A 113,313-nucleotide genomic window follows, 5' to 3' on the forward strand; every position below is an offset into this window, starting at 1 on the left:
CCCCGTCCTGGAGATCAGCCACCACCAACGGGTCCCGGTGACCCCCGACTGGGGCATGCCCCGCTACCGCGAGCGCCAGGCCCGCCGCGCGGCGCGGCTCCGCGCGGCCGGTCCGCCACCCCGTCCCGAAGCACTCGACGACGCCGATGACGCCGACGATCCCGAAGACCTCGAACACGCCGCCGTCCGCGAGCGCCTGGAGTTCCTGAACGAGGTCAGCGGCCGCATCGGCAGCTCCCTCGACCTGGCCCGCACCATCCGCGAGGTGACCAGCGCCGCCGTCCCGCGCTTCGCGGACTTCGCCGGTACGCATCTGCGCGCCCAGGTCCTCGCGGGCGAGGGCTTCCCCGACGGCCCGCCCGACGTCACCACCGTCTGGCACCGCGTCTGGGTCGAGCACAACGACGAACCGGGGCGCTGGGACGACACGGTGCCGGTCGGGGAGAGCATCGCGTTCCCCGAGCACACCCCGTTCTTCCAGTGCATGGTCACCGGCGAACCCGTGCTCATCCCGTACGTCGGCGACGAGTTGGGCGACCGGATCGCCGGGCAGTTCGAGAAGCGGGACCTGCGGCCGCTGATCAACGGCCGGTCGATCCTCATCGTGCCGCTCAAGGCGCGCACCGTGGTGCTCGGCTTCATGGTGCTGCTGCGCCGCGCGGGCCGCGAGGCGTTCGACGACATGGACCGCACGACCGGGGCCGAACTCGCCGCCCGCGCCGGGCTCGTACTCGACAACGCCCGCATGTACACATACCAGGAGAACGTGGCGGAGACCCTCCAGGACAGCATGCTGCCCCAGGTGACGCCGCGCATGGCGGGCTGTGACACCGCCACCCGCTATCTGCCCGGCACCCGGCTCGGCCGGGTCGGCGGCGACTGGTTCGACGCCATCAAGCTGTCCGGTTCGCGCACCGCGCTCGTCGTCGGCGACGTCATGGGGCACGGGCTGAACTCGGCCGCGATGATGGGCCAGTTGCGCACCGCCGTCCAGACCATGGCCGCCCTCGACCTGCCGCCCGCGCAGCTGCTGCGCAACCTGGACGACCTGGCGCAGCGGCTCGGCGAGCACTATCTGGCCACCTGCCTGTACGCGGTCTACGACCCGATCCGCTCCGAACTGCTCCTGGCCAACGCGGGCCACATCCCGCCCGTGCTGGTCCGCGCCCAGGACGGCCGCAGTGAGCTGCTGGACCTGCCGACCGGCGCGCCGATCGGCGTGGGCGGCGTGCCGTTCGAGACGGCCACGGTACGGGTCGCGCCCGGCGACCGCCTCATCCTCTGTACGGACGGCCTGGTCGAGGTGCGCGGCCAGGACATCGGCGCCGGGCTCGCGGCGCTGTGCGAGTCAGCGGCCCACCCGGCGGCGTCGATGGACGACGCGTGCGACACCGTCATCCGCGCTCTCAATCAACGAGGCGGCCGCAAGGACGACGTGGCGCTGCTGATGGCCCGGCTGAACGGCATCCCCTCCGACGACGTCGCCCAGTGGCGGCTGGCCCTCGACCCGGGCGAGGTGGGCCGGGCCCGCCGCCTGGTCCGCGAGCGGCTGCTGCGCTGGGACCTTCCGCACGCCGTGGAGACCGCCGAACTGCTCGTCAGCGAGGCCGTGACCAACGCGGTCGCCCATGCCCACACCCACCATGTGGTGCTGCGCCTGGTCCGCACCGAGGCGCTGCTGTGCGAGGTCTCCGACGACGACCACGACCTGCCCGCGCTGCTGACCGCCGGACCGGACGACGAGTGCGGGCGCGGGCTGCGCGTGATCAGCGAGCTGGCCAGGGAGTGGGGGACGAGCCGGACGCGGCAGGGCAAGACCGTCTGGTTCGAGCAGGCGCTGACGGGCCCGCCCATCGCTCCTCACGCGCGGCCTGACGCAACGTACGACGGGCAGCCTGAAAGCGGAGCCTGACGCACAGTGGGAACGGACGTGGGGAGCGGCGATGAGCGTGTCGGAGCGTTACCGGGAAGCGTGGGAGAGCTACTGGCGGGCCACCTCGGACGCCCCGGGGGAGGCCATCTGGGATGCCGACCCGTCGCTGAGCGCCGCCCGGGACATGGACCGGTTGGCCCCGCACGCCGACCTCTCCCTCCCCATCCTCGACCTGGGGTGCGGAAACGGCACCCAGACCCGCTATCTGGCGGCCCGTTGCGGCCGCGCCTTGGGCGTCGACCTGTCCCATGCGGCGGTCGAGCACGCGCGGCGCGCCGATACGGGGCGGACCGCCGAGTTCCGGCAGCTGAGCCTCACCGACCCGGCGGCCGTGCGGGAGCTGCACGAGCTTCTCGGCGACGCCAACGTCTACATGCGCGCCGTCATCCACCAGAGCGACGCCCCCGACCGCCGTCCGGTCGCCGAGGCGGTGGCCACCCTGATCGGCAGCCGCGGCCGGGGCTTCGTCACGGAGCTGACCGAGGAGTCACAGACGACGCTGGCGCGCCTGGCCCGGAGCCCCGGCGGCCCGCCGCTCAAGCTGCGTCGCGTGTTCGACCACGGCCTGAAGCCCGCCGACGCGGGGGACACCGAAGTGGCGGAGGTGCTGGTGGCGGCGGGGCTGCGGATCCTGGCCGAGGGCCCCACGGCCCTGGCCCAGACGGAGCAATGGGCCGACGGTTCGCGGGTGGAGCTCCCGGCCCGGTGGTTCGTGGTGGGACGGGCGCCGGAGGGCGAGGGACGGTTATCCACAGGGGTGGTTCGGCCCCCGCACAGCGCGTAACGTAACGAACCATGAAGATCCTGATCAGCGCCGACATGGAGGGTGCCACCGGGGTGACGTGGCCGGGCGATGTCCTGCCCGGCACCCCGCAGTGGGAGCGCTTCCGGCACCCGTTCACCTCGGATGTGAACGCGGCGGTGCAGGGGTTCTTCGACGGCGGTGCGGACGAGGTGCTCATCAACGAGGCCCACTGGTCCATGCGCAATCTGCTGCTGGAGAAGCTGGACCAGCGGGCACAGATGATCACCGGGAAGCACAAGACGCTGAGCATGGTCGAGGGGGTGCAGCACGGCGATGTGGACGGGGTGGCGTTCATCGGTTATCACACCGGCGCGGGCACCGAGGGCGTCCTCGCGCACACGTACCTCCCCAACTCCGTGACCGGCGTCTGGGCGAACGGCGCCCGGGCGAGCGAGGGCCTGCTGAACTCGCTGGTGGTCGCCGAGTACGGGGTGCCGGTGGTGCTCGTCACCGGGGACGACAAGACCTGCGAGGACGCCAAGGGCTATGCGCCGGACGCCCGGTGCGTCGCCGTCAAGGACTACGTCTCGCGGTACGCGGCGGTGTGCCGCACCCCCGCCCGCACCGCCGCGGACATCCGGGAGGCGGCGCGGGAGGCCGCCGTGCTGGCGGTGCGCCACGAACCCCCGCACCGCGGGCCGTTCACGATCGAGCTGGAATTCGACGCCGAGCATCTGGTGGGGGCGGCGAGCGTCGTACCGGGCGTGGAGCACAGCGGCGAGCGGCGCGTCGCCTTCACCTCACCGACCATGTACGAGGGGATCCGCTGCTTCAAGGCGGTCACGACCGTCGTATCGGCCGCGGTGGAGGAGCAATATGGCTGACACGTCCCACCCGTCCCGTCCGGAGGCGATCGACGCGCAGGCGCTGGAGGAGGTGGTGCGGTTCACCTCCGAGCTGATCGCGATCGACACCACCAACCGCGGCGGAGGGGAGTGCTCGGAGCGCCCGGCCGCCGAGTACGTGGCGGAGATGCTCAGCGACGTGGACATCGACCCCACGCTGCTGGAGCGGTCGCCGGGGCGCACCAATGTGGTCGCCCGGATCGAGGGCACCGACCGGGCGGCGCCCGCGCTGCTCGTCCACGGCCATCTCGACGTGGTGCCCGCCGAGCCCGCCGACTGGACCGTGCACCCCTTCTCCGGGGAGGTGCGCGACGGGGTGGTGTGGGGCCGGGGCGCCATCGACATGAAGAACATGGACGCGATGGTCCTCGCGGTCGTCCGGGCCTGGGCGCGGGCCGGGGTGCGGCCCCGCCGGGACATCGTGCTGGCCTTCACCGCCGACGAGGAGGACAGCGCCGCCTGGGGCTCCGGCTACCTCGCCGACCGGCACCCGGAGCTGTTCGAGGGCTGCACCGAGGGCATCAGCGAATCCGGCGCCTTCACCTTCCACGCCGGGCCCGGGCTGCGGCTCTACCCCATCGCGGCGGGGGAGCGCGGCACGGCCTGGCTGAAGCTCACCGCGCGCGGCCGGGCCGGACACGGCTCGAAGGTCAACCGGGCCAACGCGGTCAGCAGGCTGGCCGCCGCCGTCGCCCGCATCGGCGACCACCGCTGGCCGGTCCGGCTGACCCCCACGGTCAAGGCGGCGCTCACCGAGATCGCCGCGCTCCAGGACATCCCGGCCGACGTGGACGCGCCCGACTTCGACGTCGACGAACTGCTCGCCAAGCTCGGTCCGGCCGCCGCCCTCATCGAGCCGACCGTGCGCAACAGCGCCAACCCGACGGTCCTGGAGGCCGGTTACAAGGTCAATGTGATCCCGGGCAGCGCCTCCGCCTATATCGACGGGCGGATGCTGCCCGGCGGCGAGGACGAGTTCCGGGACACCCTCGACCGGCTCACCGGCCCCGACGTCGACTGGGAGTTCCACCACCGCGAGGTCCCCCTCCAGGCCCCGGCCGGGCCCGAGGCGCCCACGTACGAGGCGATGCGCGCCGCGATCCAGCGATTCGACCCCGGCGGCCACGCCGTGCCGTACTGCATGTCGGGCGGCACGGACGCCAAGCAGTTCTCCCGGCTCGGCATCCGCGGGTACGGCTTCTCGCCGCTGCGGCTGCCCGAGGGCTTCGACTACCAGGCGCTCTACCACGGCGTGGACGAGCGGGTGCCGGTCGACGCCCTGCACTTCGGTGTCCGGGTGCTCGACCACTTCCTCCAGAGGGCGTGAGCCGGTGGTGCAGCAGGTGACGGCCACCGCCCCGTACGGGACCTGGCCCTCCCCGGTCGACGCCGCCCTCGCCGCCTCGCACGACGGCCACCCCGAGTACGTGGGCACGGTCGGCCCCGAGGTGTGGTGGACCGCGCCCCGCCCCGCCGAGGGCGGCCGCCGCGCGCTGATCCGGCGGCGGGCCGACGGCACCGAGGAGCCCGTACTGCCCCCGCCGTGGAACGTGCGCAGCAAGGTCATGGGCTACGGCGGCGCCCCCTGGGCCGCGGCGCCGCGCGCGACCGGCGGCCCGCTGGTGGTGTTCGTCCACTTCGCCGACCAGCGGCTGTACGCGTACGAGCCGGACGCCCCGGCGGGCGCCCCGCCGCGCCCGCTGACCCCGGTGTCCTCCGTGGGCGAGGGGCTGCGCTGGGCGGACCTGCGGCTGCACGCGGACCGCGGCGAAGTGTGGTGCGTCCTGGAGGAGTTCACGGGGGAGCGGCCCACCGACGTACGGCGCGTGATCGCCGCCGTACCGCTGGACGGCTCGGCCGCCGAGGACCGCACGGCGGTGCGCGAACTGACCGTCGCCCGCCATGACTTCGTCACCGCGCCCCGGCTCTCGCCCGACGGCCGCCGGGTCGCGTGGATCGCCTGGAACCACCCCCAGATGCCGTGGGACGGCACGGTGGTGATGGTCGCCGAGGTGACGGATGACGGTCCGTTCACCAAGGTGCTGCCGCTCGTGGGGGAGACCGATGAATCGGTGGCCCAGGCCGAGTGGGCGCCCGACGGCTCGCTGCTGTTCGTCTCGGATCTCAGCGGCTGGTGGCAGCTGGAGCGGATCGACGCCGACCGGGCGGGCGGGGACGTCATCGCGAGCAGCACGCTGTGCCCCCGCCAGGAGGAGTTCGGGGGGCCGTTGTGGAAGCTCGGGCACCGGTGGTTCGCGCCGCTGGACGGCGGGCTGATCGCGGTGCTGCACGGACGGGGTGCCCAGACGCTCGGGATCCTCGACCCCGAGACCGGTGAGCTGGCCGACGTCGCCGGGCCGTGGACCGAGTGGGAGCCGACGCTCGCCGTGGACGGCACCCGGGTCGTCGGCGTCGCCGCGAGCCCGCACAGCGGGCACGAGGTCGTGGAGCTGGACACCCTGACCGGCCACGCCCGCGTCATCGGCAGCGCCCACACCGACCCCGTCGACCCCGCGTACTACCCCCGGCCGGAGGTCCGCACCGTCACCGGGGCGGACGGCCGCGAGATCCACGCCCATGTCTACCCGCCCCACAGCCCCCACCACACCGCCCCGCCCGGCGAGCTGCCGCCCTATGTGGTGTGGGCGCACGGCGGGCCCACCGGGCGGGCCCCGCTCGTGCTCGACCTGGAGATCGCGTACTTCACCTCGCGCGGTATCGGTGTCGTCGAGGTCAACTACGGCGGGTCCACCGGCTACGGCCGTGCCTACCGCGACCGGCTGCGCGAGCGGTGGGGTGTGGCCGATGTCGAGGACTGCGCCGCCGTCGCGGAAGCCCTCGCCGACGAGGGCGTCGCCGACCGGGCCCGGCTGGCGATTCGCGGCGGCAGCGCGGGCGGCTGGACGGCGGCCGTGTCGCTCACCGCCACCCGGTTGTACGCGTGCGGCACGATCATCTACCCGATCCTCGACCCCGCGGCCTGGGCCACCGGCGAGACCCATGACTTCGAATCGCGGTACGCGGAGTCGCTGATCGGCCCGGTGGCCGAGGTCCCGGACCGCTACCGGGAGCGTTCGCCGCTGCACCGGGCCGACCGGATCACCGCGCCGTTCCTGCTGCTCCAGGGGCTGGACGACACGATCTGCCCGCCCGCACAGTGCGAGCGGTTCGTGGCGGCGATGGCGGGGCGCGGGGTGCCGCACGCGTACGTCACCTTCGAGGGCGAGGGGCACGGCTTCCGCCGCGCCGACACCATGGTCCGCGCCCTGGAGGCCGAACTGTCCCTGTACGCCCACGCGTTCGGCCTGCCCGGGGCCGGGGTGCCCGCCCTGGAGCTGCGCACATGAGGGCACCGCGTTCAGCCGCTCGTCGGCGAGGATTGTCCGGGGCGCACTGCCGACCCCTCTGGGGCAGCGGTAGCGTGAGCAGCCTTGAAACCCGATAGGCGAACTGTTTCGCCATCATTGGTACTGGAGGAGCCAGTTGACACCCGCACGGGCCCCGCGCCACGTCGGCCGTGAGCCGCTGCCCACCGCCCTGGCCGGTCGGTGGCCGCAGGGCGGCGAGCCCGAGACCTGGCTGCTCAGCGTCTCGGCCTTCACCGCCGCCCTGGACACCGCCGCACCCGGCAAGATCCTCGACGCCGAGGAGCAGGAGCGGGCCGGGAGGTTCCTGCGCGCCGAGGACCGGGAGCGGTACACGGCGGCCCATATCGGGCTGCGGCAGCTGCTCGGCGGCTATCTGGGCGTGGACCCGGCCGCCGTGCCGTTCACCCGGGAGGACTGCCCCGGCTGCGGTGGCCCCCACGGCCGCCCCGCGGTGGTCGGCGCCCCGCTCCACTTCAATATGTCGCACGCGGGCGACCTGGTGCTCTTCGCCTTCGCCGGGACTCCGGTCGGGGCCGATGTGGAGAAGCTCCAGTCCGCTTCCACGGTGGCCCAGGTCGCCCAGAGCCTGCACCCCAGGGAGCGTGCCGAGCTGGACGCGCTGCCGACCGCGGACCGGCCCGCCGCCTTCGGCCGCTGCTGGACGCGCAAGGAGGCGTATCTGAAGGGCATCGGCACCGGGCTGTCCCAGGACCCGGCGCAGGACTACGTCGGCACCGGCCGGGAGCCGGTGCCGGTGGGGCCGTGGGCGCTGATCGACGTACCGGTGGATGCCGGTTACGCGGCGGCCATGGCGCTGCGCGACCCCGGCCGGGACGGGTGAGCACACCCGCTGCCCGGCCGGGGGTCCCAGCTGTGCGTGGCGTTCATGAATGTGACCAGAGGCTCTGCTGCTGTCGGCCTACTGTCGTCCGTGCTGTCGGCCTGCCGCGGCCGAAGTCGGTGGCGGAGGCCGGGCCTCCGTACCATCATTGACCAATGCCCGAACACGCGTATCTCGCCGAGGGAACCCGCGCGGCCATCCGGCCCCATCGGCGGGAGGACGGCGCCGAATTCGTCCGGCTCGCGCGGCAGAGCGTCTCCTTCCACCACCCCTGGCTGACGCTGCCCACGACCGACGAGGCGTACGAAGGCTTCATCGCCCAGCTGGAGCGGGAGGACCGGCGCGGCTTCCTGGTCTGCGTACGGGAGACCGGCGCGCTCGCCGGGTTCATCAACATCAACAACATCGTGCGCGGCGCGTTCCAGTGCGGCGCGATCGGCTACGGCGCCTTCCCGCCCGCCGCCGGGCGCGGCTATATGTCCGAGGGGCTCGGGCTGGTGCTGCGGCAGGCCTTCGGGCCGCTCGGGCTGCACCGGATCGAGGTCAACATCCAGCCCGGCAACGAGGCGTCGACCGCGCTCGTCAAGCGGCATGGCTTCCGGCTGGAGGGCTTCTCGCCGGACTTCCTCTACATCGAGGGGGCGTGGCGCGACCACGACCGCTGGGCCATGACCAGCGACATGCTGGGGCCCGCGTAGCCGCGGATGCCGAAGCGGCGCCCCGCCTCACCGGCCGGGGCGCCTTACGGGGATGGCCGGGGGAGTCAGCCCGGGTTGCGGTCCACGTACTCGAAGATCGACCCGTCCGGGTGGCGGGCCACCAGCATGCGGCCGGTGGGGGCGGGGATCGGGCCCGCGACGATCTGCGCGCCGACCGCCGTCAGATCGGCGATCGCCTCGTCCACGTCCTTCACCGCGATCGTCGCCGTGATCTTGCGGAGGATCTCCATCTCCGACTCCGGACCGCTCATCAGAAAGAAGCAGCCGACCGCCGCGACCGAGACGCCGCCCCGCTGGAAGCGGGATGCCTCGGCGCCGGTGAGCCGTTCGTAGACGCTGATGGCGGAGTCCAGATCGTCGACGCAGACCCGCAGTGAAGTCCCCATGATGTCCATGCGGGCGAGCCTAGTTGAACCTCCACCGCACGTCAGACGCGGCACACGACCTCACCGTGCAGGACCGCGAACCAGCCGTCGTCCCGGCTGCCCCACGCGTGCCAGGCGTCCGCGATCTCCCGCAGTTCCGCCTCCGTGGCGTGGCCGCCCTCCACCGCGCGCCGGGCGTACGAGGACGCGACCGTGCGGTCCGCCCACAGCCCGCTCCACCACGCCCGCTCCTCGGGGGTGGCGTAGCACCACGCCCCGGCGCTCGCGATGACGGCGGTGGCGGGGAAGCCCGCCTCCAGGGCCCAGGACCGCAGTCGGCGCCCCGCGTCCGGCTCGCCGCCGTTGGCGCGCGCGACCCGGTGGTAGAGGTCCAGCCAGGCGTCCAGCCCGGGGACGTGCGGGTGCCAGGTCATGGTGGCGTAGTCGCTGTCGCGGGCCGCGACGATGCCACCCGGTTTGCACACCCGCCGCATCTCGCGCAGTGCCCGCACCGGGTCGCCGACGTGCTGGAGCACCTGGTGGGCGTGGACGACGCAGAAGGAGTCGTCGGGGAAGTCCAGTGCGTGGACGTCGGCGACCGTGAAGCGGGTGTTCGTCAGCCCGCGCTCGTCGGCGGCCGACCGCGCCCGCTCCAGGATGGCGGGCTCCGTGTCGACGCCGACGACCTCGCCCTGGGGGACCAGTTCGGCCAGGTCGGCGGTGATGGTGCCGGGGCCGCAGCCGATGTCCAGGATCCGCATGTGGGGCCTGAGGTGGCCGATCAGATAGGCCGCGGAGTTGGCGGCCGTGCGCCAGGTGTGCGAGCGCAGCACCGACTCGTGGTGTCCGTGGGTGTAGACGGCGTCGTTCGGCATGACGGAACTCCTCATCGAGCGTCGAGTCGACCGCGGGCGGAAACGATCGCCACCGTACGCCGCGTCTCGCATCACGAGAAGAGTCGTCTCGCCATATGGACTGCCAGTGGACGCGAGAAAGGGCGGCGGGGTACGGCAACTCCCGTTCCCCCACCGCCCTCTTGGCGTCCGGATCCACCCCTCAGGCGGGCGCCCCTCCCTGCTTCAGATCCCTCATGCTCGCCACACCCACCGGGCGCCCCGACCGGACCACCGGCAGCCGCCGCACCTCATGCCTGCGCATCAGCGCGGCCGCCTCCGCGATCTCCTCGTCGGGGCCGATGGTCACCGGGTTCGGGGTGCACATCAGATGGCAGCTGACCGTCAGCGGATCGACGCCGTCCGCGACCGCGCGCAGTGTGATGTCGCGGTCGGTGAGGACGCCCAGCAACTCACCGTCGAGCGCCACGAGAACCCCGCCGATGTCCTTCGCGCGCATCAGCTGCGCCGCTTCCACCAGCGAGGCATCGGGACGCACCGACGTGACCGCCGGCGTCATGACGTCTTTCACGTACTGAGGCATGTCGCTCGCCCTCTTCGGATGTGTCGGGGGCAAGGAGCGGCTACGCCTCGGGGATGCTACGCCTCGGGCCGCAGGCCGAGCGCGGAGACCACCTCCTGCACGGTGTGGAACGTTTCGTGGGCGGGCAGCTCCTGGGCCAGGGCGATCAGCCGGTCCGGTGCGTGCCGCTCGTGCAGCACGCGCAGCACGGCGCTCCGTTCCGCCGGGAACGTCGTACGGCCCAGATGGCGGGCGAACTCGAAGCGGAGCGCCTCCGCCTGGCCGGTCGCCCCGGGCGCGGGCACCGGACCGGTCGTCACCTCCGGGTCGTCGTCGGCGGCGGGCTCCGGGTCGTGCCACTCCTCGACCCGGGTCGGGTGTCCGGAACGGATCAGGCCCTGAAGCTCCTGCTTCATCTCATCGTCCCGGTGAACGCTCAGCCGGTTGCTGCCTCGCTGCATGTCGGTCCCCTTCCTTCATGGGTCCGTTGTGCTCGTGGGATGGTCATGTCCCCGAGAGTTCACTGCGGCGCGCCGCCCTCGTACGGCCAGCGCAGCAGTGCGCCCAGCCCCCCGACCGGGGCGCCGTTCGTGTCCTCCGCCCCGCCGGGCGGCACCGTCAGCACCTCGGCGCCGGTGGCCGCGGCCGAGCGGATCAGGGCGTCGTCGGCGCGCACCGCGGCGGGCCGGGCGTCGCCGAGGTACTGGAGGTCGGTACGGCGCATCGCCACCTGGTCCGGCTCCGCCCCCGCCCATACGTCGCGGTACAGGTCGGTGCCGTCCGGCCGGATCAGCAGCGTGCCGATGCGGTGCTCACGCGCCGCGTCGACCAGCGCCGGAACGCCCTCCGCGGCCGTCACACGGCCCTCCGTGGGCACGCGGCCCGCCCGGAAGCGCTCCAGCACCTCTCCGGTGTGATCGTGCAGATGCCGGGCCCGCACCTCGTCCACGTCGCGGTCCAGCAGGCGGGCGGCGTGCGTACCGGGCGAAGCCGAACCGGCGGCCCGGCCGCCGTGCGCGGTCTCCGCCGCCCGGCCGCGCAGCTGCTCCGGCAGCCGGTCGTGCACCGCGCGCCGCTCGCGCGCGTCCCCGACCAGCAGCACCAGATCGGCCTGCGTCTCCTCCTGGTGGGCCCGCAGCTCGTCCGCGATCAGCCCCGCGTTGTGCTCCCAGGTGTTCTCCGTCCGCAGCTGGAAATGGCGCTCCGACCAGTCGGCCGTCGCGGTGCGGTGCACCGGCCACTGCTGCCCGGTCACCCGACCCACGGCCCGGTCGCCGCGCGCGCGGCGCAGCTCGAAGTCCGCGCCCGTGCGGTCGATGTACGCCACCAGGCAGGACGGATCGTCCCCCGCCAGCTCCACCAGCGGCCCCACGTGAGGCAGCGCCGACCAGCACGCGTGGGGCGCGCCCTGCGGCGGCGCCGTCAGCGACGGGTCGAGCACCACCTCGCCGCGCGAGGCGAAGACGGCCCGGCCCACCGGCTCGGTCGCCGGTGTCACCGTGGCCAGCTCGTCATACACCGCACGGCAGGTGCGCGCGTCGGCGCCCTGCTGCTCCAGTCGGCGGCACGCCTCACGGGCGTGCCGCTCGTGTTCCTCGGCCGAGGACTGGTCGGGGTGCGAGGTGTCGACGTAAACGGTTGCCCAGGGGCCTGGGCGTTCGAACAGCGGATTCAGGAATCCGAGTCGCATGTACTTCCCTCCCGGCGTTCCGGGTGTTTCGTCCCTCCCGCGTACCCGTCGCCACGGCATCGACACGGGCACGGACGGGTCGGGTCCGGATTCCTGCGGAAGATTTCTTCACCAGGTTTGAGGCACCTCCGCCCGGGGACCCGACGCGTGGCCGAGCGGCCCGCGTAGGGATGAGGGCGGCGCCGGGCACGGGAGATCAGGGGCCCGTGCCCGGCGCCTCTGCGCGTTTTTTAACGCCACGAGGCGCGGGTACCCGGCGCGCATGACTGACACCTCCGCGAACCTTGCGGCGGAGAATCCGCTGCTGGCCAGACACGGTGAGGCGCTGGACCTGTTCACCGAGCGGGTGCACGCCGTACGGCCCGACCAGTGGGACGCCCCCACGCCCTGCACCGAATGGACCGTGCGGGACCTGGTGAACCACCTGGCGGTCGAGCAGATGTGGGTCCCGGCGCTGCTCCGCGAGGGCGCGAGCGCCGGTGGCGAGTCCGACGTCCTGTCCGGCGACCAGCTCGGTGAGGACCCCGTCGCCACCTGGGACGCGGCCGCCGCCGTCGCCCGTACGGCCTTCCAGGAGCCGGGCGCCCTGGAGCGCACCGTCGCCCTCTCCTACGGCGCGAGCCCCGCCACGGAGTACTGCGCCCAGATGACCGCCGACGCGACGGTCCACGCGTGGGACCTCTCCCGCGCCATCGGTGCCGACGAACGGCTCCCCAAGCCGCTGGTCGACTTCTCCGTACGGGAGGTCGCCCCCTACGCCGCGGACCTGGAGAAGAGCGGCCTCTTCGCGGCCCCGGTCGACCCCCCACCGAACGCCGACGCCCAGACCAAACTCCTGGCCCTCCTGGGCCGCGAAACGTAGTCGGCGCCGGCGGTTTCCCTGGGCGGTGGCCGCGGTGTGTCTTTCCCCCACCCCGCCCCTTCCCGAACCCGGGGCGCAGCCCCGGACCCCTCCGGGGCTGCGCCCCGAGCCCGGTCGGGTGCCCGGGGCTGTGCCCTGGGCCCGGTNGGGTGACGGGGTTGTGCCCGTGGCCTTGAGGGGTGGAGCCGGGGCTGTGCCCTGGGCCCGGTTGGGTGACGGGGTTGTGCCCGTGGCCTTGAGGGGTGGAGCCGGGGCTGTGCCCTGGGCCCGGTTGGGGGACCGGGCTGTGCCCCTGGCCCCGGGGGGGGCGAAACGGGGCGGCGCCCCGGGCCGTGGGTGTGGCGTCGGGCCTGTGCCCCGGAAGCTGCCGGGCGGTAGTTGCCCTTGGCCCTGGCACTCAAGTGTCGGGTGCGGGGTCCGGGGCGGAGCCCCGGGTTCGGGAAGGGGCGGGATAGGGGAAAGGGCACCCGGCCGCGCGAACGTCACTCCCCGGGCCGTGGGCGTGGCGTCGGGCCTGCGTCCCGGAAGCTGTCGGGCGGTGGTCGCCCCTGGTCCTGGCACCGAGGTGTCGGGTGCGGGGTCCGGGACGGGGCCCCGGGGCAGGGAAAGGGCACCCCGGCCGCGCGAACGCCACACCCCGGGCCCGGGGTGTGGCGTCGGCCGGGGTCAGGGGCGGAGGGCGGGGCGGGTCCAGTGGCGGTGGGCGGCTATCGCTTCGGTGAAGGCCCGGGTGAACTCCTCGCTCGCCGCGCCCGTCGTCGTGTCCGTGACCACGCCCCGGTCGGAGCAGACCTGGTGGTGGGCGGCCGAGAGGTGGAGGCCGTCGGGGGCGAGGACGGTGAGGAGGCCGACGCCGGAGCCCAGGGCGCCGATCGGCTTGCCGTGCCGGTAGGCGTCGCGGACGAAGCGCATGGCGGCTTCGTCGGAGGCCAGGTCGGGGGTGCCGGGGGGACCGCCGGGCAGCAGGACGGCGTCGTACAGGACGGAGGCGACGGTCGGCAGGGCGCGGTCGACGGCATAGCCGTTGCCGTCGCTGCCGCGCACCTTGCCGTCGTGGGCGGCGAGCGCTTCGACGACGGCGCCGTCGGCGCTGAGCGCCTGCTGCGCCTGGGTGAGCTGCTCGACGTCCACGCCGTCCGTGACGAGCACCGCGACGGTGCGGGTGCGGATGGAGTGGTCGCCGCCCAGGTTGTCCAGGCTGAGGGCGGGGGAGGCGACGGGTTTGTGGTTGTCGGGGCCCGGCTCGGGGTTGGCGACCCCGATGCCCTCGGCGACCGCGGTGGCCAGGCCGTAGTCGATGTGCGCCAGCTCGTTGACCGTACGCTCCCGCACCCGCACCGTGCCGACCTTGCCCAGCTCGAAGCGGAAAGCGTCGACGATGTGCTTGCGCTCCCAGTCGCTCATGCTGTTCCAGAACATGGCGGCCTGGCTGTAGAAGTCCTTGAAGCTGGGGCTGCGCTTGCGGATCTTGTCGCCGTCGACGCGTTCGGCGTAGTGGGTGTAGGCGTAGCCGTCCGCTCCGGCGATGGCGGGGCAGCCGCCGCCGAGGGAGTTGGGGGAGTAGTTGGTGCCTGTATGGATCGCGGTCTGGTGGTAGCCGTCGCGGTGGTTGGTGCGTACGGGGGCGACGGGTTGGTTGACCGGGATGTGGGCGAAGTTGGGGCCGCCGAGCCGGATCAGCTGGGTGTCCAGGTAGGAGAAGTTGCGGGCCTGGAGCAGCGGGTCGTTGGTGAAGTCGATGCCGGGGACGACGTTGGCGGTGTGGAAGGCGACCTGTTCGGTCTCGGCGAAGAAGTTGTGCGGGTTGCGGTCCAGGACCATGCGGCCGATGGGCCGGACCGGCACCTGCTCCTCCGGGATGAGCTTCGTGGCGTCGAGCAGGTCGAAGTCGAAGTTGAACTCGTCCTCTTCCGGGACCAGTTGGACGCCCAGCTCCCACTCCGGGTACTCGCCCGCCTCGATGGCGTCCCACAGGTCGCGCCGGTTGAAGTCGGGGTCCCGGCCCTGGCACTCCTGGGCCTCGTCCCACACCAGGGAGTGCACGCCGAGCTTGGGCTTCCAGTGGAACTTCACGAAGGTGCCCTTGCCGTGCGCGTCCACGAAGCGGAAGGTGTGCACGCCGAAGCCCTGCATCATCCGGTAGCTGCGCGGAATAGCCCGGTCCGACATCAGCCACATCATCATGTGCATGGTCTCGGGCTGGAGGGAGACGAAGTCCCACAGGGTGTCGTGCGCGGAGGCGCCGGTCGGGATGTCGTTCTGCGGTTCGGGTTTCACCGCGTGCACGAAGTCGGGGAACTTGATGCCGTCCTGGATGAAGAAGACCGGCATGTTGTTGCCGACCAGGTCGTAGTTCCCCTCCGAGGTGTAGAACTTGGTGGCGAAGCCGCGGACGTCGCGCACCGTGTCGGCCGAGCCGCGCGGCCCCTGCACGGTGGAGAACCGTACGAAGACGGGGGTGCGCACGGACGGGTCCTGGAGGAAGGCGGCCTTGGTGAACTCCGCGCAGGACTCGTACGGTTCGAAGTACCCGTACGCGCCCGCGCCGCGCGCGTGCACCACCCGCTCCGGGATCCGCTCATGGTCGAAGTGGGTGAGCTTCTCGCGGAAGTGGAAGTCCTCCATCAGCGTGGGGCCGCGCTCGCCCGCCGCGAGGGAGTCGTCGGTGTGGTCGACCGCCACCCCCTGGTCGGTGGTCAGCGGTCCCTCGGCGGGGTCGGGGGCCAGATGCGTTTCCCGCTGCCGCTCCTTGCGGTCCGGCTGTTCGGTCATCACGCCGCTCCCTTCCGCGCCGAGCCCGCCGGGCCCGCGGCCTTCGCGAACTCCTCCAGGAAGGCCTCGTCGAAGGCCTTGAGGTCGTCCGGCTTACGGCTGGTGATCAGGGCGCCCCGGCCGCCCTCGCAGACCTTGACCTGCTCGTCCACCCAGACGCCGCCCGCGTTGGTGATGTCGGTGCGCAGACTGGGCCACGAGGTGAGGGTGCGGCCGCGTACGACGTCGGCCTCGACCAGCGTCCAGGGCGCGTGGCAGATGGCGGCGACCGGCTTGCCCGCTTCGACGAAGCCCTTGACGAAGGCGACGGCCCGCTTGTCCAGGCGCAGCAGGTCCGGGTTGGCGACGCCGCCGGGCAGCACGAGGGCGTCGTACTCCTCCACCCTCGCGTCCTTCACCGTCTGGTCGACCTCGAAGGTGTCCGCCTTGTCGAGGTGGTGGAACGCCTGGATGCGGCCGGACGCGGTGGACACCAGTCGGGGCGTGCCGCCGGCGTCGCGGACCGCCTGCCAGGGATCGGTGAGTTCGACCTGCTCTACGCCTTCGGGGGCGACGAGGAAGGCGACCTTCATTGCGTTCACGTCCTTTCGGGTGTCATCCGTACGTCGTGTCATCCGTCGTACGTCGGGTCATCCGTACGTCGTGTCATCCGTACGTCCTCCGTGGTCCGCCCGGCGGGTAGCCAGCACGGCGGCGCCGAAACCGCGCGCGCACGTCACAGCACCCGGTACGGCGTCGCCGTCTCGTGGCGGAAGGACATGCCGTGGCCCGGCGCGCCGCCCGCCCCGGGCCGTACCGAGCCGCCGGTGGGGTCGAGGGCGCCGGTGAACAGGGTGGACTCGAGCCGCGCATGGTCGTGGAACCATTCGATGTGCCGCAGGTTCGGCACGCACGCCGCCGCGTGCGCATGGGCGTGCGGGGCGCAGTGCGCGGAGATCTCCAGCCCCATGGCCTCGGCGAGGGCGGCGGCGCGCAGCCAGACGGTGAGCCCGCCGCAGCGGGTGGCATCCGCCTGGAGGCAGTCCACGACCGGCGCCAGCCGCGCGAAGGCGGGCAGCATGTAGCCGTACTCCCCCGCCGCGACGTCGCAGACCACCAGGTCGCGGACGACCCGCAGGCCGTCGAGGTCGTCGGAGGAGACCGGCTCCTCGAACCAGCCCACCCCGCTCTCGGCGAGCGCGTGGCCCATGCGCACCGCCTGCTTGCGGTTGTAGGCGCCGTTGGCGTCCACGTACAGCTCGGCGTGCGGGCCGATCGCGTCGCGTGCGTGGCGCACCCGGGCGAGGTCGCGCTCGACGGCCCGGCCCCACGCCTCACCGATCTTGATCTTGACGCGTTCGATGCCCTGGCCGTGCACCCAGCCGGTCAGCTGGGTGGCCAGATGGGTGTCGTGGTACGTGGTGAAGCCGCCGGAGCCGTAGACCGGCACGGCCTCGTGCACCGCGCCGATCAACTGGGTCAGCGGCAGCTCCAGCAGCCGCGCCTTGAGGTCCCACAGCGCGATGTCCACCGCGGAGATCGCGCAGGACACCAGCCCGGGACGGCCAGCGTTGCGCACGGCGCGGCCCATGGTCTCGTTCGTCCCCGCGATGTCCAGCGGGGAGCGGCCCAGGACATGGGCGCGCAGCAGGTCGCAGACCACCGACCCGGCGTCGGCCGGTGCGTACGTCCAGCCGAGGCCGGTGGTCGTTCCGCTGCGCGCCTCGACCACCACGATGGTGGTGTCCTCCCAGGCGAGGGTGGCGTCCGCCTCGGGGGCGTCGGTCGGCACCGTGTAGGCCGTGACGTCCAGCCGCTCGATCTTCACGACGCACCCGGGCTCATGTGGCGTCGCCGTCGGCCTTCTTGCCCTGGCCGGAGGATCGGTGCGACCGGTGCGGCAGGAACTCCTGCACCTTCGCCTTCAGCCCCTGGCGCACCATGCCGGTGCGGTCCGCGTCGCCCTTGACCATGGATTCGAGCGTGGCCTCCATCTGCTCCCAGGTCGCGTGCGGCGGGATCGGCGGCACGGCCGGGTCGGTCAGGAACTCGACGCACACCGGGCCGTCCGCGCTCAACGCCTCGCGCCACGCCTGCTCGACCTGCTCGGGCTTCTCCACCCGGATGCCCTTCAGGCCGAGTGATTCGGCGAACCGCGCCACGGACACGTCGGGGATCTCCTGCGAGGGCAGGAACTGGGGCGCGCCGCCCATCGCCCGCATCTCCCAGGTCACCTGGTTGAGGTCCTGGTTGTTCCAGACGCCGATGATCAGCCGCGGATCGTCCCACGCGTGGCGGTACTTGGCCGCGGTGATCAGCTCCGCCATGCCGTTCATCTGCATCGCGCCGTCCCCGACGAGCGCCACCACGGGCCGGTCCGGCCGGGCGAACTTCGCGCCGATCGCGTACGGCACGCCGCTGCCCATGGTGGCCAGGGTGCCGGACAGCGAGCCGCGCATCCGCCCGCGCATCCGCACATGGCGGGCGTACCAGTTGGCGACGGAGCCGGAGTCGCAGGTGAGGATCGCGTCGTCGGGGAGCAGCGGGTTCAGGCAGTGGGCCACGTACTCGGGGTTGATGGGGTCGGCCGACACCTCGGCGCGCTGCTCCATCACCTCGTCCCAGCGCCGTACGCCCGCCATGACCTCGTCCTGCCAGTCGCGGGACTCCTTGCGGCGCAGCATCGGCAGCAGCCGCAGCAGCGTCTCGCGGGCGTCGCCGACCAGGTTGACCTCGTACGGGTAGCGCATCCCGATCATGTGCGGGTCGAGGTCGATCTGCACCCCGCGGACCTTGCCGAACTCCGGCAGGAACTGGGTGTACGGGAAGCTGGAGCCGATCGTCAGCAGGGTGTCGCAGTCGCGCATCAGCTCGTACGAGGGGCGGGTGCCCAGCAGCCCGATGGGCCCGGTGACATACGGCAGGTCGTCGCTCAGCACGTCCAGGCCGAGGAGCGCCTTGGCGATGCCCGCGCCGAGCGTGTCGGCCACCTGCCGCACCTCGGCGCGCGCGCCGGCGGCGCCCTGGCCGACCAGGATGGCGACCCGTTCGCCCGCGTTCAGCACCTCGGCGGCGCGTTCCAGCGCGCTGCTGGAGGGCACCGCGGACCAGCCGCTGCGGTCCAGGCTGGAGGGCACCATCTTGAACTCGTGGGTGGGCGGGGTGTAGTCCAGCTCCTGGACGTCCGCCGGGATGATCACGGCGGTGGGGGCGCGCCGGGCGTAGGCGGTGCGGATGGCCCGGTCCAGGACGTTCGGCAGCTGCTCGGGGACGGTCACGGTCTCCAGGAAGTCGGAGGCGACGTCCTTGTACAGGCTGTGCAGGTCGACTTCCTGCTGGTACGAGCCGCCCATCGCGCTGCGGTGGGTCTGGCCGACCAGCGCCACCACCGGGACGTGGTCCAGTTTGGCGTCGTACAGCCCGTTCAGCAGGTGGATGGCGCCCGGTCCCGAGGTCGCGGCGCACACGCCGAGCCGTCCGCTGAACTTGGCGTAGCCGACCGCCTGGAACGCGGCCATCTCCTCGTGCCGGGCCTGGATGAACCGGGGCTCGTTCTCCGCCCGCCCCCAGGCGGCGAGCAGGCCGTTGATGCCGTCGCCCGGGTATCCGTAGACATGGTCGACGCCCCACTCGCGCAGCCGGGCGAGGACATAGTCGGCGACTTTGGTGGTCATGGTCGGTCACTCACTCCTGTGGGGTGATCGGAATTTCTCACGGGGCAGGGCTCAACCGGCCAGCTGCGGCAGCACCTTGGTGCGGTAGAAGTCGAAGAAGCCGCGCTGGTCGGGCCCGATCTGGTTGACGTAGACGGTGTCGAAACCGGCCTCGGCGTACGCGGACAGCGCGCCGATATGGGCGTCGATGTCGTCGCCGCAGACGACCTTGCGCGCCGTCCGCTCGGGCGTGACGAGGTCGGACGCCTGCTCGAAGTGGGCCGGGGTGGGCAGCGTCGTCAGCAGCTGGCCGGGCAGCGACTCGACCGCCCACAGCCGGTGTGCGGTGCGCAGCGCCTCGTCGGCGTCGGGGCCGAAGCACACCTTCAGGCCGCCGCGTACGGGCTTGTGGTTGCCGCTCGCGCCGCTGCCGCGCCGGAACCGCTCCACCAGCTCCGCGTCGGGGCCCATGGTGATGAAGCCGTCGCCGACCCGCCCGGCCAGCGCGCAGGCGGCCTCCCCGAACGCGGCGATGTCGATGGGCACCGGCTCGTCGGGGACCGTGAACAGCCGGGCGTTCTCCACCGTGTAGTGCTTGCCGTGGTGGTTGACCCGACGCCCCTCGAAGAGCTGGCGCATCACCAGCACGGCCTCTTCCAGCATCTCCAGCCGGATCGGGGCCGGGGGCCAGCGGTCGCCCAGCACATGCTCGTTGAGGGCCTCACCGCTGCCCACGCCCAGCCGGAACCGGCCCTCCAGCAGCACCGCGCTGGTGGCCGCAGCCTGGGCGACGATGGCGGGGTGGATGCGGAACGTGGGGCAGGTGACGGCGGTCTGCACGGGCAGCGAAGTGGCCTGGGCCAGGGCGCCGATCACCGACCAGACGAAGGAACTCTGGCCCTGTGCCTCGTTCCAGGGGTGGTAGTGGTCGGAGATCCACAGCGAGGTGAATCCCGCCTGTTCCGCCATCCGCGCCTGCTCGATCAGCTCGGCGGGGCCGTGTTCCTCGGCGGCCAGGAAGTAGCCGTACTCGGTCATCGGACCCTCCTCGACGAGCGCGGATGCGGTGTCACGGGTAACCGGCGCGAAGGGAAGAAAACACGCGAAGAAATCTTGTTTGGCAGGGTCTCGGACGGGCACGCACCCCTTAGTGCTTCGGACCCGAGGCACGCCGCGGGAGCAGCCCGGCTGCGACAGGCGTGTCCTCAGTGGTCGCCATATTTGTCCGATTTGCTCCCACGGTGACACACCATAGCCCAAGGGAGGCACGGGCGCATGACAGCCGTACGAGCACACACCCGGCAGACCCACTCCCGGCAAACACGCACCCAGCAGGCGCACCCCCGGAAGACCCACCCCCGGCAGGCACATCACCGGCAGCGTCGGCATGCGCACGACGACGCCCCCGACACCACCGCCGAGTTCCGCCGCATCGCCTCCCTGCCGGAGGGCCCGGCGAAGGAGGCCCTGCGCCAGGACGTCGTCCGTGCCTGGATGCCGATGGCCGAGCGGCTGGCCGGGCAGTTCCGCAACCGGGGCGAGTCCGCCGAGGATCTGCGGCAGGTCGCCATGCTCGGCCTGGTCAAGGCCGTCAACCGGTACGACCCGGACCGCGGCACGGCCTTCGAGAGCTACGCCGTGCCGACCGTGGTCGGCGAGGTCAAGCGGCACTTCCGGGACCACCTGTGGGGCCTCCACGTCCCGCGCCGGGTACAGGAGCTGCGCAACCGGGTCCGTACGGCGGTCCAGGAGCTGACCCGCACCCCGGACGGCCGCACGCCCGGCGTCGCCGACATCGCCGAGCACACCGGGCTGAGCGAGGAGGACGTCCGGTCCGGCATGGAGGCGCTGGAGAGCTACAGCACGCTGTCCCTGGACGCCGAACTGCGGGGCGCCGACGACGGATACGCGCTCGTCGACACCCTCGGCTCGCCGGAACCCTCCTACGACCGCGTCGTCCAGCGCGAGGCGCTCAAGCCGTGCCTGGCCGCCCTGCCCGAACGCGAACGGCGCATCCTGTACCTGCGGTTCTTCTGCGACGAGACGCAGGGCCGCATCGCCGACCGGATGGGCATCTCCCAGATGCATGTCTCCCGGCTGATCAGTCGCACCTGCGAGCGCCTGGGCGAGGAAGTCGACGCGGAAGCCGCGCGCCCTACGCGTCCCGGACCCGGGGGCGACTGAGGGCCAGGGCGATGTGACGGGAGACGCGGTCCGCCGCCCCCGCCTCCGCCATCTCGAAGGCGCTCCGCCCGCCCGTACGGAACAGCGTGAGCGCCCCGAGGACCGGGGACGTGGGCGAGACCCGCAGCGGGATGCAGAGCAGCGAGGTGACCTCCTCCCGGACGAGCACGGGCGCGCCCGTGGCGTCCCGGCCGAAGGCGTTCGCGTCGGGCGGGCTCACCCGCAGCGCCGACACCCCGTCGTCCAGCGCGTCGGCCACCAGCGGGCAGCCCGCCGGTTCCTGTTCGGCCAGCGACGCGGTCCGCTCACCGGCCGCCTCCGGCGGGCCGAGCGCCACCATCCGGCGCGGGGCGCCGGGGCCGTCCTCGGCCAGGTCGGCGATCACCCAGTCCGCGAACCGGCCGTGCAGCAGCTCCGCCGCCCGCCCCAGCACCTCCTCGGGCCCGCCGCCCGCGAGGGTGACCCGCAGCAGCGCCGTCGCCATGTCGTCGACCAGATCCAGCAGCTCGGCGTGGCGCGTCACCTCGGCCAGGTCCGGTTGCGCGGCCGCCCCGTCCACCGCGTCCCTCGCGGCGGTCCTGGCGACCGGGATCGTGGCCGAGGCGGCGGTCACCGGGGTGCCGCGGTCCGGCTGGAAGGCGGCCAGCACCGCGGGCTGCGGCTCGCCCGGCGGCCGCAGGGCCGCCAGCGTCACCCGCAGCGCGCCGTCCGGCCCCGGCTGCGACAGGTGCACGGTCAGACTGCGCCCGCCCTCGCCGCGCGCCACCGCCGCGACCTGCGACCGCAGCGCGGCCTGCCCGTCGCGGCGCAGCGACGACGTCAGCGGGCGGCCGGTGGCGTACCCGGCGCGGGTGTTGAACAGCTGGGTCGCGGCGAAGTTCATACGACGAACGACGGACTCGCGGTCCAGTAAAACGACGGGAATAGGTAGTCGCTGGAACAGGGCGCGCAGCAATTGCTGTTCCTGGGGGTCGGCCCGGCCGCCCGGGGGGATGCGGCTCGCCGCGGCCAGCTCCTCGTACCGCGGCCACAGCACGTCCACCACGTGCTGAAGCTCGAAAAGAGCGGCGTCCAGCAGGGACAGCCGCTCCTGGGAGGGCAGTGCCCTCGCCGTTCGCAATTCATCGACACGTCTGCGGAAATCCGTGAGTTCCGCACCAAAATCCTGCGCCCGGGGCATGGGCACACCGTAGCCTGACCGGCCGGTAAGCACCGGCCCGGTGTTGTTTTCCGCGCAAGGCCGAGGGAAGCCGACCGAAAGGGACCTCCGCGACCTCTGAAGGGACCTCTGCGACCTCCATCGAAGGAAAGGACCGGAGTCGGCCATGCCCGAACGCGCGTACAGCCGTCCGCAGTGCCAGCCCGAAACCCCATCGCTCGGCCGGGGGCTCGCGGAGCTGGCGGAACAGGCCGCCTCGTGCACTCCGGACAGCTGCGGGGCGACCGCCACCGCGCTCCTTCCCCAGGACGCGTCCACCGGTGCGGAGGACGACCGGACGATGGCCGCCACCCACCCCGATCTGTCGGCGCTGGTGTCGGTGCAGATGATGTCGGGGGAGGGCCCGATCCTGGCCGCCCTGGACACCGGCCGCCCGGCGGGCGCCGACGATCTGCTGCACGACCTGCGCTGGCCGCGGTACCGGGCCCGGGCGCTGGACGCGGGGGTGCGGTCCAGTGCGACGCTGCCGTTCGCCCGCGACGGGCTGACGGTGACGATCTCCGTCTACGGCCTGCGGCCCGGGCCCCTGGAGAAGGCGGCCCAGGGCGCCACCGAGCTGCTCGGCGACCTCACCACCGAGTCCCTGGCCCGGGACCGCCTCTACCGCGCCGCCCTCGTCCAGGTGGACCAGCTGGACGCGGCGCTGCGCTCGCGTCCGGTGGTGGACCAGGCGTGCGGGATCGTGATGTACGTGCTGGGGTGCGACGCCGACCGCGCCTTCGACCTGCTGCGCCGGACCTCGCAGCGGACGAACCGCAAGCTGGTGAACGTGGCCGAGACGGTCGTACGGACCCGCGGCCGCGGCCTGGAGCGCCGGCTGATCGCCCTGGACCAGGACGACGCGTCCTGACCCCCTCCTCGTGATCATCGCGGGGTGTCGCCCCGCGCCGCCGCCACCGCGGATCTGCGAAGGTGGACAGCGTCGGCACACACACGTGCACACACACGAAAGGTGTGGACGAATGCAACGGCAGTGGACCGCACCGGCCCCGGCCGACCGGGAGGACGGCGGGCTGCCGGTCCTCCCGGAGCTGGCCGCGTGCTTCGCGGCGGCCGCGGACCGGGTCGCGCCGGAGCCGGTCGGCGGCTCCGCCGACCTGCGCACGGCCGCGTGCGCGTACTGGTCGCGGCGCGGGCTGTGGACCGCCCCCGAGCACATCGTGGCCGCCCCCGGCGCCGAGCCGCTGCTGCTCGCGCTGCTCGCCTCGGCCCCCGGCGGCGACGTCCTGCTGCCCCGCCCCTGCGCCGCCTGGTACGAGCCGCTGGTGCGGCTGGTGGACCGGCGCGGCCACCACGCCCCCGTACCGGCCGAGTGCGGCGGGCTGCCCGATCCGTTCGCGCTGCTGGAGACCGTCCGCCGGGTGCGGGCCGAGGGCGGGGTGCCGCGCATCCTGCTGCTGTCCGTCGCCGACGACCCGACCGGCACCGTGGCCCCGCCCGAGCTGCTGCACGAGGTGTGCGAGGCGGCGGTGGCCGAGGGGCTGCTGATCGTGAGCGACGAGACGTGGCGGGACACGGTGCACCACCCGCACGGCACGGTGCTGCTGAGCCCCGCCGAGATGGCACCCGAGGACGTGGTCGTGCTCACCGGTCTCGCGGGTGCCTTCACCCCGGCCGGGTGGCCCGCCGCGGTGGCCCGGTTCCCGGGGACCGAGCGCGGCGCGGAGCTGCGCGCGCGGGTGCTGTCCACGCTCACCGCCGTACGGGGCGAGCTGCCCGCGCCCGTCTCGGTGGCCGCCGCGTACGCGCTCACCGAGCCCGAGCCGGTCCGCGACCGGATGACCGCCGCCGCCCGCGCGCACGGGGCGGTGGCGGCCGCGGCGTACCGGGCGCTGACCGCCGTCGGTGCGCTGTGCCGCCCGCCGCAGGCCGGGCGGCAGCTGTACGCGGACCTCGACGAGCTGCGCGGGGTGCTCGCCGCCCGCTCCCTCACCGATTCGGTGGAGCTGGAGCGCGAACTGGCCGGGCGGCTCGGCCCGGCGGTGGCCGGCGGCCACCGGTTCGGCGACCCGCCGCACACACTGCGGGTCCGGCTGGCGACGCTGCCCCTGCTCGGGGCGTCGGACGAGCTGCGGCTCGCCGCGCTGGCCGCCCCGGACCCACTGGAACTTCCGCATGTGGCGGAGGAGTTGGCCGCCTTCGAGACGGCCTTCAGCGACCTCGTCAGGACCGGGGGGCCGTAAGCCGTGACCGGCCGACCGCGTACGCGACCGCGAAGGGAGCGCACCCCATGACCGACCAGGCCGAACCCACCGAAGCGGGCGAGGGCCGCGGCACGTCCCGGTTGCCGCTCCCGGACCGGGCGCGTCCGTCCCTCGACGCGCCGCCGCCGCTGTCCGCCCCGCGCCCGCTCGGCGAGGTCCGCACCTGGCCGAGGTCGTTCGTCGACCGGCTCACCTCCCCGCTGCCCGGGGTGCGCGCCCTCGCCCGGCTGGCCCGCGAGGGGCGGCTGCGGCCGCCGGTGGACACGCTGCGCCAGATCCCGGACCTGCCCTTCGCGCCCGGTCCGCTGCCGCCGACCGGACCCGCGCAGACGGCGCTGACCTGGGCGGGGCACGCGAGTTGGGTGCTGCGGATCGGCGGGCTCACCGTGCTCACCGACCCGGTCTGGTCCCGCCGGATCCTCGGCACCCCGGCCCGGGTCACCCCGCCGGGGGTGCGCTGGGAGGATCTGCCGCCCGTCGACGCGGTGGTCATCAGCCACAACCACTACGACCACCTCGACGCGCCCACCCTGAAGCGGCTGCCCCGCGCCACGCCGCTGTTCGTCCCGGCCGGTCTCGCCGGGTGGTTCCGGGCCCGCCGGTTCACCCGGGTGACCGAGCTGGACTGGTGGGAGGCGGCCGAACTGCCGGGCGCGGGTGGCCCGGTCCGCTTCGACTTCGTCCCCGCGCACCACTGGAGCAAGCGCACCCTGACCGACACCTGCCGCTCGCTGTGGGGCGGATGGGTCGTCACCGCGCCCGACGGGCAGCGGGTGTACTTCGCGGGCGACACCGGCTACGGCCACTGGTTCGGCGAGATCGGCCACCGCTACCCGGGCATCGACCTGGCGCTGCTGCCGATCGGCGCGTACGACCCGCGCTGGATGCTCGCCCCGGTGCACACCGACCCCGACGAGGCCGTACGGGCGTATCAGGACCTCGGGGCGCGGGCGCTGGTCCCCATGCACTGGTCGACGTTCCTGCTCTCCGCCGAACCGCCGCTGGAGCCCCTGCACCGGGTCCGCGCCGCCTTCGAGGCGACGGGCCGTCCCCGCGAGGAGCTGTGGGACCTGCCGGTCGGCGGCTCCCGGGTGCTGGAGTAGGGGTGATGGGGGCGTACGTAACAAGGAGGGGCATAAGTGGCGAGTGGTGAAAGTCGCTCATAGCTTCCTGTTCATGCGCACACTCACGCTTCGCTCCCTCGCGGTCCTCACGGCCGCCCTCGCCATCGAACTCACCCAGCTGCCGGGCGCCCACGCCGCCCCGGCCCCCACCGTGCACACCGTCAAGCCCGGCCAGTCGATCCAGGCCGCGGTGAAGGCGGCCAGGCCCGGCGACACCATCCAGCTGCGCGCCGGTGTCTACCGGGAGAACGTGCAGATCACCAAGGACCGGCTGACGCTGCGCGGCGTGGGCCGGACGACCGTCCTCACCGCGCCCGCCAAGGCGTCGGCCAACGCCTGCGGCAGGGCCGGACACGGCGTCTGCGTCACCGGTACGGCCCAGCGCCGCGTCAAGAATGTCCACATCCGCTCGCTGACCGTCACCGGCTTCCCCAAGAACGGCATCTGGGGCTCCCGCACCGTCCGGATGGACGTACGCAACACCCTCGCCGAGAAGAACGGCCAGCAGGGCATCGGCCAGCAGCTGTCCACCCGCGGGGTCTTCGTCCGCAACGTCTCCCGCAACAACAAGGAGTCGGGCATCTTCCTGGCGAACACCGTCGACGCCGAGGGCGGCGCCACCGACGCCAAGGGCACCTGGGTCGCCGAGAACCGGCTGACCGGCAACCGGATCGGCGTCGTGGTGCGCCGGCTGCGCAACCTGACCGTCGAGCAGAACACCGTCACCGGCAACTGCGGCGGGGTGTTCGTCGTGGGCGACGAGTCGAAGCCGCGCGCCGGGAACCTGACGGTGGCCCACAACGCCGTCCAGGGGAACAACTCCTACTGCGCGCCCAACGCCCGGCTGCCGTTCATCCAAGGGGCGGGCATCGTGCTCACCGGCGCCGAGACCACCCGGGTGACCGGCAACCAGGTGCACGACAACGTCGGCACCTCGCCCATGTCCGGCGGCATCGTGCTGTTCAAGAGCGTCGTCGGCATCGCGAACAGCAAGAACGCCATCAGCCGCAACGTGCTCACCGGCAACAAGCCCGCCGACGTGGCCGACCGGGACAACGGCCCCGGCAACACCTTCACCGGCAACGTCTGCACGCTGTCCGTGCCCACCGGCCGGTGCTGAGCGGCGACGCCATGACCAGAGAGGCGACGTCATGACCACCACCGCCACCCCGCCCCCCGGCACGGCGCCGGACGGCGCGGCCGGACCCCAGGCCGCGGCCATGCAGCTGCGGGAGATCGCCTTCGGCGCCGCCCGGGCCGCCGCCGTACGCGCCGCCGCCCGGCTGCGCGTCGCCGACGCGCTGGGGGAGCAGCCCACCTCCATCGGCGAACTCGCCGCCACGGTGGACGCCGAACCCGACCCGCTGCGCCGGCTGCTGCGCGCCCTGGCCTGCTGCGGGATCTTCGCCGAGACCGACGACGGCCGCTTCGTCCACACCGACATGTCCCGGCTGCTGCGCGAGGACACCCCGCGCAGCCTGCGGTACATCTCCCTGTGGTGCACCGAGCCCTGGACCTGGGAGGCCTGGCCGCGGCTGGACCGGGCGGTGCGCACCGGCGGCATCGTCTTCGAGGACCTCTACGGCAAGGACTTCTTCACGTATCTCCACGAGGACGCCCCCGAGTCGGCCGAGATCTTCGACCGGGCGATGACCACCTCCAGCCGCCAGTCCGCGGCCGAGGTCGCGGCCTTCGTCGACCTCGACGGCATCAAGGAGGTCGCCGACATCGGCGGCGGCCAGGGCCATGTGCTGGCCAGCCTCCTGGAGAAGCGCCCCGATCTGCGCGGCACCCTGCTGGACCTGCCGCAGGTGGTGGCGGGCGCCGATCCGCGGCTGCGGGACGGCGGCGCGCTGGCGGAGCGGGCCACGCTGGTGCCGGGCGACTGCCGCAGGGAGATCCCGGTCCGGGCCGACCTGTACATCATCAAGAACATCCTGGAGTGGAACGACGAGAACACCCGCCGCACGCTCGCCAATGTGGTCGCGGCCGCGCGGCCGGGTGCCCGGGTCCTCGTCATCGAGAACCTCATCGACAACAGCCGCTCCTCGTTCACCACGGCCATGGACCTGTTCCTGCTGCTCAACGTGGGCGGCCGCAAGCACACCACGGACAGCCTGGTGGCGCGGATGACCGAGGCCGGGCTGAACGTCACCGAGAGCCGTCCCGTCAACTCGTATCTGCACGCCATCGACAGCACGGTGCCCGGCTAGCCGCCGGGGTAACGCAACGAAGGTGCCCGCGCAGTGCGCGGGCACCTTCTTGTTACGGCGGGGGCTGCTCAGGCCCAGCGGAACGAGGTGAGGTGGGCGAACGCCACCACGTTCGCCGTGTAGTCCTTCGCGGTGTGGTCGTACGCACCGCCACAGGTGATCACGCGCAGCTGGGCGTCGTTGGTGTCCCCGTAGACCTGCTGGTCCGGGAAGTCCTTCTTCTTGTACGTCCGCACCTTGTCGACGACGAACGTGGCGAGGATGCCGTCGTCGCGGGTGACGGTCACCTTGCTGCCCGCCTTCAGGGTGTTGAGCATGGAGAACACCGCGGGGCCGGTCTTGGTGTCCACGTGTCCGGCCACGATGGCGTTGCCGCGCTCACCGGGGGAGGGACCGGCCTTGTACCAGCCGACGAGGTTGTTGTCGGTGTCGGGCGGCGGGACCAGGGTTCCCTGGCGGTTGAGCGACAGCGCGGTGAACGGGGCGCTCACGCCGATCGAGGGGATGTCCAGCTGGTTCGGGGCCGACCGCGGCAGCGCGGGCCCGGGCCGGGACGCGGGCTTGGCCGCCGACGCCTGCGAGTCGGACGCCTCCGGGGGCACCTCCGCCGTATCCGGCTGTGAATCCGTGTCGGACGCGGTGGCCGCGGGCGGGGCCGGTGTCACCGAGGAGGACTGGGAGGACGCGTCGACCGAGTTGTAGATCAGGAAGACACCGATGAGAGACGCCGCCGCGGCCCATCGGAGCGTGCGGGTGTTGCTGTCAGTACCGCCCTGCTTGTCCTGTCTGCCCATGCGGGTGTTCGCCTTTCTCACAGCGCCCGTCCGTGGCGCTGCCGTGGCACCTCCGCCGAAGCGAGCGGTGGTGCCACGGCAGCACGGGGTGAATCAGTAGCGTCAGGCTCAGATCGCGGTGCCGGACGGCTTGCGGCGACGCAGGGCGTAGGCGCCGGCGCCGAGACCACCGAGGAGCAGAACCGAACCGGCGGCCATGCCGCTGCCCGTGGTGGCCATGCCGCCACCACCGGTGTGGACGCCACCCTTCGGCTTCTCGTGGCTCTTCCAGGACCCGCCGTCCCAGTCGCCCTTCTTGCCCGACCAGCCGTGCTCTTCCTTGGGGTCCTCTTCCTTGCCCTTGCTCCCGGACCAGTCGTGCTCCGCCGGGTCCTCGTCCTTGCCCTTGCTGGGGTCGCCGGACCAGTCGTGGTGCTCGCGGGGGTCCTCGTCCTTGCCCTTCGGCTCTTCCTTCCCGTGCTCTTCCTTCGGGTCCTTGTCCTTGTCCTTCCAGGAGCTGCCGCTCTGACCGTAGCCGTCCTCGGAGGACTCCTGGCTGCTCGAGTACCCGCCGTGACCGCCCGGGTCCGAGACGTCGGCAGCGAACGCGGCAGCAGGGGCGCCCAGGGTCAGGGTGGCGGCAATCGCCGCCCCGGCAAAGAGTGCGCGAGTAGATCGCATGAGTCATTCCTTCCGGCACCGGCGCGATGACTGACTATTTGCCAGACAAAGGGATCGCGTCGGCGTCTTAACCACCGTCAGCGAAGAGGGGCCCGGCTGCCACCCGACGCGGCCAGCAAATCTGACGGATGTAAGCCCTCCGAGTGGAGTTCCGGCCGTTGATCACTCTTTTGCCGCGCGAACGGGCTGATGGTTATTCATCTGATTGGCCGACAGGATTTTCGGTCCCTCGGAACGGGTCCGCCGGACGGCTTCCCCCAAAACGCCGGAACCGGCTTCCGTGTATGCGGCAGCCGGTTCGATAACAGTCCTGGACGAGCCCTGGACGAGCCCTGGACGAGGGCGCCCGACGGCGGGCCGGGCCCTCGCCCGGCCCGTCCCCTAGCACTCCCAGCGGTAGAACTCCCTCGCCATGGCGTCCTTCGGCTCGCGCCAGGTCGCCGGGTCGTAGGCCTGCACGTACGCCGAGAGGCGTTCGCTGATGGCGCGGAACTCCGGATGTCCTGCCACCCGCGCGACTTCGGGCCCCGGCGGCTTGTCGGCCTCGATCAGATGCAGATACACATCGCCGAACTGGAAGAGACTCCGGCTCCGAACGCCAATGAGATGCGGTAGTTCGCCATTGCGGTCCGACTCGTCGAATACCGCGGCTATGTCCTGCGCCGCATTTTCCTTCATCCGGGCCACGATCAGTTCACGGTGCATTTCCTCACGCCCCCACCCGCGCGCGGGCGCGCTGCTCGATCTTGTCCCGGATCAGCTCCATCTGGATTTTGGAGTTTCGGTTGATGTGCTCGGTCATTCCGGCGTCGTCGACCGGTGCGTCCGGCTTCATCTCGAAGTCCTGGGTCCAGCGCATGCGGGTGCCCTCGGGCTCCTCCTCGTACTCCCAGCGGATGTTCATGAAGGCGAACGGCCCGGTCTCCACCCGGCGCGCCCAGACGGTCCGCACGTCGCGGGCCATCTCGCGCTCGGAGACCCAGCTCCAGACCTTGCCGTTCTCGTCGGGGTGCATGGTCAGCCGGAAGGTGACGGTGTCCCCGTTCCGCTGGAGCACCTCGACCGACGCGTACTCGCTGAACAGGTCCGGCCAGTTCTCCAGGTCGTTCGTCATGTCCCAGACGAGGTCCAGGGGCGCCTTGATGAGGATCTCGTTGTCGGTGTGGCCGGTCATCTCATGCTCCCGTGGTGAGTGAGGTGTTGATGACGTCGAGGAAGTCGCCGGGTGTCTTGGAGCTCTCGGCGCCGGGCTCGATGGGGGTGCCGTACTGGTTCTCCAGCTCGCCGACGATCGCGAGCAGGCCGAGCGAGTCCAGCCCGTACTCCTCGAACGTGGAGTCCGGCCGGGTGCGCATCAGCTCCGGGTCGACGGTCAGTCCGGCGCAGCGCTTCATGAGCGAGGCCAGGTCGCCGTAGGACAGTTGACTGGACATCACATATCTCCTTCCGGGCCGCGGAGCACGAGCGCCGCGTTGCAGCCCATGAGCCCCCGGCTGAGCACCAGCGCGGTCCGCGCCCCGCAGGCGCGGGAACTGCCGGTGACGAGGTCGAGGTCATGGCATACGTCGGTGACGTACGGGGTGGGCGGGACGACGCGGTGTTCCATGGCGAGCACCGCGGACGCCACGTCCAGGACCGGAGCGGCGCAGTACGCCCGGCCGAAACCGGTCTTGGGGGCGGTCACCGGCACCCGGGTGCCATGGGTGCCGAGCGCGTCGGCGATCGCCAGGGCCTCGGCGCGGTCCGCCTCCGGGGTGCCGAGGGCGTCCGCGAACACCACGTCGATCTCCTCCGGGGCGCACCCGGCCTCGTCCAGCGCGACGCGGATGGCCTGCGCGAGCCCCTCCCGGGACCGCTCCCACATCGACGGGCCGGTGAAGGTGGCGCCGTGGCCGAGGATCCGGCCGCGGATCCGCGCCCCGCGGCGCAGCGCCGCGCCCTCCTCCTCGACGATCAGCATCGCCCCGCCCTCGCCCGGCGCGAAGCCGCAGGCGTCGGCGGTGAACGGCAGATAGGCCCGGCCCGCGTCCCGGGCCAGGCTCATCTCCTCGTACCCCAGCTGGCAGACCACCGAGTACGGGGCGAGCGGCGCCTCGGCGGCGCCCACCACGATCGCGTCCGCCCCGTGCCGGATCGACCGGCAGGCGTGCGCGAGGGCGTCCAGGCCGCCCGCCTCGTCGTTCGCGACCACCCCGCACGGGCCCTTGAACCCGCCGCGGATGGAGATCTGGCCGGTGCTGGCCGCGTAGAACCAGGCGATGGACTGGTACGGGCCCACATAGCGCGGCCCCCTGCCCCACAGCTGCTGGAGCTCGCGCTGGCCGAATTCGCCGCCGCCGGAGCCGGATGCGGTCACCACGCCCACCGCGTACGGCGACATGTCCTTGCGCGGCAGCCTCGCGTCGTCCAGCGCCAGCTCGGCCGCGGCCATCGCGAAGTGGGTGAAGCGGTCGGTCTGGACGAGATACCGCTCCTCGATCACCGACCCCGGTTCGAAGCCGCGGACCTGGCCCGCGACCCGCAGCGGGGAGTCCTCGCAGCCCTCCCGGGTGAGCCGGTCCAGGAAGGTGATCCCCTCCCGTACGCCCTTCCAGAAGGCGTCCGTCCCCACGCCGTTGGGCGCCACGATCCCCATTCCGGTGATCGCCGCGCCCCGGATGTGCTTCTTGGCCTTGCCGGTCGTCTCCGCGGTCGCGTTCATGACGCACCCCCATGACTGAGCACGACCGCGGACTGGAAGCCGCCGAACCCGCTGCCCACCGAGAGCACATGACGCAGCGGCAGGGAGCGGGCGGTGCGCGGTACGTAGTCCAGATCGCACTCGGGATCGGGATTCTCGTAGTTGGCCGTGGGCGGTACCACGCCGTGCGCGAGGGCCAGGGTGCAGGCCACGATCTCGATGGCCCCGATGGCGCCCAGCGAATGCCCCACCATGGATTTGATCGAACTCATCGGCGTCCGGTACGCGTGGTCGCCCAGCGAGCGCTTGACGGCGGCCGTCTCGTGGCGGTCGTTCTGCTGGGTGCCGGAGCCGTGCGCGTTGACGTAGTCGATGTCGGAGCTGTTGATCCGGGCGTGGCCCAGGGCGTGGTCGATGGCCTCGGACATCTCCAGGCCCTCCCGGGTCAGCCCGGTCATGTGGTACGCGTTGCCGTAGGTGGCGAACCCCCTGATCTCGCAGTAGATCCGGGCGCCGCGGGCCCGCGCGTGCTCCAGCTCCTCCAGGATCAGCACGGCGGCGCCCTCGCCGAGGACGAAACCGTCGCGGCGCGCGTCGAACGGCCGCGACGCGTGCTCGGGGTCGTCGTTGTTGGCCGAGGTCGCCTTGATCGCGTCGAAACAGGCCACCGTGATGGGGGAGATGGGGGAATCCGCCGCGCCCGCGATGCACACGTCGGCCCGGTTCTCCTCGATCGCCTGGAAGCCGTACCCGATCGCGTCCAGACCCGAGGTGCAGCCCGTCGAGACGGTCTGCACCGGCCCCTGCGCCCCGATCAGCTCCGCCACCCCGGAGGCCAGCGCGCTGGGCGAGAACGCCCGGTGCAGATGCGGCCCGGCCCGCCGGTGGTCCACGTTCCACGACTCGCCCTTGTTGCTGACCTCGACGTAGTCGTGCTCCAGCCGGGTGGTGCCGCCGACCGCGGTGCCCAGCGACACCCCCGTGCGCCACTGGTCGCCGCCGGTCTCCAGGCCCGCGTCCCGCACGGCCTCCCGGGAGGCCGCCAGCGCGAACTGCACGTACCGGTCGGAGCGTCCGACCTGCTCCGTGGTCAGCCCGGCGGCCACCGGATCGAAGTCGCATTCGGCGGCGATCCGCGAACGGAAGCCCGCGGGGTCGAAGAGCGTGATGCCGCGCGTCGCCGTACGCCCGGCGGTGAGCATGTCCCAGAAGGCCGGAACACCCACGCCCCCCGGTGCGACCACGCCGAGCCCGGTGATCGCCACCCGTCGCGTCACGATGACGCCTCGGCAGGTTCGGTGGCCTCCGTGTCCACGTGCCCCAGCTCGGGACGGGGAGCCAGCGGGCCCAGATGGAAGACCATCCGGGCCTCGGTGTCGCCGACGTTGCGGAAGCGGTGCCGCATGTCGCGGGGGATCAGCAGGCCCTGGTCGGGGCGCAGTTGGTGCGCGGTCCCGTCCAGGTCCACCTCCAGGTCGCCGCAGACGACGAACACGAACTCCTCGGAGTACGGGTGGTAGTGCTCACCGATGCGCTCACCCGGTTGCATGAGCGCCAGGCCCATGAAGCCGCTGGTGGCGCCCACCGTGCTCGGGGTGAGCATGGCGCGCAGGTCGCCGCCGCGCCGCGTGTTGTGAGCGACGTCGGCGAGGTCGACGATGTGGGGGGACTGCGTGGTCATGATCGGTGCCTCCGGACAGGGAACGTGACATGGGGGACGTAAAGGGCGTGAAAGCCGTAAAGAAGGGGGGAACCTCAGTAGTCCGCCGCCCGGCGGTCGGTGACCGGCTCCATGTCGCAGTCCGCGAGGAAGCGCCGCAGCCCGTCCGCGTGGGACAGATCCCGGTCCTGGCCGCACTCGACGAGACGGCCCAGCACGGCCGCGGCACGCTTGCCGCCGACACCGACCGAAAGGGCGGGGTCCTGGTCCAGCGGCGCCCTCATGTCGACCATCCGGACGACGAGGTCCTCGTGCTGGAAGATCGTGCTGCTCACCAGGGGCGTCGTACCGCCGTTCATCGCCAGTTCGTCCTGGCGGGCCAGCAGCCGGGCCACGGCCGTGCCGGACCCCTCCCGCACCGGGTAGCACAGGGCGTGCCGCCGCAGCGGTCCCGCGGGCGCGCTGCCGTTCGCCCCGTTGACCGCCGTCAGATGGTGCACCACCGGAAGCGCGGCCCGGTAGAAGAACTCCCGCGCCGCATCAGGGTCGTCCAGGTCGCGCGGCTCCTCCAGATACGGGTTGACGGCCGCCTCCACCGCACGCACCTCGGGCTGCCGCGACACATGGCGCAGCGCCGCCACCAGGTCGCCCTTCACCTCGACGGTCCGGACCACGCGGTTGCCGGTCATGAACAGCGACGTCCGGCACAGCCGGGTGGTGTCGTCCACCCGCGTCTCCATCGGGGCGTAGTCGGCCAGGATCGCCGCCACGTCCTTCTCGGAACCGGGCTTCACCGTGAACGTCAGGCCGTGCCGGACCAGCCCGTCGCCGATCCGCGGCGCCGCCTGGAGCCGGCCCCGGGCCGCCGTCGTCCCGCGGCCCCGGTTGTCGGTCTCCCGCAGGATGCCGAAGCGCAGCGACCGGGTGTCCTCGACGCAGCCGTGCATGGGCTTGACCATCTCCCGGTGCGCCTCGCTGTCCACCCAGGCCAGGAAGGGCGGGGCGCTCTCCCACTCGCTGGTGATCAGCCACTTGGAAGGGTCCTCGATCGACTGGCACAACTGGTCGCTGAGGTGCCCCGGAACCGAGGCCACCTGCTGGCACAGCTCGTCATACGCGCGCAGAAAACGCTCCTCGGCACCGCTGCGCACGTCCAGCAGCAGCACCACGCGCAGCCGCGAATCGGTGAGTGAGGACTGCGAGGACCGCGTGGTCATGGATGGTGTCGTGGTGGGCTGTGGAGTCTGGGGCAGGGTGCTCATATTCCACTCCTCCTAGGGGGATGCGTCCTTCCTTGGATGCGCCGCCCGTCAGACCGATCGTGGGGCGCTCCCACGTATGGCGCGAGATTTGTGAGCCATCTGAGGGAACGCCTGGTCAGAGCCCCGAACGGGTCTGGAAACACCGGGCATAGCAGCAAGATGAACCGTCTTGCCGAGACTGCTGAACGCGTCCCCGTCCTCATCGCGGGCGGCTCCCTGGTGGGCCTGTCCGCCTCACTGTTCCTGGGCCGTCTGGAGATCGGCCACCTGCTCGTCGAGAAGCATCCGCGGACCTCCCACCACCCGCGCGGGCGCGGGAACAACATCCGCACGATGGAGCTGTACCGCACCGCCGGAGTGGAGTCCGCGATCCGCGAGGCGGCCGCCGTCCTGGCCGACAACCACGGCATCATGCAGACCCCGTCGCTCGCCGGGGAGGAGCACAACTGGCTCTTCCGGGACATCGACCCGGGCGGCAAGGCCGCCCGCATCAGCCCCTCCGCCTGGTGCCTGTGCAGCCAGAACGACCTCGAACCCGTCCTCCTCAAAGCCGCCCAGGACCTCGGCGGCGACCTCCGCTTCGGCACCGAGCTGCTCTCCTTCGAGCAGGACGCCGACGGGGTCACCGCCGTCATCCTGGACCGCCGCACCGAGGCCCGCTCCACCGTCCGCGCCGACTACCTCATCGCCGCCGACGGCCCCCGCAGCCCGGTCCGCGAGGCGCTCGGCATCGGCCAGAGCGGACACGGCGAGCTGTTCCACAACGTGTCCATCACCTTCCGTGCCAAGCGGCTCGCCGACGTCGTCGGCGACCGCCGCTTCATCGCGTGCTACCTCACCAACCCCGAGGCCGACGGCGCGCTCCTCCCCGTCGACAACCAGGAGCAGTGGGTCTTCCACGCCCCCTGGCACCCCGAGCGCGGCGAAGCCCTGGAGGAGTTCACCGACGAACGCTGCGCCCAGCACATCCGCACCGCCGTCGGCATGCCCGACCTCGAGGTCGAGATCACCGGAAAGGCGCCCTGGCACGCGGCCGAGCGGGTGGCCGACACCTACGGCTCCGGCCGCGTCTTCCTCGCCGGGGACTCCGCCCACGAGATGTCCCCCACCGGCGCCTTCGGCTCCAACACCGGCATCCAGGACGCCCACAACCTCGCCTGGAAGCTCGCCGCCGTCCTCGGCGGCTGGGCCGGTCCCGGGCTGCTGGACACGTACGGCACCGAACGGCAGCCGGTCGCCCGGGCCACCAGCGCCCGGGCCGCCTCCCGCTCGGCCGAGCACAGCCACCCCGGCTACTCCGCCCCGCCCACCGCGGGCCCGCAGAGCAACGTCATGGCCGTCGCCATGGGCTACCGCTACGTGAACGGCGCGGTCCTCGGCGCCGACCCCACCGCCCCCGCCGTACCCGACCGCTTCGAGATCTCCGCCGAACCCGGCAGCCGCGCCCCCCACATGTGGGTCCACCGCTGCGGGGTCCGGCTCTCCACCCTCGATCTGTACGAGCGCACCTGCGTGCTGCTCACCGGCCCGGGCGGCGCCGCCTGGCACGAGGCGGGCCGCCGCGCCGCCGACGCCCTCGGCGTCCCCCTCGACTGCTACCGCGTCGGCACGGAACCGGACCACGAACTGGCCCCCGAGCCGGGCGCCGACTGGGCCGAACTCCACGGCACCGCCCCGGACGGCGCGGTCCTGGTCCGCCCCGACGGCTTCGTCGCCTGGCGCGCGGAGCGCTCCGCGTCCGACCCGTACGCACTGCTGACGGAGGTGCTACGGGAGGTGCTGAGTCTCGGCAGCTGACCGCTGCTCCGTAGCCCGCCCCGGTTTCCGAGCCCGCGGAACCGGGGCGGCTCCGCACCAAATCAAGCCCTCCGGCGGACCCGAGGCCGAGGGCGGATCTGCACCAAATCCAGCACCAGGGGGCACCTCCCAGCGGTAGCTGGGGGAGTTCGAGGACCGGGGTCCGGGGCTCCGCCCCGGACCCCGGCGGGGGCGAGCCCCCGCACCTAACCCGCGCCGTGGCGCCGCACCACGCGGCGCCACGCCCCCGGGGCCACGCTGACGGCCACCGTCAGCAGCACGGCCGCCACCACCCCCTCCCACGGCTCGCGGAACAGCGAGCCGCCGAGCAGGCCGATCAGCTGGTACGTCCCGGCCCAGGCCAGCGCCGCCGGGGCCGCGCCGCGGGCGAACCTCCGCACCGGCCAGCGGGCCAGCAGACAGGCCAGCATCACCGGGATCCGGCCCGCCGGGACCAGCCGGGACAGCACCAGCACCGCCACCCCGTGGTCGGTGAGCTTCGTCCGCGCCTGGTCCAGCCGCTCCGGCGCCGCGTGGTCGTGTATGCGCTCCAGCCACCGCGAACCGTTCTTGGACCGCACCCCGCGCCGCCCCAGCAAGTACAGCGCGAGGTCCCCGAGGAACGCGGCCAGCGCGGCGACGCCGAAGCTGAACAGCAGCGAGAACGGCGAGGACTGGTGGATCGCGACCACGGCCGCCGAGCTGACCACCGCCCCGGTCGGCACCACCGGCACCAGCGACCCCAGCACCACCAGCAGGAACAGCGACGGATAGCCCACCGCCTGCTGGGTGGACTCGGCCGGCAGGCGCGCCAGTTCGCCTATCACCTGGCGGGCTCCAGCCGCACGCACTCCCCGTGCCGCAGCCGGTGCACCGACGCGTCGGGGGCCAGTCGCCCCGCGTGGCGGACGAAGTCGTCGCCCGGCGCGTGGAATTCATGCGGCCGCACGGCGTCCAGGCCGATCGGCCAGTACGTCCCGTAGTGCACCGGCACCGCGCTGCGCGCCCCCAGCCGGGCCAGCGCCTCGGCGGCGCGGCCCGCGTCGAGGTGGCCGTGGCCCAGGTACGGGCCCCAGCCGCCGACCGGCAGCAGCGCCACGTCGCACGGGCCGACGGCGTCCGCCATCGCGTCGAACAGCCCGGTGTCGCCCGCGAAGTACGTCGTCGCCTCGCCGTGCAGCACGTACCCGAGCGCGGGCGCCCGGTGCGGCCCGAACGGCAGGCGGCGGCCGTCGTGGGCGGCGGGCACGGCCCGGATCCGTACGTCGCCGACCGACACCACGTCGCCCGGCCGTACCTCGGTGACCCGCAGATCGCCCGCCGCGGCCATCCGCCGCAGCCCCGGCACGGCCCGCCCGGCGCCGTACGGCACGATCAGCCGGGTGCCGGGCCACAGCCGGGCCAGCGAGCCGAGGTGCAGATGGTCGGCGTGCAGATGCGAGACGAGCGCGACGTCCGCCACCGCCGCGTCCGGCGGCGGCACGGGGCCGCGGCGGCGGCGCAGATGGGCCAGCCGCCGTACGAAGAGGGGGTCGGTCAGCACCCGTACGCCGGAGTCCCGCACGGTCGCGGTGGCATGCCCCCACCAGGTGATCTCCACCGACACGCGGTGCCTCCCGTCGCGCACGTACCACACCCTCGGGTCCGATCCTCTCACTTCCTTTCACTCCGGCGGCCCCCGATTGCCGTCACCCTCATCAGGACATGCATGACTCATGCATATCGTTGCCCCGGACATCCCCGAACCCGACATCGAGCGCGTGGCGAACCTGCTGGGTGCCGCGGCGCTGGCCGTCACGGACGACCTGCTCACCGCCCCGGCCGCCGCCTCCCACCTGAGCATGAGCGCGGCCGCCGCCCTGATCGTCCTGCATGCCGACCCGGGCGTGAGCGTGACCGAGCTGGGCCGCCGGGTCGGCCTCACCCAGTCCGCCGCGGTGCGGATGGTCGACGGTCTTGAGCGGTCCGGCCTGGTCGAGCGGCGGCGTACGGTCGGCAACTGGACCGGCGTCCACCCCACCTCCCACGGGCGGCGCACCGCCGAACACCTGCTGACCGCGCGCACCTCCCACCTCGCCGGGGTGCTGCGCGGCCTGGACCGTACCGAGGTGCGCGACCTCGGCCGACTCCTGGCCAAACTGCTCGACGGCCTCTACCAGGGCTGCGGCGCGGCCGACCGGATGTGCCGCATGTGCGACCGCGACGCCTGCACCCACCGGGGCGCCCCCTGCCCGGTCGGCGCCGCGGACCGGGCGGCGGCCGCCGAGCGCGAGGCCGCGGCCCCCGCGGAGTGAGCCCGCGATGGGTGAACTGCTCGCCCTGGCCGCGGGGGCGGCCCTCGCGCTCATCGCGCTCGGCTGAAACAGCCGGTGGGCGAACGCCGGAAATGCTCGCGCGGGTCGTCACGGCCAGAAGGAAGCTCCGGTCTTTACCTATGACTCATGCCGAGCGATGAATCGAGCAAGAAACCACGATCCGAGGCGTGGAAGACCGCACTGACCACGCTTCAGTCAGCACGGCCGCCCTTCATCCCGGAAGGGGCGGAGGCGATGACCGTCCTCATCGAATACCCCCCGGGTGACCCGGGAACCCCTCCGCACCGGCACTCCGGCCCCGCATTCGGATACATGCTCGAAGGCGAAATGCTCTTCGAGCTGGAAGGCGAGCCGGAGCGCGTGATCAAGGCCGGAGAGACGTTCTGGGAGCCGGGCGGCGACGTCATCCACTATCAGGACGGGAACAACCGAACGGATTCCTGGAGCCGTTTCCTCGTGACCATGATGTGCGCGCCGGGGCAGCCCATGCTGACCCTGGTGGACGACCAGGAACTGGCCCAGCGCAAGGACCGACGCGCTCCGCGGAAAGACAGGTGACCATGAAGATCGCAGTTCTCGGCGGGACCGGCCTCATCGGATCGAAGGTCGTGCAGAACCTGACGGCGGGCGGCCATGAGGCCGTGCCCTGTTCGCCCTCCACGGGGGTCGACATCATCACCGGAAAGGGCGTGGAAGAGGCGCTGTCCGGTGCCGACGTCGTGGTCAACCTGACGAATTCGCCGACCTTCGACGACGCCTCCGCGGCGTTCTTCCAGACCTCGATGGACAACCTCCTGGCCGCCGCCGGTAAGGGCGGGGTGCGGCACGCCGTCATCCTGTCGATCGTCGGCGCGGAATTGGTGCCCGAGCTCGCCTACTACCGGGCCAAGGTGCTTCAGGAAGACATCCTCAAGGCCGGGCCTATTCCGTATTCGATCGTCCGCGCCACCCAGTTCATGGAGTTCATCGACGCGCTCCTGTCCTGGACCACCGACGGCGACACCGTCCGGCTGCCCGCGACGCCGATCCAGCCGATCGCCGCGCAGGACGTCGCCGACGCCGTCGCCGAAGTCGCCGTCGGCACCCCGCTGAACGGCACCCGCGACATCGGCGGGCCCGACGTCTTCACCCTCGACGAACTCGGCCGGGTCACCCTGGACGCGCGCTCCGACAGCCGCACCGTCGTCCTGGACGACACTGCCGGGATGTTCGCCGCCGTCCACGGCGATGTCCTCACCACCAAGGGGGACGCCCGTCTCGCCCCCACCCACTACACCGAGTGGCTGTCCTGAGCCGGTCCGCGGGGTGATGCGTACGAGGTGAAGCGGTCCCGCGCGCGGCGGAGGCCGTCGGGCCGGAAGAAGTCGGCGAGGTTCGCGGCCGAGAGGGCGGCCGCGGTCTCGCCGCGCGGGAAGAGGGCGGTCTCGTACGCGGTCAGCGCCGTCTCCAGGTCGTCGTGGGCGGTGATGGCCCGGGCGAGTTCGGCGCCGTCGAGCATGGCGAGGTTGGCGCCCGCGCCCGCGAAGGGGGACATCAGGTGGGCGGCGTCGCCCAGGAGGGTGACGCCGGGCACCCGGTCCCAGCGGTGCCCGACGGGCAGGGCGTGGAGGGGCCGGGGCGCGAGGGGGATGTCGCTGCCGGCGATCAGCGCGCGCAGCGCGTCGTCCCAGTCGGGGAAGAGGTCCAGGACCCGCTTCGCGGTGACGGCCCCCGTACCTGCCCACCCCTCCGGAACCTTGACGGTGCTGTAGACGCGGATGCGCTCCCCGCCGATGCGCTGCGCGATCACCCCCTTCTCGTCCCCGAGGGCGAACATCGTGCCGTGGCCGACGAGTTCGGCGAGGGCGCGGTGCCGGGTGTCGACGTCCTCCAGCTGTCCGTCCATCAACGTCACCCCGGCGTAGACCGGCCGGGCGCCGGACACCACCGGCCGGACCCGCGACCAGGCCCCGTCGGCGCCGACCAGCAGATCCGCCTCCACGGTCTCGCCGTCGGCCAGGGTGAGCGCCGGACGCCCCGTGGGAGAGACGGCGACCGACCGTACGCCGTGTCCCCAGCGGACCGTCCCCCTCGGCAGCGAGTCCAGCAGCAGCCCCCGCAGCGCGTACCGGTCGATCTCGGGGCGGTCGCCGCCGCCGTCCGGGGCGGGCTCGTGGAGCAGGACGGATCCGTCCTTGGCGAGCAGGCGCAGCTCGCCGCCCTCGGGGCGGCTGAGTGCGCGGAAGTCGTCGAGCAGCCCGGCGGCGGTCAGCGCCCGCTGGCCCGACGTCTCGTCCAGGTCCAGCGTGCCGCCCTGGTCGCGGGCGGTCGGCGACGCGTCCCGTTCGTAGACGGTCGCGGCGATGCCGTGGGTGTGCAGGACGCGCGCCAGCGTCAGCCCGCCCAGCCCTCCTCCGACGATCGCGATGCCGGGTGCGGTGGACCTACCGCTGGACCCGCCGGTGGCCATAGATCGCCTCCCCATGAATCCCTGTCGTGCCGGACGGGAGGAGCGTAGGCCGACGAACATGTTCGTGGCAAACACGTTCGTTACGAACGTGTTCGCGCCGGGATAGCATGGGCGCATGACAGGGAACTCCGCCACGCGCCAGAGCCGCCGCGAACGTCCGGCGAAACCGGCCCTGACCCGGGACGGGATCATCGCCACCGCTGTCGACCTCATGCGGGCCGAGGGCCTGGATCGCGTCACCATGCGCCGCTTGGCGCAGGAGCTGGACACCGGGCCCGCCTCGCTCTACGTGTACGTCCGCAACACCGCCGAGTTGCACGCGGCGGTCCTCGACGAGCTGCTCGCCGAGGTCGACCTGAGTCCGGCCACCGCCGAGGGCGACTGGCGCGAGCGGCTGGTGCGGGTCCTCATGTCGTACACGGACCTGCTGTTCGCGTACCCCGGCCTCGCCCGCTCGGCTGTGGCCGCGCGCCCCTACGGCACGTACTTCCTGAACCTCGCGGAAGGGGTGCTGGCGCTGCTGCACGAGGGCGGGGTCGCGCCGGACCGGGCGGCGTGGCTGGCCGACGTGCTGCTCCAGTTCGGCACCGCGACCGCCGCCGAGCACGCCTGGCGGGGCCCGGACGAGGACCGCCACAACGAGGAGGACTGGGAGGCGATGGCCGCCGCGCTGATGGGCGCCTCGGAGCGGACGCACCCGCGCATCGCCGCGCTGGGCCCGCGGCTGCTCTCCGGGTCTCCCCAGGAGCGGCTGGTCTGGGGCTTCCACGTGCTGATCAACGGTGTGGCGCACACCCCGGTGCCGGACGTCCCGACGCCGCTGTAGCCGCGCTCCGGACGTGTCGCACCGGCCGCCCCGGGCATGGCGGCCGGTGCGGCGTACGGCCCTACTTGACCCAGTAGCGCACGTTGCGGAAGCGGGCCTCGGCCTTGCCCGAGCCGTGGTGGTAGACGCCGTTCTTGAAGTAGCGCGTGGCCGGTCCGCGGTCGTCGGCGGTCAGCACCAGCTTGTTGTCGGCGTAGACCTGGATCGTTCCGGCGCTCGCGTCGTGGGCGACCTTCAGGTTCCACCAGGTGTTGTAGATCCCGGTCTTGATGGTTTCGTTCGTATAGCGCTTGAGCGTGCCGCCGTTCGCGCTGGACGCCCGGAACATGATGTCGGTCGCGGGGGTCCCGGACGGGCGCCGGGTGCGCAGGATCTGCATGATGTCCGCGCCGTTGGTGCCGGACGGGACGTACACATCGGCGTCCCACATCTGCTTGCCCGAGGTGTAGTCGTTCTTCCAGCGCATCTCGGTGCGCGGATTGGTCGAACTGCCTTGCTCGAACGGCTCGTCGGAGGCGTTCACCCACATGGTGTGGGTCTTGGTGCTGGAGTTGTAGCTGTAGCGGTCGCTGAGATCCAGGTTGTACGGCTTCTGCATGCTGTACGTGTACGACTTCTGCGTCCATCCGTCCGTCGGGTCGGCGGCCGGGGCGGCCGCCGTTCCCGTCAGCGCGGCCATGAGCACGCCGACGGCGACGCCCACTCCGACCTGCATGCGTAACGCGGGCATGCGCCCACCTCCAGTCAGTCGTCATGGTCCGGACCAGGCGTCAACGTAGGCCAGGGTCGATGGCGTGTCCATATCAATGAACAAGATTCTTCGTTTTCACAGCTCTCGTTCAGAGATGTGACCTGATTCAGGGGCGCGACCCGGCTCAGGGGCGCGACCCTGGCTCAGGGATGCGCCCCGACCAGCTGCTCGCACCAGATGGTCTTGCCCGTGTGGGTGTGCCGGGTGCCCCAGCGCTGGGTGAGCTGGGCGACCAGCAGCAGTCCGCGGCCGCCCTCGTCGGAGAGGCGGGCCCGGCGCATATGGGGCGCGGTGCTGCTGGCGTCGGACACCTCGCAGATCAGCGTCCGGTCGCGGATCAGCCGCAGCTGAATGGGCCCCTCCGCGTGCCGGATGGCGTTGGTGACCAGCTCGCTGACCACCAGCTCCGTGATGTCCGACGCGTCCGCCAGCCCCCAGGCGTCGAGCTTCCGGGACGCCCACGAACGGGCCGTCGCCACGGTGACCGGGTCGGCCGACAGGTCCCGTACGGCGAACCGGTCCGTGCCCAGGGCCTGGGTGCGGGCGATGAGCAGCGCGGCGTCGTCGGCGGGGTGGTCCGGCAGCAGATCGCCGAGCACGTGGTCGCACAGCGCGTCGAGGGAGGGCGCGCGGTCGGTCAGCGCGTGGCACAACGCGTCCAGCGCACCGTCCAGTTCGCGTTCCCGTTCGCGCAAGCCCAGCAGTCCGTCGGTGTAGAGCGCGAGCAGGCTGCCCGGCGGCAGCTCCACCTCCACCGCCTCGAACGGCAGCCCGCCGAGGCCCAGCGGGGGACCGGCGGGCAGATCGAGCAGCCGCGCCTCGCCGTCCGGGGTGACCACGGCGGGCGGCGGATGCCCGGCCCGGGCCATCGAGCAGGTCCGGGCGACCGGATCGTAGACCGCGTACGTGCAGGTGGCGCCGAGAATCGCGGGGTCGCCGGGAGCATCGGGGCCATCCCGGGCACCGCCGCTCTCGGCCTCCGCCGCGAGCCGGATCACCACATCGTCCAGATGCGTCAGCAGCTCGTCCGGCGGCAGATCGACGTCCGCCAGCGTACGGACGGCCGTGCGCAGCCGTCCCATGGTGGCCGCCGCGCCGATGCCGTGGCCGACGACGTCGCCCACGACCAGGGCGACCCGCGCCCCGGACAGCGGAATCACATCGAACCAGTCGCCCGCCAGCCCCGACCGGCCCCCCGCGGGCAGATAGCGGGACGCGGTCTCGACCGCCGCCTGCGCCGGAGTGCCCCGCGGCAGCAGGCTCTGCTGGAGGCTGAGCGCGGCGGTGCGCTCGCGGTCGAAGCGGCGCGCGTTGTCCAGACAGATCGCGGCCCGCGCCACCAGCTCCTCGGCCAGCAGCTGGTCGTCCTCCGTGAAGGGGTCCTTGGTCCGCCGGTAGAACATGGCGATGCCCAGCGTCATCCCGCGCGCCCGGATCGGCACCCCCATGATCGACTGGAATCCGTACTCCCGGAACTTCTCCGCCCGGGCGGGGTCCCGCGCCAGCCAGTCCCGCATGTCCCGGTCCGTGACCCGGTGCCGGGTGGACCGGCCCGTGGCCATGCAATGTACGGCGGGCGTGTACGGCGGGTAGAAGTCCACCTCGCCCGGCTGCCGCACCGCCTCCGGCGCCTCCTCGATGATCGACTGGTTCGCCGCCCGGCGCAGCGCCACCACCCCGGTGAACGGACCCGGCTCATCCCCCCTGAGCAGCGTCTCCAGCAGATCGACGGTCACCCAGTCGGCGAGCCGCGGCACCACCGCGTCGGCGAGTTCCCGCGCGGTGCGCATCACGTCCAGGGTGCCGCCGATCCGGCTGCTCGCCTCGTTGAGCAGCGTCAGCCGCTCCCGGGACCGGATCTGCTGGGTCACATCGGAGACCGTCGTGCACAGCCCGAGCGTCTCCCCGTCCGCGCCCCGCAGGGCGGAGGCCGCGGCCAGGAGGACGCGATCCTGGTCCGGGTTCGAGGGCAGCCGCCCCCGCATCTCCCCGCTGAACGCGGCCTCCCCCGTCTCCACCACCCGCCGCAGCCGCCGCTCCCACGGCTCCGCGTCCGGCCCCGACAGCACCTCCGGCAGCCGCTTCCCCTTGCGTTCGGCCTCCGTGATCCCGGTCAGCCGCGTCATGGCGGCGTTCTGCCGGATGCACCTGAGGTCGGTGTCGTACATGGTCACGGCCACCGGGGAGCGGGAGAACAGCCAGTCCACGACCGCCCGGTCCATCTCCTGCGGCAGCGGCCGCGGCCCGGCGGCGTCCTCGATCGGCGCCACCAGCACCCACTGGCCCCGGGTATCCCGGTCCACCAGCCGGTGCCCCGCCCCGCGCACCCGTACCACCCGGCCATCGGCGCACCGCACCGACAGCCACCCCAGCCAGTCGTCCCGTTCCGGCGGCCCGTCCCAGAACGGCGCCCCGCCCTCGGGCAGGAGCAACTCCCCGGCCCGCCGCCCCACGGCGTCCTCCGCGGTATGCCCCAGCGCCCGTTCGGCACCGCGGTTCCAGCCCGTGACGATGCCGGACTCGTCGACCGTGATCACGGCGGTCCGCGGGGCCTCGGCGTTCATGCGCCCATCTCCTCCTTACCGAGCATGCACCCGCCGCCAGGGCCGTTCAAACGAGCGCGGCTCGCTCGGCTTGACCCTTTGATGGGAGGATGGTGTCATGGCTTCATGATGTACGGGGTGCCCGAACTCAACGCCGACGATGCGCGCGTTCTCGATGAGATCGACGCGATGCGGGGGCGCCTGCGGCTGCATCTGCGGGCGCCGAGGCGGTGGGAAGGCCAGCTCCGCCGCAATCTGACCGCGCGGGCGATCGCCGGGTCGAACACGATCGAGGGGTATGCGGCGAGCGTCGCCGACGTCGAGGACATCATTCTCGGCGAGGCCCCGATCGAGGCCAGCGGGGTGGTGGCCGCGGAGATCGACGGCTACCGGCAGGCCATGACGTACATCCAGCGGCTGGCCGACGCCGGTCCCGACTTCGCCTACGGCAAGGGGCTGCTCAACAGTCTGCATTTCATGATGCAGGGGCATCACCTGCTCAAGCGGCCCGGGTGGTGGCGCTCCGGCCCCGTGTACGTCACCTCACCCGAAGACCCCACCATCGCGGCATACACAGCCCCGGACGCGGAACTGGTGCCCGGTCTGGCGGACGAACTGGTGGCGTGGCTGAACGAGGGGGACCTCGAAACACCGGCGCTGGTCCGGGCCGCCATGGCGCACCTGAACCTGGTGGCCATCCACCCTTGGCCGGACGGCAACGGCAGGATGTCCCGCGCCCTCCAGACCCTGGTGCTGGCCCGTGAGGGGCTCGTGGCACCGGAGTTCTCCAGCATTGAGGAGTGGCTCGGACGCGCCCGCAACACCTACCGCTACTACGACGTACTCGCCGAGGTCGGCGGCCCCGTATGGACGCCGGACCGGGACACCCGCTCCTGGGTGCGCTTCTGCCTGCGCGCACACCATCAGCAGGCCCAGACGGTGGAACGCCAAGTGGAAACCACTCGGACGCTATGGGCCGCCCTGGAGGAAGCCATCGAGAAGCAGGGTTGGGCCGAGCGACTGCTGTACGCCCTGTACCCGGCCGCGATGGGCAACCGCGTCCGCCGGGCGACGTACCAGTCGGACGCCGCGCTCAGCGAGCAGCAGGCCCAGCGGGACATCCGCGAACTCGTACGCGCCCGGTGGCTGTCGCCGCACGGTGAGGCACAGGGGCGGTACTACACCGCCGGTGAGGGTATGCCGGATGCCATCACGCGTGGAGTCCGGCAGCCTCGGCCCTTGCGCGAACCGTATGCCTGACCGCCGCTCGATGCCGGCTCCGTCCTCCGATCGGCCGCTTGGGGTCTCGTGGTCGGCGTGAGCTGGTGCAGGGAGCGGGTCTCATCGCCCAGGGTGCGGCCGACGTTCTGGAAGAGTCCGCGGACGTAGCGATCGGCGTCGTCGGACGCGATGCCCTGGGACCCCGGTCACCCGCTGTGGCTCAGCACGTTGACCACCCGGCCGTTGGGGTCACGGACGAAGAACCGGCGCACTCCCCACTTCTCGTCCTGCAAGGGGTGCACGATCTCCGCGCCGCTCTCTCGCATCACCGCATACGCCGCATCGACATCGTCCACCTCGACGCTCATGTCGGGTACGACGGGCGCGGTCTCGTCATGGCTCATGAAGGTGACTTGCGCCGTTGGGTTGGAGGGGGAGGCGAGCGTCATGACCCAGCCAAGGTTCATGACCTCCTCGAACCCCAGGTGGCCGTAGAAGTCACGGCTCTCCTCCATGGCCTCTGATCGGATGTCGGGCATGACCCGGCGGATGGACATGGGCGACTCCTGCTGACAGGCGTGAGCAAACGTGTCTCCGATTCTCTCCAGAGACCCTGGGGTGGGGCGCGCTGTCGACATCATCCGGCGCGGGCGGGTCAGGTGGAAGACCGGCGGCCGCGCCCCGCGTCGCGGCGGAGGTGGGCGATGAGTGACGCCGTGCTGGTGTACGTGCCGACCGCGGCCACCAGCGTCAGCCACATCGGTCCCTGGTCGTGCAGGTTGTTCACGAGGTACACGCCGAAGAACGCGGTGCCGACCGCGGACCGCACGTCGTTCCGCTGCCACCAGTGCTGTCGGGGCGCTTTCGCTTTGGCGAGCTGCCGTGCGTATGCGGCCACGGGCCCGAATTCGTCCTCGGGCTCGCGCCCGCTTTCCGCGAGCTGGCGGCTCGCTTCCCGGGTGAGTTCGGCCGCGCGGGCCCGCGGGAGCGCGTGGCAGCCTTCGAGGAGCCGCGGCAGCTTGTGCAGCCACGCCTCGGACGGCAGCCGCTCGTGGGCGGGGGCGGTCGGGGGCTTGGAGAACAGCACCCATGCGGGGAGCAGGATGCCCAGCGCACAGATGGCGGGCGTCGGCACGTGTGCGATCACGGTGTCGGGCCCCTCGACGAGCGCGACGGCGGCGAGGGCGACGGCGGCGATGGCCACGCAGCCGAGGAGGGCGGAGGTGGTGAGAGAGGTCATGAGGCCGTTCGTCACGAACTCGTACGCCCCGGCCCCAAAGGTCATCAAGCCCAACTGCCCGGTCACGGCGACGGCGTAGTCGGTGGCCGTCATCGCGTCGGGGTCGCCCGCGGCCCGTACGTCGGCGGGCTGCCGCTCGTTCGCCACGGCCTCGGCGAAGTCGTCCGGGCGGCCGAAGGTGTCCCTTTCCACGCCGGTCGTCTCAGCCGGGGCGCTTGGCCGTGATGACCAGGCCCGGCCCGGTGTGCTCATCCGCGGGGAGCCGGAGTTCGGCGACCGGGCGCAGTCCGGCCTGCTCGATCAGGTCCACGAGTGGTTCCGGCCGCCACTTGTATGTCGTCCAGCGAATCGGTACGCCTCCGTAGCCCTCGGTGCGCACGGCGTCTTCGTCACCGACGTGTGTCGCGGTGATGAAGTGTCCGCCCGGCTTCAGGGCACGCGCGAACAGGGCGAGGACCTGGGGAAGGACGTCACGGGGGAGGTTGAACAGCGACCACCACCCGAGCACGCCCCCGAGGGAGGCTTCAGCGAGGTCGAGGTCGGTGGCGGAGGCGACGCTGAAGCGGCAGTCGGGATGAAGGCGGCGCGCGTTCTCGATCATGCGGGGGGAGAGATCCACCCCGGAGACGTCGAGTCCGCGTTCGGCGAGGTAGGCGGTCACCGTCCCGGGGCCGCAGCCGACGTCGAGGACGGGCCCGAGGTCGCCCACGGTGTCGGCGAAGGCGTCGACCGACGCCTTGAGCCAGGGATGCCTGCGGATGTCGCCGAGTCCCGTCGTCGCCACCATGTGGGCGTAGTTGTCGGCCACGCGGTCATAGGACTCACGGACCACATCGAGATCGGCTGGGCGGTCAACACGGTGTAAGGGCATCAGCCAACAATAGGGTTGCCGCTGTCCGCCGTTGCCGATTGGAACAGGTTCCATGTCCGATTCTCTCGTCCTTTGGAGCCTCTCGCTGGCGCTCTTCGCGGCGATCGGGCTGGGCAGCTTCATCTGGGCGCTGCTCGCGTTGCTGCTCTGAGCGGTCTGGCGGACCGGCGGCATCATGATCAAAGCTAGATGCCGTGGACGGAGTTACGGACAGCACGGTTCTCGCCCTGATCGGCGTTCTGCTGGGGACGGCGGGGACCCTCATCGGGCAGCACCTGGCGAACCGCGTCGAGGTGCAGCGCGACCATCGGCACCGCGCGGACGTGGCGCGGTCGGAGCGCAAGGAGGCCATATCGGGGTACTTAAAGGCGGTTCAACGGGTCGAGCTGATCCTGGATCGTCGAAAGCTCGGCATGCCGACCCTCGACGACCCCGAGGACGTGAAGCTGCATGACCTGTGGCTGGCGACGAAGGCGGTCGAGCTGGTGTGTTCCACCGAGGCCGCCCAGGCCGCCCACGACTACACCAAGGAGCTGCACGCGCTGATGCGCAGCGAGCGGGGGCGGTCGCCGGTCAAGCGCGAACGGCGCGAGGCGTTCGTGGAGGTGGCGCGCGAGGAGTTGGAGAGCGGTCGCGCCCGGATCAGGCGGTGAATCTCTAATGACCTCCCTGATCTTCGGCGTGGACCATGCGAACCGAGGTGGCCGACCTCCCCCCACACGGCCGCCAAGGAGGGTGCATGACGTCATCCACCCAGTCCGCCGAGGCCCCTGACCTAGCCGTTCGCGGCCGAGAAGCTGAACCTGGCCCCAGATCGCCCTGCGGGCGCTGCTGGAACGCCTACCTGGGCTGCGGTTGGCCGACGCCGAGCGGGACGTGGAGTGGAAGGTGGGCGTGTCCACGCGCGGCGTACGGAGGTTGCCGGTTACCTGGGAGGCGTGAGGGTGGTCAGGAACGTCGACCAGGCGTCGGCGGGTATCTGGAGCTTCGGCCCGTCGGGGATTTTGGAGTCCCGGACGTGGACGGTGGCGGGGGCCTGGGCAACCTCGACGCATTCGCCGCCGCCGGAGTCGCTGTAGCTCGACTTGTGCCAGTCGAGGGCGACCTCGACGCAGTCGCCGCCCGTGTTGTCGCTGTAACTGCTCTTGAACCACCTGAGTCTGCTCATAGCTCACCCATCAACTGCTCGATGAAGCGCACGGATTCCTCTGGCCCGAGAGCCTGGGACCTGATCATGGCATAGCGGCGAGCCAGGACGCCGACCTCGTCCGGCTTGGAAACCAGCATGCTCTTCCCCTGGCCTTCCAGGTAGACAAGCGTCGCCTCGTCCGGGGTCTCAATGAGCTTCATTGGGCCCGGAAGGCCCGCATGCCCGGCTCGGCTCTTCGGCATGACCTGGATGACCACGTTGGGGCGCCTCGCGCATTCGATGAGGTACGCGTACTGGGCCTGCATGATCTTGAGCCCGCCGATCAGTCGGCGCAGCGCTGCTTCCTCGATGATGACGTTGATGACCGCTCCCGGCTTGCGGTCGAACAGTGCTTTGCGGTCCATGCGAGCCGCGACCAGTCGATCGGCTTCCTCGTCATCGACCGGTGGGAAGGCGTGATCGAACAACGCGCGGGAGTACTCCTTGGTTTGCAGCAGGCCATCGATCAACTGCGTGCAGTACGACGACACGCTGAGCGCTTCCTGCTCCAGCTGTACGAAGCCCTGGAAATGCTCCGGGTACCGCTCCAACCGCAGGAAGCCGATGGCTGCTGTCAGCAATCCACCCGTGTCCAGCGCCTTTTCGGCCGCTTCGACGAACTCGTCCGTCGGCGGCTTCGCACATGTCTCAACTGCGCTGACCGCCGAGCCCGTGTACCCCATCAGCTTGCCCAGCTCCTCCTGGGTCAGCCCCGCCTGGACACGCAGCAGCCGCAGCACAGCGGCGAAGTACTGCACGGTCGGTGATGTGGAGACCTTCTTGTTCGACTGGGCCACCTCGACCACCCCTCTCAACGCGACTCAACGCCAATCAACGGCTGTTCGAGCAGAGTTGCTGAGCTGCGCCGTTGACTCTCTGCTACTAGCGCACGGTAGTCAGGTGCACTGACAGTTGGGGCATGAACGCAGAAAGTCACGGCGTCAATCCCATCCATGGCTGGATGCGGAGGCTTGCGCCCACACCCCCATCCGTCCACCGCGCCCGCCACGCGGCCGAGGCCGCACTGCGCGGGTGGGGCGTGGCTCCGGGCTCCGTCCCGTTGGTCCTGCTCGTGGTCTCGGAGTTGGCGACGAACGCGGTACGGCATGGCCGCGTACCCGGGAGGTACTACGAGGTGCGTATCGCATACGACGCAGAGAAGTTGGTCGGCATCGAGGTGTCCGACCCCCGCGAGGGGCTACCGCGGCTCGGCGACGCGACGCCGGACGCCGAGTCCGGGCGCGGGTTGGCGATCGTGGAGGCGTTCGCCGAGGCGTGGGGCGTGCGGGAGCGCGTCGTCGGCAAGACCGTCTGGGCTCGTGTCCGTCTCTAGGTCTGGTGCGGGACGGGGCCGTCAGCGACAGTCCGTAGGATGCTTGATCATGTTCATTCGGTCCAACGCGCTCAGCGGCTCCCGTCGTCACCGCCTCGTCATGGGAGGCATGCTGACGCCTTTCATGGCTCTGATGGGGGTGATGTTTTTCATCGTGGCCGCGAACACCACCGACCGCCCTCTGCCCATGAGCGGCTTCGCCGCAGTCGCGCTTTCGGCCTTCGCGGTCGCCTGGTGGTCCGCCCGCTACTGGTACGCGGCTCTCCGGGAGACCCCTGAGCCCAACCCGTGGCCATGGCTCCTGCCTCCGCTCGTACTCACTGTGATCTCCATCGTCTCCGGCATCGGCGCGCTGCGGGACGGGGAGAAGGGGTCGGGTATTGGCCTGCTGGTGATGGCTGGCTTCTTCTTCTTGCCGTTCGCCGCAGGGCTGGCGGGCCTGGTTGTTTTTCTCCAACACCGCTCCCACCGGCGGCACGGGCTTGCCGCGGCCCGGAACACCCCCGAGCCGCAACGGCGGCCGTACCGGGCCTGGGGATCGATCGACTGAGAGTCGGAGCTCAGGCGTTCAGCTTCGTGTCGGCGATGAGGCTGATCTCGATGACCTGGCCCGGGAAGGTCAGTTCGGTGACGCCGAGGACCGTGCTGACCGGGCGGTGGTCGCCGAAGTAGGCGCGGTTGCCCTCCGCCACCGCCGCGACGTGCTGCCGCAGGTTCACCACGTACAGGATCTGCGAGACGACCTGGCCGCGGGTGACGCCGTAATGGGCCAGGACCTTGTCCACGTTGGCGTACGTCTGCTGGAGCTGGGCGGCGAAGTCGTCCGCGTGGCGGAAGTCGCCCGTCTCGTCCAGCGAGAGCTGGCCGGAGACGTGGATCAGATCGCCGGACTTGATCGCCTGCGCGTAGCCGAAGTCGTCCTCGGCGGGCACGTCGTGGTTGAAGACATCGACGGTGGCCATGGTTCTCACCCTTCTGGTGTGCTCTCTTGCGGTTACTCGGAAACCGTAAGAGAGTGAGGGCCGACCTGGAAGAACGCACTTTTCGGTGACTGGGGAACCTGATGGTGACCAAGCAGCAACTCAAGGGCCTGCCCGAGGACGCGGACCTGCGGCGCGCGGACTCGCTGGCGCGGGAGATCTTCTCGGACGTCGCCAACAAGTGGGCGCTGCTGATCATCGAGGCGCTCGGCGAACGCACACTGCGCTTCAGCGAGTTGCGGAACGAGGTGGAGGGCGTCAGCCACAAGATGCTCACCCAGAACCTGCGCATGCTGGAGCGCAACGGCCTGGTCGACCGCAAGGTGCACCCCACGGTGCCGCCGAGGGTCGAGTACACCCTGACCGAGCCGGGCCGGGCGCTGCGCGCCACGGTCGACACCATGTGCGACTGGACCCACCGGTACCTCGGTCACATCGAGGACGCGCGGCATCGCTTCGACGCCTGACCGGAGCGCGCGGCTCATGTCCGTCTCCAGCGGTGACTTCTATGCTGCTGCCGGGACCTGACGTGACGAAGGTGAGAGTGCCCGTGCGACAGAGCATCACGGCTCATGGCGGCGGAGGAAACGGCGACAAGCTGCCCGGCCAGCCCTACCCCGGGCCGCATCAGCCGCCGACCCCCGACGGTGGTCCCGGCGTGCCGAATCCGCCCAGGTGACGCGCCCGGGGCGCGAGGCGTTGGGGCGGGCGCTGTTGGAGGGGCGGGCGATGGCGGCGGACTGGGCGCCCACCTTCGCCGCCGTGGACCGGGCCGCCTTCCTGCCCGATCTCATGTGGCCGTTCGACCCCCGCACCCACCACGCCACGCCCGTCCACAAGGCCGAGGACCCCGACGCCTGGTACGCGGCCGCCGACCGCGACGCGCCGATCGTGACGCAGTGGGACGACGGCGAGCACACCGGCACCGAACCGGGACGGGTATCCACCAGCAGTTCCTCCATGCCGTCCGTCGTCTACGCGTTGCTCCAGGACCTCGCCGTGGACGACGGCATGACGGTGCTGGACGTCGGCACCGGCACGGGCGAGACGGCGGCGGCCCTGGCGCACCGCTGCGGCAGCGGCGGTGGGGTCGCCACCGTCGAGGTGGACCCCGACGTGTCCCGGTGGGCAAGACAACGGCTCCGCGCCGCCGGGTGGCGCCCGGCCGTCGTCGTGGGCGACGGAGCCGAGGGGCACGTGGACCGCGCACCGTACGACCGGATCCTGGCCACCGTGGGGGTCCGCGAGATCCCCGGGGCGTGGATCGAGCAGACCCGCCCCGGCGGCCTCATCGTCGCGCCCTGGGGCACGCACTTCACCCACGCCGACGCCGTCGCCCGGCTCACGGTGCACCAGGGGACGGCGACCGGTCGCTTCACCCGGCCCGTGGAGTTCATGAAGCTGCGTGCCCAGCGACCGGCGCTCCCGGACCACGGCGCGTACGACCCGACCGACGGCGCCGATACGTCCGCCACCGACCTGACCGAGGCGGAGTTCGTCACCGGGCCGTACGGCGCCCTCCCCTTCGTGCTGGGGCTCCGCGTACCGCGCTGCGTCCAGGTCGTGGCGGAGAAGGAGGACGGGGCGCGGCCGGTGTGGTTCTACGGGCTGGGCGACCGCTCCTGGGCGTGCGTGGTGTTCCGCGAGGACGCGAAGACGGCGCGCGTCTGGCAGGCGGGGCCGCGTCGGCTGTGGGACGAGGTGGAGGGCGCGTACCGGTGGTGGCTGGCGCGGGGCGCGCCGGACCACACCCGGTTCGGGCTCACCGTGACGCCCGAGGGGCATCGGGTGTGGCTGGACGATCCGGACGGCACTGTGGCGTAGGCAATGGACAGCGTTCGGCCAAGCGGCTCATGATCTTCGGTATGCACCCTCCTGTCGCAGCAGTGATCGATGCTCACCGGTCCCTGGAACGGGTCGTGGCCGGACTCAACGACCAGCAGGTCGCCGAGGCGTCCGCCCTTCCGGGCTGGTCACGCGGACATGTCCTGGCGCATCTCACGGACAACGCGCGGATGTTCGCCCGTCTCGCGGAGCATGCCCTGCGTGGTGAGCTCGTCGCGGGTTACGACGGCGGGATGGACGAGCGCAACGCGATCATCGAGGCCACGGCGGGCCGGAGCGCCGCCGAGCACCGCGCGGAACTCGCCGCGCACACCGCCGGGCTGGAGGCGGTCTGGGCACGCGCCGACGAGGTGGACTGGAGCCGTCCGGTCACGTTCCGCAACGCGGACATTGCCGCCACGGTCTTCGCGCGCTGGCGCGAGGCGTGGATCCACATGGTCGACCTGGACCTCGGCGTAGGGCCGGGCGACTGGCCCGAGGACCTGGCCGCACACGCCATCGACTTCCTCCTCGGCCGCCTTCCGGCAGGCACTCTGGTCCGGGCCGAGGACATGCGCCGCCAGTGGTCCGCCGGTGAGGGGCCGCCGGGCACGGTGGTCGACGGACGCGTGCGCGACCTGGCGGCCTGGCTGTCCGGACGTACGCCAGTGGTCCCACCGGTGGCGACCGGGGAACTGCCCCCTCTCGGGCCGTGGCCGCCCCACCCGCCACAGCGCCTGGACCGCGTGTGACGTCGTCATGGGGCGGGGTGTGGCGTCCCGCACCGTCTCAGTGGCCGGAAGGCGGCTCGAAGCAGCCGGTCTCCATGTAGGGCCCGTTGGTGCTGACCTGGAAGTTGGTCGGTTGCAGGAATGCCGTGACGCACGCGTCGTCATGGACACGAAGGGCGACCCGGGCGCCCTCGGGCCTGATGTAGTGGTCGCGCTCGTAGCGCCTGCTCATTCCCTCTACGCTGAGCGTCCCGCCCAGCCGCTCTCCCTTGGGCCCGATGCGCTCCTCCTCGTAGCCGAGCTTGAGCAGCGCCGTGCGCACGGTCTTGGGGTCCCACTTCTTCTGGCCCCACAGTCGCTTGAGCACGGGCTCGATGCGGTCGGCTTCCTTCCGCGCGTCCCTGGCGCTGGCGGGGGACATCTCGCCGGGCTGGCGGAATGCGTTGTTCTCGCGGTAGTGCGGGGCGCCGTCGTGGGACCCGGGTTCCGTATAAGGGGTACCGGGGGTACTGGGGCTGGACGTCGGGGGAGCGCTCGGGGCATCGGACGCCGCGACGCGCTGCTCACCGCAGGCGGTCAGGGAGAAAGCGACGAGGAGGAGAGCGGTGACGGGTCTGTACCGGCCCGGCGATAAGGTCTTCATGCTCATGACTCTGCCATGCGTGGCGGACATCCGGGCGGCTCGACCGTGACCATGCCGTAAGCGGAATGGTCTACTCCCTGTCACCTCGTGCCCGCCGGGACGCACCCGCGCTGTGTAACGCTGGGAATCGGTCCGCGCGCCCGAGCGCGGACCGTAGTCCGAAGTGAGGCCAACGGCGTGCAGAAGCCCCGATGGAAGACCGTGGGGGGAGCGCTGCTCCGGGTGACGGCCGTGTGGGCGGTGTCGACGCTCACCATGCTGGCGCTCGCGGGCATCCTGCCCGATTTCCGGTTGCAGGCCGCTGACGGCGACAGCGCGACGCGGATCGCGATCACCGCCGCCAGCGGCGCCGGTGCGTTCGGTGTGCTGAGCGCGCTGGTGTGGCCGCTGCTGGTGCGGGCGTTGCTGCTGATGCCCGCGTTGGTGCTGGGGCTGCTGGTGTTCGTGCTGAACGGGTCGATGCTGCTGATCGCGCTCAGCCTGATCCCCGACGGGCGGGGCGCGGTGGAACCGGAGACGGCGGTCGTGGTGGCGGCGGTGATGTCGGCCGCGTCCTCGGCGACGAGCACCTTTCTGACCGTACGCGACGACGGGGCGTACCGGCGCCGGCTGGCGCGGCTCGCGCACCGTCAGCGGCGCCTCAGCGGCGGGGACGGGGGCCGGGCGCGGCCGCCGGGGACGGTGTTCCTCCAGCTCGACGGGGTGGGGCACGCCGTGCTGCGGGACGCGCTGCGGCCGCGGGACAACAGGCCGCCGGTCATGGAGACCGTGTCCACGTGGGTGGGCGCCACGCACACCGTCACGCCGTGGCGCACCGACTGGTCCAGCCAGACCGGCGCCAGCCAGCTCGGCATCCTGCACGGCTCGAACGAGGACGTGCCCGCCTTCCGCTGGTACGAGAAGAAGAGCGGGGAGGTGATGGTGAGCAACCGGCCGTCGAGCGCGGCCGTGTTGCAGCGCCGCGCCGCCGCCCGCGCCGGGCACGACGGGCTGCTGACGGTGGACGGCGCGAGCCGGGGGAACCTGTTCACCGGGGGCGCCGACGAACTCGCGCTGGTGCTGTCGGTCGCGGCGCGGCGCAGCAAGCGCAACCGCTCCCGCAGCGGCTACTTCGCGTACTTCTCCGACCCGGCCAACGCCACCCGCACCGCCGCCTCGTTCGTGGCCGAGGTGTGCCGGGAGATCTGCCAGTCCACGCGGGCCAAGCTGCGCCGGGAGGCGCCGCGGGTGGGGCGCGGCGGGCTGTACCCCTTCATCCGGGCGTTCGCCACGGTCGTGGAGCGGGACGTGGTGGTGGCGGCGGTGAGCGGGGACATCCTGTCGGGCCGCACCGCGATCTACGCCGACCTGGTGGCGTACGACGAGGTCGCGCACCACTCAGGGCCGCGCAGCCGCGACGCCCAGCAGGTGCTGGCCCGCCTGGACCGGTCGATCGCGCTGATCGCCAAGGTGGCGGAGCGCGCACCCCGCGACTACCGGATCGTGCTGCTGTCCGACCACGGCCAGAGCCCGGGGGCCACCTTCGCGGGGGCGTACGGGCTGACGCTGGAGGACCTGGTGCGCGCCGGGTGCGGGCTGCCGGTTCCGAAGGCGGTCGGGCGTACGGCGAGCGGGGCGGAGGCGCGCGAGGCGGCGCGGGCGGCGCTGCACCGGCCCGAGAAGGACGAGGAGGGACCCGAGGGGGCCCGGCCGGTGGTGCTCGCCTCCGGGAACCTGGGGCTGATCTCGTTCCCCGACGTCCCCGGCCGGATGAGCCGCGAGGCGATCGACCGGCGCCATCCCGCCCTGCTGCACACCCTCGCCAACCACCCCGGCGTCGGCTTCCTGCTCGTACGCTCCGAAAGGGACGGCGCGGTGGTGCTGGGGGCGAACGGCGCCGAGCACCATCTCGACACCGGCCGGGTGATCAAGGAGAGCCCGCTCGCGGTCTTCGGGCCGGGCGCCGCCGATGCCGTACGGCGGACCGCACACTTCCGGAACACCCCCGACATCATGGTCAACTCGGCCTATGACGCGGCGACCGGCGAGGTGCACGCCTTCGAGGAGCAGATCGGTTCGCACGGCGGGCTCGGCGGCGAGCAGGGCCACCCCTTTCTGCTGTGGCCGGTCCAGCTCTCCGCGCCCGTCGCGGCGGGGGAGGAACTGGTGGGCGCGGAGCGGGTGCACACGGTGCTGCGGCGCTGGCTGCGGGAGGCGGACGGGCCGGAGGTGCCGGAGGTCTCCGGGGCGCCCGGGCTCCCCGAGGTCTCCGTGGCTGCGGACGAGGGGGTCGTGTCTGACGGTGCGCAGGGCCTGGCGCAGGAATCCCGGATTCCGGGCCCCGCCGCCGTACCATTTCCGGCGGCCACCCCCGTCCTGCCGGACAAAGCCCGGTGATTTGGTGCACCGTACATCGTCCATGACGATATGCGCATGCTCGACCAGCACCACACCCGCCGTTTCGGCCTGCCCACGGCGACGGCCCTCGTCATGGGCAACATCATCGGCGGCGGCATCTTCCTGCTCCCCGCCTCCGTCGCCCCGTACGGCACCCTCAGCCTGCTGGCCTTCGTCGTCCTGACGGTCGGTGCCATCGCGCTCGCGCTCGTCTTCGGGCGGCTCGCGCGGCGCGATCCGAGCACGGGCGGGCCGTACGTCCATGCCCGCGCCGCCTTCGGCGACTTCGCGGGCTTCCTGTCGGCGTGGTCGTACTGGACGATGACCTGGGTCAGCAACGCGGCGCTCGCGGTGGCGGCGGTCGGCTATGTGCACGTGCTGGCCCCCGGGCACGAGTCCTCCAAGGGCATGGACCTGGCCATCGCGCTGCTCGCGCTGTGGCTGCCCGCACTGGCCAACCTCGCGGGGACGCGCTGGATCGGCGCCGTACAACTCGTGTCGACCGTGCTGAAGTTCATCCCCCTGCTCTTCGTCGCGGTCGTCGGGCTCTTCTACTTCGACCCGGACAACATCGGCCCCTTCAACGCGGGCGGCGGCAGCGCGCTCGGCGGGATGTCGGCGGCGGCCGCGATCCTGCTCTACAGCTACCTGGGCGTGGAGTCGGCGTCGATGAGCGCGGGCGAGATGGAGAACCCGGAGCGGAACGTGGGGCGGGCGAGCGTGCTCGGCACCATCGGCGCGGCCGTGGTCTACCTCCTCGGCACGGTGTCGGTGTTCGGCACCGTCGCCCACAAGGACCTGGTGAACTCCACCGCCCCCTTCTCGGACGCGGTCGACGCGATGTTCGGCGGCACGTGGGGTGGGACGCTGATCGCGCTGGCCGCCGTGGTGTCCATCGTCGGCGCGCTCAACGGCTGGATCCTGATGAGCGCCCAGGCGCCGTACGCGGCCGCCAAGGACGGGCTCTTCCCGGCCGTGTTCGCGAACCGGCGGCGCGGGGTGCCCACGGTCGGGGTGTTCGTCGGCGTGATCCTGGCGTCGCTGCTCACCGTGGTCAACTACACCTCTGGGTCGAACGGGGTCTTCGCGACCCTCGTCCTGATCACCACCTTCTCGGCGACGGTCCCGTATCTGCTGGCGGCGGGCGCGCAGCTGTACTTCCTGCTGGCGGGGCGCCGCGACGAGGTCCGGACCGGGCGCTTCGTCTGGGACCTGGTGCTGGCGCTGGCGGGCTTCGGCTTCTCCTTCTGGCTGGTCTCGGGGGCCGGGTACGCGGCGGTGTACCAGGGCGTGCTGTTCCTGTTCGCCGGGGTACTCGTGTACGTGGTGATCGCGGCCCGCCGCCAGAGCCGGGGGACGGACGGCGCGGTGGCCGAGGACGACGCAGCCGCGGAGGCCGGTATTCCGTAACACCGCGGTCGCCTATATTTTCCTACGCGCCGCACAGGTAGTTTTATGCTCCCTCGATATTCCTTCGGGATATGTGATGAGGAGCCGCTAATTCCCCTTCGGGATGCGGTATTTCTCGTGCGGCATATGGGGTCGAGGGGGCGGATGTTATCCGTTTCGGCCCGCCTTTCCTCTTTTCTCATGCGGCGCGGTGGGGCGAAAATTTCTCACCATGAGTGCCGAGCTGACCACCGGTTGCCCCTTCCGTCTCGACCCCACCGCAGGGGACATCCACACCGAGGCGGACCGGTTGCGGGACCGGGGTCCGGCGACCCCGGTGGAACTGCCCGGCGGGGTGGTGGCGTGGGCCGTGACCGACCCGGCCCTGGTCAAGCGGCTGCTCACGGACAGCCGGATCTCCAAGGACGCCCACCGGCACTGGCCCGACAGCTACATCGACGAGCGTATTCCGCCCAAGTGGCCGCTCCGCCTGTGGATGGACGTCCGTAACGCGCTGACCGCATACGGCCCGGAACACGTCCGGCTCCGCCGGCTGATCGGTGCCGCGTTCACGCCCGGCCGGGTGCGGGCCCTCGCCCCGAGAATCGAGGGAATCACCCAGTCTCTGCTCGACGGGCTGGATGCCACCGAGGCCACCGCCCCCGGCGGGGTGGTGGATCTGCGGTCGCGGTTCGCCTGGCTGTTACCGCTGATGGTCGTCAACACGCTCCTCGGCGTCCCCGACGCGTTGCACAACGCCTTCCGCGACGGGATCGCCGGGGTCTTCGCGACCGGGCTGTCGGAGGCGGAGGCCGAGGCCAACACCGCCCAGTTGTACGGGCTGTTGACGGAGCTGCTGGCCATCAAACGGCAGGCTCCCGGCGACGATGTGACCAGCGCGCTCATCGACGCGCACGACGACGAGACCGACTCCCGGCTCAGCGAGCAGGAGTTGGCGGACAGCGTGCTGCTGTTGATCGGCGCGGGGCACGAGACCACGGTGAACCTGCTCGACCACGCGATCGTCAATCTCCTCACCCACCCCGACCAGCTGGCCCTGCTGCGCTCCGGGCAGGCGTCGTGGGGAGACGCGGTGGAGGAGACGCTACGCCACCAGGCGCCGATCGCCTCCATCGTCATGCGGTTCCCGATCGAAGACGTCCACGACCCGGCGACCGGGCTGACGTTCCGTGAGGGCGACCCCATCGTGGTCAACTACGCAGCCGCGAACCGCGATCCGCAGGTCCACGGTGAACGCCGCGGACGCTTCGACGTCACCCGGGCGACCCGCCGCGAACACCTGGCGTTCGGCTACGGCCCCCACTTCTGCCTGGGCGCGGAACTGGCTCGGCTGGAGGGGCGTATCGGTCTGCGCGCCCTCTTCGAGCGCTTTCCCGATCTCGCCCTCGCGGCACCGGCCGCAGAGCTCCGTCCACTGGAGTCCTTCATCTCCAATGGACATCAACAACTGCCCGTCCTGCTGCGGCGCTAGATCTTCTCATCGGTCCGTCCACCTCGCATACCGCGCGTAGGGCGAGTTGACCATAAAACGGCCCGTCACGTTTTGGTTGCGTCCTCAGTGCGGCGACTGCTACGGTCGCTTGGTCTTGGAACTGATGTTAACTCGCAATCGTGAATACCGCGGTTCGTTAACGATCCCGGTCGGGCCCGGGATGAGCCTCATCAACTTCTGCCGTACTGAACTCCGATGAACCGGCCGACGTGTGGGAGTCGGCGATCCGGGTAGTGGCAAAGGGCTCGCGTTCCATGAGACAGACGGGGTAAGCGGAAGTCCACGGGGGTGGCCTTGAGCCGGTTATTGCTTCACCTTCGCGTCGATGCGGCTGGCTTGTCGTCCAGCGTCCAGCCCTCCATGGGTAGTACGCCTCCTGATGTCTTCGTCCATTGCTGTCTTCCATGAAGCACCGGATTGTCACAGGGGGATAGGCACATGAATGGTCAGCTCATGGCTGACACCGCCGATATCATGGCGCAGCGGTCCACCGAAATGGTGTCCCTGAGCGAGTTAACGCACTTCGATTCGCCCAGGCTGTCGGGCGCGGACAATGAACACGTGCGTCTGCTCGCCGAGTCGGATGCCGAACTGCCGCCCATTCTGGTCAATCGCAGGACGATGCATGTCATCGACGGTATGCATCGGGTGCATGCCGCGGATCTGCGCGGCCTGGGTAAAATCGAGGCGATTTTCTGCGAGTGCGACGATGAAGAAGCGTTCGTCCTCGCGGTCAAAGCAAACGTCTCACATGGACTTCCACTGCCGCGGGCCGACAGGAATGCCGCGGCAAAACGTATCATCAACTCCCATCCGGAATGGTCCGATCGGGCCATTGCTTCGGTCACCGGGCTCTCCCACAAGACGGTCGGCGCGATCCGCCGCCGTGCGAGTGGGGAAATTCCCCAGTCGAGCACCCGGCTCGGGCGCGACGGCCGGGAACGCCCGGTCGACGCCGCCGAGGGCCGTCTCCAGGCCGGCCGGATCCTCGCCGAGCGCCCGGGCGTCTCGCTGCGGGAGGTCGCCCGCGAGGCCGGGGTCTGTGCCGCCACCGTGCGGGACGTCCGCGACCGGCTGCGGCGCGGCGAGGCCCCCGTGGGGCCCGTACGCCGCGAGCCCGAGGCGGCGGCCGCCGCGACCCCGCTGGTTCCCAAGGCGGTAGCCCGCATCGACGGCGCCGACCGCGCCCCCGACCTCTCCGCACTGATCCACAACCTGCGCAAGGACCCGTCGCTGCGGCTCTCCGAGTCGGGCCGCACGTTGCTGCGGCTGCTGGACGCCTGCACGGTGGGCCCGCAAGAGTGGACCCGGATCAGCGACAACGTCCCGCCGCACCGGGTGGAGCTGATCGCCACGGCCGCACGGGAGTGCAGCCGGGCGTGGCAGGACTTCGCCACGGAGCTGGAGCAGCGCTCCAGTCGGCAGGCATCGGGCTGACGTTCCGCGTCCGTCCCGTTCGTTCATCTCCCCGTTCGTTTCTTCGTCTCCTTCGTCCATCCACTCCCAACGGGTCTCGACACCCGTCGCATCGTGAGTCAACGGCGCCTAGGGAAGGCAGGCATGACGAGCCATCAAGTCAGGGGCCTCCGCGACACGGACGCCCACGATCTCCTCCAGGCGCTGGTGGCGCCCGACCCGCCCCCGTTCGCCCTGCTGCGCAGAGCGTGTGCGGGCGGGCACGAGGTGGAGGTGCTGACCGGGACGGTGGCCGAGGTGGGGTCGCTCGCCGAACTGCCTTCCCCCGGCCCCGCGGAAGCGGACGCGGGCGCCGGGGGCGGCGCACCGGCCGAGGTGCTGGCGGTCATCCCCTTCCGCCAGGTCACCGAGCGCGGGTACGCGTGCAACGACGACGGCGAACCGATCCTGGCGCTCACCGCGGAGCGGCGCGCAGCCCTCCCCGTCAAGGAGGCGCTGGATCTGCTGCCCGACGCCGAAGTCGCCCTGCGCGACGCGGGGTTCGACATCGGGGACGAGGACTACGAGAAGGTCGTGGAGAAGATCCTCGACCAGGAGATCCGGGCCGGTGAGGGCTCCAACTTCGTCATCAGGCGGTCCTTCCGGGCCACCCTGGGCGACTACCGGCCCGAGGTCGCCCTGACCGTCTTCCGGCGGCTGCTGACCATGGAGTCCGGCGCCTACTGGACCTTCGTGGTGCACACCGGCGACCGCACCTTCGTCGGCGCCTCCCCGGAGCTGCACGTCCAGGTCGACGGGGGCACCGCGCGGATGAACCCGATCAGCGGCACCTACCGCTATCCGCCCTCCGGCGCGGACCTGGACGGGGTGCTGGAGTTCCTGGGCGACCAGAAGGAGACCGACGAACTCTTCATGGTCGTGGACGAGGAGCTGAAGATGCTCGCCCGGGTCTGCGACCGCGGCGCCCGGGCCCGCGGCCCCCATCTGCGCGAGATGGCCAAGCTCGCGCACACCGAATACCTGCTGGAGGGCGCCACCTCGCGGGACGTCCGCGAGGTGCTGCGCGAGACGATGTTCGCGCCGACCATCACCGGCAGCCCGCTGGAGAACGCCTGTCGGGTGATCGCCCGGCACGAGGAGAGCGGACGCGGCTACTACGGCGGCGCCCTCGCCCTCCTCGGCCGGGACACCACCGGCCGGGACACCCTGGACTCGGCGATCCTCATCCGCACCGCCGACATCGGCCGCGAGGGCGACCTGCGCATCGACGTCGGCGCCACCCTGGTCCGGGACTCCCGGCCCGCCGCTGAGGTCGCCGAGACCTGGGCCAAGGTGGACGCGCTGCTGACCGCCACCGGGCTGGAGGAGCGGCGGGGCGCCGGGCCCGCGGCACCGGCCCGGCCCGCGGGCGGGGGTGCGCCACTCGCCCACGACCCCGAGGTTCTCGGCGCGCTGGAGCGGCGCAACGCCGGTCTGTCCGCCTTCTGGCTGGGCCAGGAGGACGACCGGCCCGTGCGGACGGCCGGGCCGGACGCCGGGCGGGTGCTGATCGTCGACGCCGAGGACACGTTCACCGGCATGCTCGGCCACCAGACCCGCTCGCTGGGCCTGGACGCCACCATCCGCCCCTGGAACGCCGTACGCCCGGAGGACGCCGACGGCTACGACTGCGTCGTCCTGGGACCGGGACCCGGCGACCCCCGGGCCACCGCCGACCCCAAGGTGCGCGGCATCGCCGAGCTGATCGGCGGGCTCTTCGCCCGGGGTATCCCGTTCGTCGGCGAATGCCTCAGCCACCAGGTGCTGTGCGCGCTGCTGGGGCTCGAACTCTTCCCCAGGGAGCGGCCCAACCAGGGCACCCAGCGCCGCATCGACTTCTTCGGACGGTCCGAGCCGGTCGGCTTCTACAACTCGTACGCCGCCCGCCACACCGACGACCGGCTGTATTCCCCACTCGCCCGCGGCGCCGTCGAGCTGTGCCGCAACCCGGCCACCGGCGAGGTGCACGCGGTGCGCGGCGAGCGGTTCGCCGCCACCCAGTTCCATCTGGAGTCGGTGCTGACCGAGCACGGCACCGACCTCCTCGCCGACCTGCTCGGCTGGGCGCTGCGGCACCCCGCCGAGCTGATCGAATGCGAAGCCGACCGGTGATCGGCGACGGCACCCGGGCCGCGCCCGGACTTCCCTGGCCCGAGGGGACGGTGGCCGCGCAGCAGCCGGAGTGGAAGGCCCACCCGGACTACGTGGCGAGTCGCGCCGCCCTGTCCGCCGCGCCCGCGCTGGTGACCGCCGCCGAACTGGCCCGGCTGCGCCGGGCGCTGGCGGTGGTGGCCGGTGGCGGGGCGCGGATGGTCCAGCTCGGCGACTGCGCGGAGAGCTTCGAGGAGACCGGCGCCGATCACGTCCGCGCCAAGACGGCGGTGCTGCACGCCCTCGCCGATGAACTCGGGGGCGACGGACCGGTGTTACGGGTCGGGCGGATCGGCGGCCAGTTCGCCAAGCCGCGCAGCAGTCCCTTCGAGGACGTCGACGGGGTGCCGCTGCCCGCCTTCCGCGGCCACATGGTCAACGGCGAGGCGCCGTCCGCCGGGGCGCGGGCGCACGATCCGCGGCGGATGGTGCGGGCGTACGAGGCGAGCGCCGAGGTGTTACGGGTCCTCGCCCGCGACCGGGACCGGCGCGCCGGACGCCGCCCGGGACCGTTCCCCGACGGGCCCTGGTCCAGCCACGACGCGCTGGTCATCGACTACGAGGCCCCGCTGGTCCGCGTCGACGCAGGCCAGCGGATCCTCACCTCCACCCATCTGCCCTGGCTCGGCGACCGCACCAGAGCGCCCGGGTCGGCCCATGTGCGGCTGCTGTCCCAGGTGGCGAACCCGGTCGCGCTCAAGCTCGGCCCCTCCGCCGGCCCCGACGAACTCGCCGAGGTGTGCGCCCTGCTGGACCCGGACCGGACCCCGGGCAGACTCACCCTGATCGCGCGCATGGGCGCGGAGCGGGTCGCCGAGCTGCTGCCGCCCCTGGTGGCCGCCGTACGGGCCCGGGGCCACCGGGCGGTGTGGCTGAGCGACCCGATGCACGGCAACACCGTGCGGGCGGGCGGGGTGAAGACCCGTCACCTGAGCGCCGTCGTGGACGAGGCGGTCCGCTGCAAGAGGGTCCTGGAGGCGGCGGGGGAGCACCCCGGCGGACTCCATCTCGAAGTCGCCGCGTCGGATGTCACCGAATGTCTCGGCGGAAAGGTCGACGGGGTCGAGCGACTGGCCGAGCGCTATACGACGCTGTGCGATCCGCGGCTGAATCCCGATCAGGCAGCCGAATTGATGCGCACCTGGATTCGCGCATAGGAATCCGTAGACTCGGCAATACCCGCCGAACATATACGCGGCGTCTCTTCGCTCCGCCCGGCGGCTGCCCCTTCTCTTTCAGGAAGGTGAGGATTTGACCGAGCACAAGGACACTGCCGACATCGCCTGCCGGGTCGCACTGGTCACCGGCGCGGCCGGCGGAATCGGAACCGCCATCGCCCGGGCACTCGCGGGCCGGGGAACTCTGGTGGCCGCCGTGGACAAGGATGCCGACCGGCTGACCGATCTGGTGGAGAAGATGGCGGCGGACGGACTGACCGCCGTCGCCTTTCCCGCCGATGTCACCGACAGCGGGCGCATCGACGAGGTGGTCGACCGGATCGAAAACGAACTGGGCGCCGTGGACCTGCTGGTGAACGCGGCCGGAGTGATGCGCGCCGGATCCGCCCTGGACATGTCGGACCTCGATTGGCGGGCCATCTTCTCGATCAATCTGGACGGTGTCTTCCACTGTTCCCGGGCCGTCGCCTCGCGCATGAAGGAACGCGGCGAGGGCGCCATCGTGACCGTCGCCTCCAACGCCGGACGGATACCCCGGGTGCATATGGCGGCATACGGCGCCTCGAAGGCCGCCGCATCCCTCTACACCAAGTCCCTCGGACTGGAACTGGCGGAATACGGAATCCGCTGCAACGTGGTGTCGCCCGGTTCGACCGATACCGACATGCTGCGTTCGCTGTGGTCCGCGGAAGCCGACCGGCAGACCACGATCGACGGTTCGATGGCCACGTACAAGACCGGAATCCCGCTGCGCCGGATCGCCGAACCCGGCGACATCGCGGACGCCGTTCTCTTCCTCGCCTCCGACCGGGCCCGGCACATCACCATGCAGGACCTGTGCGTCGACGGCGGCGCCATTCTGGGGGTGTGAGAAAAGGCCATGGGTATCCCCGCCATCGCGCCCTATCCGATGCCGACCGCGGCCGATCTGCCGAAGAACCAGGTCGACTGGCGGCCCGACCCGGAGCGCGCCGTCCTCTTCTTCCACGACATGCAGGCGTACTTCCTGGCGCCCTACGACCCGGGCAGCGCCCTGTACGGCGAGCTGCTGGCCAACACCCGTGCCCTGCGCGAACGGGCCGCCGCGCTCGGCATGCCGGTGGTCTACTCGGCCCAGCCCGGCGACATGGACCGCGCCCAGCGCGGTCTGCTCCACGACTTCTGGGGGCCCGGGATGTCCGCGCACGAGCGGGACACCGGGATCGTGGAACCGCTGCGCCCGGCCGACGGGGACATCGTGCTGACGAAGTGGCGTTACAGCGCTTTCGTCCGCTCCGGACTCCGTGATCTGATCGAAAGGTCCGGCCGCGATCAATTGATCGTGTGCGGGGTCTACGCCCATGTCGGCTGTCTGATGACCGCGGTCGACGCCTTCAGCTCCGATATCCAGCCGTTCCTGGTGGCGGACGCCCTCGCCGATTTCACCGCCGACCACCACCGGTCCGCGCTGGACTATGCCGCGCACTGCTGCGCGGCGATCCACACCACCGAGCAGATGCTCGACTTCCTGGCTGCCGAGAAGACCTCCGCCCGATAGAGGGGTGCCGACCCATGAGTTCCACGGAAACGTTCCGCGTGGACGCCACCACCGAAATCCGCGCTGATCCCGCCGCCGTCTTCGCCTATGTCAGCGACCTCGCCCGCAGCGGTGACTGGAGCCCCGAGTGCCTGGGCGGGGAATGGACCGAAGGGGAACCGTCGGCCGTCGGCTCCGTCTTCACCGCGCGCAACCACCGGGAGCCGGATGTGGTCGCCTGGGCGCCAGTCGTGCGCGGGGACTGGACCACGCAATGCGAGGTCGTGGAATCCGTCGCCCCGCGCGTGTTCAGCTGGGCCATGCGCACCAAAGACGGCCGCGCCCAGGAGAGCGTATGGTCGTTCACGGTCGAGCCGACGGCGGGCGGAGTTACGCTGACCCACGCCTTCTGGATGGGCGAACTGACCGAAGGCATGCGGGGAATTCTCCACGGCATGAGCGACGCCGAGGTGAAGAAGTTCCTCGACGACTGGTCGGACAAAATCGACGGCGATATGCGGCAGTCGCTCGTCCGTATCAAGGCCGCACTCGAAACCGCCTCCTGATGGCGAGGGGTGACGCCCACCGTGATTCTGCAACGCATCGGGAACAGGGGACTGTTCCTGGGCTCCTTCTTCGACGGGGCCGCCAAGAAGAGCCCGTACCAGAAAATCACCCTCGACCACGAACTCGACATCGCACCGGAGCTGGGCACCGACCTCACCGTCTACGCCTGTGCGAATCTCGTCGCCGAAATGGCGTCCGCGCTGCGTGATCTGCGGGTGCGCCCGGGCGACAAGGTCGCCGTCTACAAAGAGGACGGCTTCGACATCTTCCTGCTCACCTGCGCGGTCGCCCGCGTCGGCGCGGTCCCCGTCGCCCTCTCGCCCAGCCTCACCGGCGAGGTCGTCGCGGAGCTGCTGAGCCGCTGCGACTGGCCGCATCTGATCACCGACGAGAAGAAGCTGGTCGGCGAGCTGCCGCCGGATGTCACCCAGCGCTGCGAGCGGGTCTTCCTGGTGACCGGCGAGGCCGAGGGCACCACTCCGCTGCGGCGGGATCCCGAGGCGCATCTGCGCCCGTACACCCGGACCAGGACCCGGCGACCCGCGCTGCTCACCCACACCTCCGGCACCACCGACACCCCCAAGCTCGTCGTGCACACGGCCCGTTCGCTGCGCGCCCGCTACCGCCCGCAGGCGCTCGGCGCGCGGCTGCTGATACGCGGCCGCGAAACCCTCGCCGTACGGGTGTCGTTCGTGCACTCGCGCCTGGTGACCGCGCTCGCCATCGCGCTCAAGCGCGGCTTCCCGATCGTCATCACCAAGGACGCCACGCCCGAGCGGATCGCCGACATCTTCGCCGAGGTCAAGCCCGGTGTGCTGGAGGCCCACCCCAACACGTTCGTGGAGTGGGAGCCGCTGGCCGACGACCCGCGCGGTCCGCTGTCCAACGTCCTGGCGCTCAGCAGCACCTTCGACGCCATCCATCCGCGGACCGTGCAGAAGATCCTCGGCGCGTCCCGCCGTCGGCGCCCGTTCCACCTCCAGCTGTACGGACAGAGCGAGGTGGGACCCACCGTCGGCCGCGCCACCTCCCGGCGGCGCGCGATGTCCGCCGACGGACGCTGTGTCGGCTTCCCGTTCCCCGGGATGACGGCGGTCCGGGTGGTCGACCGCAACGGCCGCACCCCAGGCCCCGGCGACCCCGGCTTCATCGAGGTGCGCTCCGACGGCCGGGCGCTCACCTACTTCGGCGAGGACGCCCGCTTCCAGCGGCAGCTCGACGACGGCTGGTGGCGGATGGGCGACGTCGGCTACCGCACCCGCTGGGGCTGTCTGCACGTCTCCGACCGCGAGGTCGACGTCATCCCCGGCTTCGGCAGCGCGCTGGAGGCCGAGGACCTGCTGATGTCGCGGCTCGACAGCCTCCTGGAGGTCGTGGTCGTGCCCGGTGATGAGGGCGCGCCGACCCCGGTGGTGGTGACCCGGGACGGCGGGCCGCTGGACGTGGCCCGCTGGGAGGAGGCGGCCGCCCGGCTGGCCCCGATGCGCCCGCCGGTGCAGCTGAGCCTGGACGAACTGCCGCGCACCGCCACCGCCAAAGTGCAGCGGCTGGAGCTGGCGCGGCTGCTGCGGGACCGGACCGCCGGGCCCGGGCCGGACACCCGGCCGACCGAAGAGTAGGGGGAAGGTCACCTTGTCGCAGCGAACGTCGCAGCGAACGGCACAGCGCAGCGCGCAGCGGAAAACACCCGACCACGACCGCGTGTTCGGCTGGCTGGACGACCCGTCGGACGAGCGCGGGATGCGGTTCCGGCTGGACGACGGCTCCTGGCAGCGGCTCACCTACCGGGAGCTGGCCGGGCGGACCCTGGGCGCGGGCGCCGCGCTCGCCGACGCGGGGGTGCGGCCCGGGGACGTGGTGCCGCTGGTGCTGCCCGGCGGGGAGGACTTCGTCACGCAGTTCTTCGGGCTGCTCGCGATCGGCGCCACCCCGTCCGTCCTGCCCCTGCCGCTCGCGCTGCGCGGGGGAGAGGGCTACCAGAACCAGCTGAAGGCCATCACCGCCCGCATCCATCCGCGCCACGCCATCGCCGACCCGCGCTACCACGACGTGGTCGCGGAGAACGTCGCCCGGCTCGGCGGCGGCACCGACGTCCTGGCGCCGAGTTACGCCGACCGCCCCGAGGAGGCGCCGCGCGCCTGGGGCGAGCTGGCGGTGCTCCAGTTCACCTCCGGCTCCCGCGGCTCACCGCGCGGACTGCGCATCTCGATGGCCAACCTGGCCACCAACCTGCGCATGATCCAGGGCTGGATGAACCCGGTGGGCTACGGTGCGGTCACCTGGCTGCCGCTCTACCACGACATGGGGCTCGTCGGCGGGCTGCTGGGCGCGCTGACCCTCCAGGTGGAACACGCGCTGATGCGGCCCGAGCAGTTCATCCGGGACACCCGCGGCTGGATCGCCGAGTACGGACGCACCCCGTACTCCAACATGTGCATGCCCAACTTCGGCTTCGAGCGGGTGCTGTCGGCGGTCCGCCCCGAGGACCTCGAAGGGCTGGACTTCTCCGCACTGAGCGCCGTGGTCAGCGGCGCCGAGCGGATCGACCCCGCGGTGCTGGCCCGCTTCGCCGCGCTGCTCGGCCCGCACGGCTTCGACGTACGGGCGCTGATGCCCGCGTACGGGCTGGCCGAGGGCACCCTCGCGGTCACCGGCGTGAGCAAGCACCACGTCGCCCGGATGGTGCGGGCGGGCGGCCTGGAGCGGCGGCTCGGGGAGAAGCTGGACGTGAGCGAGGTCGTCGAGCTGAGCACCGTGCCCGTCGACGAACCCTGGACCTGGCAGGTCAGTTGCGGTCCGCCGCTGGAGACCGCGCGCGTGGAGATCCTGGACGAGGACGGCGCCCCGCAGCCCGAAGGGGTGCTCGGGGAGATCTACGTCGAGGGCCCCTCGGTCGCCGACGGCTACGCCGACCCCGCGCCCGAGGACGTGGCCAAGCTGCACGACGGCAGGCTGTACACCGGCGACGCCGGGTTCCTGCTGGACGGCGAGCTGTATGTGATCGGCCGGCTCGGCGACAGCGTGAAGATCAACGGGCAGAACGTCTTCGTCGAGGACATCGAACTCGAACTCGTCGCCTCCGGGGCCATCTCCCGGCGGTACGCGACCGTCGTCGCCGGGATCACCGGGGGCGAACCGAGGGTGCTGCTGGTCACCGAACGCCCCCTGGGCGACCGGCTGGACGACGCGCTGTCCGTCATCGCGTCGTTCACCGGCGACGCGGCCCATGCCGAGGTGCGGTACGTCAAGCGCGGCACCATCCCCCTGACCTCCAGCCGCAAGCCCCGCCGCCGTTCGCTGTGGCTGTCGTACGTGGCGGGTGAACTGAAGGAGCGTAACGATTCGTGAGTGTTGTGGCCGCAACCGAGGAGCAGACCGCACCCGCGGAGCAGACCTCCCGCCTCTTCACGGCCGGGCCGTTCGGCGAGCGAGTGGAGGACACCCGTAAAAGCGTCGCGGAGCTGCTGCGGCGGACCTTCGAACCGGTCGCCGAACAGGCCGAGGCCGAGGGGCTCTTCCCGCGCGACGCGCTGGCCGGACTCGGCCGCGCCGGACTCTTCGAGGAGCGCTGGCGGGCGTCGTCCCCGGCCGACCCGTACGGCGACCCCGGGCTCGGCGTGATCATCGCCGAGGAGAGCGGCCGGCTCGGGCACGCCAGCCTGTCGGTCGGGCTCAGCCTCCACTGCGAGACGGTCCTGTCCATCCTCACCCGCTTCGGGGACTCCCCGCTGCTCGCCGAGTACCGGGCCGGGGCGCTGGAAGGGCGCCTCGTCGGCTGTCTCGGCGCCTCCGAACCGACCGGCGGCTCCGACCTCAACGGGGTGCGCACGGTCGCCCGCAAGACGCCCGGCGGCTGGCGGGTCACGGGCGAGAAGAAGTACCTCTCGCTCGGCCTGGTCTGCGACGTCGCCCTGCTGCTGTGCCGCCTGGACGAGGGCTCGGGGCCGGTCGACGGCAGGCTCGGGCTGCTCGCCGTACCGCGCGACGGGCTCACCCCCCGCAAACGGCTCGACAAGGCGGGCACCTCCGCGCTGGACACCACCTGGATGGTCATCGACGCCGAGGTCCCCGACGAGGCCCTGGTGGGCCGCCGCGGCGGCGGACTCCTCGGCGCCACCTGGGGGCTGAACCACGAACGGCTCTCCATCGCCGCCCAGGCCGTCGGCGGCGCGGCCCGCGCCATCGGGCTGGCCACCGCCCACCTCCAGCGCCGCCGGCAGTTCGGCAAACCGCTGATCGAACAGCAGGCGCTGCGGCTGCGGCTGGCCGAGCTGTCGTCCCGGCTGATCGCGCTGCGCTACGCCGTCTACACCGCCGCCCAGGGCGTCGCCGTGCCCGGCGCGTGCGGCACCCGCGAGGTCGCGGCGCTCAAGACCACCGCGGCGCGGTTCGTCGAAGAGGTCATGAGCGAGTGCATGCACCTCTTCGGCGGCCCCGGCTATCTCGAGGACGAGACGCCGCTCGCCCGCATGTGGCGCGACTCCCGGCTGGCCCGGCTCGGCGGCGGCACCGACGAGATGATGTGGGAGCTGGTCGCCGGGGGACTGGTGCCCGACACCGCCGCCTACGACGAGGGTGTCGATCTCGGATGAAGGTGCTGCTGACCGGAATCACCGGACAACTCGGCACCGCGGTCGCCGAGATCGCCCCGCGGCGCGGGATCGAGATCGTGCCGCTGGTGCGCCGCGCCCGCCCCGGCCAGGTCCCCTTCGAGCGGCTGTTCCCCTCGCTCGCCGCGGCCCGGGTCGGCGGCGACGTACGCGAACCGCTGTGGGGGCTGACGGACGCGGAGCTGGACGAGCTGGCCCAGGACGTCGACGCCGTCGTCAACCTCGCCGGGGACACCAACTGGGCGGGCAGCGGCCGCGATCTGTACGCCGTCAACGTGCTGGGTGCCCTGGGCGGCTACGAGGTCGCCCGCGAGCTCCAGCGCCGCTCCGGCCGCCGGGTGGTCTACGGCTACGCGTCGTCGATCTTCGTCGCGGGCGGCACCCTCGGCCGGATCGCCGAGACGCCGCTCGCCCCCGACCGCCACCGCACCGCGTACGAGCACAGCAAATGGCTGGCCGAACAGGAGCTGACGCGGCGGCACGGCCCCGGCGAGCCCGATGTCCTCATCGGCCGGGTCGCCGCCCTGCTCGGCGACTCGCGGACCGGCGCCACCCGCAAGCGCAACTCGCTGTACCTGCTGGCCGAACGGTGGGACGAGCTGCCCGGCCGGGTGCTGCCCGCCATGCGCGGCGCCCGGGTCGACGTCCTGCCGCGCGACCTGGCGGCGGGCACCCTGCTGGACGCGCTGGCCGGGCTGCACCGCTCAGGACCGCGCCCCGAGCCCGTCGTCACCCATCTGTCCGCCGGGGAGCGGGCCCCCTCCATCCGCGGCCTGCTGGAGGTGGCGCGCGCGATCGCGCCGCTGCACTTCGGCAAGTGGCTGCGGCTGGTCCCGGCCTCCGCCGAACAGGTGCTGTGGCTCTCCGCCAACGCCGAACGCTTCCTGCCGCTGTCCCAGGCGTGGCGCAACAGCCTCACCGGACTGCGCTACATCGGGCTGGACCGGGTGATGGAGCGCGGCCGGCTGGCCGGTCTGGTGGACGGGCCGCTGCCCGAACCCTCCACCGAACTGCTCGCCCGGCTGCTGTTCGACCTCCCGGCGCCGAGGCGTCCCCTGGCCCCCGCCGACAGCGGATTGTCGAGGTTCCTGGCATGAACGTGTTGATTCTGGGCGGCTCCGGGTTCCTGGGCACGGCCGTGGCGCAGGCGTGCGAACGCGACGGCGCCACCGTCCGGGTGCTGTCCCGCAGCGGCCGCTCCGCCGTCGGTGAGGGCGTCCGCGGCGACGTACGGATGCCGCGCCTCGGCCTGTCGTCCGCCGATCTGGCCCGGGTCCGGGACGAGACCACCCATGTGGTGCTCTGCTTCGGCTCGGTGTCCTGGACCTCGGGACCAGGTGAGGTGCTGGAGACCCACAGCTCCGGGATGCGCTCCGCGCTGGCCTTCCTGCGCGAGCTGCCCGCACTGCGGCAGGCCGTGCACATCTCCTCGCTGCTGGCGCTCGGCCGCGCCGAGGGCCGGATCACCAACCGCGAGCTGTACACCGGCCAGCGCTTCCGCAACTGGTACGAGTACGGCAAGTACTGCGCCGAACGACTGGTCCGGGACACCCCCGAACTGCCCGTCGGCGTCGTCCGCTTCGGCCCGGTGCTCGGCCCCGACCCGCGCGGCGGACGGCCCGACACCCGCCATGGACTGCCGATGGTCTTCCCGCATCTGCTCGCCGGATACCCGGTGCACCTGGCCCGGCGCGGGGACTTCCCCTGCTGGATCACCGACGCCACCTCCGCCGCGCAGATCGTGCTGAAGGCGCTCACCACGCCCATCGGCCGCTCCACCTGGACCTGGTTCGACCCGGCGATGCCCACCCTCGGCGAGGTGTTCACCGAGGTGTGCCGCCCCTGGGGCGTGGTGCCGAAGATCGTCGAGGCCGGGCCGCTCGGCCGGTTCACCCGGCTGATCGGTGAACGGGTCGGCGCGCCGAAGGAGCTGACGGAGTACACCGAGCCCTGGTTCGACCTGGACGCAGATGTCCTCAAGGAGATCCCCGAGCCCTGGCCCGTCCCCGACCCCGACTACCTCGGGGCCACCGGTGAGGCGCTGCGCGGCGGTACGGAGAGGAGGGCCCTCGTATGACCGAGCAGGCGACCGAGCAACCGGGGACCGTGGAGGTGTCGGTCGACACCGATCCGCATCCGTACTTCCGCGTCTACTCGGCGGGCAACTTCGGCGAAGTGGCCCCGCAGCGGCTCTCGCCCATGTCCTGGTCGCTGGTGGGCGACCCGATGGAGCGCGGCACCCGGGCGCTGGCCCGGCGGCTGTGGGGCCGTCCGGCCTGGGCCGAGGGCGGACACTACGTCTTCGTCGGCTACTTCGGCTGCCGCCCGTACCACAACCTGGCCGCCTACTGTCATCTGTCCGCCTCCATCCCGGGACTCCGGCCGAGCGACGTCACCGACGCCTACTTCGAGGGCATCGACTCCCCGGAGGAACTCACCGCGCTGCGCTCCGGCCGGGTCCGCCAGGTCGCGGGCAGCGCCAAGCTGCTGGGCGAACTGCGCGACACCGGACCGCGGCTGCGTGCGCTGGAGGAGCGGGTCGCCGAGCTGGAGTGGGGGCTGCGTGCCGCGACCACCACCGACAGCCCCATCGCGCTGGCCGGGGTGCTGCGCGAGGCGCTGCCCGTCCTCGAAGAGGCCTGGGCGGTGCACATCCTGACCACCTCAGGGCTGGTGCCGGTCACCGCGCTCCAGCGGCGCGTCTACGGCAAGCTGCTGCGGCACGGCAAGGAGATCGCGCACTGGCTGACCCGGCCGCGCGAGCTGGTCTGGGACCGGCTGCACACCGCGGCGTCCACCCTGGACCCGTTCGGCCCCGGCGACTTCCTGGCCTCCTCCTTCTACGAGGTCGCGGACGGGCAGGCGCCCTGGCAGGACTACGCGGTGCGGCACAAGCAGGTGGCGGGCGGCAGCGGCGAGGCGTCCGTGGCGCCGATCGACCCGGCCGAGGCCCTGGCCGGGATGGTCTCGCCCTGGCGCAGCCGCACCGTACGGTCGCTGGCGGTCGCCGTCGGCGAGATGATGGCCGGGCGCGAGCACTCCAAGTCCCTCGCGATGCGCACCCTGCACATCTACCGGCGGCTGCTGCCCGCGCTGGCGTCCTCGATGGGCGGCGACGCGGACCTGTGGCCGTATCTGACGATCCGGGAGTTCACCGAGCTGGCCACCCGGCCCGCGCTGATCGAGCGGGCCCGGCCGCGGATCGAGGCCTGCCGGGCGGCGCTCGCCACCCCGATGCCCGAACACCTCGACCTCACCGGCGACGACGGGGTGATCCGGCCGTGGCTGAGCCGGACGCCCCAGGCGCTGCGCGGGGTGGCACCCGGCATCGGCACCGGCACGGTGATGACCCCCGAGGGCGATCTGCCCGACGACCCCGTGATCATCGTCTGCTCGTCCGCCGACGCGGACATCGCCCCGCTGCTGCCCTTCGCCGAGGGCGTGCTCAGCGAGCGCGGCAGCGATCTGTCGCACATCGCGATCCTCTCCCGCGAGTACGGGATTCCGTGCGTCGTGGGCTATCCCGGCGCGGCCTCGCTGCCTGCGGGCACGGCCGTCTCCATCAACGGCAGTACCGGAGAGGTGAACATCCTTGACCCTTCCTGACTCCACCCGAACGTCCGCGAACACCGAGACCCTGACCGCTCTCGAGGAGGTCTACGCCCAGGTCAAGCGGGTCCAGCGGGATCTGCGGCCCACCGATCGCATCATCCAGGACCTGGAGATCGACTCGCTGGCCACCCTGGAGATCCTGCTGGCCCTGGAGGAACGCTTCGGCGTGGCGCTGGTCGACAACCCCAAGGCCGCCACCATCACGACGGTCGGCGACCTCGTCGGACTCCTCGACGAACTGCGCGCCGACGCCGCCACGACATGACGACGGGAGACGCATTGCTTCCCGAAAGCGACACCGGCACCGCCGCCTTCGACGTCCTGCACACCCTGGTCATCAAGGGCATGGCACCGGCCGACCCGCTGGTGGCGGGCGCCGGGCACGGCCGCGAGGACGTCCTCGCCGAACTGGAGAAACTGCGGGCCGACGGGCTCGCCACCCACATGGAGCGGCGCGGGCTGTGGCGCATCACGGCCGAGGGCCGCGAGCGGCACACCGCGCTGATCGCCGACGACCTGGCGGGCGACGGCCGGGACCGGCTGCGACCGGGTTACGAGCGCTTCCTGCCGGTGAACGACCGGTTCAAGGAGCTGTGCACCCGCTGGCAGCTCCGCGACGGCGCCACCAACGACCACACCGACGCCGCCTACGACCAGGCGCGGGTGGCCGAACTCGGCGCCGTGCACGACGAGGCCGTCGAGGTGACCGGTGAACTCGCCGCCGTACGCCGCCGGTTCGGGCGCTACGCCGACGGCCTCGGCGGCGCCCTGGCCCGGGTGCGCGACGGCGACCACAAGGCGTTCACCGGCGTCATGTGCGACTCCTACCACGACGTCTGGATGGAGCTGCACCGCGATCTGCTGCTCTCGCTGGGGATCGAGCGGGAGGCCGAGGAACGGGCGGGGACGGCGCGGTGACCGGCGCGGACATCCCCGTGACCGGCGCCGGAACGGTGCTGCGGCTCACCGGCGAACTCGGCGACGGCGACCGGACCGCGGTCGGCGGCAAGGCCGTGGGGCTCGCCGCGCTGCTGCGCGCCGGGGCGACCGTCCCCGACACCTGGGTGGTGCCGGTCGGCGCCGAGCCCGCCGCCGACGACCTCGCCCGGCTCGCGGCGGTCGCCCCGCGCTGGGCGGTGCGCAGCTCGGCCACGGTCGAGGACGGGGCGGCGCTCAGCTACGCGGGCATGTTCCGCAGCGAACTCGACGTCCCCGCCGACGACTTGGCCACGGCCATCGCCGCCGTACGGGACTCCGCGCGCAGCGGCCGGGTGACCGCCTACCGGGAGCGCACCGCGTCCGGGCCGATGCTCGACGTCGGGATGGCGGTGCTGCTCCAGCCCTTCCGCACCCCGGTGCGCAGCGGGCTGTGGCTGGGCCGCGGCCCCGGCCGGGGACGGCTGGAGTGGGTGCGCGGCAGCGGCGACGCCCTGGTCTCCGGCGCCGTCACCCCCGCCTGGGAGGAGTGGACGCCCGAGGGACCCGCCGGGGGATCGGAGCCGGAGCCGCTGGAGAGCGGCGGGGTGCCGGTCGGCTCGGCGTGCGTCGCGGTGCAGAACGCGCTCGGCGTGCCCGCCGACCTGGAATTCGCCCTGCTCGACAGCGGTCTGGTGTGGCTTCAGTTCCGGCCGATGACCACCGAGCTGGGGGAGTCGCCGGGGCCCGCCGCCGAGACGGACGGGACGGATGAGAAGGACGGGAAGGGCGGGAAGGACGGGAAGCACGCGAAGGTCGTGCACGGCATCGCGGCGTCCGCCGGGGCGGCCACCGCCCGAGCGCTGCGGCTGCGGGACGTCGACGACCCCCGCTGGGAGCCGGGCGCGGTGCTGCTCGCCGAGCAGACCGACCCGGACTGGGTTCCGCTGATGGCGGAGGCGGCCGCCCTGGTCACCGCCGAGGGCGGGATGCTGTGCCACGCCGCCATCGTCGCCCGCGAACTCGGGGTGCCCTGTGTGACCGGGGTCGGCGCGGCGGCGCTGGAGCGGCTGGCCGCGGGCGGCCCGGTCGCGGTGGACGGCTCGGCGGGAACGGTGGCGATCCTGTGACCCCGGTACGCGAGCCCGCGACCCCGGTGCGCGAGGAGCTGGCCGATCTCGCCGACGAACAGCGGGAGTTCGGCGCCCTGGTGCGGTCCCTCACCGACGCCGACTGGGTCCGTGACTCGGCGGCGGACGGCTGGACCGTGGCCGACCAGGTGTCCCATCTGGCCGACACCGAGGAGGTCGCCCGCGACACCCTGGCGGGCGGCCCGCGCGCGTTCGCCGATGCCGTCCCCGCCTATCCGACCGCCGAGGACTTCACCGCCGCCGGATGCCGCCGCGGCGACGGGCTGTCGCCCGGCGACCTGACCGCCTGGTGGGACCGGGCCGGTACGGCGACCCGCCGGCTGCTGGCCGAACGCGCCCCCGGCGACCGCGTGGCCTGGGGATTCGGCATGACCACCGAGGTGTTCGCCACCGCCCGGCTCATGGAGCACTGGGCGCACGGCCTGGACATCCGGGACGCGCTGGGGCTGCCGGTGGCCGAGACGCCCCGGCTGCGCCACATCGCGACGCTCGGCCACGCCACCCTGCGCTACGCCCTGGGCCGGGCCCGGGTGCGCCCGCCCGCGGACCGCACCCTGCGGCTGGAGCTGACGGCGTACGACGGCACCCGCCACACCGTCGGACCCGACGACGCGACCGATGTGCTGCGCGGCCCGCTGCTGGCGTGGTGCCGGGTCGCGACCCGGCGCACCCGGGGCGCCGCGGCGGGGGAGCTGACGGCCGACGGCGAACTCGCCGAACTCGCGCTGCTGCACGCGCGGGCGTATCTGTGAAAGCGAGGCAGGACGGTAGTGTGACGTCATGGTCAAGGTGGAGAAAGAACAGACAATCGCCTGTACACCGGAAGCCTTTCTCGACTTCGTGATGGACATCGAACGCTACGTCGAAGTCGACGACAAGGTCGGACCGATCTCCTGGGTGCGCAGGAACGGAAATCTCACCGAGTTCAAGTTCCAGCCCAGGCTGCCCGGGCTGAAGCTTCCGGAGCCGAAAGCCATCGCCCAGATGCGGCTCACTCCGGGCTCGTGCATCGACATCCGGCTGGCGCCCTTGCCACTGAACAAGTTCAATCACCGGATGGCCGAATTCAGCGCCCGGTTCTCCTGTGTGCCGGTGGACGGCGGCATCCGGGCCACCCGCATGATTTCCTTTCAGTTCAACCCGCTCACCCGCTGGATGCTCGATCCGGTTCTGCGGCGCACCATCCCCGGGTCGGTGGAGCGGGAACTGCGGCTGAGCAAGGAGATCCTGGAACGCGCGTAGTGACGCTACAGGGGGAAACCCATGGCTATACCGGCGGACGACGACACCCCGGCCCCGGCCGGGGAACAGCACGCGCATGTCATCGTGATCGGCGCGGGATTATCGGGGATCGCCGCCGCGGTCAAACTGCGGCGCGGCGGCATCACGGACTTCCTGGTGCTGGAGAAGGCCGACCGGGTCGGCGGAACCTGGCGGGAGAACACCTATCCGGGGTGCGCCGTCGACATCCCCTCGTCGATCTATTCCTTCTCCTTCCACCCCAACCCGGGCTGGAGCAGGAATTTCGTCGGACAGCCCGAGCTGCTGTCCTACATCGAGGACACGGTGGAGAAGTTCCGCCTCGCCCCGGCGCTGCGCCTCGGCACCGAACTGCTGGAGGCCGCCTGGTCCGGAGACCGCCGCCGCTGGATCCTCGACACCAGCCGGGGGCGCTTCGTCGCCCAGCACGTCATCTTCGCCTCCGGTCTGCTCCACGAGCCGACCGTCCCGTCCCTGCCAGGGCTGGACGGGTTCCCCGGCGACACGTTCCACTCGGCCCGCTGGAACCACGATGTGGACCTCACCGGCAAGCGGGTCGCCGTCATCGGCACCGGCTGCTCGGCCATCCAGCTCGTGCCGGAGATCCAGCCGCGGGTGCGCCGGCTGTACGTCTTCCAGCGCACCGCCGCCTGGGTGATACCCCGGCTCGACTTCCGGGTCCCGAGGCCCGTCCGGCGGCTCTTCCGGCACGTCCCCGTCACCCAGCGGCTGTTCCGCGGCGTCAGCGACGGCTTCCTGAAGACGCTGGCCCTGGTCATGCGCCGCCGAAGCTCCGCCCGGCTGCTCACCCCCGTCGGCAAGGGACTCCTCCGGCGCCAGGTGCCCGACCCCGAGCTGCGCGCCCAGCTGACCCCGGACTTCACCGTCGGCTGCAAGCGGCTGCTGCTGTCGAACACCTACCTCCCGGCCCTGACCCGGCCCAACGCCCGACTCGTGCCGCACGCCCTCGCCGGGGCGGACGGCAGCGAGCTGATCGCGGCGAACGGCGAGCGCGTGGAGGTGGACGTCGTCGTCTTCGGCTCCGGCTTCGAGATGCGCCATCCACCGATCGCCGAACGTATCCGCGGGCGCGACGGTCGGCTGCTGTCCGAGACCTGGAAGACCAAGAGCCCGGAGGCCTACCGGGCCACCACCCTGCCCGCCCTGCCCAACGCCTATCTGCTGCTCGGCCCGAACATCGTGATGTACAACTCGCTGCTCGCCCTCGCCGAGGCCCAGCTCGACTACGTCGTGGACGCGATACGCACCGCACAGGCACGGGGCATCGACGCCCTGGAGATCCGGCCCGAGCCGTTCCGCTCGTTCAACGACGAGGTGCAGCGCGGCCTCGCCTCGACCGTTTACAACACCGGCGGATGCAGCAGCGTCTATCTCGACGAAAACGGCAAGAACTTCGTCACCTGGCCATGGTCCACCAAAAGGATGCGCAACGGCCTGGCCCGCTTCGACATCGAGAACTACGCGACGACCCCTGCGGAGCGCTGAATGTACGACTACACCCAGCCCTTGAGCCGGAGCGAGGCGAGCCGGGCCGAAGTACGGCAGCAAACGGACATCGAGCTGAGCGGCAAGGAATGGACCCTGCTGCCGGACGTGTTCTCCCCGGCGCATTCGAAGTCCAGCCTGGCCCATCTGTCCCTGCTGCAATTCCCGGTCGGCGGTACCTTCCTCGAAATCGGCTCCGGCATCGGACTGATCGCCGTCGAAGCCGCGCTCGCGGGCTGCCGCGCCGTATACGCCACCGATCTCAATCCGGCGGCGGTCAAGAACACCGAACTCAACGCCGAGCGCTTCGGCGTCGCGGACCGGCTCACCGCCGTCCACAGCGACCTGTTCGACGCGCTCCACGACGCCCCCGCGTTCGACGTGGTCTACTGGCATTCCAACAATGTGTGGGCGCCGCCGGAACTCGACCTGACCGCGCACGAGCTGGCCTATGTCGACCCCGGATACGAGGCACACCGGCGGTATTTCCGCGAGGCGAGGAATCACCTCGCGCCCGGGGGCCGGGTGCTGATCGCCCTCAGCAGCCGGGCCGGGCGCCCCGAACTGGACGAGCTGGCGGCGGCCGAGGAACAGCGGCTGATCACCCTCGACTCCACCACGGTGGACGAGCCGGAAGGCCCCGTGGTCTACGAACTGCTGGAACTCGTCACGCGATAACCCGGTCATCCGGAAACCCGGCCCATTCCGAGAAGAGGCCCACCCTTGATCTTCGACAAGCTGCTGAGTCTGCCCAGTGACGCCGAGCCCTGGATCGTCGACCACCAGCCGATCGCCGTCACGGCCGAGGACGAGAAGGTACGGCCGGGCGATGTCGCCGACGCCGCCGCGCGCGGCGCGACCGCCCTGCGGTCCCACGGCATCGAGCCGGGACGGCGGTGCATCGTCTGGCTGGAGTCCCCGACCGACATCATCATCGCCTACGCGGCCATCACCGCCCTCGACGCCGTGCCCATCCTGATGAGCCCGACCCTCTCGGGACCGGTCGTCGCCTCCATGGTGGAGAACGTCTCCGGCATCACCGCCGTCATCTCCACCGACGCCCGGCTCGGGACAAGCGAGAAGACCTTCCCGGACATCGGCACCTTCATCGACTGGCGCGACATCGCCGCCGAACTCCCCGACCACAAGCGGATATCCCGGCCCCGCGAGGTCGCCTCCGACGCCGCGTACGTCGTCGTGCACACCTCCGGCACCACCGGCACCCCCAAGCTGGCCGAATGCTCCAGCGCCAGCATCCAGTTCAACGCCCGCGTCCAGGCCGTCATCCACTGGCTGTCCCGGCTGGACGGCCACCTCGCCCTCGCCATCTCACCCGTGCACGGCCGGACCGTGGTCGGCATCCTCGCCGCCCTCATGCGCAAGGCGCCGCTGCTGCTCCTGGAGGACGACTCCCCGGACAACGTGGACCGGATGCTGAAAAGGCACCGCCCCACCTATCTGGAGACCCACCCCAACACCTTCCGCGCCTGGCAGCACCTCGCGCCCGGCGGCGCGTTCCGCTCGATCCGCTTCTTCGGCGCCGGATTCGACGTCATCCACCCGGACACGGTCAGCGCCCTGCTGGGGGGCTCGGACCACCGCTTCGCCGTCTGCGTCGAGGTCTACGGGCAGAACGAGACCGGGCCCGTCGCCATCCGCAGCCACCTCAAGGGCACCCAGAAGCCGCTGCGCGCCCTGCGCCGGCTGCGCCGCGCCAAGCTGCTGCGCGGCCACCCGGCCGGGCCCCGCTTCCCGTTCTGCCGGGTCCGCATCGTCGACGACTCGGGGCGGCCCGTACCGTCCGGCACCCCCGGGCGCATGGTCGTCAACACCCCGGGCGTGTTCTCCGGATACATCAACCGGCCCGATCTGACGTCCAAGAACTACCCCGACAAGCGCTGGTGGGACACCGGCGACTGGGGCACCAAATCCCGCACCGGACGCATCACCCTGATCGACCGCCAGGTCGACAAGGTCTCCGGCGCCATCAGCGGCATCGGCATCGAGGACATCCTGCTGGAGAAGTTCCCCGAATTCCTGGAACTCGTCGTCCTGGAAAAGGACGGTACCCTCCAGCCCGTCCTGTCCCTGCGGCCCGGCGCCGCATTCCGGCGCAAGGCCTGGGAATCCGCGTCCCGCCGGCTCGCCACCATGGCCGAGCCCGTCATCATCCCCGACAGCGAGTTCCCCCGGACCGTCACCGGAAAGATCAAGCGGGAACAGCTGAAGAAATCGCTGGCCGAACAGCGCCTTTCCATCAGCGTCTGAGGGAGCGTGCTCATGACCGCAACCAGCGCGTCCGGCACGACGTCCGACGCGACGAAGACACCGCTCGGCACCAAGCTCATCGGGTACGTCCAACTCGGCAAGGTCCGGATCTACCACCACGCCTACGGCTGGATCCTCGCCCTGCTCCTGCTGCGCCTCGACGGCCGCGTCGGCGGCGACACGGCGGCCGCGCTCGCCCTGACCCTGCTCATGGTGTGCGCCACCCAGTGGAGCGGGGGCGCCGCCGACGACCTCGGCGGCTACCGGGACGGCAGCGACGCCCGCAACTACGCGGGCCGCCCCGCCTCCACCGTCGCCAAGAAGCCGCTGCTCACCGGGGTGCTGACGGAGCGCGATGCGGTCCGGTTCGGGATCGCGATGTGGGTGATCGCGATCGCCGCCGGGCTCGGGGCCGTGGCCAGCCTGGACGGCACGGCGCCGCTGGCCGCCGTCCTGGTGATGCTCGTGGGGCAGATCGCCTCGGTGCAGTATTCGATGGGACTGAAACTCAGCTATCTGCCCGGCGGCCTCGAAGTCACCATCTTCTATGTCATCGGCTGTATCGGCCTGGTGCCGTACTGGCTGATCGCGGGCCACGTCAGCACCGAATCCCTGATCGCCAGCGCCCTGGTCGGCCTGTGGTTCCTGCTGATCGTGTCCTACGGGAACGCGTCCGACAAAGAAGGCGACGCGGAGGTGAACCGCTACACCATGGCGGTCCTCCTTCCCTCCAAGGGGTTCAAGGTATTCCTCACCCTGCTCTTCGCCGCCAGCGTCACCCTTTTGACCCTGCTGTTCACCACCACGCGTTTCGATCCACTCCTCGGGCTGACCGTCGTGCCCGTCGTCGTGCTCCACGCCGTGCAGCTCTATTACGGTGCCGGAAAGGAAGAGTGGCGAAAGGCGCGTTTCATCGGGCTCAGCTCGGTCGATCTGGGATGTCTGGGACTGGCACTCGCCTTCGTTCTCGCATGAACGGCCCCGAACGGCCCCCCGACGGGAGAGCGGTGCAGTGAACGGCGATATGACGGCGGCCTACATCACCGCCCTCGGCGATGCGGACGACATCCGGACCGGGCCGCTGCCCCGTCCCGTACCCGGCCCGGACGAGGCGCTCGTCCGGGTCGAGGCGGTGGCGGCCAACCACGTGGACACCTTCGTCCGCTCCGGCGCGTACGCCACCGAGCTGCCCTTCCCGTTCGTCGTCGGACGGGATCTGGTCGGCACCGTCGAGACCCCCGCCGGGGCCTTCGCCCGCGGCGACCGGGTGTGGTGCAACAGCCTGGGTCACGACGGCAGACAGGGCTCCTTCGCCCAGTACGCCGCCGTGCCCGTGGACCGGCTCTTTTCCCTGCCCGCCGGGGTCGACCCGGTAGCGGCGGTGGCCGTGCTGCACACCGCCGGGACCGCCCACCTCGGCCTGTTCCGGGATGCCTGCCTCCGGCCGGGGGAGACGGTCCTCGTCGAGGGCGCGGGCGGCGGCGTGGGCAGCGCCGTGGTCCAGCTCGCGACCGCGGCCGGGGCGCGCGTCATCGCCGTCGACCGCGCCGAGAACGCCGAGTGGTGCCGTAGCTGCGGGGCGGACCACGTCCTCGACCGCGCCGACCCCGAGACCCCCGCCGCGGTCCGCCGCCTCGCCCCGGACGGGATCGACGTGGCGTGGGACTGCTCCGGGCGCCATGACTTCGAGACGACGATCCCGCTGCTCGCCCTGGGCGGCCGCGTCGTCCTGATGGCCGGGATGGGGGCGCGCGCCGTGCTGCCCGTCGGCGCCGTCTACACCCGTGACATCAGCCTCCACGGCTTCGCCATCAGCAACGCCTCGGTGGCGGACCTCGCGGACGCCGCCGGGACCATCAACCGCGAGCTGGCGAGCGGCCGGCTGCGCGGCAGGGTCCGCGCCGAGCTTCCGCTGACCGAGGCGGCGCGCGCCCACCGCATGCTGGAGGGCCGCGAGGGCGGTGCCGGTGGCCCGGGCCGCATCGTGCTGATCCCCTGACCGAAGAGAAAGGAAGGCCGTTTCGTGCCGCGTCTGCTCAGCAAGGAATGGTGGGAACAGCGATTTCTGCGGATGTACGACTCCTGGCGGGACCCGGTGACCTGGCATGTCACGGCGACCCCCAACGGCCCAGGTGACCTGCGGCAGTTCAGGCGCCGCCGGTTCGCGCTCCTGGTCACCTACAAGCGCAGCGGCGACCCCGTCCCGTCGGCGATGTGGTTCGGCCTCAAGGACGGCCGGGCCTATCTGCGCACCGGCTGCGACTCCTGGAAGGTGCGGCGGATGCGCAACAACGACCAGGTGCTGTTCGCGCCGTCCAACATCCGCGGCAGGCCCAAGGGCGCGGTCATCCCGTGCACGGCGCGCATCCTGCCGGACGAGGAGAAGCCGAGCGCCGCGCAGATCATCGTGGACTCGTACGGCAAGGGCCGGAAGCTCTACGACCGCACCGTGGCCACGGTGTACGAGGAGGCCGCGTACATCGAGATCACCCCGAACGCCCTGCTGAAGGCCGAAGCGGAGCGTGGAGCGGCCCAACGGGCCCGGGACTGAGCAGCGGCCGTACGGCGCCGGGCGCGTCCGGGACCTCCCCGGACGCGCCCGGCGCTTCCCGTTGGTCGGTCACTTCTCCCGAAGCCCCACCTTGGCGTGCAGCGCCCGCAGCGGCTTCGGCGCCCACCAGTTGCCCTTGCCGACCAGCCGCATGAACGCCGGTACCAGGGTGCCCCGGACGAGGGTGGCGTCCATCAGCACCGCGAGCGCAAGACCGATCCCGATGGCCTTGAGATAGACGATGCCGGAGATCAGGAAGCCCAGGAACACGATGGCGATCAGCACCGCCGCGGCCGTGATCATCGAACCGGTGCGCTCCAGGCCGCGGGCGACCGACGCCACGTTGTCCCCGGTTCTGTCGTACTCCTCCTTGATGCGGGACAGCAGGAACACCTCGTAGTCCATCGACAGCCCGAACGCGATGCAGAACAGCAGCACCGGCACGGTCCAGGTGATCGAGTCGGTGACCACGAAGTCGCCCACGATCCCCTCCAGATGACCGTCCTGGAACCCCCACACCAGCACGCCGAGGGTGGCGCTCAGGCTCAGGCAGTTGAGGATCAGCGCCTTGAGGGGCAGCAGCAGGGAGCCGGTGAAGAGGAACAGCACGGTGAAGGAACTGGCGGCGATCACCGCGAGCGCCACCGGCAGCCGGGCGTTCATCGAGTCGATGGAGTCGGTCAGCTCCGCCGCGGGCCCGCCCACCTGGACGGGGTAGGGCGCCGGGAGGTCTCTGATGTCCTGGACCAGCGCGCGCCCCTCCTCCGAGAGCGACTGGTGGCTCGGCACCACGGACAGATAGGTGCTGTGGCCGGAGCCGAAGCGTTTCGACAGCTCCGACGGCCGCTGCACCAGCCGTCCGTCGGCGAACGTCCCGGCCTCGCTGTCCACCCGGGACACATCGCCGAGCTTCGACAGCCGCTCGGCGTACGGGGCCACGTTCCGGTCGCCGGGCCCGGGGGTGCGGTCCAGGACCACGTTGAGCGCCTGGGTCTCCTGGGCCCGGAAGCCGTCCCGGATGTCGCTGCCGACCTGCCGGGCCTGGCTCCCGGCGGGCAGCACCCGCTCGTCCGGCAGGCTCAGCCGCAGATCGAGGAAGGGCGCGCCGAGCAGCAGCAGAAGCGCGGTGACGGCGCCCGCGACGGGCAGCGGGAACCGCATCACCCCGGTGGCCAGCCGGTGCCAGAAGCCCTCCCCGGAGCCGTCTTCGGCCTTCGGCGTGCGGCGGCGCAGGACGCGCCCCTTCTCGATGCGGTGGTCCAGCACCTTCAGCAGCGCGGGCAGGAAGGTGAGCGAGACGAACGCGGCGAGCAGGGCGGTCGGGATCCCCGCGTACGCGAACGAGCGCAGGAAGTAGAACGGGAACACCAGCAGCGCCCCGAGCGCCAGGGTCACGGTCACCGCGGAGAACAGCACGGTGCGGCCCGCGGTGCGCAGGGTGGTGGCGAGGGCCTGATCGGTCTCCGAACCCCGGCCCCGCTCCTCCCGGTAGCGCTTGATGAGGATCAGGCTGTAGTCGATGGCGAGGCCGAGCCCGAGGCCGGTGGTGACGTTGCTGGCGAGCGCCGAGACCTCGGTGAACAGGGTCAGGATGCGGATGACCAGCAGCACCGACAGGATGGTCAGCCCGCTGACCATCAGCGGCACCAGGGCGGCGACCACGCTGCGGAACACGAACAGCATCACCACCAGCAGGACCGGGAAGGTCACCGCCTCGATCTTGATGAGGTCCTTCTCGGTGGTCTCGGACATCTCCTTGTCGGCGAGGGCGTTGCCGCCCACCCGGATGTCCAGCCCTTCGGCGCCGTGCTGGTAGTGGCTCTCCAGCCGCTTGAAGGTGTTCTGGACCTGGTCCTCGTCGCCGGAGATCCGGGCCATCAGCAGCGCCTGGCGGCCGTCCTCGGCGCGCAGCGGCGCGGCCTTGCCCAGCGACCAGTACGACGCGGCCTGCTCGACCCCGGGCTCATCGGCGACGCGTTCGGTCAGCCGGGCCCCGGCGGCGGCCACGGCGGGGGAGTCGACGCCCCGCTCGTCGGAGATGAGCAGGACGAGGTCCGGGGCGCCCGCCCGGAATCTGTCGTCCATGACCTGCGCGGTCTTCGCCGATTCCGTCGAGTTGTCGACAAACCCTCCGGCGGACAGCTCCTTGATCACTCCGCCGCCCAGCGCGCCCGCCATGACGAGCAGCACTCCGGACAGATACAGCACCAGTTTGCTGCGGCGGCAGGTGAACCGGGCCAGTGAGACGAACAATTCGGCTAACCCTTCTCGCGCTGCGGCTTCCCCTGCGAGCGGTTGACCCGCAGGGCGCGCAGCAGCGTGGACGGTGCGGCCAGGGAACGGGGGTGGGTGCGCATGTACGTCACCGAGTTGAACCGCACGGCGACGGACCGGTCCGTCACCGAGGCGTCGGCGATCTGCTCGGCGAACCACTTGCTGAGGCGGTAGCCGCGCGGATACGGGCCCGTCACGTCCGGTCGGGCGAGATCGGCCGAGGTGGAGATCTGCCAGGCGGCGTCCACCACGACGCGCTGGAGGGCGAAGAAGCTCCGGGCGGGGGCGTCGAGGTCCGGCCGGGAGCGCAGATACTCCGACAGGGCCGATGCGTGCAGGGTGGCCGAGGACATGCCCTGCCCGTAGATCGGGTTGAACGAGGCGACCGCGTCACCGACGCTGATCAGCCGGGCGGGGAACCGGGTGAGGAGATGGAAGTCCCGGCGGCGGCTGTCGGCCTGGTGGTAGGGGAGGATCTCGCCGAGCTGATCGCCCGCGACCGCCTCGCGGTAGACCGGCGGCAGCTCGCCGCACAGCTTCCGGAACTCCGCCACGTCCCGGATCGGCGGCTGCTTCCCGTAGTTGGCCAGGGTGATCAGCCAGCGGTCGCCCTCGATGGCGGTGATCGCGCCGCTCGCCACCCGCGGCGGGGTCGCGGTCGGGGTCCGGTAGGCGATGGCCGCGGCCAGCTCCGGGTCGGCGTCGGTGCGCCGGAAGTAGCCCGTGGCGTAGTCGATGTCGATGGCCATCCGCCGCATCGCGGGCCGCTGCCAGCCGTTCTTCTCCAGCCAGTCGCCGAGCTTGCTGGCCCGGCCCATGGCGTCGACGACGAAGTCCGCTTCCTCGACCCATTCGTCCTCGCCCGCCCCGCCGCAGCGCACCCCGCTGACCCGTCCCGCGCGGAACTCCAGGCCCCGGGCGCGGCAGGTGAGGACCTTCACGTTGGGCAGGGCCAGGGTGCGCCGCCGGACCAGCGACTCCAGGAACGGGCGGCTGCTGGAGATGAGCCCCATCGTGCCGTCGCTCACCTTCGGGACGCCGTCGGCGTAGGCCCGGATGGTGTACGGGGACGAGATGATCGCGCCGCCCGCCTCCGCCTCGTCCTCGAAGCCGGGGAACAGCCGCCGCAACTGCATCCGGCCGCCGTGCATCAGGGTGTGCAGCTGTCCGTCGTGCGGGGTGCCCGGGCGCGGGGCGGCGGTGGCGGGTAAGGCGTCCCGCTCCACGATGACCACGCTTTCGGCGTGGTCGGACAGCACCCGCGCCGCCAGCATTCCGGCCATGCTCCCGCCGAGCACCACGGCCTTGCCCATCAGGACTTCGGTTTTGGTGATCGGCTCGTCCGTACTGAGCCGGGCGAACACACGGGCGGCTGACTCCATCACGAGACCTCCAGACCGGTTATGTGCATCAACCAGGAACCGCTGGGTAGGCGCACGAATCCGTCTGACGAAGAGAGAGAAAATAGCTGTGCCTGCCCTGACCGATTCCGATGCCCCCGCCGCAGTCCGGCACCCCATGCTCCACCGCGCCATCAAGCGGCGCAAGAACCCTCCTCTGCGGCGCACTGACATCACGGTCACCGAGGAGAAGGACGTTCACCGCGCGGTCAAGGCGGCCGCGTTGGGGAACGCCATGGAGTGGTTCGACTTCGGGATCTACAGCTATCTCGCGGTCACCATCGGCAAGGTCTTCTTCCCCGGTGGGAACGCCACGATCCAGGTGCTGTCCTCCTTCGCGACGTTCGCGGTGGCCTTTCTCGTACGGCCGCTGGGAGGTATGTTTTTCGGGCCGCTCGGTGACCGCATCGGGCGCAAGAAGGTGCTGTCCTTCACCATGATCATGATGGCGACGAGCACGCTCGCCATCGGTCTCATACCGGGCTATCACTCCATCGGCTACGCCTCGCCCGCGCTCCTCATCCTGTTCCGCATGTTGCAGGGATTCTCCACCGGTGGTGAATACGGCGGCGCGTCCACGTTCATCGCCGAATACGCCCCCGACAAGCGGCGCGGTTTCTTCGGCAGCTTCCTCGAATTCGGCACCCTCATCGGTTACACCGCCGCGGCCGGACTGGTCACCATCCTGACCGTGACGCTCTCCGACGACTCGATGATGTCCTGGGGCTGGCGCATCCCGTTCCTGGCCGCCGCGCCCATCGGACTCGTCGGCCTGTACCTGCGGCTGAAGCTGGACGAGACCCCCGCCTTCCAGAAGCTGGAGGAGGAGGCGGCCGCGGCGCACGAGCGCACGACGCTGCCGTTCTGGCAGGTGTTCCGGACCCAGTGGCGCGCGATGGTGCTGTGCATGGCGCTGGTCGCCGCGTACAACATCACCGACTACATGCTGCTGTCGTACATGCCGACGTACCTCTCGTCCACGCTCCACTACAGCGAGACCAAGGCCCTCGTCTCGATCATCATCGTGATGCTGGTGCTCATGGCGGCCATCACCTTCGTCGGGCGGCTCTCCGACCGCGTCGGCCGCAAGCCCGCACTGCTGGCCGGGTCCATCGGCTTCTTCGTCCTCGCGGTGCCCTCGTTCCTGCTCATCAAGCAGGGCGGCGTCGTCCCCGTCTTCGCGGGTCTGCTGCTGCTGGGCATGTGTCTGCTGCCCTACGTCGCCGTGATGTCGGCCTCCCTGCCCGCGCTCTTCCCGACCGATGTGCGCTACGGCTCCCTGTCCATCGCCTTCAACATCTCCGTCTCCCTCTTCGGCGGCACCACCCCGCTCGTCGTCGAGGCCCTGGTCAGCGGCACCGGTGACGACCTGATGCCCGCGTACTACACGATGCTCGCGGCGATCGTCGGCATCATCGCCTCGGCCGTGATGAAGGAGACGGCCCGCAAGCCGCTGGAGGGCTCGCCGCCCTCGGTCGCGACCAAGGAAGAGGCCATCGCCCTGGTCGAGTCCCAGTCCCCGCAGACCCAGCGCCACTGAACCCGGCGCTTCCGCCCCGGTCATTACCCCGGCGGTAATCGACCGCCTCGTACCCACGGCGGCACAGTGAGGTCATCGGGTTCCGGGCCGGCGCACTCCGGCCCGGGATCCGGACAACGACACCGTGACCGCCCTGGAGGGGACGACATGACCGACTACGCCACCGCCGTGGCCCGCTACTTCGAGGCGTGGAACGCCACCGGGCCGGAGGCCCTCGCCAAGGCCGTCGCCGCCGCCTGGACCGAGGACGGCGGCTACACCGACCCGCTGGCCGACGTGCGGGGACACGAGCGGCTGGCCGCCGTCATCGCCGGGGCGCACGAGCAGTTCCCCGGCTTCGAGTTCCGCCCGCTCGGCAGCGTCGACGGGCACCACGCCATCGCCCGCTTCAGCTGGGAGCTGGTGGCGCCCGACGGGTCCGCGCCGGTCGCCGGATCCGATGTGATCACCCTCGCCGAGGACGGCCGCATCCGCTCCGTCCTCGGCTTCCTGGACCGGGTCCCTACGGCGGCGTGATGCCCTTGAGGGCGGCGGCGGTCTCCGGGTCGGCCGGGAGGAACGTCTCGATGGCCAGCTCGGAGACGGTCACGTCCATGGGGGTGTTGAACGTCGCGATCGTCGAGATGAACGACAGCACCCGCCCGCCGTGCTCGATCATCATCGGCAGCGCGAACGGCGCGTGGCCGCCGCCGGTGGCCGACTCCCGACCGCCCGACTCGGGCAGCGGATAGCCGGCCACCTCGTCGTACAGCTCGCGCAGCGGCGCGGAGCGCATCAGCGCGAGCTGGCGGTCCATCTGGTCCAGCAGATGGCCGCGCCACTCCCTCAGGTTGCGGATGCGCGGAGCGAGCCCGTCCGGGTGGAGGGTGATCCGCATCGCGTTCACCGGCGGGGTGAGCAGATGGTCCGCCACGCCCTCCAGCAGCGCCTGGATACCCCGGTTGGCCGCCAGCACCTCGTACGTCCCGTCCAGCACCAGCGCGGGATACGGCTCGTAGCCGGTCAGCAGCCGCTCCATCCCCTCGCGCAGTGCGCTCATCGACGGATCGTCCACCGCCCGCTCCGGATAGTGCGGGGCGTACCCGGCGGCGATCAGCAGCGCGTTGCGCTCCCGCACGGGCACGTCGAGGTGGTCCGCGAGGCGCAGCACCATCTCCTGGCTCGGCCGGGACCGGCCGGTCTCGATGAAGCTGATGTGGCGGGCCGAGGAGTCGGCGCGCAGCGCCAGCTCCAGCTGGCTGATCCGCCGCCGGTCCCGCCATGCGCGCAGCAGCGCGCCCACCCCGGGCGGCGCGACAGTGGTAGTAGTCGTCATGCCCCGAAGTTGACGTGCTCCCTGGCCTGAAGTCCAGGGATTCCGGCCTGGGTCGGCTGACCCTTCCGGGGGCTTCCTGCTTCAACGCGCTTTGACGTGCACGTCAGGACAGTCCCGAGATGCGTTCACCCCCGGCGTGAACGCCGGGGCCTCCTGAAAAAGCCCCGGTAACGGAACCGCGACGGTGCCCGTGGCAGGGTGGAAGGCCGAGCCATCACCGGATGAAGGGAGAACCGCCATGGCAGTCGAACCGCTGGCCCGCGAGGAGATCGAGGAGCGTCTGGCGCAGCTGCCCGGCTGGTCGGTCGCGGACGACCAGCTCTCCCGTACGTACGTCTTCGACGGGCATCCGCAGGCCGCGGGCCTGGTCGCGGAGGTCGCCCGGATCCAGGACGAGCTGGGCCACCACTCCGATCTGACCCTCGGCTACAACAAGGTCACCGTCACCGTGAACACCCACAGCGTCGGCGGCAAGGTCACCGAGCTGGACTTCGGGCTCGCCCGCCGCATCGAGGCCGCCGCCCCCGGCCACGGCGCGCATGGCTGAACCCGCCGCCCCCGCGCGGGAATCGTGACCAAACCGCTCCCCGATCGGCTCCGAATACCCCCATGAGAGGGCGGTGTCGAACGACAGGAGCGGGCATGGGCGGGCAGCGGCAGCGGATCGCCGTCGTCGGCAGCGGAGTGGCGGGGCTGACCGCGGCGTACGTACTGCAACGTACGCACGACGTCTCGCTGTACGAGGCGGACGACCGGTTGGGGGGCCACGCCCACACCCACCACGTGACGGCCCCCGGGGGCCGGGTGTGGCCGGTCGACAGCGGGTTCATCGTCCACAACGAGCGCACCTATCCGCAGCTGCTGAAGCTCTTCCGCGAACTCGGCGTCTCCACCCAGGAGTCCGAGATGAGCATGTCCGTGGTGTGCGAGGGCTGCGGACTCCAGTACGCCGGGGCGCGCGGCCTGCCCGGGCTGCTCGCACGGCCCTCCAACGCCGCCAGAGTGCGCTATCTGCGCATGCTCACCGAGGTCCCGGCCTTCCACCGGGCCGCCCGCCGGTTCCTGGACCGGGTGCCGGACGACTCGGTCACCCTGCGCATGTTCCTCACCATCGGCGGCTGGTCGCGCTACTTCGTCTCCCACTTCGTCACCCCGCTGGTCTCCGCCGTCTGGTCCTGCGACGCCGAGACCGCGCTGCGCTACCCCGCCCACTACCTGTTCCGCTTCCTCGACCACCACGGCATGCTGTCGGTCACCGGCGCCCCGCCCTGGAGAACCGTCACCGGCGGCTCGCGCACCTACGTCGAGGCCATCGCCAAACAGCTCTCCGCCCTCCACACCTCCGCCCCCGTGCGCACCGTCGTCCGCCACCCCGACGGCGTCGACCTCGTCACCGAGGACGGTGAACACGCCGCGTACGACGCCGTCGTGATCGCCGTCCACGCCGACCAGGCGCTGCGGCTGCTGGAGCGCCCCACCGACGAGGAACGCGACATCCTCGGCGCCTTCCGCTACTCCCGCAACGACACCGTGCTGCACACCGACCCCACCCTGCTGCCCCGTAACCGGCGCGCCCGGGCCGCCTGGAACTACCGGATGCCGTCCTGCACCGCCCCCTCCGGCCGGGTGCTCATCAGCTACGACATGAACCGCCTCCAGCGGCTCGACGCCCCCCGCGACCACATCGTCACCCTGGGCGGCGGCGACCGCGTGGACCCGGACCGGGTGCTGGCCCGCATGGTGTACGAACACCCCGTCTACACCCCCGAGTCGGTGGCCGCCCAGCAGTGGCTGCTGTCCCTCAACGACCGCGTCACCGCCTTCGCCGGGGCCTACCACGGCTGGGGCTTCCACGAGGACGGCTGCGCCTCCGGCGCCCGGGCCGCCGCCGCCCTGGGGGTGCGCTGGTGACCCACCCCCGCCGCCCCGCCGACCGGGCCCGCACCCACGCCGCGCGTTCTGTCCGCGCGGGCCGTGCCGTCCGCGAGGCCCGCGAGGCCCGTGCCGCACCCGAGGCCGGCGCCGGCCGCGCTGCCCGCCTGGCTCGCGCCGCCCGTGCCGTCCGCGAGGCTTGTGCCGCTCGCGTAGCCCGTGCCGTCCGCGAGGCTTGTGCCGCTCGCGTAGCCCGTGCCGTCCGCGAGGCTTGTGCCGCTCGCGTAGCCCGTGCCGCCCGCGCCGTCCGAAACGACACCGCCGCCCCCGCCACGCCGGGCACCGCCGTCACCCGCACCCCCGCCCTCTACGACAGCGTCATCACCCACGTCCGCACCCGCCCGCTGCGCCACGCCTTCACCCACCGCACCTACCTGTGGCTGGTCGACCTCGACCACCTGCCGCGCCTGCCCCGGCCGCTGCGCCCGCTCGCCCGCTTCCACCCCCGCGACCACTTCGCGGGCACCGGCCCCACCCTCCGCGCCGCCCTCGACCGCTGGCTCACCGCCCAGGGCGTCACCCCGCCCGGCGGACGGGTGCTGATGCTCGGCCACGCCCGCGTCCTCGGCCACGTCTTCAACCCGCTCACCCTCTACTGGTGCCACGACCGCGCCGGGGCCGTCGTCCTCGTCGTCGCCGAGGTGCACAACACCTACGGCGAACGCCACTGCTATCTGCTGCGCCCCGACGAGGAGGGCCGGGCCGACACCGCCAAGGACTTCTACGTCTCGCCGTTCTTCCCCGTCGACGGCGGCTACCGGATGCGGCTGCCGCGCCCCGCCGAGACGCTCGCCCTGACCGTCCATCTGGAGCGGGACGGCACCCGGCCGTTCACCGCGACCGTACGGGGCCGGGGCCGCCCCGCCACGCCCCGCGCCCTGCTGCGCGCCGCCCTCCGCCACCCCTGGGCCACCGCCGCCGTCACCTGGCACATCCGGCTCCGGGGCATCCGGCTGTACCTGCGCGGACTGCCCCTCCAGCCGCGCCCCCGCCACCCCGTACAGGAGGGCCTGGATTGAACCCTCCCCCAGCTAAAGCGGAGGGCTTCCTGGCTCAGGAAGCCCCGCAGGTCAGCGACCTGAAAGGCCTTACTCCCTCAGTGCCAGCCGGGACGGAACCTGCCCGGTTGCCCGAAAGCATGGAGTTGCACTGGCTTGGTTCTCGCTCAGCGCGTTGTGCGTGCTTGGTTCTCGCAACGCACGACACGCACCTTACCCGACCGCGTGGGCGATATCTCGCCCTAGAGTCGAAATACCTCCCCTTGTCCTGCTTTTCAGGGTTTCGATTCCTTCCCCGCCTGAAAGCCGGGGCATCCTCGAAGGAGGCAAGGTGACCGAACTGCACCACGCCACCGGCGCCGCCCACCACCCGGTCGTCGACGCCGCGCGCTGGCCCGCCGTGGCCCACCGGCCCCGCCCCTCCCGGCCCCGCGACGCCCTGGCGGGGGCGCTGGTCCGCCGGGCCCTGGCCCGGCTCCCGCTGCGGGTGCGGTACGGCACCGCGCCCGTCCGCGGCACCACCGGACCGCTGCTGGAGATCGCCGACCCCGACGGCTTCATACGGCGCATCGGCCGGGACGGGCTGATCGGCTTCGGCGAGTCCTACCTCGCCCACGAATGGGACGCCGAGGACCTGGTGGGCGTGCTCACCGTGTTCGCCGAACACGCCGACCGCATCGTCCCCCGCTGGGCGCAGCGGCTGCGCCGCGCCTGGGCCCCGGCCCACCCCGTCGGCCAGTACAACACCCTGGAGGCGGCCCCCAAACACGTCCACCACCACTACGACCTGTCCAACGAGCTGTTCGGGCTCTTCCTCGACCCCACCCTCAGCTACTCCGCCGCCCTCTTCAGCCGCCTCCCCGCCGCCTGGGACGACCTCGCCGCCGCCCAGCACCGCAAGATCGACCGGCTGCTCGACCTCGCCCGGGTCGGCCCCGGCACCCGGCTGCTGGAAATCGGCACCGGCTGGGGCGAACTCGCCCTGCGCGCCGCCCTGCGCGGGGCCCAGGTGGTCACCGCCACCCTCTCCGAGGAGCAGCGGCGGCTCGCCGCGCGGCGCGCCCTGCGCGACGGGCTCACCGGCCGCATCACCCTGCTGCTGCGCGACTACCGGGAGCTGGAGGGCCAGTACGACGCCATCATCAGCGTCGAGATGATCGAGGCCGTCGGGGCGGCGTACTGGCCCCGCTACTTCCAGACCCTGGATGGGCTGCTCGCCCCCGGCGGCCGGATAGCCCTCCAGGCCATCACCATGCCGCACGACCGGATGCTCGCCACCCGCCACACCTACACCTGGATCCAGAAGTACATCTTCCCCGGCGGCTTCCTGCCCTCCGTCACCGCCCTCGAACGGTGCGCCGCCCGCCACACCCGGCTGCACATCGCCGGGCGCGACGGCTACGGCGACCACTACGCCCAGACCCTGCGGCTGTGGCGGGAACGCTTCACCGCCCGCGACGCACAGGTGGCCGACCTCGGCTTCGACGCCACCTTCCGCCGCATGTGGACCTTCTACCTCGCCTACTCCGAAGCGGGCTTCCGCGCCCGCTACCTCGACGTCCAGCAGATCCTGCTCCAGGAGGCAGACCGATGAGCGACGCGGCCCCCACCCTCGCCCCGATCGCCGAACGCCTGCTCGGCGGGCCGCTCCCGGTGCGGCTGTGCGCCTGGGACGGCAGCGAGGCAGGCCCGCCGGACGCGCCCCGCGTCGTCCTGCGGTCGCCGCGCGCCGTGCGGCGGCTGCTGTGGCAGCCCGGCGAACTCGGCCTCGCCGAGGCGTACATCAGCGGCGACCTCGACGTCGAAGGCGACCTCACCGACGGGCTGCGCGCCGTCTGGGGTGCCCTCCGCGAGGGCTCCGTCACCCCGCCCCGGGTCACCCTCGCCGCCCGCGCCCGCGCCGCCGCCGGGGTCGCCAGGATCGGCGCCATCGGCCCCCCTCCGGCCGCCCCCGGCGGCCGCGCCCGCCTCGGCGGCGCCCCGTACTCCCGGACCCGCTCCCGCGCCGCCATCAGCCACCACCACGCCTTCCTCAGCGAGTTCTACGAGCGGCTGCTCGACCCCTCCATGGCGTACTCCTGCGCCTACTGGACCAGCCACGACCCCTCGTACGGCCTCGCCGACGCGCAGCGCGACAAGCTGGAGGTCATCTGCCGCAAGCTCGCGCTGGTGCCCGGCGCCCGGCTGCTGGACATCGGCTGCGGCTGGGGCGCCCTCGCCCTGTACGCGGCCGACCGCCACAAGGCGCAGGTCACCGCCGTCACCCTGGTGCCCGAGGAACGCGACTTCCTGCGCGAGCGGGTCGACGAACTCGGCCTCGGCCAATTCGTCGAGGTCGTCCTGAGCGACTACCGCGACCTGGAAGGCGGCCAGTACGAGGCCGTGGCCTGCGTGGAGATGGGCGAACACGTCGGCCACGACCAGTACCCGCGCCTCGCCCGCACCCTCCACGGCATGCTGCGGCCCGGCGGCCGCGCCCTCGTCCAGCAGATGTCCCGCGCCGCCGGAACCCCCGGCGGCGGCGCCTTCATCGAAACCTACGTCGCCCCCGACCTCCACATGCGGCCCCTCGGCGACACCATCGGCCTGCTGGAGGCCGCCGGACTGGAGGTGCGCACCTCCGAATCCCTGCGCGAACACTACGTCCGCACCGTCGGCGCCTGGCGCGAGGCGCTGGAGGCCCAGTGGGACGCCTTCCGGCTGCTGGCGGGCGAGCACACCGCCCGCATGTGGCGGCTCTACCTGGCCGGTGGCGCGCTCGCCTTCGAGGAACGCCGCATGGGCATCGACCAGATCCTCGCCGTACGGCCCACCGCGCGCGGCGTCAGCGGCATGCCCGACACCCCCGCGGACTGGTACCCGGCGCCCGCGCTGGAGGCCGCATGACCGCATTCCCCTGGCCCGCCTTCGGCGAGGGCCTCGTGTACAGCGCCATCGCGGCTCTGCTCATCATGCTCGTCACCTTCCTGGTCGCCCTCGCCAAGGGCGTCCACCGCATCGTCGACGTGGCGTGGGGGTTCGGCTTCACCGCCATCGCCCTCGTCACCTTCGCCGCCTCCGACGGCCACGGCGACGGCACCCGGCGGTTGCTCACCACCGTGCTCACCGCCGTCTGGGGGCTGCGGCTCGCCGTCCACATCGGCGTGCGGCGCTGCGGACACGGCGAGGACCCCCGCTACGAACGGCTCCTCGCCCGCGCCCCCGGCAACCGCCACCTCTACGCCCTGCGCGTCGTCTACCTCCTCCAGGCCGCCCTGATCTGGCTCGTCTCCCTCCCCGTCCAGGCCGCCCAGTACGCCACCGGCCCCCTCGGCCCCGCCGCGGCCGCGGGCGCCGCCCTCTGGCTCCTCGGCCTCACCTTCGAAGCCGTCGGCGACTCCCAACTCGCGCGCTTCCGCGCCGACCCGCGCAACCGGGGGCGCATCATGGACCAGGGGTTGTGGCGGTGGACGCGGCACCCCAACTACTTCGGCGACTTCTGCGTCTGGTGGGGCCTCTACCTGCTCGCCTCCGAGGCCTGGCACCCGGCCCTCATCTCCCTGATCTCTCCTTTGGTCATGACCTACGTCCTGATCCGGGGGAGCGGCAAGGCCCTCCTGGAACGCCACATGGCGGACCGCCCCGCCTACGCGGCCTACGCCGCCCGCACCAGCGGCTTCTTCCCCCTCCCCCGCCGTCACCGAGCCGACCCCTGATCCGGGGTGTGGCGGGACTGGTGGAAGCGGGTGGTCGCTTCGGCGAGGTCCACGATCGGGGGTGGGTAGGGGAGGGCGGTGCGTTCGGGTTCGGGGAGGGTCCAGGGGGTGTGGACTCGGCGGCCGGGGAGGTCGGCCAGTTCGGGGACCCAGCGCCGTACGTACGTGCCGTCCGGGTCGAAGCGCCGGGCTTGCGACAGGGGGTTCAAGACGCGGTTGGGGCGGGTGTCCGTGCCCGTCCCGGCCACCCACTGCCAGTTGAGCTGGTTGTTCGCCACGTCCCCGTCCACCAGCAGGTCGAGGAAGTGCCGCGCCCCCACCCGCCAGTCCACGTACAACGTCTTCGTCAGGAAGCTCGCCACCAGCAGCCGGGCCCGGTTGTGCATCCACCCCTCCGCCGCCAGCTGCCGCATGCCCGCGTCGACGATCGGGTACCCGGTGCGGCCCGCTTTCCAAGCGGCGACGGCGTCGTCGTCGGAGCGCCAGCGGTCGCCGCGCGGGCGGTAGTCGGTGTGGGATGCGTCCGGGCGGGCGGCGAGGACCTGGTGGTGGAAGTCGCGCCAGGCGAGCTGCCGTACGAAGGCGTCGGCGCCGGGCCCGCCGGACTGCCGTGCGCGGTGCACCAGCTCGACCGGGGAGAGGCAGCCGAAGTGGAGGTAGGGGGAGAGCCGTGAGGTGGCGTCGCCCGCGAGGTCGTCCTGACGGTCGGCGTAGGCGCCCAGCCCGGACCGCAGCCAGGCGGTGAGGCGGCGGCGCCCGGCCCGTTCGCCGCCCTCGGGCAGCCCGGGGGAGGGGCTGCCGGAGCCCAGGAGGGACACGGCGGCGACCGGTTCGGACCGCACCCCGGACGGCACCGGCACGCCGCGCGGTGCGGCGAAGGGCGTGCGCAGTTCGACGCCCTGCCAGGCGCGGAAGTACGGGGTGAAGACCGCGAAGTGGTCCTTCCCGGACGGGGTGACGGTGCCGGGTTCGACGGCGGTGAGCACGGCGCCGTGCACCCTCAGCACCCCGCCCAGGGCCTCCCGCAGCCGCGCCTCCCGCCGCCCCGCGAACGCGCTCACCCCGCCCGCGATGTGCACCTCCCCGGCGTCGACCTGTTCGGCCACCCGGCGGATCTCCTCCACCGCGTCACCCGTACGGATGACCAACCGGCCGCCGCGCTCCCGCAGGCCCGCGTCGAGGTCGGCCAGGCAGTCCCGCAGGAACGCCACCCGGTTGGGCACGGCGAACCCCGCCGCGGCCACCCGGCGGTCCACGACGAACAGCGGGATCACCCGGTCGGCCGCGCGGAGCGCCGCGTGGAGCACGGGGTTGTCGTGCAGCCGCAGGTCGGAGGTGAAGACGGCGATCGCGGTGCTGGGCTTCGATGGTGGGGTCACCCCTTTCCCTTACACCGGGCTGCCTCACCCCGCCGGGAGCGACATCAGCCCGATCGGATCGGTCGTCGGCGCCTTGGAGCCCCCGGCGGGCTCGACGGTCACCCCGACCCCCGACGCCTTCCCGACCGCGCCGCTCAGCAGGGCGGCCGTGCCGCGGCCGGTGCCGGTGCCGGCGGTGTCCATGAGCCCGGCCGACCGCATCGTGCCGCCGTCGCTGAACCACAGCTGGTACACCCGCCCGTCGGGCGGTTTCGGCAGGCCGGAGGCGAGGAAGGCGGCCTTGTCCAGGGCGTGGGAGACCACGACCGTGCCCGTGGCCCCGTTCGTCAGCTTGGCGTTGCGGCTGTGGGCGTCCGGGGCGGCCAGCACCTCGGCCACCGCTTCCACCCGCGCCACCTGCTGTTCGGAGCGGCGGGCCGTGTCGCGCGCGTCGGACGCCTGCTGGTTCTGCCATACGGCGACGCCGCCGAGCGCCACCGCCCCGGCGAGACAGGCGGCGAGGGCGAAGTTCTGCCACCGGCCGCGCGAGGAACGCCGGGGCGGGGCGCCGCCGCCGGAGAACTCCGGTTCGCTTCTCGCCACCCGCGGCGGGTCCTGACGGACCGTGGCGATCCGCCGCATCACATCGTCCTTGAGCACGGGCGACGGCGTCAGCGAGGTGGCCATGCCGAGCTTGGCGGCGGTGGCCCGTAGCTCCCGTACCTCCTGGGCGCATGCCTCGCAGTCGGCCAGATGCCGTTCGAAGGCCAGCAGCTCCCGCCCGGAGAGGGCGTACACCGCGTAGGCGCCGGTCAGCGTGTGCAGATCCGCTCGGTCCGCTCTGGTCATACCCCGACCCCCATGCAGTCGCGAAGCCGGATGAGTCCGTCCCGGAGTCTGGTCTTCACCGTGCCGAGCGGGAGCTGGAGCAGCTCCGCCACCTCGCGGTAGGTGCGGCCTCGGTAGTAGGCGAGCGTCACGGACTGACGCTGTAGTTCGGTGAGCCCCTGCATGCAACGGCGCACCTGTTCGCGCTCCAGCCTGGCCTCCACCTGCTCCGTCACCTCGTCGAAGGCGGGGGTGCGGTTCAGCAGCGCGGCGCGCTCCTCGCGGTCCGACGCGGACTGCGCGGACCGTACGCGGTCGACGGCGCGCCGGTGCGCGAGCGTCATGATCCACGCCATGGCGCTGCCCCGGGCCGGTTCGAACCGGGCCGCGGTCCGCCACACCTCCACCAGGACCTCCTGGGTGACCTCCTCCGCCTGGGCGGGGTCGCGCAGCAGACTGCGCGTCAGCCCGAGGACGGAGCCGCTGACGGCGTCGTAGAGCGCCGCGAAGGCGTTCTGGTCCCCCCGCGCCACCAATCCGAGCAACTCCTCGAGGTCCGGGCCCCTGGGGGCCGGTCCACCGATGAACACGGGCTCTCTCACTAGCCGTCCTTCCGGATGAGCATGTACGACACCACGCAGGTGTCGTATCTCATTCGTCGCCCCGGCGGGTGCGGATTGGTCAGATCAGCTGATTTGCTGGTTCGGCAAGGATGTTTGGCAAAACGGCCCCGGTGCGCGCACGCTCACGACATGACCGCACACCACGGCGCACATGCCCACAACCACGGCCACACCCACACGCACCCGGGCACGCAACAGCCCGACTGGGACGCCTTCGCCCCGCTCCTGGAACAGGGTGCCGAGTTGTACACCCCCGTCTACGACCAGGCCACCGCCTGGCTGCGCGGGCGGTTCGCCGCGTCGGACGGCTCCGTACGCCGCGTCCTCGACGTGGGCAGCGGCCCCGGCGTGGTGACCTGCCTCCTCGCCCAAGCCTTCCCCGAAGCCGAGGTCGTGGCCGTGGACGGTACGCCCGCCCTGCTGGAGCGGGCCCGGGAGCGCGCCGCCCGGCTCGGGCTCGACGGCCGCGTCACCACCGTGCACGCCGAGCTGCCGGAGGGGCTCGACCCGGCCACGATCGGCACCGCGGATCTGATCTGGTCGAGCAAGACCGTGCACCATCTGGGCGATCAGCTGGCCGCGCTGCGCCACCTCGCCGCCGCCCTGCGCCCCGGCGGGCTGCTCGCGCTCGGCGAGGGCGGACTGCCGACCCGCTTTCTGCCCCGGGACGCGGGGCTCGGCCGCCCCGATCTGCTGACCCGGCTCGATGCCATCCAGGGGGAGCGGTTCGCCGAGATGCGGGCCGAGCTGCCGGACGCGACGGCGACCGTCGAGGACTGGCCCGGGCTGCTCACGGCGGCCGGTCTCACCGGCGCCACCAGCCGCAGCTTCCTGCTCGACCTGCCCGCCCCGCTCGGCGCGGCGGCCCGCGATTTCCTGCGGAACGAGCTGGTCCGTTGGCGCGAGGCCGCCGCCGACCGTCTCGACGACGGCGACCTCGCCACCCTGGACCGGCTGCTCGACCCGGACGACGAGGCCGGGATCATGCGGCGGCCGGACGCCTTCCTGCTGGCCGCGCAGACCTTCCACGTGGCGGCCCGTGAAGAGTGACGGCCGTCAGCCGGTGGTGAGGGTGAGCCCGTAGGCGCTGAGGATCGGGTTCACCGGCTGGTAGTACGTCGTACCGCCGACGGTGCAGTTGCCGGAGCCGCCGGAGAGGACGCCCTGCGCCTCGGTGCCGGAGACGAACGAGCCGCCCGAGTCGCCGGGCTCGGCGCACACGTTGGTGCGGGTCACGCCGCGGATGGTGCCCTCGGGGTAGACCACGCTGGTGTTGTGCTGCTGGATCGTGCCGCAGTGCCAGCCGGTGGTCGAGCCCGAGCGGCAGACGGACGAGCCGACCGGCGCCTCCTGGGAGCCGGTGACCGTGATGGTGGTGGAGTTGGGGCCGACCACCAGGGGCGTGGGCGTCCAGTTGGCGTTGGTGGCCACCCAGGCGTAGTCGCTGCGGGGGAAGACCGAGCCCTGGAAGGTGCCCTGCGCGACGCGGTTGAAGCCGGTGGTGGTGTCGCCCGCGTCGCCGCAGTGCCCGGCGGTGACGAAACCGGCCTGGGTGCCTTGGGCGACGGAGAAGCCGATGGAGCAGCGGGCGGTGGCATTGATGTAGTACGCCTCGCCGCCCCGCAGGTCATAAAGGGGAGCCGGGCGCTCGGCCGACTCCACGATCCGCACCATGCCGCGGTCGACGCCGCTGGCGTCGATGAACCGCTGGGCCGCGGTGGGCTGGGCCGACTGGACGACCACGCTGTTGCTCTTCACGTCCACGTACCAGAGGGAGGCGGTGGTGGCGGACGGGGGGCGCTCCTCGGCCACCCGGTCCAGCGCGTCCTTCGCGGCGTTCAGCTTCTCCAGGCTGTGGCCGACGACGGTGACCTTGGCACCGGAGGCCGTGATGGCGCCGCTCTGCGCCTCGTCGGTGGTGCCGACGGTGAGTTCGGCGGTGTTCCCGGTCACCCAGGTGCCCGCGTAGCTGCTGCCGAGGTTCTTGCGCCAGCCGGGTTCGGCCTGCCCGGCCTTGTACTCGTTGGATATGCGGGTCCGTGCCTCGTCGGCCGTCAGGCCCAGGTCGCGCTGCATGGCGGCGAGCACCTCGGGCGGGATCTCCCGGTGGGAACCGGGCGGCGGGGACGGGTTGGCACTCGCGGGTATGCCCGCTCCGGCGAGGAACAGGGCGGCTATGGCGACGGTGCAGCCCGTGGCGAGCTCAAGACCATGACGACGTCTGCGGCGCATAGTGCGTTCTCCTGTCGCGTGTCACGCTGCGTGTCCTACTGAGCGCCAAGCGTAATTGCGGTGGCAGGGGAGCGCTCGGCGGGCGCGGACATGACGCCGCCCCGCCGCGCGGTGCGCGACGGGGCGGTGGCGACCGGCCGTCAGACGTTCACCGGATGTCGGTCAGACCTGGGTCAGGTTGAACGTGTCCGGGTTCGGGCCCAGGCGGTTGCCCGAGTCCAGGGAGCCGATCGCGGACAGGTCTTCCGAGTCCAGCTCGAAGTCGAAGACGTCGATGTTCTCCTTGATCCGGGACGGCGTCACGGACTTCGGGATCACCACGTTCCCCAGGTCGAGGTGCCAGCGCAGCACGACCTGCGCCGCGCTCTTGCCGTGCTTCGCGGCGATCTCGGCGAGCTTCGGCTCCTCCAGCAGGCCCTTGCCCTGGCCCAGCGGGGACCAGGCCTCGGTGGCGATGTTGTGGCGGGAGTTGAAGGCGCGCAGCTCCGACTGCTGGAGCTGCGGGTGCAGCTCGACCTGGTCGATCACCGGGGTGACCGAGGCCTCGGAGAGCAGCCGCTGGGTGTGGGCGGGGTGGAAGTTGGACAGGCCGATGGCCTTGGCGCGGCCGTCGGCGTAGATCTTCTCGAACGCCTTCCAGGTGTCCACGTACTTGTCCACCTCGGGCAGCGGCCAGTGGATCAGGTAGAGGTCCACGTACTCGAGGCCGAGCTTGGTCAGCGAGGTGTCGAAGGCGCGGAGCGTGGAGTCGTACCCCTGCTCGGAGTTCCAGAGCTTGGTGGTGACGAACACCTCGTCGCGCGCGACACCCGACGCGGCGAGCGCCTTCCCCGTGCCCTCCTCGTTGCCGTAGATGGCCGCGGTGTCGATGTGGCGGTATCCGGCGTCCAGGGCGTTACGCACCGCGACCTGCGCCTCGTCGTCGGGTATCTGCCAGACGCCAAAGCCGAGCTGCGGGATCCGAACGTCGTTGTTGAGGGTGATGAAGGGGACCTTGCTCACGAGCGGTCGATCCTTACGTCGGAATGCGAACACGTACTCTGTTGTCAACGATCACCGGGCGCCACGCATTCCCGGTCCGCGAGCCGCACCGGCCGCGGGATCTCCGCGCGGAAACGGTGGAGGGTGTGCCCCTCGCGTACCGTCGCGCCCACGGCGACCGCCGCCAGGCTCACCGTACCCCGCGGTGCCCGCACCACCATGGCCAGCCGGTACGTACCGCCGATGGGGACCGTGCCGGTGCGGCGGATCTCCCAGCCCGGGTCGGAGCGCAGCTCGCGCCGGGCCTCCAGGCAGACCCGCTCGCCGGGCGGCGGCGCGTGGCTGTCGTCCCGGAGCGCCAGCCGGGGGCCGAGGCGGACCGGTGCGGACGGATCGGCGGTATCGGTGAGCTGATGCGGGGCCATGGACCAGGCGACCGGTCCGAAGGCGGCGGGCCCGGCCGCCTCGGTGTCCGCTTCCGTCGACAGGGTCAGATCGAGGTTGACCGTGTGCAGCGCGACCCGCTCTTTGCCCAAGGGCGTCGGGTCCTGTGTGCAGCTGACCGCGCAGAGCAGCAGATGGTAGACGGCGGTGTGCGCCTCGGCCTCCACGAAGGCCAGGAGTTCCGGGTCCGCGGCGACCAGTTCGGAGGTGACCGGGACGGACACCGGTCCGCCCAGGGTGATGCGCCCGGTCAGCGCCGGGGCCTGGGGGGTCTCCTCGGAGACCGGAGTCAGTTCGCGCTCGGGAAGTGCGGGGAGAATGACATCGATCATTTCGTGTCCCCTTCGCGGCTCGGTGGTTCCCAGGGAGTGCGCGTGTCCCCTCGGCCGACCGGGCGCCGTGCGTCCGCCCAGGCGCGGTGCGCGGCCTATGCGTGGTACAGCGCCTCGACCTCGACGGCGTACGCCTGTTCGATCGCCTTCCGCTTCAGCTTCAGGGACGGTGTCAGGAGACCATGCTCCTCCGAGAACTGCGCGGCAAGTATGCGGAAGGTACGAATCGACTCGGCCTGCGAGACGGTGGTGTTCGCCGCGACCACCGCCCGCCGGATCTCGGTCTCCAGATCCGGGTCCCGTACCAGCTCGGCTGCCGCCATCTTCGGTTTGCCGCGCATCGTCAGCCAGTGCGAAACGGCCTCCGGATCCAGGGTGACCAGCGCCGCGACGTACGGGCGGTCGTTGCCGACCACGATGCACTGCGCCACCAGCGGATGCCCCCGCACCCGGTCCTCCAGCCACACCGGTGAGACGGTCTTGCCGCCGGAGGTCACCAGGATCTCCTTCTTCCGCCCGGTGATCGTCAGATAGCCGTCGTCGTCCAGCGTGCCCAGGTCGCCGGTGGCCAGCCAGCCGTCGCGCAGCACGGCATCCGTCGCCTTCGGGTCGCCGAGGTAGCCGTTGAAGATCTGGCCGCCGCGCAGCCAGATCTCGCCGTCGTCGGCGATGTACACCGTGGTGCCGGGGATCGGCTGGCCGACCGTGCCGTAGCGGGTCCGCTCGGGCGGGTTGGCGGTGGCGGCCGCGGTCGACTCGGTGAGTCCGTACCCCTCGTAGATGGTGACGCCCGCGCCCCGGAAGAACAGCCCGAGCCGCCGCTCCATGGCCGAGCCGCCCGACATCCCGTGCCGGACGCGGCCGCCCATCGCGCCGCGCACCTTGCTGTACACGAGCTTGTCGAAGAACTGGTGCTGCATGCGCAGCGAGGCGCTGGGGCCCGCGCCGATGCCGAACGCCTTCTCCTCCACCGCCTCCGCGTACCGCACCGCGATCTCGACCGCCCTCTCGAACGGCCCGGACTTGCCGTCCGCCTCCGCGCGGCGGCGCGCCGCCGCGAACACCTTCTCGAAGATGTACGGCACGGCGAGGATGAAGGTCGGCTGGAAGGACCGGAGGTCCGGCAGGAGCGCGGACGCCGCCAGCTTCGGCTGGTGGCCGAGCTTGACCCGGCCGCGGATCGCGGCGACCTCGACCATCCGGCCGAAGACGTGGGCGAGGGGGAGGAAGAGCAGCGTGGCGGCCTCGTCGCCGCGCTTGGAGTGGAAGGCGTCCTCGTACCGCTCGACGACGTTGTCGCACTCGGCCATCAGATTGGCATGGCTGATCACACAGCCCTTGGGGCGGCCGGTGGTGCCCGAGGTGTAGATGATGGTCGCCGGCTGCTCCGGGGTCATCGCCAGCCGGTGCCGGTGGACCAGGTCGTCGTCGATGGACTCGCCGTCGCTCAGCAGCTGCTCCAGCGCCCCGGCGTCCAGCTGCCACAGCCGCTCGAGGTGCGGCAGCCGCCCGACCACCGAGCCGACCGTCATGGCGTGGTCCTCGTGCTCGACCATGCACGCCGACACGGACGAGTCGTGCAGCATCCAGAAGACCTGCTCGGCGGAGGAGGTCGGGTACAGCGGCACGCTCTGCGCGCCCACCGTCCACAGCGCGAAGTCGAACAGCGTCCACTCGTAGCGGGTGGGGCACATGATGCCGACCCGGTCGCCGAACCGGACGCCCTGGGCCAGCAGTCCCTTGGCGAGCGCCACCACCTCGTCCCGGAACTGGGCCGAGGTCACGTCCTCCCAGTGGCCGTCAGGCGTCTTGCGCCCCAGCGCCACCCGATGAGGATCGGATTCCGCATGCTCGAAGACGGCATCCGCCAGTCCTCCGGCCTGGGGCGCCGACGCCAACGGGGGGACGGTGAACTCGCGCAATACCTGCTCCTTGAAGCCGCTCCGCACAGCGCCGCGACCGTACCCGATCCGAAGCCCCGGGCGGGAGAGGTGTTTCGTCGGGTAATGGTCGGAATGTGCGCTGACCAGTGAGGTGAAAGGGTGTCAAACGGTCACTGCAAGGGCCGGTTTGTACTCATGCTGGCCCTATGCACCGCATGTGTGGCTGATATGTGACGACTTTCTGCACGGAATCTCTCCGATCACGGCACAGGCCCGGCCGGTCATGGCGCGGGCCCGGCCGGTCATGGCGCGGGCCCGGCCGGTCATGGCATGGGCTCCGCCCGTCATGGCACCGGCCCGGCCAGGATCGCTTCCGCGAGCCGCTCCGCCGCCGCGCGGGTCGCGGTGTCCCGCTGCCGCTCCCCGTACAGCAGGACGAAGTCCACCGGCCCCAGCTCCGGCAGTCCGGCCCGCTCCGGAACCGGCACCAGGCCCGGCGGAATCAGGCCATCGGTGTGCGCCATCACCCCGAGCCCCGCGCGCGCCGCCGCGACCAGCCCGTTGAGGCTGCCGCTCGTGCACACGATCCGCCACGATCTGCCGTGCCGCTCCAGCACGTCCAGCGCTCGGGCCCGGGTCAGACCGGGCGGCGGGAAGACGATCAGGGGCAACGGGCGGCCCGGATCCAGCCGCAGCCCCTCCGCGCCGATCCACACCAGCCGGTCCCGCCACACCAGCTGCCCCTGCGGCCGCTCCTCGGACCGCTTGGCCAGCACCAGATCCAGCTTCCCCGCCTCCAGCCGCTGGTGCAGGGTGCCCGACAGCTCGACCGTCAGCTCCAGATCCACCTCCGGGTGCTCACGGCGGAACCCCTTGAGGATCTCCGGCAGCCGGGTCACCACGAAGTCCTCCGACGCCCCGAACCGCAGCCGCCCGCGCAGCCGGGTGCCCCGGAACCAGCCCGCCGCCCGCTCGTTCGCCTCCAGGATCGACCGCGCGAAGCCGAGCATCGCCTCGCCGTCCTCGGTCAGCTCCACCCCGTGGGTGTCCCGGCTGAACAGCTGGCGCCCGGCCGCCTCCTCCAGCCTGCGGACATGCTGGCTCACCGTGGACTGCCGCACCCCGAGCCGGTGCGCGGCCCGGGTGAAGCTGAGCGTCTGCGCGACGGCGAGGAACGTACGGAGCTGGGCGGGATCGAACACGTCTTCCACCCTAGGCACGCCCATCACGGAACGCGATAGCAGTCAGTGCGGTATGCGGGATTCCCGATGGGCCCGAACACGGGCAGCCTGGAGAGGGCCCCGTCCGGCGCCCGGGCCCACGACAGCGAGAAAGAGAGTTCATGCACCGCCCGCACCGCCCGCACCATCCGCTCCGCACGATCCGCACGACCCGAAAGATCACCCTCCCCTCCTGGCTGCCACTGGACGGCTTCATCCTCGGCCTGGTCGGCACCGTCGCCCTCGCCGCGCTGCTCCCGGTCAGCGGCCGGGCCGCCACCGTGACGGACGGGGCCACCACCGTCGCGGTCGCCTTCCTCTTCTTCCTCTACGGCGCCCGGCTCTCCACCCGCGAGGCGCTGGACGGGGTACGCCACTGGCGCCTCCACCTGACCGTGCTGGCCTGCACCTTCGTCATCTTCCCCGCGCTGGGCCTGGCCGCCCGCGGGCTGGTCCCTTACGTCCTCACCCAGCCCCTCTACACCGGCCTCCTCTTCCTCTGCCTGGTGCCCTCCACGGTCCAGTCCTCGATCGCCTTCACCTCGCTCGCCCGGGGCAACGTCGCCGCCGCGATCTGCGCGGGCTCCTTCTCCAGCCTGATCGGCATCGTCGTCACCCCGGTCCTGGCCGCGCTGCTCCTCGGCAGCAGCGGCGGCGGGTTCTCCGCCGACTCGATGGTCGAGATCGCCCTCCAGCTGCTGGCCCCCTTCCTGGCCGGTCAGTTCCTCCGCCGCTGGATCGGCGGCTTCATCACCCGGCACCGCGCGGTCCTGCGCCTGGTCGACCGCGGCTCGGTCCTGCTCGTCGTCTACGCGGCGTTCAGCGCGGGCATGACCCGGGGCATCTGGCACCAGATCACCCCCGCCCGGCTGGCCGTCCTGCTCGGGGTGGAGGCGGTGCTGCTCGCGCTCATGCTCACGCTGACCACGTACGGCTCCCGGAAGCTGGGCTTCCCGCGCGAGGACCGCATCACGATCACCTTCGCGGGCTCCAAGAAGAGCCTGGCCGCGGGCCTGCCCATGGCCAGCGTCCTCTTCGGCGCCCAGGCGAGCCTGGCCGTCCTCCCGCTGATGCTCTTCCACCAGATGCAGCTGATGGTCTGCGCCGTCCTGGCCCGCCGCTTCGCGGCCCGCGCCCCGGAGGCGGCGCCCGAAGCCGCCCCGGAGCCGGTACGGGAAGAGATCCCTCAGCCCCAGTCCGTGACCCGCTGAGCGTCCCCGGGCGACATCCGGCGCCAGGTGTCCCGCGTCGATCTCCGCGGCCGCGCTGGCCCTCGCCTGGCGGCGCGGACGGCGCGAGGCGCCCGCCGCCCGCGCCGCGAGCGAGGTGTCAGCGGGGTGACCGGACGCGGTCCAGGGGGAGATGGGCGGTCGCGGATTTGGCGTCGAGGGGGGCGTTGAACTCGCGGACGTGGCGGAGTTCGGTGTCGGTCAGGGCCCGGGCGTAGACGCGGACCTCGTCCAGGGCGCCCGTCATCCGGGAGCGGCCGTCGACCGCCTCGCCGAGGTGCAGGGCGAAGGGGGAGGAGCGGCTGATGGTGCCGGGGGCGTCGGGCGCGGAGACCGGAGTGGTGCCGTCCACCGTGAGGGAGAGGCGGCCGTCGGTGCGGGTGAGGGCCAGGTGGTGCCATGCGCCGTCGTTGTGGGCGGCGGTGGTACTGACCGAGGCCGAGGTGTAGGTGGCGGGGCCGTTGACGGTGGTCATGAGGGCGCGGACGCGGTTCGAGGACGGTTCGCCGCGTACCCAGACCTGGGCCTGCTTGCCGCCGATGCCGCCCATCCAGAGGAAGGGGTGCTGCCCGGAGGCGGCGGAGTAGCGGAACCACAGGCTGAGGGTGAAGTCGCGAGTGCCGAGCGGCAGCGAGGAGCGGTAGGGGAGGCGTACGGCGTCGTCCGTACCGTCGAAGGTGAGCGCTCCGCCGAAGCGGCCCCCGGTGGTCCCGGTGGCGTCGCCGAGGACGGTCGCGGGGCGGGCGCGGGGTGCGCGGTCGTCCGTGACCGGGGACGGGGCGGCGCGTGGGCCCAGCCAGTCCTCGGTGAAGCGGGCGAAGCGGATCTCGTCGCGGGCGTCCACCGCGCCGCCCTCGTACATCAGCCCGACCGTGCCGGGCGAGATGAGGGCCATGTCGGAGTAGCCGGACCAGTCGGTGGTGACCACCTTGCCGCGGTCGGTCCCCTCCCAGCTGCGGGCCTCGTCCCAGGAGGAGCGGATCATCATGGTGCGGCGCCGGTCGGGGTCGGCGGGCGCCGAGAACAGCACCCGCCCCGGGCCGTCGCGGCCCGCGTCGCGCAGCCGCAGGACCGAGCCCTGCACCATCGGCGTGGACAGGTCGGGGATGCCGCGGAAGGGGGCGGCGAAGCTCTCGCCGCCGTCGCGGCTGATGGCGTAGTCCCGGTGGCCGAGGTCGGTGCCGTCCTGTTCGCGCCCGTTGACGTAGACCGAGCCGTCGGACCGCTCCAGCAGCGTCATCTCCGACGGCTTCTGACGGAACGTCCCGTCCCGGGCGATCGGGTACGAGTCCACCGCGCCGACCTTCCAGCGCCTGCCGCCGTCGTCGCTGTAGGCGAGCGCCGCGTGGTTGGCGGTGATGCGGGTGCCGTCGTGGCTCTCGGTGTTGACGGTGAAGAGCAGCCGCCCCTTGTGCGGCCCGCGCTTCAGCTGGATGCCGTGCACCGGGCCGGTGGCGTACCAGGAGTTCCACGCCGGGGGCAGCAGGGCGGGGCTCAGATCGCGCGGGGTGGACCAGGTGGCGCCGTCGTCGTCGCTGTACTGGAGGTGCGGGGTGCGGTCACACGGCACATCACAGCTCTGGGAGTCGTCCCGGCCGGTGTTGTACGTGCTGGCCAGCAGGATCCGGCCGGTGCGCGTGTCCACCACGGGCGCCGGGTTGCCGTGGGTGTCGCCGCCGCCCTCGTTCACCACCTGTAACGGACCCCAGGTGCGGCCCCCGTCGGTGGAGCGCTTGAGCACCAGGTCGATGTCCCCGGCGTCGCCGCAGTTGTCCTTGCGGCCCTCGGCGAAGGCGAGCAGGGTGCCGTCCTCGGACTTCACGATCGCGGGGATCCGGAAGCAGAAGTACCCCGCGTCCTGGCCGGACTTGAAGAGGATCTGCTGGTCGAAATCCGCGTCCGCGGAGGAGGCGGAGGAGCCGGAATCGGTACGGGCCGCGGACACGGTGTCGTCCGTGTCCGCGGCCCGTACCGGAAGCGGAGCCAGGGCCAGCGCCGCGGCGGCGAGAAGCACCGAGGCGCGGCGCCGCCAACGTCTGGTCCGGGGGCGTGTGCGGGGATCTGACGCCATGGTCACGACCTGCCCTTCAGTGCCATCTGGACATCAAGACATCACGACATCCCATGTCTCAGGGAGACTGTCGCAGAAGTGTCCCGCTGTGCGCCGGGTGGAAACAAGGACCGTGCGTCACGGGATGAGGACGACCTTTCCCCGGTTCGTGCGGGACTCGATGATGGCGTGGGCCTTCGAGGCCTGGTCGAGCGGTATTTCGGCGTGCACGGCGGGGCGCAGGCGGCCCTCGCGGAAGAGCCGCCACAGCTCGCCGCGGTGTCGCTCGTACAACTCGGGTCGGGTTCGGGAGAAGTGAGCCATGGTCAGCCCGGTGATGGTCGTCGAGCCGGAAAGCAGGGCGTGCGCGGGGACGGTGCCGCCGCCGGAGTTGAAGAAGACCAGCCGCCCGGCCGGGGCCAGGGCCGCGAGGGCGCGGGGGAGGAGGTCGCCGCCGACGCCGTCGAGCACCGCGTCGACCGGTTCGTCCCAGGACTCGTCCCCGTACGCCACCACCTCGTCCGCGCCGAGGCCGCGCAGGAACGGGGCCTTCGCCGGGTCGCCGACGGCCGCGACGACGCGGCGCACCCCCTGGGCGCACGCCAGTTGGACCGCCAGATGGCCGACGCCGCTCGCGGCGCCCGTGATGAGCAGCGCTGCGGCGGGGGAGGGCGCGGCGGTGGCGAGGGCGGCGAGGGCGACATGGCCGCCGCGGACGAGGGCGACCGCCTCCACGGAGGTTGCGCCGTCCGGGATCGGCGAGGCGGTGACGACGGGGGCGGTGGTGAGGTCGGCGTAGGAGTCCGCGAACGAGATCGCGGCGACCCGGTCGCCGACGGCGAAGCCGGTGACGCCGTCCCCGAGCGCGGCCACCCGCCCCGCGACATCGCCGCCGAACGACCCGGGGAGCGGCGTACCGGTGTCCCGGACGCGGCGCACCCCGGGCAGGGTCACGCCGATCGCCTCGGTGCGGATCAGCAGTTCGCCGGGGGCGGGCGCG

At 72.0% G+C, this 113,313-nt stretch carries 106 protein-coding genes and 1 pseudogene (2 of these 107 only partly in view); 62 read left to right on the plus strand and 45 right to left on the minus strand.

The features are described 5' to 3' along the window. The 7 genes from LCH29_RS07350 to LCH29_RS07380 all read left to right on the plus strand — a co-directional run. Positions 1 to 1,912, plus strand: the 3' portion of a protein-coding gene (locus LCH29_RS07350; RefSeq protein WP_446460877.1) for a SpoIIE family protein phosphatase. It extends 530 nt beyond the left edge of the window; 1,912 of the gene's 2,442 nt are visible here — the last part of the coding sequence; its start codon lies beyond the left edge, outside the window; it ends in the stop codon at positions 1,910 to 1,912. A 31-nt stretch (positions 1,913 to 1,943) separates the two neighbouring features. Next, on the plus strand, positions 1,944 to 2,717 hold the full coding sequence (locus LCH29_RS07355; protein WP_446460878.1) for a class I SAM-dependent methyltransferase: 774 nt from the start codon (positions 1,944 to 1,946) through the stop codon (positions 2,715 to 2,717). A gap of 11 nt (positions 2,718 to 2,728) precedes the next feature. Next, positions 2,729 to 3,562 (plus strand): M55 family metallopeptidase, encoded by an 834-nt coding sequence (locus tag LCH29_RS07360; RefSeq protein ID WP_446460879.1) that lies wholly within the window; start codon positions 2,729 to 2,731, stop codon positions 3,560 to 3,562. Beyond that, positions 3,555 to 4,910, plus strand: coding sequence for a M20/M25/M40 family metallo-hydrolase (locus LCH29_RS07365; RefSeq protein WP_446460880.1), 1,356 nt, complete (start codon positions 3,555 to 3,557; stop codon positions 4,908 to 4,910). The genes LCH29_RS07360 and LCH29_RS07365 overlap by 8 nt, the downstream gene beginning before the upstream one ends. Before the next feature lie 16 nt (positions 4,911 to 4,926). Next, the gene (locus LCH29_RS07370; RefSeq protein WP_446460881.1) at positions 4,927 to 6,930 is read left to right on the plus strand and encodes an LpqB family beta-propeller domain-containing protein; all 2,004 of its coding nucleotides are present in this window, start codon (positions 4,927 to 4,929) and stop codon (positions 6,928 to 6,930) included. A gap of 136 nt (positions 6,931 to 7,066) precedes the next feature. Continuing rightward, positions 7,067 to 7,792: a 4'-phosphopantetheinyl transferase family protein gene (locus tag LCH29_RS07375; RefSeq protein WP_446460882.1), complete on the plus strand. Its 726-nt coding sequence runs from the start codon at positions 7,067 to 7,069 to the stop codon at positions 7,790 to 7,792. 155 nt (positions 7,793 to 7,947) lie between these two features. Beyond that, positions 7,948 to 8,490: a GNAT family N-acetyltransferase gene (locus tag LCH29_RS07380; RefSeq protein WP_446460883.1), complete on the plus strand. Its 543-nt coding sequence runs from the start codon at positions 7,948 to 7,950 to the stop codon at positions 8,488 to 8,490. Between the two features lie 65 nt (positions 8,491 to 8,555). Here LCH29_RS07380 and LCH29_RS07385 read toward each other — a convergent pair whose 3' ends face one another. The 5 genes from LCH29_RS07385 to LCH29_RS07405 all read right to left on the minus strand — a co-directional run bounded on the left by LCH29_RS07385 (position 8,556) and on the right by LCH29_RS07405 (position 11,982). After that, the gene (locus LCH29_RS07385; protein ID WP_446460884.1) at positions 8,556 to 8,906 is read right to left on the minus strand and encodes a VOC family protein; all 351 of its coding nucleotides are present in this window, start codon (positions 8,904 to 8,906) and stop codon (positions 8,556 to 8,558) included. Positions 8,907 to 8,938: 32 nt separating this feature from the next. Next, a complete protein-coding gene (locus LCH29_RS07390; protein WP_446460885.1) occupies positions 8,939 to 9,751 on the minus strand; it encodes a methyltransferase domain-containing protein in 813 nt (270 codons plus the stop codon). A gap of 181 nt (positions 9,752 to 9,932) precedes the next feature. After that, positions 9,933 to 10,313: a CBS domain-containing protein gene (locus LCH29_RS07395; RefSeq protein ID WP_446460886.1), complete on the minus strand. Its 381-nt coding sequence runs from the start codon at positions 10,311 to 10,313 to the stop codon at positions 9,933 to 9,935. A gap of 56 nt (positions 10,314 to 10,369) precedes the next feature. After that, positions 10,370 to 10,753: a DUF2795 domain-containing protein gene (locus tag LCH29_RS07400; RefSeq protein ID WP_123099069.1), complete on the minus strand. Its 384-nt coding sequence runs from the start codon at positions 10,751 to 10,753 to the stop codon at positions 10,370 to 10,372. 59 nt (positions 10,754 to 10,812) lie between these two features. Next, complete coding sequence (locus tag LCH29_RS07405) at positions 10,813 to 11,982, minus strand: baeRF2 domain-containing protein (protein ID WP_446460887.1); 1,170 nt, start codon at positions 11,980 to 11,982, stop codon at positions 10,813 to 10,815. Between the two features lie 262 nt (positions 11,983 to 12,244). Here LCH29_RS07405 and LCH29_RS07410 point away from each other — a divergent pair, with 262 nt between their 5' ends. Then, positions 12,245 to 12,844 (plus strand): TIGR03086 family metal-binding protein, encoded by a 600-nt coding sequence (locus tag LCH29_RS07410; RefSeq protein WP_446460888.1) that lies wholly within the window; start codon positions 12,245 to 12,247, stop codon positions 12,842 to 12,844. A 666-nt stretch (positions 12,845 to 13,510) separates the two neighbouring features. Here the strand turns inward: LCH29_RS07410 and LCH29_RS07415 are convergent. From LCH29_RS07415 to LCH29_RS07435, 5 genes are all read right to left on the minus strand, one after another. Then, positions 13,511 to 15,616 carry a catalase gene (locus tag LCH29_RS07415; RefSeq protein WP_446460889.1) on the minus strand — a complete coding sequence of 702 codons (2,106 nt, stop codon included), beginning with the start codon at positions 15,614 to 15,616 and terminating at the stop codon, positions 13,511 to 13,513. Next, a complete protein-coding gene (locus tag LCH29_RS07420; protein WP_446461277.1) occupies positions 15,616 to 16,188 on the minus strand; it encodes a type 1 glutamine amidotransferase domain-containing protein in 573 nt (190 codons plus the stop codon). The genes LCH29_RS07415 and LCH29_RS07420 overlap by 1 nt, the downstream gene beginning before the upstream one ends. Before the next feature lie 143 nt (positions 16,189 to 16,331). Continuing rightward, positions 16,332 to 17,423 carry an enolase C-terminal domain-like protein gene (locus tag LCH29_RS07425; RefSeq protein WP_446460890.1) on the minus strand — a complete coding sequence of 364 codons (1,092 nt, stop codon included), beginning with the start codon at positions 17,421 to 17,423 and terminating at the stop codon, positions 16,332 to 16,334. 13 nt (positions 17,424 to 17,436) lie between these two features. Continuing rightward, positions 17,437 to 19,269: a thiamine pyrophosphate-requiring protein gene (locus LCH29_RS07430; RefSeq protein WP_446460891.1), complete on the minus strand. Its 1,833-nt coding sequence runs from the start codon at positions 19,267 to 19,269 to the stop codon at positions 17,437 to 17,439. Positions 19,270 to 19,320: 51 nt separating this feature from the next. Continuing rightward, on the minus strand, positions 19,321 to 20,286 hold the full coding sequence (locus LCH29_RS07435) for an LLM class F420-dependent oxidoreductase (RefSeq protein ID WP_446460892.1): 966 nt from the start codon (positions 20,284 to 20,286) through the stop codon (positions 19,321 to 19,323). A gap of 237 nt (positions 20,287 to 20,523) precedes the next feature. Between LCH29_RS07435 and LCH29_RS07440 the strand changes: the two genes are divergently transcribed. Further along, positions 20,524 to 21,432, plus strand: coding sequence for a SigB/SigF/SigG family RNA polymerase sigma factor (locus tag LCH29_RS07440; RefSeq protein ID WP_446460893.1), 909 nt, complete (start codon positions 20,524 to 20,526; stop codon positions 21,430 to 21,432). Here the strand turns inward: LCH29_RS07440 and LCH29_RS07445 are convergent. Next, positions 21,404 to 22,612, minus strand: a complete 1,209-nt coding sequence (locus LCH29_RS07445; protein ID WP_446460894.1) for a PAS domain-containing protein — start codon at positions 22,610 to 22,612, stop codon at positions 21,404 to 21,406. The genes LCH29_RS07440 and LCH29_RS07445 overlap by 29 nt on opposite strands. Positions 22,613 to 22,757: 145 nt before the next feature. On the opposite strand from LCH29_RS07445, the gene LCH29_RS07450 reads away from it, so the two are divergent. The 5 genes from LCH29_RS07450 (at position 22,758) to LCH29_RS07470 (ending at position 28,192) form a co-directional block, all read left to right on the plus strand. Next, a complete protein-coding gene (locus LCH29_RS07450) occupies positions 22,758 to 23,501 on the plus strand; it encodes an ANTAR domain-containing response regulator (protein ID WP_446460895.1) in 744 nt (247 codons plus the stop codon). Between the two features lie 112 nt (positions 23,502 to 23,613). Further along, on the plus strand, positions 23,614 to 24,834 hold the full coding sequence (locus LCH29_RS07455; RefSeq protein ID WP_446460896.1) for an aminotransferase class I/II-fold pyridoxal phosphate-dependent enzyme: 1,221 nt from the start codon (positions 23,614 to 23,616) through the stop codon (positions 24,832 to 24,834). Between the two features lie 47 nt (positions 24,835 to 24,881). Continuing rightward, positions 24,882 to 25,958, plus strand: a complete 1,077-nt coding sequence (locus tag LCH29_RS07460) for an MBL fold metallo-hydrolase (protein ID WP_446460897.1) — start codon at positions 24,882 to 24,884, stop codon at positions 25,956 to 25,958. Between the two features lie 73 nt (positions 25,959 to 26,031). Further along, entirely contained in the window at positions 26,032 to 27,099 is a 1,068-nt protein-coding gene (locus LCH29_RS07465) for a right-handed parallel beta-helix repeat-containing protein (RefSeq protein ID WP_446460898.1), read from the plus strand. A 31-nt stretch (positions 27,100 to 27,130) separates the two neighbouring features. After that, positions 27,131 to 28,192, plus strand: a complete 1,062-nt coding sequence (locus LCH29_RS07470) for a methyltransferase (protein ID WP_446460899.1) — start codon at positions 27,131 to 27,133, stop codon at positions 28,190 to 28,192. Positions 28,193 to 28,260: 68 nt separating this feature from the next. On the opposite strand, the gene LCH29_RS07475 is transcribed toward LCH29_RS07470, so the two are convergent. From LCH29_RS07475 to LCH29_RS07515, 9 genes are all read right to left on the minus strand, one after another. Next, positions 28,261 to 28,986 carry a class F sortase gene (locus LCH29_RS07475; RefSeq protein WP_446460900.1) on the minus strand — a complete coding sequence of 242 codons (726 nt, stop codon included), beginning with the start codon at positions 28,984 to 28,986 and terminating at the stop codon, positions 28,261 to 28,263. 108 nt (positions 28,987 to 29,094) lie between these two features. Next, a complete protein-coding gene (locus LCH29_RS07480; RefSeq protein ID WP_446460901.1) occupies positions 29,095 to 29,646 on the minus strand; it encodes a hypothetical protein in 552 nt (183 codons plus the stop codon). Between the two features lie 381 nt (positions 29,647 to 30,027). Continuing rightward, positions 30,028 to 30,351 (minus strand): TcmI family type II polyketide cyclase, encoded by a 324-nt coding sequence (locus LCH29_RS07485; RefSeq protein ID WP_446460902.1) that lies wholly within the window; start codon positions 30,349 to 30,351, stop codon positions 30,028 to 30,030. A gap of 4 nt (positions 30,352 to 30,355) precedes the next feature. Beyond that, positions 30,356 to 30,820 (minus strand): SRPBCC family protein, encoded by a 465-nt coding sequence (locus LCH29_RS07490; protein WP_446460903.1) that lies wholly within the window; start codon positions 30,818 to 30,820, stop codon positions 30,356 to 30,358. 1 nt (position 30,821) lies between these two features. Further along, positions 30,822 to 31,079, minus strand: a complete 258-nt coding sequence (locus LCH29_RS07495) for an acyl carrier protein (RefSeq protein WP_446460904.1) — start codon at positions 31,077 to 31,079, stop codon at positions 30,822 to 30,824. Further along, complete coding sequence (locus LCH29_RS07500; RefSeq protein WP_446460905.1) at positions 31,079 to 32,347, minus strand: beta-ketoacyl synthase N-terminal-like domain-containing protein; 1,269 nt, start codon at positions 32,345 to 32,347, stop codon at positions 31,079 to 31,081. The genes LCH29_RS07495 and LCH29_RS07500 overlap by 1 nt, the downstream gene beginning before the upstream one ends. Further along, positions 32,344 to 33,603, minus strand: coding sequence for a beta-ketoacyl-[acyl-carrier-protein] synthase family protein (locus LCH29_RS07505; RefSeq protein WP_446460906.1), 1,260 nt, complete (start codon positions 33,601 to 33,603; stop codon positions 32,344 to 32,346). Before LCH29_RS07505 ends, LCH29_RS07500 begins: the two co-directional genes overlap by 4 nt. Next, complete coding sequence (locus tag LCH29_RS07510) at positions 33,600 to 34,007, minus strand: cupin domain-containing protein (protein ID WP_063730698.1); 408 nt, start codon at positions 34,005 to 34,007, stop codon at positions 33,600 to 33,602. Before LCH29_RS07510 ends, LCH29_RS07505 begins: the two co-directional genes overlap by 4 nt. Before the next feature lie 74 nt (positions 34,008 to 34,081). Continuing rightward, positions 34,082 to 35,248 carry a SchA/CurD-like domain-containing protein gene (locus LCH29_RS07515; RefSeq protein ID WP_446460907.1) on the minus strand — a complete coding sequence of 389 codons (1,167 nt, stop codon included), beginning with the start codon at positions 35,246 to 35,248 and terminating at the stop codon, positions 34,082 to 34,084. 159 nt (positions 35,249 to 35,407) lie between these two features. Here LCH29_RS07515 and LCH29_RS07520 point away from each other — a divergent pair, with 159 nt between their 5' ends. Continuing rightward, positions 35,408 to 37,045, plus strand: coding sequence for an FAD-dependent oxidoreductase (locus LCH29_RS07520; RefSeq protein WP_446460908.1), 1,638 nt, complete (start codon positions 35,408 to 35,410; stop codon positions 37,043 to 37,045). A gap of 206 nt (positions 37,046 to 37,251) precedes the next feature. Here LCH29_RS07520 and LCH29_RS07525 read toward each other — a convergent pair whose 3' ends face one another. Together LCH29_RS07525 and LCH29_RS07530 are read right to left on the minus strand one after the other, a co-directional pair. Continuing rightward, on the minus strand, positions 37,252 to 37,872 hold the full coding sequence (locus LCH29_RS07525; protein ID WP_446460909.1) for a DedA family protein: 621 nt from the start codon (positions 37,870 to 37,872) through the stop codon (positions 37,252 to 37,254). Continuing rightward, a complete protein-coding gene (locus LCH29_RS07530) occupies positions 37,869 to 38,651 on the minus strand; it encodes an MBL fold metallo-hydrolase (RefSeq protein ID WP_446461278.1) in 783 nt (260 codons plus the stop codon). Before LCH29_RS07530 ends, LCH29_RS07525 begins: the two co-directional genes overlap by 4 nt. A gap of 109 nt (positions 38,652 to 38,760) precedes the next feature. Between LCH29_RS07530 and LCH29_RS07535 the strand changes: the two genes are divergently transcribed. The 3 genes from LCH29_RS07535 to LCH29_RS07545 all read left to right on the plus strand — a co-directional run bounded on the left by LCH29_RS07535 (position 38,761) and on the right by LCH29_RS07545 (position 40,652). Beyond that, on the plus strand, positions 38,761 to 39,339 hold the full coding sequence (locus tag LCH29_RS07535) for a MarR family winged helix-turn-helix transcriptional regulator (RefSeq protein ID WP_446460910.1): 579 nt from the start codon (positions 38,761 to 38,763) through the stop codon (positions 39,337 to 39,339). Positions 39,340 to 39,486: 147 nt separating this feature from the next. Continuing rightward, positions 39,487 to 39,918: a cupin domain-containing protein gene (locus tag LCH29_RS07540; protein WP_446460911.1), complete on the plus strand. Its 432-nt coding sequence runs from the start codon at positions 39,487 to 39,489 to the stop codon at positions 39,916 to 39,918. A 2-nt stretch (positions 39,919 to 39,920) separates the two neighbouring features. Beyond that, the gene (locus LCH29_RS07545; protein ID WP_446460912.1) at positions 39,921 to 40,652 is read left to right on the plus strand and encodes an SDR family oxidoreductase; all 732 of its coding nucleotides are present in this window, start codon (positions 39,921 to 39,923) and stop codon (positions 40,650 to 40,652) included. Here LCH29_RS07545 and LCH29_RS07550 read toward each other — a convergent pair. Further along, complete coding sequence (locus LCH29_RS07550; RefSeq protein ID WP_446460913.1) at positions 40,631 to 41,809, minus strand: FAD-dependent oxidoreductase; 1,179 nt, start codon at positions 41,807 to 41,809, stop codon at positions 40,631 to 40,633. The two genes, LCH29_RS07545 and LCH29_RS07550, sit on opposite strands and share 22 nt — an antisense overlap. Before the next feature lie 115 nt (positions 41,810 to 41,924). Between LCH29_RS07550 and LCH29_RS07555 the strand changes: the two genes are divergently transcribed. After that, positions 41,925 to 42,635 carry a TetR/AcrR family transcriptional regulator gene (locus tag LCH29_RS07555; RefSeq protein ID WP_446460914.1) on the plus strand — a complete coding sequence of 237 codons (711 nt, stop codon included), beginning with the start codon at positions 41,925 to 41,927 and terminating at the stop codon, positions 42,633 to 42,635. 61 nt (positions 42,636 to 42,696) lie between these two features. Here the strand turns inward: LCH29_RS07555 and LCH29_RS07560 are convergent, their stop codons facing one another. Continuing rightward, complete coding sequence (locus tag LCH29_RS07560) at positions 42,697 to 43,365, minus strand: polysaccharide lyase family 7 protein (protein ID WP_446460915.1); 669 nt, start codon at positions 43,363 to 43,365, stop codon at positions 42,697 to 42,699. A 164-nt stretch (positions 43,366 to 43,529) separates the two neighbouring features. Beyond that, positions 43,530 to 45,950, minus strand: a complete 2,421-nt coding sequence (locus tag LCH29_RS07565) for a SpoIIE family protein phosphatase (protein WP_446460916.1) — start codon at positions 45,948 to 45,950, stop codon at positions 43,530 to 43,532. Between the two features lie 108 nt (positions 45,951 to 46,058). Between LCH29_RS07565 and LCH29_RS07570 the strand changes: the two genes are divergently transcribed. Next, on the plus strand, positions 46,059 to 47,189 hold the full coding sequence (locus LCH29_RS07570; protein WP_446461279.1) for a Fic family protein: 1,131 nt from the start codon (positions 46,059 to 46,061) through the stop codon (positions 47,187 to 47,189). Between the two features lie 167 nt (positions 47,190 to 47,356). On the opposite strand, the gene LCH29_RS07575 is transcribed toward LCH29_RS07570, so the two are convergent. The 3 genes from LCH29_RS07575 to LCH29_RS07585 form a co-directional block, all read right to left on the minus strand. After that, a complete protein-coding gene (locus LCH29_RS07575; RefSeq protein WP_446460917.1) occupies positions 47,357 to 47,707 on the minus strand; it encodes a VOC family protein in 351 nt (116 codons plus the stop codon). A 98-nt stretch (positions 47,708 to 47,805) separates the two neighbouring features. Further along, on the minus strand, positions 47,806 to 48,582 hold the full coding sequence (locus LCH29_RS07580) for a hypothetical protein (protein ID WP_446460918.1): 777 nt from the start codon (positions 48,580 to 48,582) through the stop codon (positions 47,806 to 47,808). Positions 48,583 to 48,592: 10 nt separating this feature from the next. Next, the gene (locus LCH29_RS07585; RefSeq protein ID WP_446460919.1) at positions 48,593 to 49,261 is read right to left on the minus strand and encodes a class I SAM-dependent methyltransferase; all 669 of its coding nucleotides are present in this window, start codon (positions 49,259 to 49,261) and stop codon (positions 48,593 to 48,595) included. A gap of 194 nt (positions 49,262 to 49,455) precedes the next feature. Here LCH29_RS07585 and LCH29_RS07590 point away from each other — a divergent pair, with 194 nt between their 5' ends. Next, complete coding sequence (locus LCH29_RS07590; protein ID WP_446460920.1) at positions 49,456 to 49,914, plus strand: hypothetical protein; 459 nt, start codon at positions 49,456 to 49,458, stop codon at positions 49,912 to 49,914. Positions 49,915 to 50,186: 272 nt separating this feature from the next. Here the strand turns inward: LCH29_RS07590 and LCH29_RS07595 are convergent, their stop codons facing one another. Together LCH29_RS07595 and LCH29_RS07600 are read right to left on the minus strand one after the other, a co-directional pair. Continuing rightward, a complete protein-coding gene (locus LCH29_RS07595; RefSeq protein WP_446460921.1) occupies positions 50,187 to 50,429 on the minus strand; it encodes a DUF397 domain-containing protein in 243 nt (80 codons plus the stop codon). After that, on the minus strand, positions 50,426 to 51,247 hold the full coding sequence (locus LCH29_RS07600) for a helix-turn-helix domain-containing protein (protein ID WP_446460922.1): 822 nt from the start codon (positions 51,245 to 51,247) through the stop codon (positions 50,426 to 50,428). Before LCH29_RS07600 ends, LCH29_RS07595 begins: the two co-directional genes overlap by 4 nt. A gap of 122 nt (positions 51,248 to 51,369) precedes the next feature. On the opposite strand from LCH29_RS07600, the gene LCH29_RS07605 reads away from it, so the two are divergent. Both LCH29_RS07605 and LCH29_RS07610 read left to right on the plus strand, forming a co-directional pair. After that, positions 51,370 to 51,783, plus strand: coding sequence for an ATP-binding protein (locus tag LCH29_RS07605; RefSeq protein WP_446460923.1), 414 nt, complete (start codon positions 51,370 to 51,372; stop codon positions 51,781 to 51,783). Between the two features lie 49 nt (positions 51,784 to 51,832). Then, positions 51,833 to 52,333, plus strand: a complete 501-nt coding sequence (locus tag LCH29_RS07610; RefSeq protein ID WP_446460924.1) for a hypothetical protein — start codon at positions 51,833 to 51,835, stop codon at positions 52,331 to 52,333. Positions 52,334 to 52,343: 10 nt separating this feature from the next. Here the strand turns inward: LCH29_RS07610 and LCH29_RS07615 are convergent, their stop codons facing one another. Next, positions 52,344 to 52,745, minus strand: a complete 402-nt coding sequence (locus tag LCH29_RS07615) for a RidA family protein (RefSeq protein WP_446460925.1) — start codon at positions 52,743 to 52,745, stop codon at positions 52,344 to 52,346. 101 nt (positions 52,746 to 52,846) lie between these two features. Here LCH29_RS07615 and LCH29_RS07620 point away from each other — a divergent pair, with 101 nt between their 5' ends. The 3 genes from LCH29_RS07620 (at position 52,847) to LCH29_RS07630 (ending at position 55,339) form a co-directional block, all read left to right on the plus strand. Beyond that, a complete protein-coding gene (locus LCH29_RS07620) occupies positions 52,847 to 53,230 on the plus strand; it encodes a winged helix-turn-helix transcriptional regulator (protein WP_446460926.1) in 384 nt (127 codons plus the stop codon). A gap of 262 nt (positions 53,231 to 53,492) precedes the next feature. Continuing rightward, a complete protein-coding gene (locus tag LCH29_RS07625) occupies positions 53,493 to 54,587 on the plus strand; it encodes a methyltransferase domain-containing protein (protein WP_446461280.1) in 1,095 nt (364 codons plus the stop codon). 41 nt (positions 54,588 to 54,628) lie between these two features. Next, positions 54,629 to 55,339, plus strand: coding sequence for a maleylpyruvate isomerase family mycothiol-dependent enzyme (locus tag LCH29_RS07630; RefSeq protein ID WP_446460927.1), 711 nt, complete (start codon positions 54,629 to 54,631; stop codon positions 55,337 to 55,339). A gap of 37 nt (positions 55,340 to 55,376) precedes the next feature. Here LCH29_RS07630 and LCH29_RS07635 read toward each other — a convergent pair whose 3' ends face one another. Then, positions 55,377 to 55,961, minus strand: coding sequence for a hypothetical protein (locus LCH29_RS07635; RefSeq protein WP_446460928.1), 585 nt, complete (start codon positions 55,959 to 55,961; stop codon positions 55,377 to 55,379). Between the two features lie 177 nt (positions 55,962 to 56,138). Here LCH29_RS07635 and LCH29_RS07640 point away from each other — a divergent pair, with 177 nt between their 5' ends. From LCH29_RS07640 to LCH29_RS07765, 26 genes are all read left to right on the plus strand, one after another. After that, positions 56,139 to 58,337, plus strand: coding sequence for a phage holin family protein (locus LCH29_RS07640; protein WP_446460929.1), 2,199 nt, complete (start codon positions 56,139 to 56,141; stop codon positions 58,335 to 58,337). Between the two features lie 36 nt (positions 58,338 to 58,373). Then, on the plus strand, positions 58,374 to 59,747 hold the full coding sequence (locus LCH29_RS07645; RefSeq protein ID WP_446460930.1) for an amino acid permease: 1,374 nt from the start codon (positions 58,374 to 58,376) through the stop codon (positions 59,745 to 59,747). 211 nt (positions 59,748 to 59,958) lie between these two features. After that, positions 59,959 to 61,218 carry a cytochrome P450 family protein gene (locus LCH29_RS07650; RefSeq protein ID WP_446460931.1) on the plus strand — a complete coding sequence of 420 codons (1,260 nt, stop codon included), beginning with the start codon at positions 59,959 to 59,961 and terminating at the stop codon, positions 61,216 to 61,218. A gap of 474 nt (positions 61,219 to 61,692) precedes the next feature. Further along, entirely contained in the window at positions 61,693 to 62,676 is a 984-nt protein-coding gene (locus LCH29_RS07655; RefSeq protein ID WP_446460932.1) for a ParB/RepB/Spo0J family partition protein, read from the plus strand. 123 nt (positions 62,677 to 62,799) lie between these two features. Next, the gene (locus LCH29_RS07660; protein WP_446460933.1) at positions 62,800 to 64,806 is read left to right on the plus strand and encodes an anthranilate synthase family protein; all 2,007 of its coding nucleotides are present in this window, start codon (positions 62,800 to 62,802) and stop codon (positions 64,804 to 64,806) included. Next, a complete protein-coding gene (locus tag LCH29_RS07665; protein WP_446460934.1) occupies positions 64,788 to 66,002 on the plus strand; it encodes a 3-deoxy-7-phosphoheptulonate synthase in 1,215 nt (404 codons plus the stop codon). The genes LCH29_RS07660 and LCH29_RS07665 overlap by 19 nt, the downstream gene beginning before the upstream one ends. 94 nt (positions 66,003 to 66,096) lie before the next feature. Beyond that, the gene (locus LCH29_RS07670) at positions 66,097 to 66,894 is read left to right on the plus strand and encodes a 2,3-dihydro-2,3-dihydroxybenzoate dehydrogenase (protein WP_446460935.1); all 798 of its coding nucleotides are present in this window, start codon (positions 66,097 to 66,099) and stop codon (positions 66,892 to 66,894) included. Positions 66,895 to 66,903: 9 nt separating this feature from the next. Further along, a complete protein-coding gene (locus LCH29_RS07675; RefSeq protein ID WP_446460936.1) occupies positions 66,904 to 67,560 on the plus strand; it encodes an isochorismatase family protein in 657 nt (218 codons plus the stop codon). Positions 67,561 to 67,598: 38 nt separating this feature from the next. Next, positions 67,599 to 68,105, plus strand: coding sequence for an SRPBCC family protein (locus LCH29_RS07680; protein WP_446460937.1), 507 nt, complete (start codon positions 67,599 to 67,601; stop codon positions 68,103 to 68,105). Positions 68,106 to 68,126: 21 nt separating this feature from the next. Then, positions 68,127 to 69,725, plus strand: a complete 1,599-nt coding sequence (locus LCH29_RS07685; RefSeq protein WP_446460938.1) for a class I adenylate-forming enzyme family protein — start codon at positions 68,127 to 68,129, stop codon at positions 69,723 to 69,725. A gap of 13 nt (positions 69,726 to 69,738) precedes the next feature. After that, positions 69,739 to 71,454, plus strand: a complete 1,716-nt coding sequence (locus LCH29_RS07690) for an AMP-binding protein (RefSeq protein WP_446460939.1) — start codon at positions 69,739 to 69,741, stop codon at positions 71,452 to 71,454. Then, complete coding sequence (locus tag LCH29_RS07695; RefSeq protein ID WP_446460940.1) at positions 71,451 to 72,698, plus strand: acyl-CoA dehydrogenase family protein; 1,248 nt, start codon at positions 71,451 to 71,453, stop codon at positions 72,696 to 72,698. The genes LCH29_RS07690 and LCH29_RS07695 overlap by 4 nt, the downstream gene beginning before the upstream one ends. Further along, a complete protein-coding gene (locus LCH29_RS07700; RefSeq protein WP_446460941.1) occupies positions 72,695 to 73,813 on the plus strand; it encodes an SDR family oxidoreductase in 1,119 nt (372 codons plus the stop codon). The genes LCH29_RS07695 and LCH29_RS07700 overlap by 4 nt, the downstream gene beginning before the upstream one ends. Continuing rightward, positions 73,810 to 74,793 carry an SDR family oxidoreductase gene (locus LCH29_RS07705; RefSeq protein WP_446460942.1) on the plus strand — a complete coding sequence of 328 codons (984 nt, stop codon included), beginning with the start codon at positions 73,810 to 73,812 and terminating at the stop codon, positions 74,791 to 74,793. The genes LCH29_RS07700 and LCH29_RS07705 overlap by 4 nt, the downstream gene beginning before the upstream one ends. Next, complete coding sequence (locus tag LCH29_RS07710; protein WP_446460943.1) at positions 74,790 to 76,322, plus strand: PEP-utilizing enzyme; 1,533 nt, start codon at positions 74,790 to 74,792, stop codon at positions 76,320 to 76,322. The genes LCH29_RS07705 and LCH29_RS07710 overlap by 4 nt, the downstream gene beginning before the upstream one ends. Then, on the plus strand, positions 76,309 to 76,593 hold the full coding sequence (locus tag LCH29_RS07715) for an acyl carrier protein (RefSeq protein WP_446460944.1): 285 nt from the start codon (positions 76,309 to 76,311) through the stop codon (positions 76,591 to 76,593). The genes LCH29_RS07710 and LCH29_RS07715 overlap by 14 nt, the downstream gene beginning before the upstream one ends. Next, the gene (locus LCH29_RS07720) at positions 76,590 to 77,246 is read left to right on the plus strand and encodes a hypothetical protein (protein ID WP_446460945.1); all 657 of its coding nucleotides are present in this window, start codon (positions 76,590 to 76,592) and stop codon (positions 77,244 to 77,246) included. Before LCH29_RS07715 ends, LCH29_RS07720 begins: the two co-directional genes overlap by 4 nt. Next, on the plus strand, positions 77,243 to 78,373 hold the full coding sequence (locus LCH29_RS07725) for a PEP-utilizing enzyme (protein WP_446460946.1): 1,131 nt from the start codon (positions 77,243 to 77,245) through the stop codon (positions 78,371 to 78,373). Before LCH29_RS07720 ends, LCH29_RS07725 begins: the two co-directional genes overlap by 4 nt. Beyond that, positions 78,370 to 79,146: a maleylpyruvate isomerase family mycothiol-dependent enzyme gene (locus tag LCH29_RS07730; RefSeq protein WP_446460947.1), complete on the plus strand. Its 777-nt coding sequence runs from the start codon at positions 78,370 to 78,372 to the stop codon at positions 79,144 to 79,146. The genes LCH29_RS07725 and LCH29_RS07730 overlap by 4 nt, the downstream gene beginning before the upstream one ends. Before the next feature lie 28 nt (positions 79,147 to 79,174). Then, positions 79,175 to 79,636 (plus strand): SRPBCC family protein, encoded by a 462-nt coding sequence (locus tag LCH29_RS07735; protein WP_446460948.1) that lies wholly within the window; start codon positions 79,175 to 79,177, stop codon positions 79,634 to 79,636. Positions 79,637 to 79,657: 21 nt separating this feature from the next. Then, positions 79,658 to 81,160: a flavin-containing monooxygenase gene (locus LCH29_RS07740; protein ID WP_446460949.1), complete on the plus strand. Its 1,503-nt coding sequence runs from the start codon at positions 79,658 to 79,660 to the stop codon at positions 81,158 to 81,160. Beyond that, positions 81,161 to 81,838: a methyltransferase gene (locus LCH29_RS07745; protein WP_446460950.1), complete on the plus strand. Its 678-nt coding sequence runs from the start codon at positions 81,161 to 81,163 to the stop codon at positions 81,836 to 81,838. A gap of 45 nt (positions 81,839 to 81,883) precedes the next feature. Continuing rightward, positions 81,884 to 83,428: a class I adenylate-forming enzyme family protein gene (locus LCH29_RS07750; protein WP_446460951.1), complete on the plus strand. Its 1,545-nt coding sequence runs from the start codon at positions 81,884 to 81,886 to the stop codon at positions 83,426 to 83,428. A gap of 12 nt (positions 83,429 to 83,440) precedes the next feature. Then, on the plus strand, positions 83,441 to 84,403 hold the full coding sequence (locus LCH29_RS07755) for a UbiA family prenyltransferase (protein ID WP_446460952.1): 963 nt from the start codon (positions 83,441 to 83,443) through the stop codon (positions 84,401 to 84,403). 49 nt (positions 84,404 to 84,452) lie between these two features. Beyond that, positions 84,453 to 85,427, plus strand: a complete 975-nt coding sequence (locus tag LCH29_RS07760) for an NADPH:quinone reductase (protein WP_446460953.1) — start codon at positions 84,453 to 84,455, stop codon at positions 85,425 to 85,427. A 24-nt stretch (positions 85,428 to 85,451) separates the two neighbouring features. Next, on the plus strand, positions 85,452 to 85,979 hold the full coding sequence (locus tag LCH29_RS07765; RefSeq protein ID WP_446460954.1) for a PPOX class F420-dependent oxidoreductase: 528 nt from the start codon (positions 85,452 to 85,454) through the stop codon (positions 85,977 to 85,979). A gap of 69 nt (positions 85,980 to 86,048) precedes the next feature. On the opposite strand, the gene LCH29_RS07770 is transcribed toward LCH29_RS07765, so the two are convergent. Both LCH29_RS07770 and LCH29_RS07775 read right to left on the minus strand, forming a co-directional pair. Further along, on the minus strand, positions 86,049 to 88,232 hold the full coding sequence (locus LCH29_RS07770; RefSeq protein ID WP_446460955.1) for an MMPL family transporter: 2,184 nt from the start codon (positions 88,230 to 88,232) through the stop codon (positions 86,049 to 86,051). Positions 88,233 to 88,237: 5 nt separating this feature from the next. Next, positions 88,238 to 89,635, minus strand: a complete 1,398-nt coding sequence (locus LCH29_RS07775) for an FAD-dependent oxidoreductase (protein WP_446460956.1) — start codon at positions 89,633 to 89,635, stop codon at positions 88,238 to 88,240. A 136-nt stretch (positions 89,636 to 89,771) separates the two neighbouring features. Here LCH29_RS07775 and proP point away from each other — a divergent pair, with 136 nt between their 5' ends. After that, the gene (gene proP, locus LCH29_RS07780) at positions 89,772 to 91,193 is read left to right on the plus strand and encodes a glycine betaine/L-proline transporter ProP (protein ID WP_446461281.1); all 1,422 of its coding nucleotides are present in this window, start codon (positions 89,772 to 89,774) and stop codon (positions 91,191 to 91,193) included. Between the two features lie 147 nt (positions 91,194 to 91,340). Further along, a complete protein-coding gene (locus tag LCH29_RS07785) occupies positions 91,341 to 91,709 on the plus strand; it encodes a nuclear transport factor 2 family protein (protein ID WP_446460957.1) in 369 nt (122 codons plus the stop codon). Here LCH29_RS07785 and LCH29_RS07790 read toward each other — a convergent pair. Beyond that, on the minus strand, positions 91,696 to 92,508 hold the full coding sequence (locus LCH29_RS07790) for a helix-turn-helix domain-containing protein (protein WP_446460958.1): 813 nt from the start codon (positions 92,506 to 92,508) through the stop codon (positions 91,696 to 91,698). The genes LCH29_RS07785 and LCH29_RS07790 overlap by 14 nt on opposite strands. A gap of 238 nt (positions 92,509 to 92,746) precedes the next feature. On the opposite strand from LCH29_RS07790, the gene LCH29_RS07795 reads away from it, so the two are divergent. From LCH29_RS07795 to LCH29_RS07820, 6 genes and pseudogenes are all read left to right on the plus strand, one after another. Beyond that, positions 92,747 to 93,055: a 4a-hydroxytetrahydrobiopterin dehydratase gene (locus LCH29_RS07795; RefSeq protein ID WP_009714060.1), complete on the plus strand. Its 309-nt coding sequence runs from the start codon at positions 92,747 to 92,749 to the stop codon at positions 93,053 to 93,055. A 95-nt stretch (positions 93,056 to 93,150) separates the two neighbouring features. Then, positions 93,151 to 94,419 (plus strand): NAD(P)/FAD-dependent oxidoreductase, encoded by a 1,269-nt coding sequence (locus LCH29_RS07800; protein WP_446460959.1) that lies wholly within the window; start codon positions 93,151 to 93,153, stop codon positions 94,417 to 94,419. A 323-nt stretch (positions 94,420 to 94,742) separates the two neighbouring features. Then, positions 94,743 to 95,459: pseudogene (locus tag LCH29_RS07805) on the plus strand (DUF1365 domain-containing protein); the annotation flags it as partial. A gap of 310 nt (positions 95,460 to 95,769) precedes the next feature. Further along, positions 95,770 to 97,032 carry a class I SAM-dependent methyltransferase gene (locus LCH29_RS07810; protein ID WP_446460960.1) on the plus strand — a complete coding sequence of 421 codons (1,263 nt, stop codon included), beginning with the start codon at positions 95,770 to 95,772 and terminating at the stop codon, positions 97,030 to 97,032. Beyond that, entirely contained in the window at positions 97,029 to 98,324 is a 1,296-nt protein-coding gene (locus LCH29_RS07815; protein WP_446460961.1) for a class I SAM-dependent methyltransferase, read from the plus strand. The genes LCH29_RS07810 and LCH29_RS07815 overlap by 4 nt, the downstream gene beginning before the upstream one ends. After that, positions 98,321 to 99,133, plus strand: a complete 813-nt coding sequence (locus LCH29_RS07820; RefSeq protein ID WP_446460962.1) for a DUF1295 domain-containing protein — start codon at positions 98,321 to 98,323, stop codon at positions 99,131 to 99,133. The genes LCH29_RS07815 and LCH29_RS07820 overlap by 4 nt, the downstream gene beginning before the upstream one ends. Here the strand turns inward: LCH29_RS07820 and LCH29_RS07825 are convergent. From LCH29_RS07825 to LCH29_RS07835, 3 genes are read right to left on the minus strand one after another with little or no spacing between them, the layout of a single operon-like run. Further along, complete coding sequence (locus LCH29_RS07825; protein ID WP_446460963.1) at positions 99,115 to 100,512, minus strand: cryptochrome/photolyase family protein; 1,398 nt, start codon at positions 100,510 to 100,512, stop codon at positions 99,115 to 99,117. The genes LCH29_RS07820 and LCH29_RS07825 overlap by 19 nt on opposite strands. A gap of 24 nt (positions 100,513 to 100,536) precedes the next feature. Then, complete coding sequence (locus LCH29_RS07830; protein WP_446460964.1) at positions 100,537 to 101,340, minus strand: anti-sigma factor; 804 nt, start codon at positions 101,338 to 101,340, stop codon at positions 100,537 to 100,539. After that, positions 101,337 to 101,921, minus strand: a complete 585-nt coding sequence (locus tag LCH29_RS07835) for a sigma-70 family RNA polymerase sigma factor (protein ID WP_446460965.1) — start codon at positions 101,919 to 101,921, stop codon at positions 101,337 to 101,339. Before LCH29_RS07835 ends, LCH29_RS07830 begins: the two co-directional genes overlap by 4 nt. Before the next feature lie 150 nt (positions 101,922 to 102,071). On the opposite strand from LCH29_RS07835, the gene LCH29_RS07840 reads away from it, so the two are divergent. After that, positions 102,072 to 102,992: a class I SAM-dependent methyltransferase gene (locus LCH29_RS07840; RefSeq protein ID WP_446460966.1), complete on the plus strand. Its 921-nt coding sequence runs from the start codon at positions 102,072 to 102,074 to the stop codon at positions 102,990 to 102,992. A 6-nt stretch (positions 102,993 to 102,998) separates the two neighbouring features. Here the strand turns inward: LCH29_RS07840 and LCH29_RS07845 are convergent, their stop codons facing one another. From LCH29_RS07845 to LCH29_RS07865, 5 genes are all read right to left on the minus strand, one after another. Continuing rightward, entirely contained in the window at positions 102,999 to 104,174 is a 1,176-nt protein-coding gene (locus tag LCH29_RS07845; RefSeq protein WP_446460967.1) for a S1 family peptidase, read from the minus strand. A 162-nt stretch (positions 104,175 to 104,336) separates the two neighbouring features. Next, on the minus strand, positions 104,337 to 105,176 hold the full coding sequence (locus LCH29_RS07850) for an aldo/keto reductase (RefSeq protein WP_446460968.1): 840 nt from the start codon (positions 105,174 to 105,176) through the stop codon (positions 104,337 to 104,339). A gap of 44 nt (positions 105,177 to 105,220) precedes the next feature. After that, entirely contained in the window at positions 105,221 to 105,931 is a 711-nt protein-coding gene (locus tag LCH29_RS07855; RefSeq protein WP_446460969.1) for a hypothetical protein, read from the minus strand. 95 nt (positions 105,932 to 106,026) lie between these two features. Further along, positions 106,027 to 107,853 carry an AMP-dependent synthetase/ligase gene (locus tag LCH29_RS07860; protein ID WP_446460970.1) on the minus strand — a complete coding sequence of 609 codons (1,827 nt, stop codon included), beginning with the start codon at positions 107,851 to 107,853 and terminating at the stop codon, positions 106,027 to 106,029. Positions 107,854 to 108,158: 305 nt separating this feature from the next. Then, positions 108,159 to 109,016: a LysR substrate-binding domain-containing protein gene (locus tag LCH29_RS07865; protein ID WP_446460971.1), complete on the minus strand. Its 858-nt coding sequence runs from the start codon at positions 109,014 to 109,016 to the stop codon at positions 108,159 to 108,161. 140 nt (positions 109,017 to 109,156) lie between these two features. Here LCH29_RS07865 and LCH29_RS07870 point away from each other — a divergent pair, with 140 nt between their 5' ends. Continuing rightward, positions 109,157 to 110,245 carry a bile acid:sodium symporter family protein gene (locus tag LCH29_RS07870; RefSeq protein WP_446460972.1) on the plus strand — a complete coding sequence of 363 codons (1,089 nt, stop codon included), beginning with the start codon at positions 109,157 to 109,159 and terminating at the stop codon, positions 110,243 to 110,245. 118 nt (positions 110,246 to 110,363) lie between these two features. Here LCH29_RS07870 and LCH29_RS07875 read toward each other — a convergent pair whose 3' ends face one another. Continuing rightward, positions 110,364 to 112,334 carry an exo-alpha-sialidase gene (locus LCH29_RS07875; protein ID WP_446460973.1) on the minus strand — a complete coding sequence of 657 codons (1,971 nt, stop codon included), beginning with the start codon at positions 112,332 to 112,334 and terminating at the stop codon, positions 110,364 to 110,366. Between the two features lie 117 nt (positions 112,335 to 112,451). Then, positions 112,452 to 113,313, minus strand: partial view of a quinone oxidoreductase family protein gene (locus tag LCH29_RS07880; protein ID WP_446460974.1) — the 3' portion only. It continues 68 nt past the right edge of the window; only the last 862 of its 930 coding nucleotides appear in the window; its start codon lies off the right edge, out of view; the stop codon is at positions 112,452 to 112,454.

This window comes from Streptomyces sp. BRA346 (assembly GCF_052851135.1).

Bases quoted from the DNA above. Each gene is read 5' to 3' on its own strand.
- LCH29_RS07355 (WP_446460878.1), top strand. From the start codon at position 1,944: ATGAGCGTGTCGGAGCGTTACCGGGAAGCGTGGGAGAGCTACTGGCGG.
- LCH29_RS07360 (WP_446460879.1), top strand. From the start codon at position 2,729: ATGAAGATCCTGATCAGCGCCGACATGGAGGGTGCCACCGGGGTGACG.
- LCH29_RS07365 (WP_446460880.1), top strand. From the start codon at position 3,555: ATGGCTGACACGTCCCACCCGTCCCGTCCGGAGGCGATCGACGCGCAG.
- LCH29_RS07380 (WP_446460883.1), top strand. From the start codon at position 7,948: ATGCCCGAACACGCGTATCTCGCCGAGGGAACCCGCGCGGCCATCCGG.
- LCH29_RS07385 (WP_446460884.1), bottom strand. From the start codon at position 8,906: ATGGACATCATGGGGACTTCACTGCGGGTCTGCGTCGACGATCTGGAC.
- LCH29_RS07390 (WP_446460885.1), bottom strand. From the start codon at position 9,751: ATGCCGAACGACGCCGTCTACACCCACGGACACCACGAGTCGGTGCTG.
- LCH29_RS07395 (WP_446460886.1), bottom strand. From the start codon at position 10,313: ATGCCTCAGTACGTGAAAGACGTCATGACGCCGGCGGTCACGTCGGTG.
- LCH29_RS07400 (WP_123099069.1), bottom strand. From the start codon at position 10,753: ATGCAGCGAGGCAGCAACCGGCTGAGCGTTCACCGGGACGATGAGATG.
- LCH29_RS07405 (WP_446460887.1), bottom strand. From the start codon at position 11,982: ATGCGACTCGGATTCCTGAATCCGCTGTTCGAACGCCCAGGCCCCTGG.
- LCH29_RS07410 (WP_446460888.1), top strand. From the start codon at position 12,245: ATGACTGACACCTCCGCGAACCTTGCGGCGGAGAATCCGCTGCTGGCC.
- LCH29_RS07415 (WP_446460889.1), bottom strand. From the start codon at position 15,616: ATGACCGAACAGCCGGACCGCAAGGAGCGGCAGCGGGAAACGCATCTG.
- LCH29_RS07420 (WP_446461277.1), bottom strand. From the start codon at position 16,188: ATGAAGGTCGCCTTCCTCGTCGCCCCCGAAGGCGTAGAGCAGGTCGAA.
- LCH29_RS07430 (WP_446460891.1), bottom strand. From the start codon at position 19,269: ATGACCACCAAAGTCGCCGACTATGTCCTCGCCCGGCTGCGCGAGTGG.
- LCH29_RS07435 (WP_446460892.1), bottom strand. From the start codon at position 20,286: ATGACCGAGTACGGCTACTTCCTGGCCGCCGAGGAACACGGCCCCGCC.
- LCH29_RS07440 (WP_446460893.1), top strand. From the start codon at position 20,524: ATGACAGCCGTACGAGCACACACCCGGCAGACCCACTCCCGGCAAACA.
- LCH29_RS07445 (WP_446460894.1), bottom strand. From the start codon at position 22,612: ATGCCCCGGGCGCAGGATTTTGGTGCGGAACTCACGGATTTCCGCAGA.
- LCH29_RS07450 (WP_446460895.1), top strand. From the start codon at position 22,758: ATGCCCGAACGCGCGTACAGCCGTCCGCAGTGCCAGCCCGAAACCCCA.
- LCH29_RS07455 (WP_446460896.1), top strand. From the start codon at position 23,614: ATGCAACGGCAGTGGACCGCACCGGCCCCGGCCGACCGGGAGGACGGC.
- LCH29_RS07460 (WP_446460897.1), top strand. From the start codon at position 24,882: ATGACCGACCAGGCCGAACCCACCGAAGCGGGCGAGGGCCGCGGCACG.
- LCH29_RS07465 (WP_446460898.1), top strand. From the start codon at position 26,032: ATGCGCACACTCACGCTTCGCTCCCTCGCGGTCCTCACGGCCGCCCTC.
- LCH29_RS07470 (WP_446460899.1), top strand. From the start codon at position 27,131: ATGACCACCACCGCCACCCCGCCCCCCGGCACGGCGCCGGACGGCGCG.
- LCH29_RS07475 (WP_446460900.1), bottom strand. From the start codon at position 28,986: ATGGGCAGACAGGACAAGCAGGGCGGTACTGACAGCAACACCCGCACG.
- LCH29_RS07480 (WP_446460901.1), bottom strand. From the start codon at position 29,646: ATGCGATCTACTCGCGCACTCTTTGCCGGGGCGGCGATTGCCGCCACC.
- LCH29_RS07485 (WP_446460902.1), bottom strand. From the start codon at position 30,351: ATGCACCGTGAACTGATCGTGGCCCGGATGAAGGAAAATGCGGCGCAG.
- LCH29_RS07490 (WP_446460903.1), bottom strand. From the start codon at position 30,820: ATGACCGGCCACACCGACAACGAGATCCTCATCAAGGCGCCCCTGGAC.
- LCH29_RS07495 (WP_446460904.1), bottom strand. From the start codon at position 31,079: ATGTCCAGTCAACTGTCCTACGGCGACCTGGCCTCGCTCATGAAGCGC.
- LCH29_RS07500 (WP_446460905.1), bottom strand. From the start codon at position 32,347: ATGAACGCGACCGCGGAGACGACCGGCAAGGCCAAGAAGCACATCCGG.
- LCH29_RS07510 (WP_063730698.1), bottom strand. From the start codon at position 34,007: ATGACCACGCAGTCCCCCCACATCGTCGACCTCGCCGACGTCGCTCAC.
- LCH29_RS07515 (WP_446460907.1), bottom strand. From the start codon at position 35,248: ATGAGCACCCTGCCCCAGACTCCACAGCCCACCACGACACCATCCATG.
- LCH29_RS07520 (WP_446460908.1), top strand. From the start codon at position 35,408: ATGAACCGTCTTGCCGAGACTGCTGAACGCGTCCCCGTCCTCATCGCG.
- LCH29_RS07535 (WP_446460910.1), top strand. From the start codon at position 38,761: ATGCATATCGTTGCCCCGGACATCCCCGAACCCGACATCGAGCGCGTG.
- LCH29_RS07540 (WP_446460911.1), top strand. From the start codon at position 39,487: ATGCCGAGCGATGAATCGAGCAAGAAACCACGATCCGAGGCGTGGAAG.
- LCH29_RS07545 (WP_446460912.1), top strand. From the start codon at position 39,921: ATGAAGATCGCAGTTCTCGGCGGGACCGGCCTCATCGGATCGAAGGTC.
- LCH29_RS07550 (WP_446460913.1), bottom strand. From the start codon at position 41,809: ATGGCCACCGGCGGGTCCAGCGGTAGGTCCACCGCACCCGGCATCGCG.
- LCH29_RS07555 (WP_446460914.1), top strand. From the start codon at position 41,925: ATGACAGGGAACTCCGCCACGCGCCAGAGCCGCCGCGAACGTCCGGCG.
- LCH29_RS07560 (WP_446460915.1), bottom strand. From the start codon at position 43,365: ATGCCCGCGTTACGCATGCAGGTCGGAGTGGGCGTCGCCGTCGGCGTG.
- LCH29_RS07565 (WP_446460916.1), bottom strand. From the start codon at position 45,950: ATGAACGCCGAGGCCCCGCGGACCGCCGTGATCACGGTCGACGAGTCC.
- LCH29_RS07570 (WP_446461279.1), top strand. From the start codon at position 46,059: ATGTACGGGGTGCCCGAACTCAACGCCGACGATGCGCGCGTTCTCGAT.
- LCH29_RS07575 (WP_446460917.1), bottom strand. From the start codon at position 47,707: ATGTCCATCCGCCGGGTCATGCCCGACATCCGATCAGAGGCCATGGAG.
- LCH29_RS07585 (WP_446460919.1), bottom strand. From the start codon at position 49,261: ATGCCCTTACACCGTGTTGACCGCCCAGCCGATCTCGATGTGGTCCGT.
- LCH29_RS07595 (WP_446460921.1), bottom strand. From the start codon at position 50,429: ATGAGCAGACTCAGGTGGTTCAAGAGCAGTTACAGCGACAACACGGGC.
- LCH29_RS07605 (WP_446460923.1), top strand. From the start codon at position 51,370: ATGAACGCAGAAAGTCACGGCGTCAATCCCATCCATGGCTGGATGCGG.
- LCH29_RS07610 (WP_446460924.1), top strand. From the start codon at position 51,833: ATGTTCATTCGGTCCAACGCGCTCAGCGGCTCCCGTCGTCACCGCCTC.
- LCH29_RS07615 (WP_446460925.1), bottom strand. From the start codon at position 52,745: ATGGCCACCGTCGATGTCTTCAACCACGACGTGCCCGCCGAGGACGAC.
- LCH29_RS07620 (WP_446460926.1), top strand. From the start codon at position 52,847: ATGGTGACCAAGCAGCAACTCAAGGGCCTGCCCGAGGACGCGGACCTG.
- LCH29_RS07625 (WP_446461280.1), top strand. From the start codon at position 53,493: ATGGCGGCGGACTGGGCGCCCACCTTCGCCGCCGTGGACCGGGCCGCC.
- LCH29_RS07630 (WP_446460927.1), top strand. From the start codon at position 54,629: ATGCACCCTCCTGTCGCAGCAGTGATCGATGCTCACCGGTCCCTGGAA.
- LCH29_RS07635 (WP_446460928.1), bottom strand. From the start codon at position 55,961: ATGAAGACCTTATCGCCGGGCCGGTACAGACCCGTCACCGCTCTCCTC.
- LCH29_RS07645 (WP_446460930.1), top strand. From the start codon at position 58,374: ATGCTCGACCAGCACCACACCCGCCGTTTCGGCCTGCCCACGGCGACG.
- LCH29_RS07650 (WP_446460931.1), top strand. From the start codon at position 59,959: ATGAGTGCCGAGCTGACCACCGGTTGCCCCTTCCGTCTCGACCCCACC.
- LCH29_RS07655 (WP_446460932.1), top strand. From the start codon at position 61,693: ATGGCTGACACCGCCGATATCATGGCGCAGCGGTCCACCGAAATGGTG.
- LCH29_RS07660 (WP_446460933.1), top strand. From the start codon at position 62,800: ATGACGAGCCATCAAGTCAGGGGCCTCCGCGACACGGACGCCCACGAT.
- LCH29_RS07665 (WP_446460934.1), top strand. From the start codon at position 64,788: ATGCGAAGCCGACCGGTGATCGGCGACGGCACCCGGGCCGCGCCCGGA.
- LCH29_RS07675 (WP_446460936.1), top strand. From the start codon at position 66,904: ATGGGTATCCCCGCCATCGCGCCCTATCCGATGCCGACCGCGGCCGAT.
- LCH29_RS07700 (WP_446460941.1), top strand. From the start codon at position 72,695: ATGAAGGTGCTGCTGACCGGAATCACCGGACAACTCGGCACCGCGGTC.
- LCH29_RS07705 (WP_446460942.1), top strand. From the start codon at position 73,810: ATGAACGTGTTGATTCTGGGCGGCTCCGGGTTCCTGGGCACGGCCGTG.
- LCH29_RS07710 (WP_446460943.1), top strand. From the start codon at position 74,790: ATGACCGAGCAGGCGACCGAGCAACCGGGGACCGTGGAGGTGTCGGTC.
- LCH29_RS07720 (WP_446460945.1), top strand. From the start codon at position 76,590: ATGACGACGGGAGACGCATTGCTTCCCGAAAGCGACACCGGCACCGCC.
- LCH29_RS07735 (WP_446460948.1), top strand. From the start codon at position 79,175: ATGGTCAAGGTGGAGAAAGAACAGACAATCGCCTGTACACCGGAAGCC.
- LCH29_RS07740 (WP_446460949.1), top strand. From the start codon at position 79,658: ATGGCTATACCGGCGGACGACGACACCCCGGCCCCGGCCGGGGAACAG.
- LCH29_RS07745 (WP_446460950.1), top strand. From the start codon at position 81,161: ATGTACGACTACACCCAGCCCTTGAGCCGGAGCGAGGCGAGCCGGGCC.
- LCH29_RS07755 (WP_446460952.1), top strand. From the start codon at position 83,441: ATGACCGCAACCAGCGCGTCCGGCACGACGTCCGACGCGACGAAGACA.
- LCH29_RS07760 (WP_446460953.1), top strand. From the start codon at position 84,453: ATGACGGCGGCCTACATCACCGCCCTCGGCGATGCGGACGACATCCGG.
- LCH29_RS07775 (WP_446460956.1), bottom strand. From the start codon at position 89,635: ATGGAGTCAGCCGCCCGTGTGTTCGCCCGGCTCAGTACGGACGAGCCG.
- proP (WP_446461281.1), top strand. From the start codon at position 89,772: ATGCTCCACCGCGCCATCAAGCGGCGCAAGAACCCTCCTCTGCGGCGC.
- LCH29_RS07785 (WP_446460957.1), top strand. From the start codon at position 91,341: ATGACCGACTACGCCACCGCCGTGGCCCGCTACTTCGAGGCGTGGAAC.
- LCH29_RS07790 (WP_446460958.1), bottom strand. From the start codon at position 92,508: ATGACGACTACTACCACTGTCGCGCCGCCCGGGGTGGGCGCGCTGCTG.
- LCH29_RS07795 (WP_009714060.1), top strand. From the start codon at position 92,747: ATGGCAGTCGAACCGCTGGCCCGCGAGGAGATCGAGGAGCGTCTGGCG.
- LCH29_RS07800 (WP_446460959.1), top strand. From the start codon at position 93,151: ATGGGCGGGCAGCGGCAGCGGATCGCCGTCGTCGGCAGCGGAGTGGCG.
- LCH29_RS07815 (WP_446460961.1), top strand. From the start codon at position 97,029: ATGAGCGACGCGGCCCCCACCCTCGCCCCGATCGCCGAACGCCTGCTC.
- LCH29_RS07820 (WP_446460962.1), top strand. From the start codon at position 98,321: ATGACCGCATTCCCCTGGCCCGCCTTCGGCGAGGGCCTCGTGTACAGC.
- LCH29_RS07830 (WP_446460964.1), bottom strand. From the start codon at position 101,340: ATGACCAGAGCGGACCGAGCGGATCTGCACACGCTGACCGGCGCCTAC.
- LCH29_RS07840 (WP_446460966.1), top strand. From the start codon at position 102,072: ATGACCGCACACCACGGCGCACATGCCCACAACCACGGCCACACCCAC.
- LCH29_RS07845 (WP_446460967.1), bottom strand. From the start codon at position 104,174: ATGCGCCGCAGACGTCGTCATGGTCTTGAGCTCGCCACGGGCTGCACC.
- LCH29_RS07855 (WP_446460969.1), bottom strand. From the start codon at position 105,931: ATGATCGATGTCATTCTCCCCGCACTTCCCGAGCGCGAACTGACTCCG.
- LCH29_RS07870 (WP_446460972.1), top strand. From the start codon at position 109,157: ATGCACCGCCCGCACCGCCCGCACCATCCGCTCCGCACGATCCGCACG.
- LCH29_RS07875 (WP_446460973.1), bottom strand. From the start codon at position 112,334: ATGGCGTCAGATCCCCGCACACGCCCCCGGACCAGACGTTGGCGGCGC.